Below are 115,343 nucleotides of genomic sequence, written 5' to 3'. Positions count from 1 at the left end.
TTGGCGGATGGTTTACAAGCAGATGGTCTGTTTCAAAAGGCGACGGGGTGGTAAAAATATTCCTTGTTATTATGGTGCTTATTATGGCGGTCAAGCTCTGGTTCTTTACCGACTGATTGAAAAACCTTCATAAGAACCTGCCTCTCCTTCCTCCCATTGAACTTCCTCCACTTTTGACAAAGGCGACCCCTGATAAAGCCAATCGACAAAAAATTCAAGGTTTCTTGCATCTCCCTGTGCCTCTATAAAAACACTTCCATTCGGTTCATTTCTGACGAACCCGATAATAGACCTTTTATCAGCCGCCTCTTTTGTATATTTTCTGAACCATACACCCTGCACTACTCCAATCACCCTGATCCTGTAATTTTTAGTCATTAAAAAGTATTTTTTCAATGGCATAAAATTAAGATTTAATTGTAAAAGCTAAATACTTTTCATTTATCCTTTGTTCCTTTTCAATTATCACTTATTATACTACCTTTGCTTTTCGAATTTTTTAATCGCTCCCTATGGGTAATTCTTTTGGAAAACTATTCAAACTAACCACTTTTGGTGAATCACACGGACCGGCAATAGGCGGTGTCATAGACGGCTGTCCCGCGGGAATACCTCTGGACCTTGAAGCAATTCAGCATCAACTGGACAGAAGAAAACCCGGGCAGTCAAAAATTACCACACAAAGAAAGGAGCCTGATCAGGTTGAATTTCTATCTGGTGTATTTGAGGGTAAAACAACGGGTACCTCGATAGGATTCCAGATTCAAAACACCAATCAAAAAAGCAAAGATTACTCGCATAATGTAGATGTCTACAGGCCCTCGCATGCTGATTACACATATGATCAGAAATACGGGATAAGGGATCACAGGGGTGGTGGAAGAAGTTCAGCGCGTGAAACCGCAAACTGGATCGTTGGAGGAGCGGTTGCCAAAGAAATTATCAAAGACATTAAAATAACGGCATTCACTTCTTCGGTTGGTGAAATTTTTATTGATAAACCCTATCAGGAACTTAATTTCGAGGATATCGAAAAAAACATAGTTCGATGTGCAGACCCTGTTACAGCAGATAAAATGATCGAACATATCAGCCAGGTCAAAAAGCAAGGGGATACCGTAGGTGGAACCATTACCTGTGTTATTCAGAATGTGCCTGTCGGACTGGGAGAACCTATTTTTGACAAGCTTCATGCAGCTCTCGGACAGGCCATGTTATCGATCAATGCGGTAAAGGGCTTTGAGTATGGCAGCGGATTTTGCGGAGCAAAAATGAAAGGTAGCGATCACAATGATCTGTTCAACCAGGATGGCAGTACAAAAACCAATTTATCAGGCGGAATTCAGGGTGGTATTTCCAACGGTATGGATATTTACTTTAGAGTAGCTTTTAAACCTGTTGCCACTTTGATCCAAAAACAGCATACCATAGATTCAAAAGGAAATAAGGTTGAAATGCAGGGAAGAGGAAGACATGACCCCTGTGTTGTGCCTCGAGCGGTACCCATAGTAGAGGCGTTAAGCGCCATGGTACTGGCAGACTTTTATTTAATGGGCAGGGCCAGAAGTTAACTTTTGCCAATTCTTTTTTTCCAGCGTGATTTACGAAGGGTAAAATCGTGAAACTTTTGACATGACTTTCTGATATCCTCCGTGACTTTATCAGCATCCTTACCAATTAACGAGGCGTACTCCTTCCCGATAATAGGAATCATATCCTCTGTTAAGGACAATCGGTTAAAATTATCGATTCGCATCTCATAGCTCATCTCCTCAAATCGCATCCTGTTCAGATCGATAAGATAAAAATCATACAAGCCATACTCTTTTACACACATCAGGGTATTTCCTTTAGAATGGTCAAAGTGATGGATTTTGTTTTCATGAAGTTGAAATGTGAATCGGGTAAATTGCCTGAGAATGTTGTCACGATCAGGAAAATGGGGATCTATGACCTTTTCAAAATTGAAGTCATATTCCAGGTTCTCAGATACATAAAAACTGTTTGTCAGGCCAACAGGGTTTGAAAACTCAACATAGGCAATTGGTCTTGGGGTCAAAATCCCCTTACTCAGTAAAATTTCAGCATGTTCAAACGAGCGCCTCGCTTTCGACTTTCTCACATATTTATATGCAAATCTATTAATCAGGTGAGGAACCTGAAAAGATTTTACATTCCACTTCCCAAACTCAGTATCAAATACCTTAATGGTATTTCTTTTTTCCCAATAGGTTTTTCCGGAATGAGAAAAAGAAGCTACTATCTCAAGTACTTTGTCTTGATCAATTGAGGAGGAGGTTTGGATATTCATCATTACATGTAACAGCTAACTATATCTCAAATTAGAATATAATCGAAACATTTTTCTGTTCCCAAAAGTAATAATTCTACACCACTTAAAATAAATTATTAATTCGAACGTTTAAGCATAAGTCAGATCATGAAATGAGACGGCTAACTTCCCTCAATTAACAATTTTTCCAAACAAAATACCATACGATAATCGTATGATTCTGGCTTCTTCATTAAGAAGTGGTTTAGAATGACTATTAAAAATTGTCTATGAAAGTAATGATTCAAAATTTTTTGGCCGTTTGGAAACGAACATCCCTTTTTCCCCTAAATCATTCAATTTCTTTAATAGTTTATAATACTGCTTTTGATAAAATCGAAAGCGGAAAAGCAACTTATATGGCCCGTTGTTGAACTACGGGACCCTAAAGATCCCTTTTTTTTGGACCGCTATTGGAAAATACATTTTCGTAGCGGTCTTTTATTTTCAGGAACTATCTAAATCAGAATATCCAATTTTAGGAAGCTGGCCACAATGAAAAATCGAATAAACGGCTTCACCAAAAAAAGGTTAACCGAACCTGGAGCAAAAAAAAAGCTGCCTGAAAACAAGCAGCTCTTTTACAATTAAATCTAAAATACTCTATAATTATTTTTTAAGGGCCTTATAGGATCCAACGTTGGTTTCTTCCTGTACCCTGAATATTCCTTTTACTCCCGGGAATTCACTTAAACTATACATAATGGAGTCCGTAGTAAGCTCAGTCTCTTCCAGGTGCTGAGACAAATCTTTAAGCATATTCTCCCTGTCCAGTTGTTCATTACTTTCTAAAACAAGCACATTTTCGGGTAAATTTAAAACGTTTATTACGCTTATGTCATCCTCCATAACAAGATTCTCTGCAGTTGAATCTATCAATTCATAATGATCGATTCCCAAACCCTGGGTACTTTCATGACCTTCATCATCATATACGAATCTAACCTGAAAATCTTCATTGATAAATTCACTCACCTCAACCAGAACCACTTCATTCATTCCCGTATTTTTAGGTGAAGAAGTATCCTGAAAAAATACCTCTTTCCATTTTCTGCCATCAAAGACTTCTATTGAAAATTCCCCCTTTTCATCTTCGACCTGTAAATTATAGGTAACTTCGATCTGAGCCTCACTCACACCTGACAAATCAACAGGAGGTGTCGTTAAACTGGTCTTATCATCATTTCGTTTCCCAAAATTAGTGTCGTTGAAAAGAGCTGCTCCGCTTACAAATTCAGATTCTATGGTTGGACCACTATGTGGCATGACTCCGGTATATCCGAACTGCCAACCTGAAGCATCTGAATTGATTTCATAATACCATCCTTCAGGAATTTCAGACCCATCAAAATTTTCTTCTTGCAACTGTGCAAAAGTAAATGAACTCATAAATAGAGCGACAATAATAAATCCGATCTTTTTCATTGTAATGCATTTTGTTTACTACATAATAACGAACGAAAACAAGTATTATTTTATCCAAATGAGCACTTTAAATGCTAATTTTTCCTTAAAAATTGAGAAATCATATGAAATTTGCCCCTGCGTTTCCTCATAATTAAAGTATCTTTGCAGGAATTTAAAAATAGTAAGACATGAATGACGGTTTATACGCAAAAATAAAAAGTTCAAAAGGAGATATTCTTTTAGAGCTGGAATACGAAAAAACACCGGGTACAGTAGGAAATTTTGTTGCATTGGCAGAAGGCAATCTGGAGAACTCCGCAAAACCACAGGGTCAGAAATATTATGACGGCTTAAAGTTCCATAGGGTGATCCCGGATTTTATGATTCAGGGAGGTTGTCCTCTGGGTACTGGTACGGGTAACCCCGGATATAATTTTGAAGATGAGTTTCATGCCGATCTGAAACATGACAAACCTGGGATCCTATCCATGGCGAATGCCGGCCCGGGAACCAATGGAAGCCAGTTTTTTATAACGCATGTCCCCACCCCCTGGTTAGACAACAAGCATACGGTTTTTGGCCATGTGATTGAAGGACAGTCGGTTGTTGATCGTATTGCACAGGATGATATCATGGATGCCGTGGAGATTCTTAGAATTGGAGACAAGGCTGAGGGATTCAATGCCATAGAAGCTTTTAGAACGTTTGAAGGAGAAAGGGAAAAAAGACTTGCCGAGGCTAAAGCAAAAATGGAAGCTGAATTGGATAAAATTGCAGCCGGATTTGACAAAACGGAAAGTGGATTGCGATATCAGATCATTCAAAAAGGAAACGGGGCAAAAGCTACTCAGGGAAAGCAAATTTCTGTTCACTATAAGGGACAACTTGCCGATGGAAGAGTTTTTGATTCATCGTACCAGCGTAAACAACCCATAGATTTCACGGTAGGTGTTGGCCAGGTAATTAAAGGATGGGACGAAGGTCTGCAGTTGTTGCAGGTTGGGGATAAAGCAAGACTCGTTATACCATCTCATTTGGGTTACGGTTCGCAAGGTGCGGGAGGAGTTATTCCGCCGGATGCTACTCTGATTTTTGACGTAGAATTGATGGACGTTAAATAATTTGCATAAAGTTAAATTGTTCGTAAAACTTGAAAAAAAAAGCTTCTCTAAGAGAAGCTTTTTTTTATAAAGTTAATTGTTGTAACTTTAATTATAATTAAAGAATCCCCCTCATGAAATATATTGCTTTTATATTTTTTCTTTTTGGACTTTATGCTGAAATCTATTCTCAGGAAGAAGAGAAAAACCCAATATTAACGGATAAATTCTACATCGAAGCCGGGGCTTTCTTCCCTTCGAAGAATATTAAACTCGGCGCCGATGCCTCCTCTCCCGATGATGAAATCGATTTTGATGGCACATTTGATTTAAACGACAACCAGATTACCGGATTTGCAAATTTTGAATGGCGATGGAATAAAAAGTGGAGGTTAACCGCTGAAACTTTTGCCGTAAATAATGCAGCAAGGGCCACATTAGACACAACAATTGTATTCGATGAAACGACGTTTGAAAAAGGGACCTTTGTAAGAGGAGGTATTGACTTTGCATTATACAGGATTTTTGTTGGCAGATTAATTTCTTCCGGTCAAAAACATTCATTGGGAGGAGGTTTGGGAGTTCATGCCATAAACATAGGAGCCTTTATTGAAGGAGAGGTAAAATCTGATAATCCGGATCTGGATGGAAAATTCCAGAAAAGAAGGGTAAGTGCTCTGATTCCATTGCCCAATATAGGAGCCTGGTATCATTGGGCACCTACTCAAAAATGGGCTTTTATTGCTCGTGTGGATTGGTTTGGTATAAGCATCGATCAGTATTCAGGAGGTCTCTGGAATTTTGCCCCTGGTGTTAGATATCAAATTATTAAAAATCTAGGACTGGGATTTGATTATAGAGGATTATTATTGAATGCCAAGGTGGATGCAGACAACTGGAAAGGTAAATTTGACATGGGCTTTTCTGGCCCTACGATTACGGTTCACGGAAATTTCTAACATATTACATGCAGATAGATCATTTAGAACACTTAAAATATCCTATTGGGAAAGCCAGTATTCCTGGGATAATAACAAAACAGGATATTCAAAAATGGATTTCAGCACTGGAAGCTTTTCCTAAAAAAATTCGTTTAATTACTGAGAACTTATCCGAGGAACAACTCAATACTCCTTACCGGGAAGAAGGATGGACGATACGACAAGTAGTTCATCATGTGGCCGATAGCCATTATCATAGTTATATCCGGTTCAAATGGTCTTTGACCGAGGAAAAGCCTGTAATTAAGGCATATTATGAAGACAGATGGGCAGAATTACATGACTATAAAGCTCCCATTGAACTCTCCTTGAATGCTTTGGATAGTCTGCATGCCAAATGGGTTTATTTTCTTAAAGGATTGACTGATGATGATCTTAAAAGGGTTTTTATCCATCCGGAAACCGATGAGGAGATCACTCTTGAAAAGAATATTGGTATTTATACCTGGCATAGCCAGCACCATTATGCCCATATCGAAAATTTATTAAGAAGAAAAAACTGGCTGTAACTAAGAAGAAAAGCAGGTTTTAGTACAATGGTTTTTCACGCCTCATTTCCATTTGATCCCGCAACCCATACTTGGCATTTGGGGCTCAACCAGGCCTTTCCCTTCCAATAAAAAGTCCATGGCCTTCCTGAGATCCTTTCCATTGACAGGTTTATCGTTTCCCGGCCTGGAATCATCAATCTGACCCCTGTAAACCAATTTTAAATCTTTATCAAACAAATACGTATCGGGGGTACATGCCGCATCATAGGCCCTGGCTACTTCCTGTGTAGTATCAAACAAGTAAGGAAAAGGATAGTTGAAATTTTTTGCATTTTCCTTCATCAATTCGGGTCCGTCCTGGGGATATTTTTCGATATCATTTGAGGAGATGGCAACAAATGAGATCCCATTTTTAAAATAATCATTCGCCATACGAACCAATTCTTTATTGACATGAATAACAAACGGGCAATGATTACAAATAAAAAAAATAACGGTACCCTTCTCCCCTTTCAAATCCTTTAAAGACAGTGAGTTTCCGGATACGGTATCAAATAAGTCAAAATTTTCTGCCCGAGTTCCCAGCGGGATCATATTAGAAGGAGTATTTGCCATAAATCACATTTTATTTCTATATTTACTTATACATGAACAAAAATAACACTTTATGAAAACAATGCAGCAATGGTATGATGATTATGCGGTAAGTCATCAAAATGAAACCAATCAAAAAATTCATTATATCTGCGTTCCGGCCATTTTCTTCAGTATTGTTGGTATGTTGATGAGTATACCTACTGGTTTCCTGAATCAAATTTCAGGTTTGGAGGCCCCTCTCTGGATCAACTGGGCTTCGTTTTTAATGTTACTCCTGCTGATCTTTTATCTTCGGTTATCCTTTGCTGTATTCCTGAGAATGCTGGGATTTTGCGTCCTTTGCCTTTACGGAAACTTCTATTTGGGCCAGATAGCCCCATTGTTTATTACCTCACTGATTATTTTTGTCGTAGCCTGGATCGGTCAGTTTTACGGACACAAAGTGGAAGGAAAAAAACCTTCATTTTTTAAGGATTTACAATTTCTGTTGATAGGACCGGCCTGGGTATTTGAAAAACTCTCTCGGTAATGGAGAAAAGCATCATCTCATTTGAAGATTTTCAGAAAGTCGATATACGCGTTGGTACTATTCTTGAAGCCATTGATTTTGAAAAGGCCAAAGTACCTGCTTATCAGCTTCTCGTGGATTTTGGGCCTCTTGGAACCAGAAAATCCAGTGCCCAGATCACATCACTTTATACCAAAGAAGAACTTATTGGAAAAAAAGTTCTGGCCGTAATAAATTTCGCTCCCAAACAAATAGCAAATTTCATGAGTGAATGCCTGGTTCTGGGCGTTCAAAATGGTAAGGAAGTTGTACTTTTACATCCATCTGACAGGGTCGGAAACGGTACACAAGTTTTGTAAATTTCAAAATCACTTATTTTTTTATGTCAGTTAAACAGGCATTGCAAGAATTAAATCAATCTCTTGAGGGAGAGGTTCAGTACGATGAGTTGCACAAAAGGATATATGCCACAGATGCCTCAGTATATCGTAAGCTTCCTCTGGCGGTGGCCTTTCCTAAGAATGGCTCTGACCTGAAAAAACTACTTGAATTTGCCTCAAAGAACCGGATTTCACTGACTCCCAGGACAGCAGGGACCTCTTTGGCGGGGCAGTGTGTTGGAGACGGAATTATTGTGGATACTTCTAAGTACTTTACTAAAATTCTGGCATTTGATGAGAAAAACAAAACCATCCGTGTTCAGCCTGGGGTCATTCGAGATGAGCTCAATGAATTTTTAAAACCTTTTGGGTTATTCTTTGGCCCGAATACTTCTACTTCCAACCGATGCATGATCGGAGGCATGGTAGGAAACAATTCTTCGGGAACCACCTCCATACAATATGGGGTAACACGTGATAAGGTCCTTGAAATGAATACAATACTCAGTGATGGAAGTGACTGTAATTTTGGCCCCCTCTCAAAAAAGAGTTTTCTGGAAAAACTCAAAGGAAACAGCCTTGAGAGCAAGGTTTACAATCTGTTGTATCAAGAGCTGTCCAAGGAAGATATTCAGCAAGAGATCAAAAAAGAATTTCCCAAACCCGGAATTCACAGAAGGAATAACGGCTATGCCATAGATGCTTTACTGGAGAATGAAGTATTTTCTGAAAACAGTTCCTTCTTCAATCTGTCTAAACTGATGTGTGGAAGTGAGGGCACCCTGGCCTTTACCACAGATATTACTCTTTCTCTCGACACCCTTCCTCCTCAATACAACATGATGGTAGCTGCCCATTTTGAAAGTATACAGGAAAGCCTTGAGGCCGTTGTAGTGGCCATGAAGCACAATTTGTACACATGTGAGCTCATGGACAAAACCATACTGGACTGTACAAAAAACAACAGGGAACAGATCAAAAACAGGTTTTTTGTAGAAAAAGACCCAGCTGCAATTCTGATGCTGGAAGTCTCAAGTAATGATCCGAATCATACCAGGGAGCTCGCTGAGAATTTGGTCTCAGATCTGAAATCAAATGGTTATGGTTATGCCTATCCGATTTTGGAAGGTGATCAGATTGCAAGCGCGAATAACCTGCGTAAGGCCGGTTTAGGATTGCTTGGCAATATTGTTGGTGACAGAAAAGCAGTTGCCTGCATTGAAGATACAGCAGTTGAAGTACATGTACTACCCGCTTTTATCAGGGAGTTCACCGCAATGATGAAAAAGTACGGACAAGAAGCAGTGTATTATGCCCATGCCGGGGCAGGAGAACTGCATTTACGTCCAATCTTAAATCTAAAGCAAAAGGAAGATGTGGGCTTATTCAGGGAAATTACCACCCAGGTGGCCCATCTTGTAAAAAAATACGGTGGATCCATGAGCGGGGAACACGGAGACGGGATCGTAAGATCTGAATTTCTTGAATTCATGTTGGGTAAAAAGAATTATGATTTGATGAAAAGGATCAAAAGGACCTTTGACCCTCAACAACTGCTGAATCCGGGTAAGATTATAGATCCCTGGCCAATGGATGCCTCCCTTCGATATGAAGTCGACAGGAAAGAACCTGAGATTCAAACCCTACAGGATTTCTCTGATTCAATGGGTATATTAAGAGCCACAGAGAAATGTAATGGATCGGGTGATTGCAGAAAACCGGTATTTGCCGGAGGAACCATGTGTCCCAGTTACAGGGCAACAAAAGACGAAAAAGATAGCACCAGGGCAAGAGCCAATACGCTTCGAGAATTTTTAACCCATAGCAAGAAAGCCAATCGTTTTGATCATGAAGAGCTCAAAGAGGTATTTGACCTTTGTTTAAGTTGTAAAGCCTGCGCGAGTGAATGTCCTAGCAATGTGGATGTTGCTGCATTAAAATCGGAGTTCTTGTACCAATACCAAAAAGAAAACGGAGTCTCCTTTCGGACGAAATTGTTTGCCGATAATGTAAAATACAACAAGATGGGATCCCTTGTTCCGGGTCTGGCCAATTTTGTTTTAAACACCAGGCTCGCAAAAAATGCACTGGGTATCGCCAAAGAAAGAACCGTTCCTCCCCTTGCGCAGAAAACTGCAAGAAAATGGTACCACATAAATAAGAATTCATTTTTAAGACCAGAATTTCGCAATGGACTGGTCTATTTGTTTTTGGATGAATTCTCCAATTTTTATGATGTTGAAATTGCGAGGGACTGCATTGAACTTCTTACAAAACTTCAATACAAGGTCATCATCACCGATCATAAAGAAAGTGGAAGAAGTTTTATATCAAAAGGATTACTCGATGAGGCAAAAGAAGTTGCCAATTTCAACATTTCCTATTTTGAAGGTTTGATCACTGAGCATGTACCCCTGGTAGGAATTGAACCATCTGCTATCCTAAGTTTTAGGGATGAATATTTAAGATTGGCTGAGGATAAGGAAAAAGCACTTAAATTGAGTAAATACACTTTTACGATTGAAGAATTTTTAGAGAGAGAAATAATGATGGGGCGTATTCGCAAGGATCAATTCACCCATCAAAAGAAAGAACTTAAGATTCACGGTCATTGCCAGCAAAAATCTTTATCGAATATGAAATCCACACAGGCAATGCTGAATTTACCCGTAAACTACAATAGTTCGATCATGAACACCGGATGCTGCGGAATGGCAGGATCATTTGGCTATGAAAAAGAGCATTATGATTTAAGTATGCGTGTTGGTGAAGATACTCTTTTTCCAAAGATCAGAAATACGGCCAAAAGTGTTGAGATTGTGGCCTCGGGAACAAGCTGCAGGCATCAGATTAAGGATGGAACCGGAAGAAGGGCAAAACATCCTGTAACAGTCTTGAGAGATGCTTTAAAATAATTTTTGCAGACATGGTAAATTTATTTAATTTTAGACCCCTCTTAATATGAAAAGAGAACGGTTACAATGCCTTGTCTCAATATGGTAGCTACACTTTTATTTTATATTTCTTTGTCAGGCACCTGAAGGACAGATTTTTGTAACATAATTAATCAAATAACATTGAAATGAAAAAATTCATCACTGTTTTATCACTAACCTTGTTTTTAGGATTTGGATCAATTGCCTTTGCACAGGCTCAGGATCAATCAGGACCAAAACCCTCCTTGAATAGTGGTACACTTGAAAGCCAGTTCGACTATTTGTATAGAAAATCGAGTTCTTATCAAGAGTATAAAGTGGTTAAAAAGACCTTTTATCAAAAAATCAAAGGAAATGTACTTGATTCCTTACAGGCCTTAAAGAAAGATTTGAGTGACACCAAAAAACTGGTTGATGTCCAGTCTAATGAAATAAACAGCCTGAAAGCAGATCTGCAGACCACTAATGACAATCTGACCTCAGTGACCAAAGAAAAAGACAATATCAAGTTTCTTGGTTTTCCGATGACCAAATCATCGTACAACAGTCTTTTATGGACCATCATCTTTAGTTTGATTGCCTTGCTGCTCTTCTTCATTTTCAGATTTAGATCAAGTAACGCCATTACCATTCAGGCAAGAGACCTGTTAAGCGATACGGAAAAAGAATTTGAAGCTTACAAGCAGAAAGCCCTGGAAAGAGAACAAAAGGTGAGAAGGGAGCTACAGGATGAACTCAACAAACAGAAATACGCTGAGAAAAAAGGTAAAAAATAAGGCCCTTTCCAAGTAGAGAAAAAATTCAAAAGCCGAATAGTAAAGTATTCGGCTTTTTTTATTGTTTTAGAATGGGAATTTTCGACTCGATTCTATAATGAACAGTAGATCGGGTCCTAAAGATCGAGTAGGTTTTTATGTTGTTCAAGATATCCTAATGCATTTGTACCTTCATTGAACAAAAGATCAAGGATGCTCAAATTTGGCAAAAAACCATATTTAGAAGAAAATACCTGGATATACGGGTCAAAATTATAGGTCCTTTCTTTCTTGGCCTCAACCAAAAAACGCAGATCATTAATTCCTTCAGGATTGAGATCATATTCATTGGTAAACTGAACCTTATTGTCTAACTGGAGGCATTCGCCAATAACATGATGCGCTTCTAAATTAAGATCTAAAAGATACTTATGACGCTTGTTCAATACAACCATCAGTTCATCCTCGTAGAACTCAAAATAAGGTGAAGATCGATAGGAAGCTTCCAGGGATCGTATAAAATTCCTCTGCCAGGGAAAACTATTGTCTATTTTAACGTCTTTTGTTTTTTGCCTTCCATCGCTTTTGGAATGCCTTATAGGAACCGATAATAATTGCCTTCCATTAGCTCCATAGATATAGCAGCGATTTCTGTAGGTTTGTTTCTGAAAATTATCTTCCTTTTCAAAAACAAGTTCAGAATGAGCGGCCATTGCCACATACTGAATAATGGGTCCAAAAAAACCAGGTTGCAATAAAATACTCATGGGTACTATGGTTTGATTCAGGCGGCTTTCTTTCTTTTTCTATACCAGCTGAATCCATAAATAACTGCCAGGACACCAAGAAAAGGATAAAAATAAGAAACAGGTTCTCCGCTTCCACCAACGGTGGTAAACAGTCTTTCCCACCGTATCTTGCTGATTCCCTGGCCATCGGAATTCCAGCTAAACCATATAAACACAGGTTTTCCAACCACATGGTCAAAAGGAACATAACCCCAATAGCGGGAATCTTCAGAATTATGACGGTTGTCTCCCATCATCCAGTAATAGTCCTGTTTAAAAGTATAGGAATTTACAGGCTCTGAATTTCCATTTAAATAGATCTTTCCATCATCAACACGTAAGGTGTTTTTCTCATATTCTACGATGATTCTTTTATAATAGGGTAAGCTTTGCATGTTCAATGCAACTGTCGCTCCCTTTTCAGGAATATATATGGGCCCGTAATTGTCTTTGTTCCATTTTAGAGATTCCAGGTTCGGAAAAACTTCCTCCCGTTCTCCTTTTGGACTGATCCTCTTGTTCAAACTCTTTACCGTGGGGTTTTTTCGAATCAGCTCAGCATCTTCATCGGATAAATTAAGTATGTAATTTCCATCCTGTAACCTTCCACCTTCCCTTACATGGTAACGGTTTCTAAGGCTTTTCACACTCAGGGCTTTGCCGTCGGTATCAGTCTCGTAGTAAAACTGTAAACGAGCCCTGTCAGGCAATTCATTCTTCTTTCCATTGATATAAACAAATCCATCTCTAATTTCAAGAGAATCCCCGGGAATACCCACGCAGCGTTTTACATAATTCGATTTTTTATCGATAGGTTTTCGAATACGACGGTTTGTTTTTTTAAAAAACTGTTCCACAGTATCCACCGGCCAGCTGAATACAACGATATCGTTTTGTTTGATTTTTTGAACTGCGGGTAAACGCATATAAGGCAATTGAGGAAAATCCAGATAGCTCTTGGTCTTGACCAGGGGTAAAGTATCATGGACCATAGGTGCTGCAACAGTAGTCATGGGCACCCTTGCTCCATAGTGAAATTTGCTTACAAACAGAAAATCACCAATCAAAAGCGATTTTTCCAGTGAGGAAGTAGGAATGGTGTAAGGTTGCATAAAATACGTATGAACCAGTGTGGCCGCAATTACGGCAAAGGCGATGGAACTGACCCATTCCCCGGCCGCCGTCCTGGGCTTCAGGCTTCGGTTTTCGATATACTTGACATCTTCCATATAACTGACATAGAAGATGTAGAATCCAAGTGTCAAAACCACTAAAAAAGAATCCTGGGTGGAATTCTTACCAAAACTTCTAATCGTTTCGATCCATACGATCGGGAACATCAATAAATTTATGATGGGTATGAAGAGTAAGACCACCCACCATTTGGGGCGATTGATAATTTGCATCAATACCACTGCATTATATACGGGAACCAGTGCTTCCCAAGCTTTTCTGCCCGCCTTAACATAAAGCTTCCAGGTTCCCAGAAAGTGAATTACCTGTAAACCAAGTATAAAAAGTAACCATTGAAATAAGGTCATAATTGTTTTCTATTAGTTTGTTATTCTTTGTTATTTGTCTCTGAAAATAAGGATTTGTTACTAATTTTTCTATCAGGAAAATTACAATCCCAATACATCCTTCATGGAATATATTCCTTTTTTCTCCCTGAGCCATTCTGCAGCCACAACTGCTCCCAGCGCAAATCCGGTTCTGTTAAATGCTGTATGCTTGATTTCGATACTGTCAATCTCTGAAGAATAGGTCACAGAATGAGTACCAGGTACTTCCCCCTCCCTTTTTACATTTATATATAGATCCTCTTTAGCCCTGGTTTCAATGGACCAATTCTTCTTATCCGATTCAGAAAGTATATCATCAGCCAGGCTTATTGCGGTCCCGCTTGGGGCATCAAGTTTGTGGATGTGATGAATTTCTTCCATTTCAACATCGTACTCTGTGATAGGGCGCATCATTTTTGCCAGATAAGCATTCAGGTTAAAGAACAAGTTCACCCCGATACTAAAATTTGAAGCATAAATAAATCCTCCTTCGTGCTCTTTACAGTAGTCACTGACCTCATCATACCGCTCTAACCAGCCGGTAGTTCCCGAAACGACAGGAACGCCCTTATCAATACAACTTTTAATATTCTCAAAAGCAGCAAGGGGATGGCTAAAATCTATGGCAACATCAGCAAGGCTCAAGTCAACCTCTAGAGGTTCGATATCCTTTTTAATCACAATGTCATGGCCTCTCTCTATCGCAATTTTTTCAATCGCCTGTCCCATACGGCCATAACCCAATAATGCTATCTTCATTTTACTATCTTATTTAAAAATCAAATTTAAAATTCAAACCAGCTACGGTTTGATTGTTAACAGGATTCACATATAGTGAAGGCTTCCATGACAAGTTTCGGTTGAAGGCTTTGTCATCGAGATGCGCATCCACGTTCGCCTCTATAATGTTCAATGCATAAAGGCCAATGGTGATAAACAACGCCAGATCCCGGTTCTTTTTGTATATATCCTGTGCCCTTATCAAACCGTCATCACTAATGTTTGGATTATCACCCGTACCATCAAATTCATCCGGACGGCCCGAAATCCTCAGTTTGTACGCATCGCGATACCTGTCATATTTTTGCTGATTATCAACCACAAAATAAACTCCTGTTCCCAGGGCCGCATAAACTATCGGAATTTTCCAGTATTTCTTATTGTAAGCTTGTCCCAGTCCGGGCAGTACGGCAGAATAGAATGCCGCCCTTGCAGGTGAAAGCGGATCGATCGTTTGCGATTCAAGGGTTAGAACACCTTCTTCAGTTTTATCTTTCTTTTTCTTTTTTTCTTTTTCCTCTTCCTGAGAAAATCCAGTGTTCCAACAAAAAATGCAAATAATTAAACTAAATATAATTTTTTGCAGCATTTATTCCAGTAATTTTTTGATGCGGGCAAAATCCTCTTCTGAATGAAACGGGATGATGATCTTTCCTTTATCATTTCCGGATAGTTTTACATCAACTCTATGACCAAGATAAGTACTGATTTCTTTTATACTTTTCTTAAAATAGTCAGGAATTTCCTTTTTAACAGCAGGTTTTACCTCAACCGGCTTGCCTTCTTTGACATTTTTTACCAATTGTTCCGTTTGACGAACTGATAACTTATCTTTAATAATTTTTTGATAGACTTCAAGTTGTAATTCGGGTTGCATGATATTGATCAGTGCCCGACCGTGTCCCATACTCAGAAATCCGTCTCGAATCCCTGTTTGAATAATGGGATCCAGTTTAAGCAAACGCAAAAAGTTAGTAACCGTCGAACGATTCTTACCCACACGAATACTCAATTGCTCCTGAGTAAGTTTTACCTCTTCGATCAGCTGTCTGTACGAAAGAGCCACCTCTATCGGGTCAAGATCTTTTCTTTGAATATTTTCAACTAAAGCCATCTCCAGCATTTCCTGATCATTGGCAATACGTACATAAGCAGGAATGCTTTTAGCCCCGATCAAGCGTGATGCACGAAATCTTCTCTCGCCTGAAACGAGTTGAAATTTTTTCCCTTCCAGTTTGCGAACTGTAATGGGCTGAATCACACCGAGCTCCCTTATGGAACCCGCCAGTTCCTTCAAAGCTTCCTCATTGAAATTGGTTCTTGGCTGAAACGGATTCACTTCAATGGCGTCAAGTTCGATCTCTACAATATTACCCACAAGCTTATCGGCATTCTTATCTTTGATCGAGTTGATATCTTCACTCGAATCGCTGAGCAGCGCCGATAATCCTCTTCCCAATACCTGTTTTTTAGTTGCCTTCGCCATTGTTATTCTTTTTAATTATTTCATGAGCCAGGTTGATATAGTTGACTGCTCCCCTGCTCGTTGCATCATATGAAATTATGCTCTCTCCAAAACTTGGAGCTTCACCTAAGCGGATATTCCTTTGAATGATGGTTTTAAATACCATATTGTGAAAATGTTTTTTCACCTCAGCAACAACCTGATTGGAAAGCCTGAGCCTGGAATCATACATCGTTAGCAACAATCCTTCAATTTCCAGTTCAGGATTGTGAATCTTCTGTATACTTTTAATGGTATTCAACAATTTTCCCAGACCCTCAAGTGCATAGTACTCACATTGAATAGGAATGATCACGGAATCAGAAGTTGTCAGTGCATTTACCGTTATTAATCCAAGGGAGGGAGCACAATCTATGATAATATAGTCATAATCTTCCTTTACCTCAGTAAGTGCCTCTTTGAGCATCGACTCCCGCTCTTCCCTGTCTACCAGTTCTATTTCGATGGCAACAAGGTCAATATGAGCAGGTATAATATCAACATTTGGAGAATTGGTTTTTATAATTGCCTCTTTTGCTGATACTGCATGTTCCAAAACCTGATAGGTTCCGTTTTCAACACTTTCAACTTCAATTCCTAATCCCGAGGTGGCGTTGGCCTGAGGATCCGCATCAACAAGCAAAACCTTTTGTTCCAAAACTCCCAAAGCCGCTGCCAGATTAACGGTAGTCGTAGTCTTTCCTACCCCACCTTTTTGATTAGCAATCGCTATTATTTTTCCCATTCAAAAATTGAATTTAAACCGCTGTAAAAATACAATTATTTATGAGCTTATAAAACGAAGTTTTTAACATAACAGCCCTGCTTATCCACATGATTTGACAAGTTCCTGTGCAATTTACTTCAAGAGTCTGAATTCAAATCGAATATCCCAATGCAAATAACCCTGTAATCGGGATTTAGGATTTCTTTTTACTGCGGATCATCATTTCAAGCATGTCCCACATCTGCTCCGGGATTTTTTCAAGCATATTGAATTCCCCAGCTCCCTTTAACCATTCTCCTCCATCAATGGTAATTACTTCTCCATTGACAAAAGCCGAAAATTCAGAAATCAGATATGCGGCCAGATTAGCTAGTTCCTGATGCTCTCCTACCCTTCCCAAGGGAATTTTCTTCTTCATATCAAATTCATCCTTGAGGTCACCAGGCAATAAACGGTCCCAGGCTCCCTTTGTTGGGAAGGGCCCCGGAGCAATCGCATTGGTTCTTATTCCGTATTTGGCCCACTCAACTGCTAAAGACCTTGTCATTGCAAGGACGCCTGCCTTGGCCGTTGCAGATGGCACCACATAAGCGGATCCGGTCCAGGCATATGTTGTGACAATATTTAAAACTGTGGATTTTTTTTGTTTTATATCAATCCAGTGCTTGCCCAAAGCCAGGGTACAATTCTTCGAGCCTTTTAAAACGATATCTATAATGGTGTCAAAGGCGTTTGCCGATAACCTTTCTGTTGGGCTGATAAAATTTCCGGCTGCATTATTGACCAGGGCATCAACCTTACCAAAAGCCTTCAGTGTTTCCTGTAACATAGCCTCCACCTCATCATAATTTCTTACGTCGCAGGCCACAGGCAGGACTTTACCTCCTGTCTTCTCTTCCAGCTCCTTGGCAGTTGTTAACAATTTTTCCAAATTTCTTGAACTGATGACCACCTTCGCCCCTAACTCTAAAAAATAAGTGGTCATGGCTTTTCCCAATCCACTTCCACCACCAGTAACAATAATGACTTCACCTTTTAAAGCATTGTCCCTCAGCATGGGTTTATTATATTCCATAGATCTTGATTTTTTAGTAAAAATACATTTTTAAATTGTTAAAAACTCGAATTGCGATTCAGATTTTTTTTTGCTTTACTCCTTGTCAGAACTAAAAACCTTTGTATATTTGCCGGACTTTTATAGAAAAATCAGGAGAACACCTAATTATTAAGATATTTAGAAATGAAAAGAACATTCCAGCCATCGAATAGAAAGAAAAAAAACAAGCACGGTTTTCGCGAAAGAATGTCTAGTGTCAATGGAAGAAAGATCCTAGCCAGAAGAAGGGCTAAGGGAAGAGCTAAACTATCAGTTTCATCTGAACCAGGTCATAAAAAATAAATATGCCAGATCATATAAATATAAAGGTGTTGCTTTTATTAGTAACACCTTTTTTTATACCCAATTGTGAATAACTCGCTAATTTTTATATATCGCAAATTCTTAAATTTGCTTCCCAAAAATAACTACTAATGCCGAAAAATAAAAAAATCAAATCAGTCTTAATAATAGGTTCAGGTCCAATCATTATCGGACAAGCATGTGAGTTTGATTATTCAGGTAGCCAGTCTATACGTTCTATGAAAGAAGAAGGAATAGAAGTTACCCTGATCAATTCAAATCCGGCGACGATCATGACGGATCCTTCTCTGGCTGACAACGTATATTTAAAACCTCTGACCACCAAGTCGATTATTGAAATTCTCAAAAAGCATCCCAATATCGATGCCGTTCTTCCTACCATGGGTGGCCAGACTGCATTGAACCTTTGTATAGAGGCTCAGGACAAGGGTATTTGGGAAGATTTTGACATAGACCTGATTGGAGTTGACATTGACGCCATCAAAATAACAGAAGACAGGGAACAATTTCGACAATTAATGATTGAGATCGGAATTGGACAGGCGCCGTCAACTACGGCAACCTCCTTTCTTAAGGGTAAAGAAATTGCTCAGGAATATGGATTCCCTTTAGTGATCAGGCCTTCATTTACGCTGGGTGGATACGGAGCTTCTATTGTTTATGAGAAAGAGGATTTTGATGATCTGCTAAGAAGAGGGCTTGAAGCATCTCCAATTCATGAGGTAATCATTGACAAGGCCTTGTTAGGCTGGAAGGAATATGAACTGGAATTACTAAGAGATAAGAACGACAATGTCGTTATTATTTGTACCATTGAAAACATGGATCCAATGGGTATTCACACGGGAGATTCCATTACCGTGGCACCTGCAATGACCTTAAGCGATACGACCTATCAGCGCATGCGTGACATGGCCATCAAGATGATGCGTTCCATTGGCGATTTTGCGGGTGGATGTAACGTTCAGTTCGCAGTTAGCCCGGACGAAAAAGAAGATATTATTGCTATCGAGATCAATCCGCGTGTATCCAGGTCTTCGGCCTTAGCTTCAAAAGCCACGGGATATCCCATTGCCAAAGTAGCTACAAAGCTTGCCATTGGATACCATCTTGATGAACTGGAAAATCAAATTACAAAAACCACTTCGGCTTTATTTGAACCTACCCTTGACTATGTTATCGTCAAGATCCCAAGATGGAACTTTGATAAATTCGAGGGATCTGAAAGAACTGTCGGCCTGCAGATGAAATCAGTAGGAGAAGTAATGGGTATCGGGCGTTCTTTTCAGGAGGCGCTTCACAAAGCTACTCAGTCTCTCGAAATCAAAAGAAATGGAATTGGTGCCGATGGAAAAAGTTATAATAACTATGAGGAGGTTATCAACAAATTAAAATACCCTTCCTGGGACAGGGTTTTTGCCCTTTATGATGCGATCCAGATGGGTATTCCTTTAAGCAGGATCCACGAAATCACCAAAATTGACATGTGGTTCCTAAGGCAATATGAGGAATTGTATTTCCTGGAAAAGGAAATTTCAAAATTCACTCTGGAAAGCCTGAGTCCTGAATTGCTTCTCGAGGCAAAACAAAAAGGATATGGTGACCGACAAATTGCGCATATGCTCGATTGTTATGAAAGTGAGGTGCATAAAAAACGTCAGGAACTGGATATCAAAAGAGTATATAAGCTGGTTGATACCTGTGCCGCGGAATTTAAAGCACAAACACCTTATTACTATTCGACCTTTGAAAGTAATATGATCGTTAACGGAAAGTCTTATCCTGAAAATGAATCTGTGGTCACAGACAAGAAAAAAGTAGTAGTACTTGGATCAGGGCCCAATAGAATCGGGCAGGGAATTGAGTTTGATTATTGCTGTGTTCATGGGGTTTTGGCAGCAAAAGAAGCAGGATACGAAACCATTATGATCAATTGTAATCCGGAAACCGTATCAACAGACTTTGACACTGCAGATAAGTTATATTTTGAGCCTGTTTTCTGGGAACATATCTATGACATTATTCAACATGAAAAACCGGAGGGGGTCATTGTTCAACTCGGTGGGCAGACCGCTCTAAAACTTGCAGAAAAACTCGACAAATACGGAATTAAGATCATTGGAACCTCATTTGAGGCATTGGACCTTGCAGAAGACAGGGGACGTTTCTCAACACTTTTAAAAGATCTGGAAATTCCTTACCCGAAATTTGGAACAGCAACAACGGCAGATGAAGCTGCGGCGATTGCTGATGACCTTGATTTCCCGATCCTTGTAAGGCCTTCATACGTGCTGGGCGGACAGGGGATGAAAATTGTTATCAACAAGCGGGAACTGGAAGAGCATGTTGTTGACTTACTGAGGAAAATTCCGAACAACGTCCTGTTACTGGATCACTATCTCGATGGAGCCATTGAGGCTGAAGCAGATGCAATATGCGACGGTGAAAATGTTCAGATCATAGGGATCATGGAACACATTGAACCATGCGGGGTACATTCAGGGGATTCCAATGCCACCCTGCCTCCTTTCAACCTGGGTGAGTTTGTAATGCAGCAGATCAAAGATCATACTCATAAAATTGCAAAAGCACTTAAAACGGTTGGACTGATCAATATACAGTTTGCCATTAAAGACGATGTCGTTTATATCATCGAAGCCAACCCAAGAGCTTCAAGAACGGTTCCTTTTATTGCAAAGGCTTATGGAGAACCCTATGTAAACTTTGCCACAAAGGTAATGCTGGGTGCCAACAAGGTTACTGATTTTGAGTACAATCCTCAGCTAAGCGGATACGCCATCAAACAGCCTGTATTTTCCTTCAACAAGTTCCCAAATGTTGACAAGCGTTTAGGCCCTGAAATGAAATCAACAGGAGAGAGCATTTTGTTTATCGACAGTTTAAAAGATGATGAGTTTTACGAATTATATTCGAGAAGAAAAATGTATTTGACCAAATAGATTTTGATTCAAAATTAAAAAAACCCCGAACACGTTTTCGGGGTTTTTTATTTCTATTATATATTTAAATAAAGTGATCTAAATGTCTTATATATAAATAATTATACATCTTACATAAAGCATACCGCACCACTGGCCACATCGTACACGGCACCAACAATTGCAATCTCTCCGTTTGATTCCATTTCAGCCAGAATAGGGCTTTCAGCTCTGATTCTTTCAATGGATACTTCAATATTTCTCAAAGCAACTTTTTCAATCGTTTCTGGATCGGCTTCACCTTCCATTACCTGGTCAACAGCAGGTTTGATCTTGCTAAGCAGGTGGGTGATATTACCCAGTTCAACATGCTTGCAGGCCGCTGTTACCGCTCCGCATTTTGTATGCCCCAGGACAACAATAACCTTTGACCCGGCAACTTTACAAGAATATTCCAATGATCCCAGAACATCTTCGTTGACCACGTTCCCTGCTACCCTCACATTAAACACGCTACCTATTCCTTCATCAAATACCATTTCGCCCGGTACTCTGGAGTCAATGCAGCTTAAGAGAGCCGCGAATGGAAACTGACCACCGCTTGTAATATTGACCTGCGTCAACAAATCTCTTTCCAAACCTTTATTATCAACAAATCGCTTATTTCCTTCCTTAAGTCTGTCAATGGCATCTTGAGGACTTAAACTTGACTGTAATTCTTTTGTAAATGTTTCCATAAATTGATTTTCCTAATTTTTCATAAAAATAAGGATTTTTTTAATTCTTATTCCTAATTCAGGAAAGACCTGACAACTTTTTTCCGGATTCGTCTCCGTATCTCTTTTTTTAAATAATAACTTATATTTGTCGTTTAAAAATTGACTCATGAACTATATTTTATTTGATGGAGAATACCGCGTAAACCTGCTTCCCCTTACGTATACCAAGCCGGTAGCCGACCTTCGGATCGGAATTTTGACCATCAGAGAAAAATGGGAGAAATATTTACAATCAACCACCACAACGATTACCGAAGATTATCTTTCCGAGAAATTTCCCATGGTGGAACTGGAGGAAAATGTCATGATCAAAGGCTCTGTTCTTCCCAATGAAAACCTGGTGGAAGCCGTTAAAAATCTAAAGGAAAACCAGGCACTGTATAAAGAAAATGAACTTTTGGCCTTTTTCTGCAAGGAGGGCCAGGAAGTTGATTTAGAAGCTTTCACAGCCATTGAATATTCAGATAACCTCATCCAGATTAAAAATTCCTGGGATCTTTTTTCTTTCAATGGAGAAGCACTTGAGGCTGACTTTGATCTGATCACCAAAGACAGGATATCAGCACCAATACCTGATTCGGTTCATTGTATGAACCCCGAAAGAATCTTTCTGGAAGAAGGAGTTGATATTGAAATAGGCGTTTTAAATGCGAGAAAGGGTGCCATTTATATTGGGAAAAACGCAGAGGTACAGGAAGGAGCCATGATCAGAGGACCCTTTGCCATGGGTGAGCATTCCGTGGTTAAAATGGGTGCCAAAGTTTTCGGGCCAACCACCCTGGGTCCTAAAAGTAAAATTGGAGGAGAGGTGAACAATACCATTATGTCCGGCTACTGCAGTAAGGGTCATGACGGATACCTGGGAAATTCAGTGATTGGGGAATGGTGCAACCTTGGAGCAGATACCAACAACTCAAATTTGAAAAATAATTATGCCAATGTAAAAGTCTGGGAATATGGTAAAGAAAGGTTTGTCGATACGGGGCTTCAATTTTGTGGCCTGATCATGGGTGATCATTCCAAATGCGGCATAAATACCATGTTTAATACAGGGACCGTAATAGGAATCAGCGCAAATATATACGGAAGTAATTTTCCAAGGAATTTCATTCCTTCTTTTTCCTGGGGTGGTGCAGCAGGTTTTACCACTTATTCCAAGGCAAAGGCCTTCGAAACGGCTGACCTGGTTATGAAACGAAAGAATGAAGACTTTTCAGATCTTGATAAGGATATCATGGCACATGTATTTGAAATAACATCAAAGTACAGAGCAAAATAAAAATTGGCTGGAACCCAAAGAGTATGAAGAAAGTAGTTGTCTTGACAGGAGCCGGAATGAGCGCAGAAAGTGGTATCAACACGTTTAGGGATGCCAATGGACTCTGGGAAGGCCATGACGTAATGCAGGTGGCTTCTCCGCAAGGCTGGTATGAAAATCAGGAATTGGTACTTGATTTTTACAACCAGCGAAGAAAGCAGTTATTCGAAGTTGAACCTAATAAGGGGCATCTTTTACTGGCGGATCTTGAGACGGAATTCGAGGTGGAAATCATTACCCAAAACGTTGATAATCTGCATGAAAGAGCGGGGAGTTCCAAGGTTGTTCATCTGCACGGGGAACTTCTGAAAGTCAGAAGTACCATGGACGAATCACTGGTTTACGACTGGGAAAAAGATTTGATCACGGGGGATCTTTGTGAATTAGGAAGTCAGTTAAGGCCCCATATCGTATGGTTTGGAGAATCTGTTCCTCTTCTGGATATAGCGGCAGAATCAACTTCTAAAGCCGATATTTTAGTAATTATCGGGACGTCAATGCAGGTTTATCCTGCAGCAAGCCTGATCAATTATGTACAGGAAAATACGCCCATCTACTTTATTGACCCTAAGCCTGCGGTTTCACATCATCAATTTGATAATCTAACGGTTATCCCTGAAAAGGCAGGAACAGGCGTCTTAAAAATGGTCGAAATGATTACCAAATGATCAAAATGATTACCAAATGATCAAAAAGATGACTAAATGATCAAAAAGATGACCAAATGATCAAAATAGTCTGAATGATTATTCTTTCCTAAATAAAATGTTAGGGGCTTAGTTGCTTTGAGCAGAGATCATAGAATGGATCGCTTCAAATAATTTTCCATCGGAAACGACACTCCCCTTTTGGATCAAATCAAAAATTTCCATATTACGCTCTTGTGAATATCCCTTTTTACCTTTTAAATATTCAATACGAGGATCCTTTGAGTTATCAAGCAGCCATTCAAAGTCCTTTGACTCCAATAAATTAACTCCTTCTTTATTCACCTTGACCACGATTCTGTGAATCGCTTCTTCCCCACATTTAAAAAGATTCAGTGAATCTGCTGAAAAATGTTCAAGATAACCAGCCTTGCTCAAGACTTTTTCCCATACAAAATCACTAAAAACCTCCATCTCCTTATCTGCGAGTTCCGGCTTCTCTGCCTTGATCTTTGTCCATTCCTTGACATCAATACTCTGAGCGGCAAGAAATACTGCAAATTCTTCATTCAATTCCTCAAACTGTTCTTTGCTGAGCTTGGTATATTTCATCCTTCTTATCTTCTTTAAATCAATCCTTTGCCGAAAAGAACCGATTATTCAATTTTAAAGTTGCAAAAGTAAATAAAAACAAAAATAATATTGTATATTTGCACGCTTAAAATTTAACAATTAATACTAGTATTATGAATCATTACGAAACTGTTTTCATTTTGAATCCCGTTTTATCTGATACTCAGGTAAAGGAAACAGTAAAGAAGTTTGAGGACTACTTGGTTTCTAAAGGTGCCGAAATGATTTGGAAAGAAGATTGGGGCTTAAAAAAACTGGCCTATCCAATCCAAAAGAAAAAGACCGGATTTTATCATTTGTTCGAATTCAAATGTCCTGGAGATGCAATCGCACCTTTTGAACTTGAATTTAGAAGAGATGACAGTATCATGAGATACCTGACTGTAAAGTTAGACAAGCATGCTGCTGCCTGGGCTGAGAAGAGAAAAGAAAGAGTTAAATCTGGTAATCCGAAAAAATAATGGCTACATTAGAACAACAAGCTAAAGGAGGAAGCAAAGGAGAGATAAGATATCTTACTCCTTTGGAAATCGATACTAAGGTAAAAGTAAAGTACTGTCGTTTCAAGAAGAATGGTATCAAGTATATTGATTACAAGGATGCTGATTTCTTGATGTATTTGGTAAATGAGCAAGGTAAAATTCTTCCTCGTAGACTTACCGGGACTTCGTTGAAATACCAGCGTAAAGTTTCTCAGGCAATTAAAAGAGCGCGTCATTTGGCTTTAATGCCATATGTAGGTGATATGTTAAAATAATAAACCGGATCGATTATGGAACTAATATTAAAACAAGACGTAGCTAATTTAGGATTTAAAGATGATGTGGTAACTGTAAAGAGTGGTTACGGACGTAACTATTTGATCCCTCAGGGATATGCAGTATTAGCTACCAGTTCAGCTAAAAAAGTTTTGGCTGAAACGTTGAAGCAAAGAGCCTACAAAGAGCAGAATATTGTTAAAGAGGCGAATAAGGCTGCAGAAGCTTTAAAAGCACTTGAATTAAAGATTACTGCCAAAACTGGTGAAGGTGATAAACTTTTCGGATCTGTAAGTAATGCGAATGTTGCTGAAGCATTGGCGACTGAAGGTCAGGAAATTGAGAAGAAATTCATCTCAATCGCCGGTGGATTGGTTAAAAGACTTGGAAAATACAATGCATCTGTCAGATTGCACAGAGATGTCATTGTTGATCTACCGTTTGAAGTTGTTGCTGAAAAATAACAACTAAAGATTAAAGGTTCGAAAACCTTTTTAATATAAAGGCCGGATTAGTAACTAATCCGGCTTTTTTTGTGGATGCAGAAATTTATTTGGTTCTTTTTATATTCGCATTAATTATTGTAAAATTGAATGACGAATGAGATATGACAGAAACAATAAACATCCCTGAAATTCCAAACCTGATACATTATGCGATCCCGTTTTTTATTCTGACGCTGATCATTGAGATCATTGTGACAAGTAAAAATCAAATGAAAGCCTATACTTTTAAAGATGCAGCGGCATCTATTACCATGGGCCTGGGCAATGTATTTATTGGCCTGCTGGCAAAAGCCATGGTTTTTGGGATACTTACTTTTGTCTACCTGAATTTCAGAATATTTACGATTCCTTTCGTGTGGTGGGGCTGGATCCTGGTGCTATTTGCTGATGACCTCTGTTATTACTGGTTTCACAGGATAAGCCATGAAAACCGATTTTTCTGGGCTTCCCATGTGGTGCATCATTCTTCGCGCCGATACAACTTAAGTACAGCACTTCGGCAAACCTGGTCCGGGAGTTTTATGTCCTTCGTATTTTGGCTGCCCATGGCTGTCCTTGGTTTCCATCCGATAATGATTTTGGCACAAATGTCCATCAGTTTGCTCTATCAATACTGGATTCATACTGAGCTTATCAAAAAATTACCCTCGTGGTTTGAAGCTGTTTTCAATACACCTTCGCACCATCGTGTTCACCATGCCACCAATCCACAGTATTTAGATCGAAACCATGCAGGAATTCTGATTATCTGGGACAAAATGTTTGGAACTTTTGAGCCCGAAGTAGAAAAACCGGTTTATGGGCTGGTCAAGAACATTGACACCTACAACCCCGTTAAAATAGCCTTTTTGGAATGGTATCTGATGTTTAAAGATGTGGTAAGTTCCAAAACTTCGTTTGGCAACAAACTGCTCTACCTGATTAAACCTCCCGGGTGGAAGCACGACGGAACCGGGATGGTGTCTTCCGATCTCAGAAAAGAATGGATCAAAAATAAAAAAGCATCTGCAGGTCAGTAAGTGCTGACGGATCTTTAAAAGTGATGACTGATCCCTAAGCATGCTTCCTGATCAATAACAGTCTACATCGATAATAACCTGAACCGACCTGAATTCTGATATCGCCATAAATGAGTCCTTTATTGTTGAGATAAGTTGTTTTGGCGCATTTAAAGACTTGTTGGCAGGGAGCTTGATCAAAATGGTTTTTAAATACTTATTTCTGATTCTTCCTATCGAAGGGCTGGTTGGCCCCAGAATCTGATCTCCAAAGCTATTACTGAGTGATTTTCCCATCCAGTTAGCGGCAGCATCAACCTTGATCAAGTCTTTATGTTTTAAGGTAATACGAATCAGTCGAACCAATGGCGGGTAAGAAAACTGATGGCGTTCATTCATCTGATCCTCATACATTCCCTTATAATCATGTGTTGTGACTTGTTGAAGAATCTGATGATAGGGGTTAAAACTTTGAATGGCTACTTTACCCCTTTTCTGATCTCTGCCGGCCCTTCCTGAAACCTGAACCATAAGTTGATAGGTCCTTTCATGGGCCCTGAAATCAGGAAAATTCAATAGGTTGTCAGCATTCAGCACGCCAACAAGGGTCACATTCTTAAAGTCTAGGCCCTTGGTAAGCATTTGGGTTCCCACCAGTATATCAATATCCCGTTCATGAAAGGATCTTAAAAGTTTTTGATAACTGTATTTACCTCTGGTGGTATCAAGGTCCATTCTCGCAATATTTGAATCAGGAAACAGTTCCTGCAATTCAAGCTCTATCTGCTCGGTTCCAAAACCTTTGGTATCAAGCGTAGGGTTTTCACAGGCAGGACAGGTTCGTGGAAGCCCTTGCTGATAGCCACAATAGTGACATTTTAATTCATTATTGAATTTGTGATAGGTCAAACTTACATCGCAGTTGGGGCACTGGGGGGCAACGCCACAGGTACTGCATTCCACAACCGGGGAATAACCCCGCCTGTTTTGAAAAAGTATAATCTGCTCCTTTTCAGAAAGCGCTTCCTCCATCAGGGCTAGTAATCGATCAGAAAAATGCCCCTTCATTCGCTTCTTTCTGTGCTTTTCCTTGATATCCACCAACTCAATCTCCGGAAGCAAAACATCTCCATAACGCCTGTCCAGCCTTACATAACCGTATTTACCCTGTTGAGCATTATAAAAAGTTTCGATAGAAGGTGTGGCACTTCCCAAAACTACATTTGCACCGTGAATTTTACCGAGTAAAATGGCTGTATCACGGGCATGATATCGGGGAGCAGGCTCAAACTGCTTAAACGAGGATTCATGCTCTTCATCAACAATGATCAAACCTAAATTGCTAAATGGAAGCAATACTGAGGAGCGAGCTCCAAGTACTATTTGCGCTTTTTCAGAATTGTTCAATAAATTATTCCAGACCTCTACCCTTTCGTCAACAGAATACCTGGAGTGAAACACAGAGATGCTCTCCCCAAAAAAAAGCTGCAATCTGCTTATGATATGGGTTGTTAAAGCGATTTCAGGTAGCAGGTAAAGCACCTGTTTACCCTTCTTAAGGGCATCAGCGATCAGATGGGTGTAGATTTCCGTCTTACCGCTTGAAGTCACACCGTGTAACAAACAGACTTCCTTTTCTTTAAAAACTTCCCTTATTTTTCCTAATGCGTCTGACTGCCAGTCATTCAGCTCATGGATGGGACGAGATTCGGTTTGAAACGAAACCCTGTCTTCCCTGACCTCAATGATTTCAAAAATCCCCTTGTCCACAAGACTTTTTATTACACCTGAAGAAGCCTGGCTTTTTTCCTTTAACTCTTTCAATAAAACCGGTTCCTTTGTCCCCTGTTTGAGCTGAAAAAAATTTAGCATTATCTCTCTTTGTTTAGGGGCCCTACCCAAGCCATCTAGTAATTGGTGTAATTCTTCTTCCAACTGATACCTCGAAGTAAGATCCACATATTTAACATACTTCGGTTTATATTGTTCAAAGATCTCTTCTTTGACTTCAATGGCATCTTTGGCTAAAAGGCCATTGATAACGGATAAAACACCTTTCTTATCCAGAATTTTACTGATGTCATGAATCTTTAACCTGGCCTCTTGCTCCAAAGCCTCCCATATCATGTATTCTTCATCATTAAGAGTTTCTTCCTGATCAAAATCTACTCTTTTCAGCACCAGCGTTTCGCTTTCAAGCAAAAAAGCTTTAGGAAGGCTTGCACGCAATACATCGCCAAGAGAGCACATATAATAGGAAGCGATCCATTCCCACTGTTGTAACTGTGATTGGGTCACTAATGGGAATTCGTCCAGTATCTGATAGATGTCTTTGGCCTCGTACGCTGTAGGCTCTTCCTGGTGCTTTTCAAAAACAATCGCTGTGTAGATCTTTGACTTTCCAAACGGAACAGCCACCCTGGTTCCGATTTCTATAAAATCAGCCTCTGCCTCAGTTATTTTATAGGTAAACAACTTTTGCAGGGGAATGGGCAATATGACGTTTATAAAATTTATTTATTCAGGATTAGGATGAATTACGAAGCTAATGGGTTTATGGCTTTTCTACAAACATTAATGACAAAAAAACACCTCCGAATTTTGAAGGTGTCTTGATTTTTTAAAAGCAATCTGAATCCTGTATGTACCGTCTTTTATTTGGTCTCGATCCAATCTATAACTTTAGAATCGGTTGGTAGGGTCCGTGGCTCTAAAACCATCGCCAGCTCACCTTTTTCATTTAATAAATATTTTTGAAAGTTCCAGGAAACCTCAGAATCCTGTAATCCGTTTTTACTTTTTTCGGTTAAAAAATGATAAACCTCATGCATGTCAGCTCCTTTCACTGAAATCTTCGACATCATCGGGAAGGTCACTCCATAATTCTCTTTACAAAACGATGCTATTTCCATATTGGTTCCTGGTTCCTGGCCTCCAAAATTATTTGCCGGAAACCCTACTATCACAAAGTTTTGATCCTTATAGGTATCATATAATTTTTGAAGCTCGGCATACTGAGGGGTCAAACCACATTCTGATGCTGTATTAACCACCATAATTTTCTTTCCTTTTAAATTAGAAAAGTCAAATGCCTCCCCGTAAAGGTCCTCCACCTGAAACTGATAAATGTTTTCAGTGTCCTGGTTTGCAGTTTCTTCTTTCATCACCTCTGCTTTTTGATCCTCCTTGGTTTCTTTCTTGCAAGCGCCCAATACCACAAGGATAAGTGAAAGCACTAAAATTGATTTTTTCATTTTTTCTTAGTTTTTTTCTTTGCCTTTTTTTTGTAAAACCTGTTGAATTTAAAGTATGCTAAGATACTTAAAATCAAAGATATAAGTAACCATCCCCAGATCTGGTTTGGAACCGCAGCCGACTCACCAGCAGCATAAGAATGCAAACCGGATAGTAAATGATTCACACCTAAATAGGTCATCAAAATCGAGGCAAACGCGAATACAGCAACCATATTAAAGGTGTATTTACTTTTCAATCCCGGGATCAGCCTCATATGCAGAACAAATGAGTAGACCATGATACTGATCAGGGCCCAGGTTTCCTTTGGGTCCCATCCCCAATATCGACCCCAGCTTTCATTGGCCCAGATTCCTCCAAGGAAATTTCCTATGGTCAGTAAAACCAAACCAATGGTTAACGACATTTCATTAATGGTTGTGATTTCATTAATGGCGAGGTTCATCTTTTTCTTGTTCTTCTTTGTGGTGAATATGTAGAGGATCAATGCCAGCATTCCCAGCACCATGCCAATGGTAAATGGCCCATAACTTGCAACAATAATAGCTACGTGTACCATCAACCAATACGAATCCAGCACGGGCACAAGATTTCCAATGGACGGGTCCATCCAGTTCCAGTGCGCTACCATTAGCAACATCGAGGTTACAAATGTTGTTGCTGCAAGGGTCAGTGGTGACCTTTTACCAAAGATAACTCCAAAGAACATTGTTGCCCAGGACACATAGATCATTGATTCATAACCGTTACTCCAGGGAGCATGGCCAGAAATATACCATCGGATGCCTAATCCTACGGTATGATAGACAAACAACAACAGAATGATTCCTGTACATACCTTTATCAGAATACGGATGAGTTTTTTATCATTAAAAATGTTAACAATCACCACGATGAACATAAGTAAACTGGCATACATATAATAAGCAAACAGCGACTTAAAAATATCGTACTCATTATAAAAAAGTTCAAGCTCAACTTTTCGTTCTGAAGGCATAACCTCTGAACCGTATCGCTGCTGATATTTATGAATACTTTCAAGATACTCTTCTGCAGTTGAATAATCTTTGGTCTTGGCAGCCTCTACCACTTCGCCGGCATATAACGGTATAATATTGCTCACGTAAAGAGAATCCTCTCCCTTGAAGCCGGAATGCCTGACTTCAATGAATGAAAACCATTTGTTATTCTCGTCATTTGGTAAAGGGAAAAATTTAAATATGGATCCTCCAAGGGCGCCAAACAACAGGTTGGCTCTTCCATCAATATTTAAGATACTCTCCTCATATTTATCCTTGATCTTTTTCTTATGAGCCTTCCCAACTTCTTCTGTTAACTTATACTCTCCCCTTTCTGTAAAAAGATCTGAAAACCGAGCGTACTTCTGTTCATGAGGAATACCTATCAGGTCTCTGACCTTAGTGTTCTCTCTTTTTATATAAATAAAGGGTACAAAATACCAGGCTCTGGGGTTGGTCAACATGGAAACAACCACCTGATTGGCATCCATATTTTTGTAGGTGTCCTTTTTACTAACCTTTCTCAATAATTCCGATGCAAAGGTGTTTAACGGCTTCATTCTGCCTCCTTCATCCTGAATAACCAGTTTACCAAATTCTCTGGAATGCTCCTTGGTACTGGTCTGAACTTCAATGATAGAATCAATGATCCTGTATTGTTGTTCATGCGATTGATGGTCGGCTGCTGAATGTGCAGCGTGAGCGTCCTGCGATTCATCAGAATTGACCGGTTCCTGCACGTGCTCATGATCATGGTTATGTTCTTGTTCTTGCTCCTGTAATTCTGCCTGAGAAGAACTTTGCCCGTTTTGTGAAAAGGCAACTCCCGAGACTAAAAGAAAGATCATAACCAGCTTTGCCTTCTTTTTCTTTAATTTTTTCAGATTCTTTCTTAAGGAACCAAATCGCGTGTCTTTTGTCATAAGTGAAAGAATCAGGCCAAGAAATAAGAAGAAATACCCTACATAAGAGGTCCATGTTCCTGCGGTATCGTAATTAACAGATAAGAAGGTCTGCTCCACTTCTCCCTGATCATTATAACTGGACTGAAAGAATCTGTATCCTTTATGATCCAGCACATGATTCATAAATATTCTAAAGTCAAAAACATCCTCACCATCAACAACCGTGATCTCGCTTGCATAGGATTTTGGACTCATGGAACCCGGATAGCGCTCCAACTGAAAATCTCGCAATTTTACTGAAAAAGGTATCTGAAATTGTTTTGATCCATAACGCAATCTAAAATTCAACCCGTCCTGAGAAAAAACGATAGGACGAGAGACCTGCAAAGAATTTCCAAACAATTTAATTTTTTGGCTGGTTTCTTTTGTAATCACCTCAACTTCTACCATATCATTTGGATGCTCATCCTTGTTCCCTGAAACCAGGGCCATTTTTCCCTTGATGGCTGGTTCGGGAACAACAAATTGATTCCCTCCTATTCGATATAAGGACCTAAGGTTAAATGTCTGGATGGAATCTTGAACAACGGCGCCTTGTGTCTGACTCGCCATGATCATAAACTCACCGTTCGCAGGGGCCTGAATTCTTAAGGTATCGTTAACCGTAAAAATATTTATTGCTCCTTTGGTTTGGTTCTCAAAAGAGAAAAGAGAGTTATGCAAATTCAGAGTTTGTCCTGACCTGATGTAGTGTTCGTGCCTTCCGTCACCACCGGATTCAACAATTTTAAGGTAATCCTGGCCATTTTCATCCCGTTGAAACTCCTCATAGGCGTTCGGGATATAATCCACATAATTGATCTCTACCGGCTCACCTTTGAAATCGGTCTTTATTGAAAAATCATTACCACCACGTATCCAGTTCAGAAATCTCGAGGTGTTATAAATGAAATTACTGCTGTTACCGTAAGTTGAGGCAAATAAATAATGCTCATACATGGGTGCTTTCTGCTCCTTATCATCATCAATGTGTATATCGATATAGGCTTTATCCGACAAAATTTTATTGGTAGTCTCACCTTCAAAGATGGGCATAATACCCTCATAACTGACGTACCTGGTAATGCCCGCACCAAGAATAATTAAAACAAAGGAAAGGTGAAACATTAAAACAGGAAGTTTCTTTTTTTGAAGAAGTTCATATTTTTTGATGTTTCCAATAAAATTGACCATAAAAAGCAACATGATCAGTTCGAACCACCAGGCATTGTAAACAAGCGCCTTGGCCGTTTGAGTGCCGTAGTCATTCTCAATAAAAGTTGAAATGGCCATAGCGGCCGCAAAAAGGAAAAACAAAACCGCGGTAAACCGCATTGAAGACAAATAACTTATAACTTTTTTCATTCAAAGCAAATTGTGTGATATCGAATGCAAATTTAATAAAAAATCATTCATGAAATTTTAAAAAATTTGAGAATCAACCACTTATTTTTTGGAATCATTAATGATTCAAATTTTGCACTCATTTTGGTCAAAAATTTTTCCATTTTTAGTTACTAAAGTCACATAGTTAAAATGACATTTATCATATTTTGAATTTTATCCACTGATTTTCAGTGTTTTAAATATTTTTAAAACTGACAATTATCATGATTTATAAGTTGGTTTGATTTTAAATTTACTTAACACTTTTTTAACACGTAAATTTCAAATACCATGAAAATTATCAAGCTTATAAATCTCTTATTAATTGTATCGACAAGTATGTTACTTGTCCAGTGTACAACAGACCCTATTCCCGGGGAAGACGGTAAAGACGGAATGGACGGTATGGACGGAGCAGACGGAGCCAGCGGAACAGCTGAATGCGCAGCATGTCACAATGTGTCGACTGCAGAAGAAGTCCACGCTTCTTATCTGTTCTCCGCTCATTACAATGAAAACATGGATCATCAAGAACCTGGAGGGGGGCCGGATGCTCCTTTCGTACCACTTTCACGATACGGTAACCGAGGTTTTGGTCCCAATTTCGGTACCAGCACATGTACAGCTTGCCATACCAGTGACGGCTATATAGACTGGACGGAAAAAGGAACTGCCCTAACTGGAGACGGTGTTGGTCCGATTTATCCGGGTACCCAAACAATCACTTGTAACACCTGTCATGGAAATCATACGAGTTTCGACTTTGAAAATGATGGTTACGATTATGCTCTTAGAGTAGTTGCTCCTGTAACCCTATTGGCAGATGCTTCGGTTACAATAGACTATGGTAAAGACGGAATGACCAGTCACACATGTGCGACTTGCCACCAGCCAAGATCCGTATTCCCGCTTCCTAATGAAGATGGTAAGATCGCAGTAAACAGTCGCTTTGGACCACATTACGGAGCACAGTCAAGTCTTCTTGAAGGAATTCAAGGAGCAGAAGTGGCAGGTTCCTTGCCTTATGAAGAGCCAGCATCTGCGGCCCATAGAAGAGGTTCAAGTTGTACTTCCTGCCATATGGGAGAGAGCACAGGTAATATTGATGGCCTGCACAGTACCATACCAACAGAAACTTCATGTGTCCAATGTCATACAAGTGGTATTCCAAGCGGAGATTTCCTCGTTGAGGATATAAAAACATTAGAGGATCTTCTCCTTGCCGAAGGCTTACTCAAATTAAATGATGACGGAAGTGTGAGCCCGGTTGGCGGAACATACGATTTAATTCCAGCCCAGGCCCTTTGGAACTACCGTATGATCTATTATGACCACAGTAAAGGTCTTCACAACCCTAAATACGCAAAGGCTTTAGTAAGAAACTCTATAGAAGCTTTACAAGGTAATTAAATGGAAAGAAAAAATGCAGATACCATTATCTGCATTTTTTCTAAATGTTTAAAAGTTTCATTTAAAATTTCAAACATGAAAAATTTAAAAATAATAATGGCATTGATAACTATGGGGTTATTTGTGGGATCATGTTATTATGACGAATTTCCTCCTGATGTAGTGGATATCCCCGATGTAGTTTCATATTCAAATGATATTATGCCGCTCTGGGAAGGTCAATGTGTCAGTTGCCACAACGGAGCAATACCTCCTGATCTTACACCTGAGAATTCCTATGAAAGTCTTTTAAACGGTTTTGTTGAAGAGTTTGATTCTGAAAACAGCATCTTATACTTGTCACTAATCCATGCCGACGGTGTTTCTCCAATGCCAACACCTACAGAACGATGGCCGGCATCCAAGACTGAGTTAGTAAAGGCTTGGATCGATCAAGGAGCCTTAGATAATTAACCTTTAAGAGCAAAAAAATGAAAAAATATATATACATACTACTTGTTCTTTTGGTAATGCCTTTTGTAGCATTGGCACAGGAAAGTGAAGAAGTAGAACAGGATACAATTCCAAAGAAAAAAGAAAAACTCGAAAGAGCAGCTTTTGAGAGCTCCTACATTGTAGATAATCCAACTAATATTGTACTAAGTCCAAGAGCTTTAGAGGTTCAGATGCAACACAGATTCGCTAAGATGGGTGACTGGTCGGACCTTCAAGGAATTTATGGACCCAATGCCAACATAAGATTAGCAGGGGCCTATGGTGTCCATGAAAGAGTAACTCTAGGATTTGGAGCAACAAAAAATAAGATGCTCCTCGATGTTAATGCCAAAGTAGCTATTCTCAGACAAACTCGTTCCAATAGTATGCCGGTGAACTTAAGTTATTTTGGCGACTTCGCTTATGATGCAAGGGAGCAAACCGAAACCATGGTACCTCCGGTTAATTACCATCAGGATCGTTATTCATTTTTCCATCAATTGATTCTGGCGAAAAGATTTACACCAGAATTTTCAATGCAATTTACCACCAGTGTCTCGCATTATAACGCTGTTTATGATGGAATGCAAAATGATCGATGGGCTTTTTCGTTGGGAGGCAGGTACAAAATAACCCCGAATACAGCAATTCTCGTTGATTATAGTCAACCTCTCACGCAATTTGATACGAGTTCAAAACCAAATTCAGAGGGTGAATTGATTAAAGAAACGCGATACACAAATCATCCAGGTTTAAGCTTGGGATTTGAATTTGGTACCTCAGGACATGCCTTTCAATTATTCATCTCGAACTATTCAGGTATCGTTCCTCAGGAGAATTATATGTGGAACAAAAATGATTTCTTTAGTGGAGACATACTCCTAGGATTCAACATCACAAGGATCTATAATTTCTAGAACCACAGAAACTATTGATCATGGGACAGAAAAATAAATTTACAAGAAGAAGTGTCATACCAATATTGGGCAGTAGTTTTCTACTGCCCTTTCTAGGAAAGGCAGCGGTGTTAGAATCTGAAACGGTTGAAGATGAAACTTATGAAATATTGATTAAACCAGACGGAACTCCGGTTAAAGTCAAAAAGAGCAGTCTTAAAAATGCCAGGGTCTTAAAGAAAAAAATATCAAATAAGGGTTTTATGAACTGGCTGGGTAAAAAGCTTTAATTCAAAAGTTCTAAATCATGGGGAAATCGAATAAAAATACACGCAGAAAATTTCTGGATAAAGGATTAAAGCTGGGATTTATAACGGCTTTAAGTGGTTTTGGCATATCAAAGGTTGCTTCCAAACTTAATGCAAATACAAACCATCATTCAGGTTCCACTATGGAACTGATGAATACCAACGGCGATATTATACAAGTGGACACATCAGATGTTGCTCCGATGGAGCATTCTTCGGATCATGACGAAAAATACAATGTCAGGGAAGGGATGCCTAATCGTAAATTCGTAATGGTTGTCGATCTGGCCAAATGTAAAAATGCGCTGGCCTGTCAAAGTGCATGTAACAAACATCATTATGTAACAGGAGACAACGCCTGGATCAAGATATACAATATGCAGGAGTCAAAAGATACGGCACCCTACTGGATGCCTGTTACTTGTCAGCATTGTGATCAACCTGCCTGCGTTACGGTTTGCCCTGTAGATGCCACGTTTAAAAGAAGAGACGGACTGGTACTTATTGACAATGAACGTTGCATAGGTTGCCGTTTTTGTATGGCGGCCTGTCCTTATTCTATTAGAGTATTTAACTGGAAAGAACCCGATCAGGGAGAAATCTATGTTGACATGGATATGTCTCACCATAACCCAACACCGGAACACGCCGGAATGCCAAGTAAAATGGGAACTGTAGATAAATGTGATTTTTGCCCGCATGCCATTAAAAATAATGAATTACCTCATTGTGTTACCGCATGCCCTAACGGGGTATTCTATTTTGGAGACAAGTATGAGGATACGGTGACGAATGGAGAAGAATCGCTTCGATTAAGTCAATTACTTGAAGATAAAGCAGGTTACCGATTTATGGAATCTCTTGGTACCGAGCCAAGCGTGTATTACCTGCCGCCAACTGACCGACTGGTTGACTTTGAGGACGGACTTGAAAACTATATGGAGTATGAATCTGTTGCTAAACCTGAATAATTATGAAATCACGTGAACAGTTTATTAAGGATCTTGCCCCAAAGAAGTTTACAAAGGCTGAAAAAATCTGGGTTGGATTGCTCGTATTTATGGTTATTGCCGGATTTATTGCCTATGTTGATCAGGTGAGATCAGGCTTACAGGTTACAAATTTGAATGACTATGCCCTTTGGGGAATCTACATTTCAAACTTTGTTTTCTTTATCGCTACGAGTTTTGTAGGGGCCGCAACAGTTGCTATCTTAAGGTTGACCGGGAATACCTGGAGAACCCCTTTGGTCCGAATTGCTGAAATCATATCGCTCGCTGCAATTATTATGGCTGGTATAACCATTATTATTGACTTAGGCCGGCCAGACAGAGCTTTGTATACTATTATCTACGCCAGATTTCAGTCACCGATTACCTGGGATGTGATTATCATACCAAGTTATTTGATTGCGATATTCTTCCTGTTATATTTTCCTCTGCTACCGGACCTGGCCATACTCAAAAAGTACTATAGCAAAAGTAAACCAGGGCTAAGCAAATTATATGGAAAACTTTCGCTTAACTGGAAAGGGACCAAAGCCCAAAAACTAATCCAGCAAAAATCGATCAGGATCATTGCGGTTTTAGTACTTCCTTTAGGACTGATCCTCCAAACCATAGATGCCTGGTTGTTTTCTTCAACCTACAGAATTGGATGGAACAGTACTAATTTTGGACCCTATTTTACCTCGGGTGCTTTTGTAGCAGGAGTTGGGACCCTCGTTGTTACCATTTATGTGATCAGAAAAGTAAAAGGCTTAGAAGATTATATCACAGATTTTCATTTTGACAAAATGGGTAAGTTCCTGGCCCTGGCCTGTCTGGTATATCTCTATTTCAATATCAATGAATACCTGATGCCGGCTTATGCTTCAACAGTGAATGAACAGATTCATCTCGAAACGTTGTTCACCGGCCACTATTCTACCCTGTTTTGGTTTGTAACCATTGGAGGGTTAATTGTTCCGGTTATTATTTTGATGTTTAAAAAAGGAAGGTCACCCGTTGTCATGTTTTGGGTTGCCATGCTTGTTGTTCTGGCTTCCTGGTGGAAACGTTACATCATTGTTACTCCGACACTGCTTCATCCCTATCTGCCAATTCAGGGTGTCCCGGAATCGTGGAGAGACTATTTTCCTAGTCTTCATGAATGGATCATAACCGGTAGTAACCTGGCGACTGCATTGTTGATACTAACTTTACTGGTCAGATACCTTCCTGTTGTAGGTATTCAAAGATCCATTGATGAAAGTGGGATTGAGGATAATGATAAAAAGAGTAAGTCATGAGAAATTTTAAAATTACAACAACGGGCTTGTCAATACTGATCCTTTTATCAGGATTCTGCTTCAATCTTAATGAACTCAGTGCTCAAACTAAAAAAAAGGACAGAGCCAGAATTAATGCAGATTATGTAAAAGTTGTTGGCGGAGAACACTACCTTAATATCAAGGCTTCGGCACGTATAGACAGAAAAACGGTTGAGCTTGCCGATCTTGACCTGACCATTTACCAATTAGTTGATGAAGAAGAGGTTGAACTTGGCGTTACAAGAACCAATTCTGCAGGGTTGAGCAAATATATCTTTAAAAACTTCAACGATCTTAAACCCGACAGCTTAGGTATGTACCACATATTGGTTGGTTTTGATGGAAATGAAAGTTTTAGAAAAGCATCGAGAGAAGTCGACTTCAAGGATGTTGATTTAACCGCAGAATGGATACAAAAAGACAGTTTGAATTACATAAGGGCCACGTTGGTAGAAAAAATATCAGACAGTGCCTTAATGGAAATGCCATTAAAAGTAAGAGTTGAAAGAATATTCAGGCCTTTGACTATTGGAGAGGATTACTATGAAACAGATGAAATGGGGCAAATTGAGGTTGAAATCGAAGATGGCATTCCGGGTGTGGATGGCAACTTGAATATTGAAGTGGTGCTATCGGAAAGCGATGATTACGGAACAGTGATTTCGAAAATTACCGCCCCAGTAGGCACTGTTATTGTTGACGAATCGACCTATGACAGCAGAACCATGTGGTCACCGCGGGGTAAAACACCTTATTTCCTTTTGGGGGTAACCTACTCATTTATTATTGTTGTTTGGGGCCTTTTTATTTATTTATTTATTAACTTAGTCAGAATCTTTAAATCTTAATTTAATCAGACATGAAAAAATTTAAACAGTTGATAGTTTTAAGCATTTTATCCTTCGCATTTATTTCATTCACTGGAATAATTCAGGATGAATGGGTTGTGCCTGAAAAATATGTCAACATGAAAAACCCGACTGATCCGGAAGTAGATCTTAAAATTGGTAAATCACTTTATGCAAAACATTGCCAGTCCTGCCATGGCAAGGAAGGATATGGTGATGGAAAAAAAGCCAATGAAGTTGAAGGAGATCTGGGAGACTTCTCTTCGGAAGAGTTTCAGGCCCAGACGGACGGTGAGTTATTTTACAAAACTTCTTTTGGTCGTGATGACATGCCGGAATACACAAAGAAAATGCCTGACGATGAAGACAGGTGGCTGATTGTCAATTACATGAGAACACTGGCGGAATAAATATTGAATCTGTTACTATGAAAAGACCATTGAATAAATTTCAATGGTTTTTTTTGTCTTTTATAGGCTTTAAGATTTAACTTACTGATATTCATATTGTTCAACTTTTTTATGAAAACATTAACATAGTTGCATGTGCAACTAATTTTCTTCTTTTTGTATTTTTGGCAAAATTTTAGGATTTGTCAAAACTTTTTCAAGATACCGATACAGTTACCCTCATCCCGTGGATTGGCAAGACAGCCAAGTTCATGGACTATTACATTTCTGATGTGATGAAAAGCCATGGGGTGAACATCAGCAAAGAACAGTTTATTGTTTTAAAACATCTGCATGAGCAGGATGGAAGGAAACAGAACGATTTAGCTTTTATCACGAACAGGTCCAAAACAGCTTTGACAAGACTAATTCAGACGATGGAAAAGAAAGGACTTGTATCGCGAAGTGTTTCCTCTGAAGATATGCGAATAAACAATGTGTTTCTTACCGATAAAGGGAGAATCGTATGGGACACGTCCCTACCTTATTTCATGAACATCATTCAAGAACTTCAAAAAAATATTTCTGAAGAAGATCTTCAGGTCGCACAAAATGTGCTAAAAAAAATTCAAGAAAACATTAATAAAAAAACCTCAATAAAGTAATCACACAATGAGAAAATATATAAATATAGTACTTGGAATTTTATTGATTGCCTTGGCATTTTGGCTGGTAAATGTTATGGGCATTTTAAATAAGAAACCCGATAAGGCACCGGTTAAAATCGTTAAAACAGTTTTTGTCGAAGAGGTGAAAAACAGTACAATTCCCATTACAATTACAGCAAATGGAAATTTGGTAGCCAAAAATAAGATCGAGATCTATTCCGAAGTTCAGGGGGTTCTTCAGCCGACGGCAAAAGAATTCAGACCCGGGAATTCATACAGAAAAGGAGAAGTGATTTTAAAAATTAACAGTGAGGAGCACTACGCAAATCTACAGGCACAAAAAAGTAACCTTTACAATTCAATAACGTCAATCATGCCCGATATACGACTTGATTTTCCGGAAGAATATGAAAAATGGGAACAGTATTTAAGAGATTTTGATTTTGACAAGCCTACTCCGACGCTTCCCGAAATAAGTTCAGAAAAGGAGAAGTTCTTTATTTCCGGGAGAAACATTTACACCACGTATTATAATGTTAAAAATATGGAAGTGAGGTTGACAAAATATACCATCAGGGCACCATATGACGGAATTTTAACAGATGCAATGGTCAATCCGGGTTCCTTGATCCGTTCAGGCCAAAAATTAGGTGAATTCATCAATCCCAAGATATATGAAATGGAAGTTGCGGTAAATGCCAAGTATATCGACTTATTACAGAAAGGAAATTCAGTTGATGTTACAAGCAGGGACACCGATCAAACCTGGAAAGGAAAGATTTCACGTGTGAACGGACGTGTGGATCAAACATCACAAACTGTAAAGGCTTATATTCAGCTCGAAGGAAAGGATCTTAAAGAAGGCATTTATCTGGAAGCCCACTTAGTGGCCAAAGCAGAAGAAAATGCTTTTGAAATGGAGCGAAAGCTTCTGGTAAACAACGAAAGTGTTTATGTGTTCAAAGACAGTATTATTGACCTCGTAAACGTAAACCCAGTCTATTTTACGGATAAAACAGTAGTCATTAAAGGATTGGCAGATGGGACCAATGTATTGAGCAGATCAGTTCCTGGTGCTTATCCCGGTATGAAAGTTTCAATTTATGGTTCTGATCCTAAACAATAATAAGCTCCATAGCAGATCATGAAAAAAGTTATTTCCTATTTTATTAAGTACCACGTTGCAGTAAATGTGATAATCCTTGCTGTAATTTTCTATGGTATCCTTGGGATATTCTCGATGAAATCATCATTTTTCCCTTTGACCGATTCAAGATTTATCAATATCTCTGTTGTATATCCCGGTGCCTCTCCACAGGAAATGGAAGAAGGGGTTGTGCTCAAAATTGAAGACAATTTAAAAGGCATTGTAGGTATTGATCGAGTGACCTCAGTATCTCGGGAGAATTCGGCCAGCATCAGTGTGGAAACCGTGGTAGATTCAGATATAGACGTGGTTTTGGCCGAAGTAAAAAACGCGGTTGACAGAGTGCCTTCCTTTCCTACTGGAATGGAACCTCCCGTGATTGCGAAAGTCGAAGCCATTGCCCCGACGATCAATTTTACAGTTAGTGGGACCGACCTTCCCTTGACAACCTTGAAAAAATATGCCAGAGACGTAGAAAATGATTTACGGGCCATCCCGGGCATTTCTCAGATTGCTTTAACGGGATTTCCGGATGAGGAAATTGAAATAGCCGTAAGAGAAATTGATCTTCGTGCTTTCGATCTGACTTTTGCTGATGTGGCTCAGGCCGTTCAAGGATCCAACCTTTTGATATCTGGAGGAAACATTAAAACAGATTATGAAGACTATCTGATTCGTGCCCGCAACAGACAATATTACGGTGAAGATTTGCATAACCTGATCGTCAAAGCGGACCAATCTGGAAACGTGATCTATCTGAAGGACGTGGCAACGGTGAGAGATCGATGGAACGAAAACCCGGACCGACTATTTTTCAATGATGAGGTTGCCATTAGTATACAGGTAAACAACACCAACAGCGAAGACATGATCGCCTCGGCAGATGCGATTAATATTTACATAGAGAAATTTAACAAAACCCACGATAATGTTCAGCTCAATGTAGCGAGTGACCGATCAATTGTTTTAAAACAAAGAACAGATTTATTGACAGAAAATGCCTTTGTAGGTATTCTGCTGGTCCTTTTGTTTTTATCCTTGTTTTTAAATGTACGTTTGGCATTTTGGGTAGCTGCCGGATTACCCATAGCCTTTTTGGGAATGTTCATATTTGCGGCAAACCTGGGTGTTACCATAAATGTATTGTCATTATTTGGGATGATTATTGTTATTGGAATTCTCGTTGATGACGGAATTGTAATTGGCGAAAATATTTATCATCATTATGAAAAAGGGAAATCTCCAGTTAGAGCAGCAATAGACGGGACTTTAGAAGTGATCCCTCCCATTATGTCAGCTATTTTGACAACGATGCTCGCTTTTTCCATATTCTTCTTTTTGGATGGAGGTATAGGGGATTTCTTTAAGGAAGTATCGACTGTTGTAATTCTGACCCTAGCTGTTTCGCTGGTAGAAGCCTTGATCATTCTTCCGGCGCATATAGCTCATTCCAAGGCTTTGGTAAGAAACCGTAAAAAACCAACTTCAGGACTTTTTTATATATTCAATCAAATCAACGTAAAAGCGGATCAGTTTTTGGTATTCTGTAGAGACAGGATTTATGGTCCTTACTTAAAGTTCTTTCTAAAGAACAGGTTCCTGGGTCTTGCCATCCCTTTTGCCATGCTGATTTTCTCTATTGGAGGGATTTCAAGTCGTGTTGTCAGGACTTCCTTTTTTCCAAATATGGCCAGTGATCGGGTAGATATCAACCTGGCGATGCCCCAGGGGACAAATGAAAGAATTACGGATTCGATTATTTCAAGTATCGAGGAAGCGGCCTGGATTGTAGGAAATGAATATACTGAGAAACAAACAGGAAACACCCCCGTAATTGAAAACATTATAAAAAGGATCGGCCCCGGATCGAGCAATGCCAGCCTCACTATAAATCTGCTTCCCGGTGAATACAGAGATTTTCCTTCCGGAGAGATCACTAATGCTATTCGAGAAAAAGCCGGTGTGATTTATGGTGCTGAGAGCCTGACATTTGGATCGGGAATGAATTTTGGCGGTAGCCCTGTGGCTGTCTCCCTGTTGGGGAATAATATCGATGAACTCAAAGCAGCAAAGATTGAACTCAAAAGTGCCTTGATGGCCAACCCGATTCTTAAAGATGTTGCGGATACCGATCCGGCTGGGATAAAAGAAGTTCGTATCAAATTGAAAAACGACGCATATATACTTGGACTTACCCTGCAGTCGGTGATGAATCAGGTGCGTTCCGGTTTCTTTGGCTTTCAGGCCCAGAGATTTCAGCGCGGTCAGGATGAGATTAAGGTTTGGGTTCGATATGAAAAAGAAGACAGGTCATCCATTCGGAACCTGGACGACATGTGGATCTCTACGCCTACCGGAAATAAGGTCCCTTTTTCAGAAATTGCTACCTATGACATTGCTCGTGGAGATGTAGCTATTAATCACCTTGAAGGAAGAAGAGAAATTCAGATTACAGCGGATATGGCGAATCCCAAGGAGAGTGCCACGGATGTGATGACGGATATAAAAGACAATGTGCTTCCTGCGATACTGGCTAAGTATCCAAGCGTTCAGCCTAGTTTTGAAGGACAAAACAGGGAAGCAGCTAAAACCATTAATTCAGCAACTCGTGTAGGAGGAATCGTATTGGTTTTAATCTATTGTGTCATTGCATTTACCTTTAGATCCTACAGCCAACCCTTATTACTGTTGATCATGGTACCATTTAGTTTGATCGGTATCGTTTGGGGCCACTATATCCATGGATTTTCCATCAACATATTATCTTGGTTAGGAATAATTGCCTTGGTGGGAATTATGGTAAATGATGGTTTGGTACTCGTAGGTAAATTCAATTCATATCTCAAGGAGGGAATGAAATTTAATGACGCCATGTATGAGGCCGGAAAATCCAGGTTCCGGGCCATATTTTTAACATCCCTCACTACGGTTGCCGGTTTGATGCCGCTTTTATTGGAAAAGAGCAGGCAGGCCCAGTTTTTAAAGCCAATGGCTATCTCAATTTCCTATGGGATCATGATTGCCACATTTCTGACCTTATTAATGTTACCCCTGCTATTGTCGATCAATAATAGTTTAACGGTTAGAATTAAATGGTTAATCACCGGAAGAATGGCTTCCAAAGAAGAAGTTACAAGAGCGGTTAAAGAATTAAAATTAGAAGAAAATGAAAATAAGTAAGGTTTTAAGTTTACTGGTATTGCTTCTCGGATTCTCAATGAATGCGCAAGAATTGCTTGAAAAACAGGGGGCCGTAGACATTGCGCTTGAAAACAACTATGATATAAAAGTCTCCAATAATGATTTGGAGGCTGCAAAAAATAGCTCCAGCATCTATAATAGCGGATATTTGCCATCGGTTTTTGCCAATGGAGGAGCTGATTATCAGAGTAATGAAAGTGAAATTGAATTTCAGAACGGAACGGTTCAGGATGATATTGAAAATACCACAAATTCGGTTAATGCAAGTGTGGGTATTGATTACCTTCTCTTTGATGGTTTTGGAAGAAAGTATAATTATAAAAAATTACAGGAACTCTATAACATCTCGGAAATCAGAGTAAGACAAGTCATTGAAAATACCCTGCTCGACCTTCTTATTGCCTATTACGATGTGGCGAGGCTCACTGAAAATAAATCGAATCTTGAACAATCACTGGCCATTTCAAAAAGCCAGTTATTGAGAGAACAATATGGTTATCAGTATGGCCAAAAGACGCAGCTTGATGTATTGAATACAGAAGTAAACGTAAACCAGGATAGTATTAATTTATTAAATATCCAGAGAGAACTCGCCAATGCTAAAAGAGATTTAAATGTCATTCTTGGAAGAAACGTAAATATTGATTTTCAGGTAGATACAACGGTAACTTATGCTCTTGACCTCACCTATGAAAATATGCTCCAGTCAGCAAAACTGAATAACACCCTTCTATTGCAGGCGGAGAAGAATGTTACTTTAAGTGATTATGACCTTAAGATCAATAAGTCTTCCTGGGTTCCTAATGTAGGAATCAACGGTGCTTATAACTGGAGAGATTCCAATACCGATTCGAATATCAGCAACCCGTTTTTACTTGCATCTCAGACCTCGAGGGGAATCGTAGGAGGATTGACCGTTTCCTGGAACATCTTTGATGGTGGACAAACTAAAACCAGGGTTCAAAATGCCAAAATTGCTATCGACAACAGTAACATTGAAAAAGAACTTATTGAAAAAGATCTGGAGCGAAATGTGGCGAATGCATGGGAAACCTATCAAAATTCATTATTCGTTTTGAGCGCAGAAGAAAAGAACGTTGAAACGAACAGGCAGAATTTTCTGCGTAGTGAAGAACAATTTAAACTCGGGCAGATCATAACGGTTGAATTCAGACTGGCGCAGGTCAACTTTTTAAGTGCCATAAATAGTTATAATCAGGCCAAATACACAGCAAAAGTAGCAGAACTAAGATTGTTGCAGTTAGGAGGTAAATTGATCGGAGCGGACTATTGATTCTAAAAATAATACCATATTAAAAAAGAGGTTGTTTTGTGGCAACCTCTTTTTTTACATTCCTTTCACATACAATGTGAATCCATGATTACTCTTTGAATCCACCATCTTGCCAATCCTTAAGGATTTGGATCTGGGCATTTGTAAGATCCGCGCCTGAAGGGGGCATGGCACCACTTTCCACAGAACCGATCAAATCCCTTCCTGTTACGGCACTTCTCACATTATTATAGGTAACCAAAGACATGGGAGCGTTATTGGTAGGAGGATTTGAATGACAGCTTATACAGCGCGCATCGATGATGGGTTTTACATTTTTTGTATAGGTAATATCATTTACAGGAGGATCAGATCCCGGGTCATCATCACTGTCTGAAGAACAGGAATAGAGAAAAATCATAAGTAGCGGAAGTGAAAAAAATCTCAAAATTTTCATGATATCATTTATTTAGTTAATATTTTCTTTTTGTCGTCTGAATAATCAGGAACTTTCGATTTTTTATTAAGATGAAAACCTGATTATTGCAGGCTTATACCCATTGCCAGAATGCCGAGAATAATCAAGAATACTTTAATTTGTTTTTTGACAAACATTTTAAAGAACAGGGCTTTCAATTGATCACTACAAGATACAACCTTATTTTTTTAAATATCCTTTTAAATATTATGTAACATTTCTTACAGAGCTTACACTGTATGACTTATGTCATGCTTCGCACCGTATTTCATTGCTAATTTTGTAACTCAATTAATAAGTAATCAAAAACAAAAATATAATGGAGACAGCACAAGATCTGAAAATGAACGTGTATAAGTTCGGAAACAAAACTGCTGACGGTAACAGTAAACTAAGAAATCTTTTAGGAGGAAAAGGAGCGAACCTTGCCGAAATGAGTTGGCTGGGAATTCCTGTTCCGGCAGGTTTTACGATAACTACTGAAGTATGTACCAAGTACAACGAATATGGCGAGGAAGAAACAATAGCCATGATCAAGCCAGAGGTTGAAGAAGCCATTAAAAACATTGAAGAGATCATGGGATCTACCTTCGGAGACAAGGAAAACCCGTTGTTGATCTCAGTGCGTTCAGGTGCCCGTGTATCTATGCCCGGGATGATGGACACGGTGCTTAACCTGGGGTTGAATGATGAAGTTGTCCTGGGACTTGCTGCCAAAACAAACAATGAGCGATTCGCATGGGATTCATACAGAAGATTTATACAGATGTACGGTGGTGTGGTTTTAGGTATGAAACCAGAATCTAAAGATGATATTGATCCTTTCGAGGAGATCATGGAACATCTAAAAGAAAAAAGACATATTGAACTTGACACAGAATTCACGGTTCAGGATCTTCAGGACCTGGTATACGATTTTAAGGATGCTGTCAAAAAAAGAACAGGACATGACTTCCCTACGGACCCATGGGATCAGCTTTGGGGCGCCGTGATTGCTGTATTCAATAGCTGGAACGGAGACAGAGCCGTTTATTACAGAAAAATGCATAATTATCCTGCAGACTGGGGTACTGCTGTAAATGTACAGGCCATGGTTTATGGTAATATGGGTGAGAATTCAGGTACGGGAGTATGTTTTACAAGAGACGCCGGTACGGGTGAAAACGTGTTCAATGGTGAGTATCTTATTGACGCCCAGGGTGAAGACGTGGTTGCAGGTGTAAGAACTCCTTTGCAAATTACAAAACTTGGATCTGAAAGATGGGCGGAACTGGCTAAGGTGGATGAAGAAGAAAGAATTGCCAGTTATCCTTCTCTTGAGGAGAAAATGCCTGAGATCTTTAAAGAACTTGACGCTTATCAGGACAAACTTGAAAAGCATTACCGTGACATGCAGGATATGGAGTTTACCATTCAGGAAGGAAAATTATGGATTCTGCAGACTCGAAACGGTAAGCGTACAGGTGCCGCGATGGTAAAGATCGCCATTGACCTGCTTAAAAGTAAAATGATCGATGAAAAAGAAGCTTTATTACTATTAGAACCTAACAAACTCGATGAATTACTTCATCCTGTGTTTGATCCTAAGGCCTTGAAAAGAGCTCATGTTATTGCTCAGGGCTTACCAGCCTCACCAGGTGCGGCAACGGGACAACTTGTATTCTTCGCTGACGAAGCCGGAAAATACAAAAACAGTATCCTTTGTAGAATTGAGACTTCTCCTGAAGATCTCGAAGGAATGAACATTGCCAAAGGTATCTTAACGGCAAGAGGCGGTATGACATCACACGCTGCTGTTGTTGCAAGAGGTATGGGTAAATGTTGTGTTTCAGGTGCCGGTGCCCTTAAAATAAACTACAAAGGAAGGTCTTTGCGTGTTGGGGATAAAGTATATCATGAAGGTGACTGGATCTCATTGAACGGATCTACCGGTAACATTATAGAGGGGAAAGTTGCTACGGTTGAACCTGAACTAAGCGGAGAATTCGCTGAAATCATGGACTTGACAAATAAATACTCCAAATTGAAAGTCAGAACCAATGCGGATACACCAAAAGATGCTATCGTGGCCAAAAACTTTGGAGCTCAGGGAATTGGTCTTACCAGAACAGAGCACATGTTCTTTGAAGTAGACAGAATTAGAGCCATGAGAGAAATGATCCTGGCTGAAACTGTAAAAGGTAGAAAGCACGCCCTTGAAGAACTTCTTCCAATGCAAAGAAAAGATTTTGAGGGTATTTTTGAAGCTATGGAGGGATTACCGGTAACAATCAGACTACTGGATCCACCACTTCATGAATTCGTTCCTCATCAACTGGCAACTCAAAAAGAATTAGCTGAAGATATGCATATCTCATTGCAGGCGGTTAAAAATAAAGTTGCTGATTTAAGTGAGTTCAATCCAATGCTTGGTCACAGAGGTTGTAGATTGGGTAATACCTATCCTGAAATAACTGAAATGCAGACCAGAGCCATTATCGAGGCCGCTTTAAACCTAAAAGAAAAAGGTATCGAAGCAAAACCTGAGATCATGATTCCTTTAGTTGGAACCTATGCCGAATTTTTAGAGCAGGAGAGGATCATCAGAGGTACGGCTCAACAAGTATTCGATGAGCGTAACGATTCAATTGAATTCATGGTAGGAACCATGATGGAGATCCCAAGAGCAACACTCATTGCTGATAAGATTGCCGAACGGGCAGATTTCTTCTCATTCGGAACCAATGACCTGACACAAATGACCTATGGTTATTCAAGAGATGATGCCGGAAAATTCTTGCCGATATATCTCGATAAAGGAATCCTCACATCAGATCCTTTTGAAATATTGGATCAGGAAGGTGTTGGACAACTGGTAGAAATAGGAACAGAAAGAGGAAGAAAAACAAAACCAAATTTAAAAGTTGGTATTTGTGGTGAGCACGGTGGTGAACCAAACTCTGTTGAATTCTGCTACAACACTGATCTGGATTATGTAAGTTGTTCTCCATTTAGAGTACCAATTGCGCGTTTATCTGCGGCTCAGGCCCAGATCAAGGCTTCTTGATATTATTTTTGTTAGAGTTAATTGTGAAAAGGGGCAAATTTTGTCCCTTTTTACTTTTATACAGAAGTAAAAATCTAAACAGATGCTACTTTAAAAGGATCTCGCTAAAAACGAGGATAAAAATTCTTTTTATTTAAACCATTGCTCTGTATATTCGCTATATGATCAAGGTAGTTTTAATCGGTTCAGGAAATTTGGCTTCTCACCTATCTCGGGCTTTGATTGAGTCTCCTAAAGCGGACTGCGTTCAACGTATTAGCAGAAACCATACCAACAAAAGTTATTTTGACCCTTCCATACCGGTAATAAGTGAATTATCAGACCTTGTCGATGCTGATATCTATGTATTGGCCGTGAACGATGATTCCATAGCAAAGCTTTCAAAAAACCTTAAACATCTGAGGGGCTTAGTGGTTCATACTTCAGGAACTGTGGCAATGAGCGCTCTTGATCCGAGTTTACGCAGAGGAGTTCTGTATCCGGCACAATCTTTTAGTCTTGAAAAGAAAATTGATTTTAAAAAAGTCCCTCTTGTCTTGGAAACAGAAAATGAGAATGATTATAAATTATTATCTGACCTGGCATCTGAATTGAGTGACATAATATATAAACTGGACTCTGAAGGAAGGCAAAAACTACACGTTGCGGCTGTTTTTGCGAATAACTTTAGTAATTACATGTTTTCCTGTGCAGAGGAATTATGCAAAGAAGCTGGAATCTCATTTGATATCCTAAAACCAATGATACTTGAGACCGCTATTAAGGTTCAGGGTTTATCTCCGATTGAGTCACAAACGGGACCGGCAAAAAGAAACGATCAGCAAACCATAAAAAGACATATTGAACAATTAGAAGGTGATAAGAAATTGATCTATAAAAACATTACTGATTCAATTATCAAATCCTTTAAAATAAAAGAAGAAAATGGGAAAAAATTATAAAGAGCTAATGCCTTCAATAACAACATTTATATTTGATGTTGACGGAGTTCTGACAGATGGTACGGTAACCGTTTTTCCAAACGGAGAATTAATAAGGTCGATGAATATCAAAGACGGTTACGCCCTTAAAACAGCGGTTCAGGAGGGCTTTAATGTTTGTATCATCTCTGGTGGAACAAATGAGGCAGTTAAATCGAGATTAAGGGGTCTCGGTATTACAGACATCTATCTTGGAGCCCATAATAAAACGGAACAGCTGGATGAATACCTTGATATATATGATATTAATCCGGAAAATGTACTTTACATGGGAGATGATATACCCGATATTCCGGTCATGAAACTTTGCGGATTACCTGCCTGTCCTAAAGATGCTGTTCCTGAGGTACAAAGAATCTCCGGTTATATTTCACAAAAAAGAGGTGGAAAAGGTTGTGTTCGTGATGTCATTGAACAAGTATTAAAAGTCCAGGATAAATGGCACAATCATTTTGATGCAAAACTTGACTAAAAAATGATGAGCGGATTTAGAAAACGGCGTGATCTTCCCATACTCGACTGGATCGTCAAGACCTTGAAAAAGATTAAGATTCCGGGAATGGAAGGAATGGATCTTTACGACCTTCTTGAGATGTATGTTGCGGGAATCGTTAAAGGGGCCCTGACTTCAAGAGCAGGAAGTATTGCCTTCAGCTTTTTTATCGCTTTATTTCCATTTGCACTTTTTGTATTGACCCTGATCCCCTTTGTTCCCATTGAAGGGTTCCAAGATGATTTCATGTCCCTGGTCTTTGCGGTGATGCCATCAAAAGATGCAAGTGATGCCGTGGCTCATGTTCTAAATGACATCGCAACCAATAAATATGGGGAACTACTCTCCTTTGGTTTTATTTTATCTATTTTTTTAATGACCAACGGCGTTAACGCAGTATTGAGTGGCTTTGAATATACCTATCATCAAATTCAGACGCGTACCGTTATTCGTCAATACATGGTTTCCCTGGGAATTTCATTGGTACTTTCATTTCTGCTTTTAGTTACTGTTGGAGTGATCATTTTAATAGAATTCTTTATCAAGTCTCTCAATGAACAAGGTGTGGTCAGTGATACCAATTTCTGGTTGAGCTCATTGCAGTTCATCATCCTTGTGGGTATGCTCTTTGTGGGTATTTCCCTCCTCTACTATTTTGGAACCAGGGAAGGAAGACACAGTCCTTTTTTTTCTCCTGGAACCATTCTCACCATCGTATTATTTCTGATTAATTTTAAGATCTTTCAGGTTTATATTGAAAAGTTTGGTCAGTACAATCAGATTTATGGCTCTATAGGTACCGTTCTGGTCATCATGCTTTTTATTTGGCTAAATTCTATTATATTGCTGCTCGGATTCGAACTGAATGCAAGTTTGTTAAAACTGCATCATAAAAATTTAGAAGTAAAGCAATGAGAAAAGTAATTTATGTATGTATGATTTTTGCCCTGATTTCATTTTCTTCAAGGGCACAGGGCGTATTGGGGAAATGGCATAGTATCGATCCCGATACGGGGGCCAAAGAGTCTGTAATTCAAGTTTATAAGGAAGGAAATAAACTCTATGGCAAGATCATTGAAATTTTAAATGAAGAGGACAAAGATAAAACCTGTACAGAATGCACGGGTAAGGATAAAAATGTTCCGATTCAAGGTCTGGTGATTGTCAGAGGACTTAGTGAAGAAGGTGACGAGTGGACCGGTGGAAAAGTGTTGGACCCAAAAAATGGGAAGCTCTACAAATGTTATATTTCCCTCGAATCTGAGGATAAGTTAAAACTAAGAGGTTATATTGGATTTTCATTAATTGGCAGAACAGAATATTGGTATCGGGTTAAATCTGATGAATAAATATTTAGGTCTCTTAGTGATTCTATTTTGTTGCCAGTTTACCTTTGCCCAGGATGTGACCGGCAAATGGAAGACCTATGATATATTTGATAAGAATAGAGCTGAGTCAATCGTTTTTATAAGTGTCGTCAACAATTCTCTCTACGTTATCATCGATGAAATCATACCCGAGGACCACAGAAACGATCTCTGCACAAAATGTACAGATGATAGAAAAAATAAACCTATCAAGGGAATGGTCATACTGGAGGGGGCAAAGTTGAAAGATGGCGTATGGCAGGGGGCGAAAATTCTAAATGCTAAAAATGGTAAAGAATACGGGTGTGAAATAAGCCTTTATGGGCCAGATCTTCTAAAAGTAAGAGGGTTTGTAGGGTATCGAATATTTGGTAAAAATCTTTACTGGACACGTGTTAAAGAGAATGATAACGAATAATCACCAAATAAACGACAATCAGGGTCTACCTGAAGATGTATCTAACATTCATCCCAAAATTCCCATAAACAAAATCCATTTTCTCCAATACAATAATGGCGGGCCTGTAATCGAGACTCAGTGATACAGGTGTTCTCGGAAAACTATACTCTATACCAACTTCTCCCATAACTCCAAGTTTGAATTCTGAGGCAAACAAAGTTGAAAGCCCGACACCTGCGTAATAATGCAGGTCCGGACTTCTAAATATGGATTCAACAGCAAAATCATAAAGGGCATCAACTCCTATGTTATCTCCGAAGGATACTGTCGTGTGAATTCTTTTATCTTTTATCGGAATTGTCGCATCCAGGGCGATATTATTTCCGTACATATCTCCAAATCTGACTCCAATTTCCTGTGCAGACAAAAAAGGGCTGGTAAAAACCAGGAAGATTATCAGATATAATGATCTTTGCATATTCAGGTACTTAGTATAAATAAGCTAAATTAAGGAATTACAACCTGACCCGGTACGATACCTGTCACAATTGTTTCCAAACTGGTCCCTGATTTTATATCAAAAACTTTTAAATCGCCTTCGCTTGCGTAATTCTTAGCATCCGTGGCATATAAAAGGCCTCCCTCAACCAGCATTGAATAGAAAAAGCCATCGAGACCATCAACGGCCTCAGCAGGCAATTCAGCAGCATCTTCATCCATAAGATAAACTTGCCCATCCAGGGAATAAAACAGTTCACCCAGTTCTGAATTCAAAAGTGACGGATGCTGTACAGTTTCAAACTCCATTGAAGTTAGGGTGTAATCCGATGGATCAATTTTATTCAAAGATCCGGCCGTTTCATTTCCTGTATACTCCGGGTTACCGGAGCATAACACCCATAGATATCCTTTGCTATCCGTAACAATAGACTCCGGAACGTCACCTACTTCGATATTTTCTAAAACACTGTTGTCTGATGTGTCGATTGCCACCACCTTGTTGTTGGTTCCGTAGCCTCCCTGAAGGCAAACAAACAATTTGTTTCCTGAGACAATCATATGCTCAGGTCCCTCTCCAACTGAAATTTTATCCAGAACTGAATTAGATTCAAGACTTACCACTGTGATAAAATCATCAGTCGAATCAAAAGGGTCGCCCCAGTTGGAAATAAATCCTTTCCCGTTCCCTGCTGCAAAATGCCTTGGATTATTTATATCCTCACCGTCAATTACAGCTTCTTTCTCCATCGTATAACGGTTAACAACAACTACCCTACTGGAATTATTGACCACAATATACGCCTTATCCCCTTCTATGTACATCGAATTTACAATGTTTCCAAGATCTTCGCCGTTAACATTTTTATATACATTCTGGCTTACGGCTCCATCATTCCCTACAAATGTCAGGGTTCCGCTACCATTTTGAAACGGCCCTTCATTGCTTACAAAGTAACCGTTTTCATAATCTCCCTTAGGTTCATCCGGAGTATCATTATCGTCAGAACATGAGCTGAACACAATTGTCAGTGACAATAAGGCGAATAAATAGTTAATTTTTTTCATTTTGATTTATAGTTTAAAATTAATTTGAATTACATAATTTCTACCAGGCATGGGCCTGTAAGCGACAGATTGATAATTTGTATCAAACAGGTTGTTTATTTTGAATTGTACAGCAAGCATATCCTTTAAGAATAACCTGTTAAACGAGACATTGGATAAAAAATAATCATCCAGGCTCTGACTGTTGTTTGTTGTAATAAAGACTTCCCCAACATATTGCAAATGATAATTGAATCGCCACTTTTTCCAGCTGTAATCGATCAGGCCGGCAGCTTTATGTTCAGGAACATAAATAAGGTTCTTATCCAGTTCCTTATCCTTAGCAAGGGTATAATCATAAGTAAGCTTAAAATTCAGGCTGTGATCCTTAAATGATTTACTATACCCCATAGTCGTTTCAAAACCCCTGTTTGAAGCCTTACTGACATTCTCTGGACGCCAAAAATCCTGAGTAACTGGCCTCCATTGTATAAGGTCTTCACTGTTAATAACATAGAAAGTACCGCTTAGAGTAAACCCTTTACTTGAGAAATCTAAACCAGCTTCGGCAGATGAGCTGAATTCTGGTTTTAGATCCGGATTTCCTCCTGGTTCCCAATAAAGATCATTAAAAGTTGGAAGTCGATAATTTGTTGAAAGAGCAGCTCTTACAGAAAATTTTTCAGATAATCCATAACGGGCATCTAATGAATAGATAACCGGAATAGAATAAGCAGAAGAGGCCCCGGCGCGCAAACTTACATTGTACTGGAATCGTTCCCAGGGCTCATGATGCATAAGAACATAGGCCGTAAAATCATCTCGGCTCGCATCATCAATATTACTTCCGTCGCCTTTTGCATTTTCAAATTCAACCCCTCCTTTTAAAAAAAGGCTGTTTGTAAAGAAGTAACTGAGGTCATACTTTGCAATAAACCTGTTACTTGAACCAACAGATTCGTTGGAGGGTCTATTTTTATCGAATAAATATGTAAATTCTTCATGAAGTAAAGCCGTCTTAAATGAAGAAGTAAATCGATTTCCGACATATATCCAGTCAAGCAAAAATCTCTGATCCGTGTTTTTCAGTTTGCTATTACTCTCAGTGGTAAGAGTTCTGGATAACTCCCTGTCATTTTCAAAAAAAGCTGAATGCAATTTAATGGAATGCATTTCATTTAACTTAAACCCAAATGTGGCATTCAGGTTGTAATTCTCAAAGGCCCCGTTTTCATTTCTGAGATCTGATTCAGGATAAGGATAGTCATTTTGGGAATATTGCAGTCCTCCTGATACTTTTGCATAAAAACGGTCGGTTGAAAACGTACCAGTGGCTTGTCCGAAATAAGTATCAAAACTCCCCGCACCCAGCAGAACCTTTAAATCTTTTTTATCGTAAAAGCTAACCTGATCCTTGAGGTTTACGGCTCCTCCAATGGCCCCATTTCCCAAAAGAACACTTCCTCCGCCTTTTCTCACCTCTAATTCGTCAAAACCGTTGGCTTGAATCGTGTTAAAATCAGTTTGACCGTTTAAAGCAGAATTTATTCCGATACCGTTCCAAAAAACACCGGTTTGAGATGCACTGGTTCCTCGAAGCGAAATTGAGGAAACCATTCCGTAACCATTTTGCTTAAAATAGAAATTAGCCTGCTCCTGTAAAAGTTCTCCGAGGCTTGAATATGAATTTTTTAAAATTGAATCGGAAATAACCTTTACCTCATAGCCACTGTTGACCACTGGCGAAAAATTTCCTCGCAGTACAATTTCATCAAGTTGATTGATACTGTCAGTCTGGGCCTGAATCGTCCCAAAACAGATAAATAAAAGAAGAATAAATTTTTTCATGCCAATAGTCTTTCTTCCGAAAACTTTGCTTCTACACAATTGGCAGGTTTCCTGGCTTGCGTCTTGTTGTTGGCCTTCCCTTCATAACTGAAAGTGGCTTTTTTCTAACAACAAGCACCGAACAAATCGGCTAAGCTTACAGTTGCGGAGACAGCTCTCGATTTTAACGAGATTCCCGTTTTTCTTCCCATTCTCTGGGACCAAATTGCGAGACAAATGTAGTTGCTTTCGAACTGTTAAAAAAATATTTTGAATGGTTTTATTGGAATTTGTTGTAAACTTGCTTTTCCAATTCAAAAACACTTCCTGAAGTCTGAAGTTCATGAAAAATACATCTAATAATCTCAATTTACTGCTCATCTTTTTTCTCTGCTTTTTCATACATTCATGTGATCAAACGGGGCCAAAAGAAAAAACTTCAGCCTCTCCCCCAGTAAATAAAAAGATTGTTAAATACGCCAGAGGCTTTGATATTCAAGATCTTAATGGCTATAAAAAACTGATTATAAAATCTCCCTATCCCGACGCAGAGCAGTACCAGGAATTTATTTTGATTGCTGATAAAAAAATGGATTTTGACGGAGGTTTCAAAATCAATGTTCCAGTAGAGAAAATTATAGCAACTTCCACGACTCATATCCCTATGATTGAAATTCTTGGTGAGGCTGAGAGCCTGATGGGATTTCCCGGCACATCATATATTTCTTCTGAAAAAACAGTATCAAGATTAGAAAAGGGACTTGTCAAAGAACTGGGAAATGAGCAGGATTTTAATACCGAGGTGCTTCTCAGTTTACAGCCTGATGTATTAATAGCGTTTTCCATGGGTAAATCGAATAAATTATATCGCAATATTGAAAAAAATGGTATCCCGGTAATTTTTAATGGAGACTGGCTTGAGGACTCGCCACTTGGCCGGGCCGAATGGATCAAGTTTTTTGGCGCCCTCTATGATAAGGAAAAGGAAGCGGACAGCATTTTTAATACCATTGAAAAGGATTATCTGCAGGCAATAGAGATTGCCAAAGGAGCTCAGAAGTCTCCAACTGTCATTTCCGGGGTCCTGTTCAAGGACAAATGGAATTTACCTGCAGGTGAAAGCTTTACGGCTAAATTGTTCCAAGACGCAAATACTGATTATCTCTGGAAAGAGTCAGAAGGCCAGGGAAGCCTGGTACTCAGTTTTGAAAGTGTTTTTAACAAGGGACGTGATGCAGATTACTGGATCGGGTCAGGTTATTATACGAACATGGAAGAATTGGTATCTGCCAATTCGCATTACCGGAAGTTTAACGCCTTTGAAACGGGGAACATTTATTCCTTTTCAAAACGCAGGGGACCCGGCGGAGGGGTGGAATATTTTGAATTTGGGCCGTTAAGACCTCACATTGTTTTAAAGGATTTAATTAAAGTGGTTCATCCCGAATTGCTACCGGATCACACCCCTTACTTTCTTCAAAAACTGGATTAAGGAATTGAATCGTATTAAAAAAATTATATTTATAGCAAATCGACAGTAAACTTGAAGAACAATTCAACATATAAAATTAGATTTCTGATATTCTTCTTATTGATGCTGTCGCTTTTTTTGCTCAATATAAGTCTGGGTTCCGTGGATATTCCACTTTCACAGGTTCTTAAAAGTTTGACCGGATCTTCGGATACAAGTGAAACCTGGAATTATATTATCCTGGATTACCGGTTGCCTAAAGCGATAACTGCGGTATTGGTAGGCTCAGGTTTGTCCATTTGCGGATTATTGATGCAGACCTTGTTCAGAAATCCTCTGGCAGGACCTTATGTCTTGGGAATCAGCTCTGGGGCAAGCCTGGGTGTGGCACTGCTGATTATGGGGTCTTCCATAGTTGGCGGGAGCATGAGAATTTTGGGTCAGTCACAGCTTTTTATATCGCTTGCGGCAAGCATTGGAGCTTTTTTAGTTTTATTTGCTGTTATGATTGTGTCAAGGCAAGTCAAAAACACCATGAGTATTCTTATTATCGGATTAATGTTTAGTAGTCTTACCTCTGCCATAATAAGCGTATTATCCTATTTTAGCAGTGCTGAAAACCTTCAGCAATATATGTTCTGGGGTTTTGGAAGTCTGGGTAACCTGACCTGGAACGAGGTTTTGATCTTTACCGGTATTTATCTGCTTGCCGGATTCATGCTGCTACCTGTTATTAAATCCTTGAACAGCCTGCTACTGGGTGAGAATTATGCCAAAAGTATCGGAATCAATATAAAAATGACAAAAAATTTGATTCTTATGGCTACAAGCCTTCTCGCGGGGGTCATAACAGCCTTTGCCGGACCAATCGCTTTTATAGGCCTTGCGGCTCCGCATATGACCAAACTTATCTTAAATACCTCTGAGCATAGAATAATTCTTCCTGCGGCTGCTCTTCTGGGAGCAAATATTATGCTGATCAGTGACACGGTGGCTCAGTTGCCAACAAGTGAATATACCCTTCCTATCAATGCGATAACGACCTTGTTTGGAGCCCCGATTGTGATTTGGCTATTACTCAGGAAAAAGAAAATGGTTTTGTAAGATGGCAGTAAAAGAATCATATAGTGTTTTAAAAACGATCGAATTAAGCATTGGCTACAACAGTAGAAAGAACGAAAAGCTAATTTCGACAAACCTGGACCTGACACTTAATAAAGGAGAACTCATTTGTCTTATTGGGAAAAATGGTATTGGAAAATCCACGCTGATAAGGACTTTGAGCAAAATGCAGCCTCGTTTGTCAGGTGAAATTCTGCTTAATAATATAAATATTGACACGTATTCAAGAATTGAACTCGCAAAAAATATCGGATTGGTATTAACTGAAAAAATCCCTGCCAGTAATCTTACTGTTTACGAACTTATCGCTTTAGGCAGACAGCCTTATACCAATTGGATCGGAAAACTGACCGATGAGGATATCAGCCAGATCAACAAGGCTTTGGAAAATTCTGATCTTGCAGGTCTTGCTCACGAAAGGTGTGACAAATTAAGTGATGGCCAATTACAGAGAGCCATGATTTGCAGGGCTCTCGCACAGAATACCGAAATCATTATTCTGGATGAACCTACCGCCCATCTTGACGTACAACATAAAATAGAGACCTTCAGGCTTCTGAAGAATATTGCCCACAAACTGGATCGGGCCATACTTATATCCACCCACGAAATTCAACTGGCCACTCAGATTTCGGATAAACTCTGGCTCATGACTGAAGATGGAATCATTCAAGGAAAACCTTCTAAATTAATTGAAAATGAGGATATTAATCTTCTTTTTGATAGTAAAAAAATCCATTTTGACAAAGAAACTAATCAGTTTATCATGAATTAGGGAAAATATATTTCTATTTTTGCGAAATAAACATGAATTATGCAAAAGATCGTAATCTGCTTACTTTTATTTGTTCTGGTTTCCTGTGGAGCCGGTAAAACAGAGGCTGAAAAAAGGGAATCTATAAAAGAAAAGTATGCAAGTGAAATCAAGACTGAAGATTTAAAAGAGCATTTGTATCTCTTATCCTCAGATATTCTTGAAGGTAGAAAAACAGGAGAGAAAAGGCAGAAAATGGCCGTAAATTACTTAACGGCTTTTTATGATCACAATGGCCTTCTCGCTCCAAATAGCTACCCGGAATACACCCAGGAAATAGAAAAGGATTTTTTTGACGGTAAATCTGAAGGGCCTTCTTCAAATGTACTCGCTTATATAGAAGGAAGCGAATTTCCGAATGAAGTCATTGTGATTACGGCTCATTATGATCATCTTGGAATGCGCAATGACGAAGTGTATAACGGAGCCGATGATAATGCCTCGGGGACCTCTGCGGTCATGGAACTCGCCCAGTCCTTTCAACTGGCAAAAAAACAAGGTAAAGGACCGAGACGCTCTATCTTGTTTTTACATCTTACCGGTGAGGAAATTGGCCTTTTCGGATCTCAATATTATATTGAAAACCCTGTTTTTTCTTTGGACAGTACCGTGGTAAACCTCAATATTGATATGATTGGCCGTGTTGACGATAAGCACATAAATCAAAGGGAATATATTTATCTAATTGGTTCTGACAGGCTTAGTAAAGACCTTCACAAACTGGCACAGGATACCAATAAGAAATACACCAAACTCAAACTGGACTATACCTATAATGAGTTTGATGACCCCAACAACTATTACGAAAGATCAGATCATTTCAATTTTGCCCAGATGAATATCCCTGTTATTTTCTTCTTCAACGGTAGCCATTCGGATTATCACAGGATAACGGATACTGCGGATAAGATCGACTTTGAGCTGTTGGCCCTCAGAACCAAATATATCTTTTATACGGCATGGGAAATTGCCAACAGGGATAAAAGGATTGAAGCCGACAAGAAATAGAACAGTTTTTGAAGATGGATTTTGCAATTATAGATGTAGAGACGACGGGAGGAAAATTCAATGAAGAAGGAATTACAGAGATCGCAATTCATCGATTTGATGGCATTGATATTACAGATACTTTTATCAGTTTGATCAACCCTGAAAGAGAAATTCAGCCTTTTGTGGCAAATCTTACAGGTATAAACAATAAAATGCTCCGAAATGCCCCAAAATTTTACGAAATAGCCAAGAGGTTGATTGAAATTCTGGAAGGCTGTATACTTGTGGCCCACAATAGCAGTTTTGATTACAGGGTGATTCGAAATGAATTTTCCAGACTCGGATATGATTTTGAGATGCCAACGCTTTGTACCGTTGAACTCAGTAAAAAACTAATTCCGGACCTGGAATCTTATAGCCTTGGCAAATTATGCAGAACGATAGGAATACCCGTAAGTGACAGGCATCGGGCCAATGGAGACGCCCTGGCGACCTTGAAACTTTTTGAAATTCTGCTTCAGAAAGACAGAGAAAAGCTCATTGTTAAAAAAACAATAAAAGAGGGAAATCAAAGAGATCTCTCTGAAAAGCAATTGAAATTGCTGGAGGGGATACCTTCTTCCTCTGGATTATTCTTTTTTCACAAATACAATGGAGAAGTTTTTTACGTGGGAAAAGGAAAAAATATCCAAAGTTCGGTTAATCATTTATTTTTAAAAACTTCGAATCGATCCAGGTCCATGGTCAGGGAATTGAGCTCGGTAACTTTTGAACTTACAGGAAGCGATCTTTTGACCCGGCTCAAATTCGAAGAGGCCTTATCACAGCATAGGCCAAGATTTAACCGAACTAAAAAAATTGATTATAAATGGGTTTCTTTCAATCATGAAAACATGATATTGATTGATAAGGGCCGAAATGAAGGAGAAAAATCAATTGTTTTAATTGAAAACAATCAATATCAAGGATATGCCTATGCCGAACTCAGGCACCAGTTTAATAATTTGACCGTCTTGAAACAACTGATAATCAGCAGTAAAAAATCTGCGGTTCACAATGCAATTGTAAAAAAATACCTCGCTTCGAATCGGGTGGAACAAATCATTCGTTTCTGAACAATTCTCTTGGCTTTTAAGATACTTTTAACGACTTTTAATCGTTCCATTTTTTAATCAAACTTTAAAATCCAAAATTGTTGAAAAAGCTATCAATCCTTGTCTTGTTGGTAATTTTACAAAATGCCCAAGCACAAAAACAAACTAACCTACCCTATGAATTCGGAAAAGCCAAACCAGAAGAAATATCTATGAAGGAATACCTACGGGATCCTTCTGCAAATGCCTTGGTTCTCTATGAACACAGCAATGTAAGTTTTCATGGAGATGGTTCTTACAACCATTATTTTGTCAATACCATTTACAAAAGAATTAAAATTTTTAATGAGAAAGGTTATGATCATGGCACTGTAAAGATCTATTTGTATAAAAGTAGTTCAGGTGACAAAGAACGATTAAAAAATCTAAAGGCGATTACTTACAATGCTCCTTACGAAAAAACAGTTTTAGAGCCTGAGCAAATCTTTGAAAAAAGTTATAATGACCTATATGATGAGGTAACTTTCACCTTCCCAAATCTTAAGCCAGGAAGTGTGATTGAATACCAATATGACATAAAATCTGAATTCTATTACAATTTGGTAGGCTGGAATTTTCAATCTGATATCCCCAAGGTTTATAGTCAATTTCATGCGATAATTCCGGGATTCTGGAATTATAACCGACATCTGAACGGATCCTTAAGGCTTACTGAAAATAAATCGGAAGTAATAAACCATTGTTATGAAATAAGAGGAGCAAAAGCAAGTTGCGAGAATTTAACCTATACAATGACCAATATACCGGCATTTAAACTGGAAGAAAAGTACAGTACGGCAAAAAAGAACCACATTGCCAAGATCGAATTTGAGCTATCTCGTGTGAATCGCCCAGACGGAAGTATAAAGGAATACACCACCACCTGGTCGGAAGCAGACAAAGTTCTTAAGGAGGAACAAAGTGTTGGAAAACAATTAAAACTGCAGAGTAGCTTTAAAAAGCTAATCCCTAAAGAAATTCTGAAAATTAAAGACGATAATGACCGGGCCATGGTGGTATTTTACCACATCCAGGACCATTTTAGCTTAAATAGTGATTCCAGGAACCCTTATTCTGATGTGAGGGTAAAAAAAGCCTATGAGGAAAAGGCAGGTTCGGTAGCCGAAATCAACCTGGCTTTGGTCAATGCCTTAAAGGCAGCCGGGCTGAAGTCCCACCCTATGCTTATTTCAACAAGAGATAATGGAGTTCCAACCAAGCAACATCCTGTTTTGAATGACTTTAATTATGCCTTGGCAGTGGTTGAAATCAATGAAAATAAGATTTTACTTGATGCCTCTGATAAATATGTCACCTTTGGGCAGACACCGTTTAAAACATTAAACGGCGTTGGGCGTGTTCTCGATTTTGAAAATGGAAGTTACTGGCTGACGACCAACCCTAAGGTGGAATCAATGGAACTTCGTGAAATTAAACTGAAAATGGATGAAGAAGGGTTACTCTCCGGCGAGGTAACCATTAAAAGTAAAGGATACGATGCTTCCTACAGAAGACAAAGGGCCGCAGAAGTTCCACAAGATGATCTGCTCGAATTCCTTGGGTATGAGGATTCGGATATATTTATTGACAAATACCGAAATCAAAACCTTTCAAATCTTGATTCCATCTTTGTTGAGAAATTTGAAATTGAGGCAGAGATGAATCAAAATATTGGCGAGGAAACCTTCCTGAACCCCTTTTTATACAGATATGAAAATAATCCCTTCCAACTGGAAAATAGGAACTATCCTGTAAATTTTGGCTATAAATTAAATGATGTTACCAAAACATCCATTCGATTACCAGAAGGATACGTTGTAAAATCCATGCCTAAGGAAGTTATAAAGAGGCTGCCGAACAATGGTGGATTCTATAAAGCGGTTTTTTCCCAGAAGGAAAATGAAATTCTAATTTATTCAAATCTTCAGCTTAATTATCCCGTATATAATGCTGAAAAATACAAGTATCTAAAGGAAATGTTTAAGGAAATAATTAAAACTAATAATAGTTTAATATCTTTAACCAAAACTTCCGGTTCTTGAAAAAAAACCAGACAACAAATAATTGGAGAGACAAGTGGCATGAAATAATCTATGAGGCGGATTCCCGTGCTGGTAAATATTTTGACCTTATCCTCATTGTTGCCATTATTTTCAGTATCATTCTTGTGATGCTTGAAAGTGTCAAGGAATTGGATGCTAAGTATCATCAATTCTTTGACATTTCAGAATGGGTGATTACCATTTTGTTCACCATTGAATACATTTTGAGAATCATTACGGTAAAAAAACCAAGGTCTTACATTTTAAGCTTTTACGGGATCATTGATTTATTGTCGACCATTCCAAAATATATATCCCTGTTTTTAGGAGGAGCCCATGCCCTTGTTGCATTAAGAGCGTTGAGGCTGTTGCGTATTTTCAGGATCCTGAAACTCGTCCGATTTGTGGGAGCTACTCAAAATCTTGGAAAGGCCCTTATAGCCTCTCGTTACAAAATATTCGTATTTATTTCAGCGGTACTGATCATCTGTGTTATCATCGGTACTTTAATGTATCTGATTGAAGGTGATACGAGTGGATTTACCAGTATTCCCAGAAGTATTTATTGGGCAATTGTTACGCTAACCACAGTTGGATATGGTGATATTGCACCTCAGACAGCTTTCGGACAATTAATGGCCAGCCTTGTCATGATTTTAGGTTACGGAATCATAGCAATTCCGACAGGTATCGTTAGTGTTGAAATGGTTAGAGGAAAAGGTGAAACTATTGATATGAACACGAATTCCTGCACTTCCTGCTCTGCCGATAATCATAAAGATGACGCCAAATATTGTTACAAATGCGGAGAGGAATTATAAACCTAGTGTTTATATATTTTTTTTCTTCTAACAGTTTGATCCTGGCCAATGATCTGAAGATATAAAACTTCCCCTTTTTTTGATTTGGAATTTGCTACTTCAAATGATCTTTTATTCGGATGATGTTTTAATAGTTCTCTGCCCTGAATATCATACATCAAGAAAGTTTGAACTTGAATGGGTGATTCTATGCTAAATATATCCCCTTCATTGTAAATATAGATTTCGTTTTCTTCCATTGTTTCTATAGGGACAACGATTGGTTGCGATTTCAGACTTATACTAAATCTCCCGGGAAAAGAACCTGATTCCTTCTGACTAAAAACGTAATCTCCTTCCTTCAAATTATGACTTAAACCTAAGTAATGATCCGTAAGGATTATTTCTGCTCTTTTGAGCTTTCCCTCTGTATTACCAATACTTATGGTGTAATTTCTGTTTTCAACCCTGGTGTCAAAGCCTAATTGTACCACTTTGCCCGAACTAAAAGTTTCAAACCCCTGTATAGCAAGTTTATGATCATCAAGAGTGGAATAAAATCCAATTTTATTGGCCTTTTGATTCTTTATAGCATCAAAACCCCTGTCAAATTCAGAAGTTGCCCCTTCTACAAAACCGATGAGCAATTGGTTAAAGCCCCCTTGGTCAGTGGTTAGGTTGAGCCATATCCGGTCTTTTTCTATTATTTTATTTCTATGTTTAACATTTCGCATTTTGAAAAACTGATCATTTTTGTTTTTCAATCTCATCGCATTGTTAAATTTTACTTCCCCGGACTTCATTGCCCTCACCAAAAAACCTTGACCGGAACCAATGTTGTTTGAAGGAACTGGCCCATTACCTACACCCGTTCCTCCCGTCCTATTGTAGGTAGCGTAATCATCAAATGAGTAATCACCGGTCTGTTCAGAAACTGGTGTAGAATGTGTCCATAAATAAATAACCGGGTCAATGATCGTACTATTTTGATCAAAAAACAGATCAATGTCTATAGCTGAGGGGTAGGGATTTCCAATCATATTAAAATCATTGTCCAAATCATCATCATCATTAAAGTGTATTTGTTCTATGATTACCCCGTTATTGGGTTGTCCCCTAAAACTTACCAAATGCCTGTTATCGGATGTATCGCTTGCTTCAGAAGCATATCCTCTTCCAGGTTTCATTTCACCAGCAGCAGGAACCCAAACATTCCAAAATGTTCCGTCGGGATCATTATCCGGATCTGAAGAAGTTGACCTGGATTGATCAAAATAATAAATTCTTCCTGGTCGAACTCCTGAAAAAACATCTTCAACTCTGGCAGCTGCTACTGAGGAGCTCCAATACGTAAAATCAAATTGACTGTTCAAACTTGTAGATCTCTCATATTTTATTATTTCTCCTGTAATTTCAGCCTCATCATCATACATCACAAGAGACATCTTGTCTCCTAGTTTGAAAGTACCTAAGGCCTCATCGATCCTTAGATCACCATACAAAATCACCGAACGTGTCTCAGAACTTCCTTGCACTGCACTCCTCAAATTCAATTCAGCATTCACAACTAAATTACAGGCCTCAATGTCACCATTATCTGTAATATATCTTCCATTAATGATGGCAGTTCTGGTTCTGTCCGGAATATCATTTTCAAGCCATTTTGATCCATCCCAGATAACTGGACCTTCCTGATAGACCCCAATATGAATATTCTGATTTGAAGAAGAATCATCTACCTCTTGAATACTTAGCTCAACCCAGTTGACCGGGTCAAAATCCTTGTGAGGAGATTCACTGGCACATGCTCCTTTGCTAAGGGATAATGACTGTCCCCAGAATTCATTTTGCTTTCCTATTAGGTCTATTCTGTTTTCAAAACAGTCTTTATCCTTACGGGTTGATATCAGGACGATATCATTTCCCTTTAAATCGAAGCTTTTGTAAACCTTTACCTCATTAGGAAGCAATTTGATTTCAACGTGCCTCCCTCTCTTCGGAGCATCAGTTAGTTTATCCTTTGATCCGTAATGGACCAGATAATAAGTTTTACCCTTAATATTCTTTTCTGACAAATTTTTTATTTCGATGAAATCCTGATTGTTATTTTCATAATATTGAGTAATCATGAGATCAGCAGGGTCAGGCTGATCAGTATCACTTCCACTAATATTGAAGGTATATGTCTTTTCTTTATTTTTCTTTTTAACAGTAATTGTTATTTGAGAGCTCACCAAACCCGTGTTAAAGGGTTGAAATTTTACAAGGAAACTTCCTTCTTCTTTTTTTTCCAGTTCGAAGAGATTATTAACAACAACAAATTCAGATGCACTCGAAGTAATACTAACAATTTCTATTTTTTCTTTCTTCTCCTCATTTTTTATTGTAAATACGTGATCCTCGAAGTTCCCCGGAGGTACGTTTATATATTTGGTTAGATCAGTGGTGGAAGGAAAATTGGATCCGTCAGTGGCAATTTCAATACCATTTCCTGTTAATTCAATCTTTTGAGACCAAACAAATGGAGTAACAAAGATTAAAAAAAACAATAAATAGAATTTTTTTAACATAATCTAAAACAATAATACACTTGATCTTAGTGATTATGAAACGTTTGATTAATTCAATTATTGCAATTTCCAAATAGTTCCGAATTCCTTAAATTCATGCCTAAATGGGATTATTTTCTCTATTTTTGATCCCAACATGAAAGGTAAATATCTCATCTCAATTGTAGGCCCTACAGGAATTGGAAAAACCAGGTTGAGCATTCTTTTGGCCCAAACTTTTCAAACAGAAATAATTTCTTGTGATTCGAGACAATTTTACAAAGAGATGACAATCGGAACCGCCGTCCCCACATTGGAAGAGCTACAAACGGTGAAACATCACTTCATTCAAAACAGATCCATTTTTGAAGACTACAGTGTTGGTGCCTTTGAGAGAGATGCATTACAAAAGCTGTCTCAACTATTTGACAAGTATGATGTGGTTATCATGGTGGGAGGTAGCGGACTTTATGTTGACGCCGTTACCAAGGGACTGGATGACTTTCCAGATACTGATCCCCGAATAAGATCAGACTTAAAAAAAAGATTAGAAAAAGAAGGCATCGAATCGCTTCAGAAAGACCTTAAAAAACTGGACCAAAAATCTTACGAACGAATCGATCTTGAGAACAAGCAAAGATTGATCCGCGCCCTGGAAGTGAGCATTGGTTCGGGAAAGCCCTATTCACATTATCTCGGTATCACCAAAAAACAAAGGCCTTTCACAAACATTAAAATTGGTCTTTCTGCAGACCGGGAATTAGTGTATGACAGAATAAATCAAAGAGTTGATATGATGATCCAGTCGGGATTGGTGGATGAAGCGCGAGATCTTTTCAAACACAAACATCTAAATGCCCTGCAGACCGTGGGCTACAGGGAATTGTTTGATCACTTTGATGGTAAAATCAGTTTGGATTTGGCTATAGAAGAAATTAAAAAAAACACAAGAAGGTTTGCTAAAAGACAAGGCACCTGGTTTAGAAGAGATAAAGAAATCACCTGGTTTGACTATAATTCAGATGTGAGTCAGATCATAGATTTTATATCAAATACAATTAATTCCTGATTAGTCCTGTTCCCAAGAAATCTTATGGATTTTTTCTATCTTGTAATCACAAAACCCGTATCGATCAACAATGAAACAATTTAAAACACCTCTTGAAGCTTTTCTTTATTGGGAAGAAGCGTGCCCGGATCAAATATTCTTAAAACAATTTCACAAAGGGAAAAAAGATACCTGGAGTTTTAAACAAAGTGGACAGGAAATCAGGAAGATGGCCGCCGCCATAGCTAAAAAGAATTTCCCCCCACAAAGTAATATTGCATTGTTATCACGTAACTGCGATTATTGGGTTTTAGCTGATCTCGCCATCATGATGAGTGGACATGTTTCGGTACCACTTTACCCTACACTGAACGAAGAGTCACTTCAACCAGTTGTTGAGCATAGTGAATCTAAAATGGTTATTATATGTAAGTTAGATGATTGGGATTCTCAAAAAGGCGCCTTTAAGAATATTCCTAAAATCAGTGTCGAGAAATATGGTATCATTGAAGAGGAAACCTGGGAATCCCTTACAGGCCTCAACGAACCCCTCAAAGATGTTCAACTGCCAAACCCAAAAGACTTGATTACGATCATTTATACTTCGGGGACCACAGGAAATCCAAAAGGAGTGATGCACAGTCATGAAAATTTTGCAAATGCGGCCTATAATTTATTCAGAACCCTATCGGTAGTTGAGCATCCAAGTTATTTCTCGTACTTACCTCTTTCACACATAGCAGAAAGAGTAGGGTTAGAAACTTCCGCCATTTATATGGGAGGTAATCTGTCCTTTCCGGATTCTTTAGAAACTTTTCCCCAGGACCTTGAAGCGACACAACCTGATTTGTTTTTTGCTGTCCCCAGGATCTATGCGAAATTCAGGGAAAAAATACTGGAAGGGCTTCCTCAGAAAAGGTTGAATGTCGTATTAAATATTCCAATTCTGAACAATGTACTTAAGAAGAAGATTAAATCAAAACTCGGGCTTTCCAAAGCAAAATATATAGCCTCAGGAGCCGCCCCATTGTCGGTAAATATCATGAAATGGTATAAAAAACTGGGGATTGAAATTATTCAGGCCTATGGCATGACTGAGGATTGTATAATTTCCCATTGCAACCTTCCCGGAAGAAACAAAATTGGAACCGTAGGAAAATTTACCCATGGTGCCCAGGCCAAATTATCTGAAATAGGAGAAATTTGTGTAAAAAACAACTCTCTGATGCTCGGATATTTCAAAAACCCTGAAGAAACTGCCAAGTCATTTGATAAGGATGGTTATTTAAGAACAGGTGACATTGGTGAATATGACCATGACGGATTCCTGACAATTACCGGCAGAGCGAAAGATCAATTTAAAACGGATAAAGGAAAATACATTTCCCCGGCTCCAATTGAACTGGAACTATCAAAGAATACAGATATTGGCCAGGTTTGTATTGTAGGCATGGGAATCCCACAGCCTATTATGCTGGTAATACCTTCTGAGCTAGGAAAAATAAAAAGTAAATCAGAGCTTAATGAAAGCTTACTTCAATCAATACTTGAAATCAACCCACAGCTTGAAAAGCATGAGAAAATTGAAAAGGCAGTCATCATGAAAGAAGACTGGTCTGTTGAAAATGGGCTTTTAACACCAACGCTGAAGATTAAAAGGACTCAGGTTGAAAAAATTCATTTACCCATGTACAGATCCTGGTTCGATGCAGAGGAAAGAATCATTTATGAATGATACCAAAATGGTCTTGCATTTTGCGCGAACTCATGATCTATTAACTTTTATCAATATTTCTCATAGAGGTGCTTAAAAAATGCAGACATCTCTTTTTTCCGGTTTGCAGAACTTCCCTTATAATGATTATTCATAAAACTGAATACCAAAACCTTACCTTTTCTGGTAGTTAAATAACCGGATAAAGAGTAATTGTTTGACAGAGTACCGGATTTAGCCCTGATATAACTTTGACCCGGAAAATCATTTTTTATGGTTCCCGATCTTCCACCCTCCGGGAAGTACAATGAAAGTTTATCTTCAGAGGTTTCACGATACAGTTTGTGCAAAACATATACAATGCTCTCCGGGCTAAACAAATTATACCTGGATAATCCCGAGCCATCCACCCATCGTGGCTGTTGAGGAATTTCATTCAGGTAGTTTTTCAAGACGTATTCAATGGCTGCCCTGGAATTGTATTTTAAAGAAGTTTCATATCCAATACGCAACAGCAATTGTTCGGCAATAAAATTATCTGATTCATACATCATTCGGCTGTATAAGGTGTCATTCGGAATTTCCTTCAACGAATTGTATTCGCGTCCCTTATCCTCTGGAATAAGTATAACTTTCTTATTCAATATCTCTCCCAGCATGTCAGCTGAAAGCTGCAGTGAAGTCTTAAACGGAATCAAACTCTTGAAATCTCCATGATCCGGAAAATAAAAATCATTGCTTTCAGAATCACGTGAAATTCTCTGCTGACCGGAGAAATTTAATTTTTCATTCAATAATTCAGGTACAACTTTTATCTCGGCACCTTTCCTTTCTACCGATAACAAGTTTGAATACATTGGAAAAATACTCCTTTCGGGCATGTAGGAATAAGAATAATCTTCCCATGACCATCCGGGCCCAAAAATGCGATCCTCGATTGAAATATCCGATAGGTAAAGCCTTTCCTCACTGCTATTCAAAAAGGATAAAGCCTTTTCATTTAATGAATCTACCAGAAACAAAGGATGACCGGTGCCTCTTAGAACAAGGGAATCATTGGTAATAGAATAATCAAAAGTAGGAATCGTATCCTTGATCGAGCTTAAGGCCGCGTATAAAGTAAAAATTTTAACATTAGATGCTGGTGTAAAATACTTTTTACCGTTATGGTTAATAATTATTTTACCACTTTCTGCTTCGGCAACGACAACACCCTGAAAAAAAGAATTGCCCTCATCAACCGAATCAAGTTGTTTATCAAGTTCTCTGGTAACCGAACAGCTGACAAAAACCAAAAGCGTAAGCGCCGTAAGATATTTAACAATTTTCAAAGTATGAATCCTTAAAACCAATTAAAAATAATTTTTTCTGTGCACGGGTCACGGCAGTATACAGCCATCTAAGGTACGAATTATCTTCTCCTTCAGGTAAATAGGGCTGCTCAACAAATACATTCTCCCACTGTCCTCCCTGTGTTTTGTGACAAGTGAGGGCATAGGAAAATTTAACCTGAAGAGCGTTAAAATATTTGTTTGACTTAATCATTTGTAACCTTTTATATTTTGATCTTTCCTGGGCATAGTCCTCAGCAACGGCCTGGAACAGTTTATTTCCTTCTTTCATGGTAAGAGAGGGGCTGTTACTATGCAAAGTATCCAGCAATAAAACGGCCTCAAAGGGAGGTTCATCTTCATAATCTACAAGACGGACCTTTACTTCTGCAAAACGGAAACCATAAAGATCTTTGAATCGAAAGATCTCGAGAACTTCACAAATATCTCCATTTGCTATAAAGCCTACCTTTGGTGCATCTTTCAACCAGAAATAATTATTCCTGACCACCATAACAAAATCTCCGGAAGCAAGTTCTCCGTCATAACCCAGTACGTTCTTTCTGATCTCCTGATTGTACAGATTAGCTCTCTTGTTGGATCTCACGATAAATACCGTTTTATCTAACCCCTCACTGTAGGCTGAAAAAATCGCATCCTGTATATCGTATCGATCCGTCAACCGCTCGACGTCATTAAAATTAAGATTGAATTTAAATTCATTAAGCTTATACTGAGAGGAAAAATCCCGAATTCTTGAAGCATTAAATAATATACCTGAGTCTTTGTGTTGTCTCATTACCTCATCAAGCTCAACGGTATGTACCTCCATACTGAATGCAGATTCCAGATGATCTTTATCAAGTGCCGGGCTTAAATCCATATTTACAGGAGGAAGCTGAGCCGTATCGCCCACTAAAATGAGTTTACAGTTTCTGCCCGAATAAACATAAGTCATTAAATCATGTAACAATGATCGGGTGCCAAACATAGTTCCATCCAAGCTTCCATCCGGTATCATTGATGACTCATCTACAACAAAAATTGTATTTCTGTGTTTGTTTTGCTGAAGTGTAAAATTCAGGCCGGCCCCGAGTTCATTTTTAGGATAATAGATCTTTTTATGAATGGTTAAGGAAGTTTTATTTGAATAAGAACTCATGACTTTTGCTGCCCTTCCTGTTGGAGCAAGCAGCACTGACTTAAAACCAGAAGAGTTAAGGTGATTAACCAGGGCGCTTATAACCGTTGTTTTTCCTGTGCCGGCGTATCCCTTGATCAGAAATAAACTGAAACGCTTTCCACTCAGGACAAAGTCTGAAAGATCCTTTAGTAAAAGGTTCTGCTTCATAGTTGGATCAAATCCAAATCCTTGAAGAAGATCTTTGTAAAGATTAATATTTGTTTTCTTCATTTCTCCTAGACGACTTTACTTCAGCCACTACAAACATAAATAGAATATACTAGAGATCATCAGTTAAGTGGTTTCATTTTATACATAAAAACATAAGTTCATATTAAGTTCTTAAAGCTAAATCTGACAACACTTTAAGAGCCCCGAAAACCTTCAAAAAATTAGCAGAATATCTAAAAATATTACTTTCCTGATTGAAAAATTTTTGTAGATTTGCCATAATCGTAATTTAAAATAAACAACAAAATGATGTCAATTTTAATAATTATAGTATCTATTCTTGTCGTTGGAGGATTAGCATACTTAATTGTAAATAAGTTACCAGCCAAGTTGAAGCCCTTAGTTTCAGTTGCTTTGTGGGTGGTTATCGTCTATTTTGGTTATCAGATTTACCAAAGTATTATGACGCCTATCAATTTCAACAAAGAAAAAAAGAAACGTTACGCCCTTGTCATTGAAAATCTTAAAACGATTAGAGATGCTGAACTGGCTTATGCTTCAGTGAATAGAAAATTCACAGATAAGTATCAGGACCTGGTCAATTTTATTGAAAATGACTCATTTGCGATTACTGAAGTGAAAAATATTGTTGTTACCGAACAGCGAGGTAGAATTACTATCGATGTGGAAAAGAGAGTTGTGGATACTGTAGGGTTTGAGATGGTGAGAAATTCCTTCGAGGGTAGAAATTATAAAGAAATGATGAATGTTCCTGGTACAGACGCTAAATTCGAACTGAAAACAGGATCAGTTGAGAAGGTTCAGGGCGTGAAAGCCTCTGTGTTTGAAGCTAAAGTGGATAAAGCAGTCGTATTGGATGGAATGGACAAAGACCTTATCCGTCAGGAAAAAGAAGCTTTAGGTGGTATCAATGTTCCTGGTGAATACATTGCTGTAGGCTCACTGGAAGATGTAAATTCAAATGGTAACTGGCCGCCTTTCTACGATGGAGTTAAAGAAGAAACAGAAGACTAATACCTCATTAGATTTTAACAATCTTCATGAAAAACATTTATCCATCCAAATTAGTTTGGATGGATTTTCATTTTGTATAATACATAGAATTGAAAAACAGATTGAAAAACTGAAGTATATTCCCTTTCAGGATGCAGTATCGACCCCTGAAAAATTACTTCAAAAAGTAGAATCGATCTTTAAGACAGAAAGACATCTTCAAAAAAGGTATGGTTCTGTTAATGTTACCCACGTCAATCAATTGTCAGAACTGGTACCCAGATCCCTGTTTGACAAAGAACGGATCAGGGATTATCTCAAATTTTCTTCCAAGACGTTTACCAACGATTACATAGTATATGACGAACTGGATAACCATGACATGATCAATGTTTATATCCCTTTTGTTAACGTTAATAATTTTCTTTTGGAGCGCTTTGGAAGTTTTGAATATAAACATTTTACCACTATTCTTGTCAACAATATACTAAATACTTACAGGTATAGCGAACACCCGCATATGTTTGCTCATATTCGAGAGGATCAATTTGAATTGGTAGTTGTTGCCGGTAATAAACTTTTGTTCCAGAATAGTTTTAAATTCAAGAATAAGGAAGATTTTATTTACTACGTTTTGTTTACGGCTGAGCAGTTGAAGTTAAATCCTGAAGAGTTTGAGTTTATTTTGGTAGGAAATATTAATACCAATAGTGATTTGTACAAAATTGCTTATAACTACATCAGAAAAGTCAGCCTTATCGAAAACAGGTCTGAATTTCGATTTCCTTCACAAATAGATGACGCGTCTAAAAGAAGGCATTTTACTTTGCTAAATCAGTATTAATGAGAATTGTTTCAGGAAGGCTTAAAGGAAGAAGAATTATCGCCCCGAAGCATTTGCCGGTCCGACCAACGACTGACATGGCCAAAGAAGCATTATTCAATATTCTGAATAATAAATATTTTATAGAAGATTTAAAGGTTCTTGACCTTTTTGCCGGTATCGGGAGTATTAGTTTCGAATTCGCCTCAAGAGGTTGTGATGACATTACTGCTGTTGACGGACATCATGCCTGTGTCAGGTTTTTAGAAAGTACCAACCATGAACTTGACACTAATCTAACAACCATAAAAAGTGATGCCTTCAAATTTCTTGAACGAAACAACCAGAAATTTGATCTGATTTTTGCTGATCCGCCATATGACCTGGAACAAAACAAGTTTCAAAAACTTGTAGATCTTGTTTTTGACAGGGATCTTTTGAATGAGAATGGGTCCTTAATTATTGAACACAGCAAAAACACAGATCTGTCAAAAGATAAAAGACTTACACAACAAAGAAAGTATGGCAGCAATATATTCAGCTTTTTTGAAAAACAGGAATAGTTAAAATTCAAATCACTCGAGCCAGTTTTTAAAATCTTTCACCCTTTCCCTGCTCACGACGATTTCCTGTTCATTAAAATGGTTTAGTTTTATCTGAAGCCGGCTGTTTGTGTATGAGATGATATCTGAGATAGCTTCCATATGAATCAGGAACTTTCTGTTTACGCGATAAAACTTCGAGGGGTCCAATTTATCATCAATTTGTTCAAGACTAAAATCCATCAAATAATTTTTGCCTTGATTCGTATGGCAGTAAGTAGCTTTTTGATCACTGTAGAAACATTCAATATCACTTGTATCCACAACCCTTAAATGCTGCCCTACCTTGATGGTAAACCTGCTTTTATACTCTCTTTCCAAAGGGTTCACAAGGAGTTTTTTAATTTGATTTATATCAACCATTAAATCGTGTTTTTCAGGTTGATTGCTTTTAAATTTTTCGATGGCAACTTCCAGCTCCTCATCATCAATAGGCTTTAATAAATAATCGATACTATTCAGCTTAAAGGCTTTTAGGGCATACTCGTCATAGGCGGTTGTAAAGATTATGGCACTGTTCACCTCGACCTCTTCAAATATTTCAAATGATAACCCATCCGATAGCTGAATATCGAGTAAGATAAGGTCAGGGTGCTCATTTGTTTTAAACCATTCCACCGATTCCCTGACCGAATGCAACATGGCCTGTGCTTGGATATTAAGTCCCGACAGCATTCTTCCCAGCCTTCTTGCGGATGGTTTTTCATCTTCAATTATAATTACCTTTATCATAGAATTAATTGTTTTTAGTCAAATTTGTCCTTGTCCATATATTCCTTAATCTTTCGTTCTTCCCAGTTTTTGGAAAAAAATATGTTCATTCCAAATACGTGTAACCAATGCCCTACGATACCGATGCCCCAAAAGAACCAAACCGAAAGGTTTCCAAAATTGAAATTAGTAAATTCAAATGTTCCTTCAGTAAATAAAGCCCTTATCGTACCGCCAAATGTCAAAAATATATTCACGGCAAGGTACCAGAACAAATGCCAGTAAAAACCCTTTATCTCTTTGACCCTTTTTTCAGCCCTTCTGTATCTTTCCTCCTCTGTAAAATTATTTTCCATGATTATTTAAATTTATCATTCTCCATTAATTCCTTAATCTTCCTTCTTTCCCAATCATTACCCAGCACAAAAGTTACCAGGGCATGAATGGCTACTCCAATCCCCCATCCAATCATAGGGAACCAAAACCATTTATAATCCCAATAGGTCATATAGTTCACCAGAATCAAAAAAGGTATTATTAACACGTATGCCGCCAAATTAGAGTAAAAACCTTTTAATTCATCTAATCTTGCCGAGGCTCTTAAGTACTCCTCGTTCAGTTTGTTTTTATCTTCTTCCATTTTATACGATTTAATATTTTCTGTTTTTTTCCATGATTTCTCTTATTTTTCTTTCTTCCCAGTCTCCTCTCAAACCAAACACATTTAGCGCCTGTAAAATCAATCCCAGTCCCCAGCCAAGCATCGGAAACCAAAACCATTTGAATTGCCAATAAGTTTGATAATTAATGAAGATTAAAAAGGGAATCACAATAAAGTATGCCGTAAGGCTCCCATAGAAACCCTTTAAGTCCTCCACTTTCTTTTTCGCACGCAGGTACTTTGCACTTTCGTCTAAATATTCGGTTCTCATTACTTTTATTTTCTGATTTAGCAGGGGTAATTTTACCCTGAATTTTTTGTTATTATTCTCTATACTTACTTTATTTGAAGAAACAAGTTCATAGCGTTGCTTGATATTGTTCAATCCTACCTTGGTACTTTTCTCAAGTGATGCCTTTGGATTTAAAGTATTCTCAACGATTAGAAAACCCCTGTCCTCATAAATTTTTATTTTTAATGGCTGCTCGGTTGTGATTACATTGTGCTTCACGGCATTTTCGAGCAATAACTGTAACGACAGAGGAATAATTTTAAGCTCCGAATCACTGGGGGCCTGAAGAATTTCAAAATCAACGGCATCTTCAAATCGCATTCTCAAAAGTTCCATATAGGATTTTGCAAACTTAAGTTCGTCTGAAAGCGAAGTGAGGTCCTTATCCTTTTGCTCCAGAACATATCGGTAAACCTTGGAAAGTTTAGTCGTAAACTTTTCTGCCTGTTCCGGATTCTCGCCTATCAGGGATGTAAGTACATTTAAACTGTTGAATAAAAAATGAGGATCCAGCTGATTCTTCAAGGATTCAAATCTGGCAGTTTGGTTTTTTGCCACAATTTGAGATTCCTTGACTTTCTTTTTCTGATACTTATTATAAAAATAAATGACATGAAAAAAGATGACAACCGTTAAAGTGGACCAAATACCAAACTTAAAATTTCCAAATTGTTCGTCTGCAATATACTCTGCAAAACTCAGATCCTGGAAGATCAGCGCAATTGACATACGCACAATAAAAAGCCCTACTATGGTAATAAGTAAAGAACCTAGTAATCCCGCCAGAATCCTTAGCAATGTTGTTCCTTCTGCCCATTTACGAGACTCCAGATAATTAAAGAAAAAAATATTAGCCCCTCCCAATACAAACGCATAAAGCTGGAAAATCAGAAATTGCTGTACTGCATCATTGAGCCCTTCATATTGGAACTGGTTGAAATACCAGCTGCCGATTATAAAAATGATGGTACCAATTGAGAAAAGGATGATTATATTTTTGCTTGTTTTATTCATGGTCTCTGATCAGATTAAAATACTATCTCAAATGTAAGGTCTTTATTTTTTACTTCAAATTTTGCATCGCTAAACCTCGGAGGCCCAAAACTCATGACATTATTCGTCATGCCATAATCTTCTTCAGGCATGCCTCCACTTGAAAAATCCATACGACCATTATCATTGGCATCATGGTAGCAGGTAACTGCATAGGTTCCGGATGGCACATCGTTGAAGCTGATCTTTACTCCATCTTTACTTGCCTTTACTCTGGTTTTCTTATAGATGTTTCGGTTTAAAAAATCTTCCTCAGAAGCATACATGGCAAAATAAATATACCCTTTATCAGAAGGAACCCTGTTAATTGTTAACTCCACACAGTATAATTTTGAACCTTCAATCACCTCCATTGGGCCACTTTTCTCCTGGGCCTGGCTGAATAAACTGATTAGATAAATGACTGCTGTAATAAAAATTCGTATCATTATTTAAAATTTAGTATTATTGATTAATTATGGTACAAATGTGCGATCCAGGGGGAGAAAAATAAATTTTAACTGACCCAACTGTCATTTTTTTGGGATGAACTGTAGTTTTTATCATCTAAATTATTTTTGAATCTCAAAAAGTTCGTAACATTTTTAAAGAAAAACCTACTAATACGTAAATCAGCTTTTGGTGACCAAGGAACTTGAACAGAAATTTGCTAAAGAATTAGAATTGCATCAGAGCATCATTCATAAAGTATGCAGGTCGTATACAAATAATGAAGCGGCGCACAAAGATCTCTTTCAGGAAATTACAATTCAGTTATGGAAAGCCTATCCCAAATTCAGAGGTGAATCTAAGTTCAGCACTTGGATGTACAGGGTTGCTTTTAATACGGCAATATCACTTTATCGAAAATCCAAAAGAAGTGTTGAGACAACCCAGATATATGACAATTTGAAAGAATTGGAATATCAGGGGTATGATAATGAAAAAGATAAACAGCTTGACCTGCTCTACAAGGCTATTTACAGTCTTAACGACATCGAAAAAGCGTTGGCCCTCATGTATTTGGAAGATAAAAGCTACAGAGAAATTGCTACGACTCTGGGGATTAGCGAGGTAAATGCAAGAGTGAAAATGAATAGAACCAAGACCAAACTTAAGAACATTTTAAATCCGTAAGTATGGAGAATTTAGATAGCCTAAAAGACATATGGAAAAATCAGGAGGAATCAAAAATCAGATTTTCAGAATCTGACATCAATAAAATGGTTCAAAAAAAATCATCTTCTATAGTAAAATGGATTTTGATCATTAGTTTACTTGAGTTCATCTTGCCCAATTTAGTCTATCTATTCACTGATTTTGAAAGTACCAGAGCCTTTTATCAGCAATACGGCCTGAGTAATGTTATGATGTTTTATTCCATTATTCACGTTGTCATCATTTTAGGGTTTATCTATGTTTTTTATAAGAATTACAGGAACATCTCGGCAGAAAGTACGGTTAAAGTACTGTTAGGAAATATTTTAAAAACACGAAGAACCGTAAAAAACTATATTTACTATAATCTTACCATAATGGCAATCATAGGGCTGAACATGTTCTATGCAGTCTATAGTTCAGAAGATTTTATTAACGGACTCAATGAAGGTGCCAATATGACCACCATGTGGATCGTATCGATCATCCTACTTCTGCTTGCACTATCAATTTTTTGGTTATTTTACAGAATTATATATGGAATCTTCCTCAAAAAATTGAAAAGTAATTATAAGGCTTTATCCAGTAAAAATAATTTATAGAATATCTAACGACCCTTTTCCTTCTCTAACAACATTGATCTCATCTCCAGTGAGATCGATAATGGTCGAGGCAATATTACCGCCATAGCCCCCGTCGATAACTAAATCTACCCTGTCCTTCCATTTTTCATGGATTAGTTCGGGATCTGTTGTGTATTCAATTACGTCATCCTCATCGTAAATCGAAGTAGAAACAATCGGATTGCCCAGTTCTTTAACTATGGTTCTAATGATATTGTTATCAGGAACTCGAATTCCGACAGTCTTTTTCTTTTTGAAGGCCTTTGGAAGGTTGTTATTTCCCTTTAAAATAAAAGTGTAAGGTCCCGGTAGGGCCCGTTTAAGAATTTTATAGGAGGGTGTATCAATCTGACGTACATATTCCGATAAATTGCTTAGATCATAGCAAATAAAAGAAAAATTGGCTTTTTCCAGTTTGGTCTGTTTCATATTCGCCACACGTTCCAGAGCCCTTGTTTTGGTAATATCGCAACCTAAGCCATATACCGTATCTGTTGGATAAATGATAAGCCCACCCTTTCTTAATACTTCAACGGCCTGATCAACAATTCTCTGATCAGGATTTTTTTCATATAATTTCAAAAGTTTAGACATAGGACCGGTTTACCCGTGTAAAAATACAACAATAAAAAAGGCCGTATCAAAAAGATTCGGCCTAATTCATTTTTCAAATGAAATCTTTCTAATTCACCACCAATCGAAATCCTTCACCATGGATGTTAATGATTTCGACATTCTCATCCAGTTTCAGATATTTTCTCAACTTGGCAATGTAAACATCCATACTTCTTGAGGTAAAGTAGTTATCATCTCTCCAAATTTTTGTCAACGCCAGATCTCTTGGCAACAAGTCATTTTTGTACATGGCCAACAATTTGAGCAATTTGTTCTCCTTTGGTGAAAGTTTACGCGGCTCTTCTCCATCAAAACTTAATTGTCGAAGTTTTGAATTCAAATGAAATTTTCCAATTTCAAATTCAAACTGGTTATCATCGTTAGCAGCATCGGATTCCTTTCGTTGAAGGATCGCTTTTATCTTATGTAAGAGGATCTCTGAATCAAAAGGTTTGTTCAGATAATCATCTGCCCCAACCTGATATCCTTTTAATACATCTTCTTTCATGGATTTGGCAGTTAAAAAAATGATAGGGATATCAGCATTCACTGACCGGATGTCCTTAGCAAGAGAAAATCCATCTTTTTTCGGCATCATAACATCCAGAATACAAATATCAAAATCATCATTTTTAAAGGCAATCAAGCCATCTAAACCATCTTTGGCATGATGAACATCATAATCATTTAGTGCCAAATAATCTTTTAAAACGGTTCCAAAATTCGGATCATCCTCAACGAGCAATATTTTTTTATTTGCCATTTTTAAAATATTTTAAATTATTGGTAGTTTCATTGTAAACGTACTTCCCTTTCCTTTTTCACTTTCAACATAAACCTGCCCATGGTGTTTTTCAACAATACTCTTTACATAGGACAATCCAAGCCCATGTCCTTTGACATTATGGACATTACCGGTCTGCTCTCTGTAAAATTTATTAAACACTTTTCTTTGAACATTTTTTGACATGCCAATTCCTTTATCAGTAATTTTCAAAACAATCGAATTTCCGGCATTAACAGTTTCCATTTTAATGATTGGTGAACCTTCCGAATATTTGATCGCATTGTCTAGCATATTGGTCACCACATTTGTCATATGGAATCTACTTGCCGAAATCTCACTTTGCTTCGCCTCCATCGAAAGAGTAATTTCACCCTCGCGGTCCTTAATAATCAAACTTACATGAGACACTGCATCCTCAATTATGTCGTGTAAATCCACCACGTCCTTACTAAGATCCAACTGATTCTTCTCCAGTTTTGAAATTCTTAGTACATTTTCTACCTGAGCATGCATCCTTTTATTTTCCTCTCTAATCATCTGAGAATACCTGATCACCTTTTCCTTGTCTCCAATAATTTTAGGATTCCTTATCGAGTCTATGGCCAGGTTAATCGTTGCTATTGGCGTTTTGAACTCATGAGTCATGTTATTGATAAAATCAGTCTTTATTTCTGAAATCTGTTTCTGCTTTATCAATTGATACAAAGCGCTTGCAAAAGACAGAATGATAATAAAAATAAACAGGGCCGAGAGAATCAAAATCCATGAAATCGTCGATAAAATGTATTCCTTCTTTTCAGGAAAACTTACAAACAGAGTATAATCCTCTATATCATCAGTAACAAATAAAGGTACATTATATGTATAACCTCTTTTTTCAACAAACCTATCCGATTTTACTTTCGTGATCAGGTCCTCATTAAACACCCCAAATTCAAACTTGGTCTGAATATTTCTGGCTCTCAATTCATTGTCAAGGTTCATTCGAATCTCATTTGCACTCACCCGATCATGAATGGGTGTTCTCGCCACAATATTCTTAAAAATACCTTCTAATTCGAGCTTATCGTATTTATCAAGCCTTTCCACCTTGATCATCCTGTCTTTTGGTGATAACTCAGAAAAATCCTTTGAATTGAATTCTATTTTTTCAACCTGAGTTTCTTCTCTGCTCAGAAACGTTTTAAAATTGACAGTATCCGTTTCAAAAGGAGATATTTGAGACTTGTAATTATTTTCAAGAATACTCTGCCTGTATGTAAAAATTTCATTTCTGCTTGTATCAATCTGTTGAAACACAAAATCCCTGACATTACTTTGTTTGGATTTCTGCATACTGTCGATCATAGGTGCATACCGGGAAATATTGTCTTTGAATTCTCTTTTCTGAATATTTTCCGAAACCCTCGCCAAAGCAAACTTCACACTTGTTGAAAACTGCTCTTCCCTCATTTCAATAGAAGACCGGATCCAGAATATCTGAACCGTAATGATTCCAAGCAATGAAATCACCATCAATACCACTAAAAGTACAAAAATTCGTTTACTCATTGAAACAAATGTATGTTTTCTTTAGCTTATAAATAATCTTTTAACAATTGTTAACGAAAATTACAATTAATTTAACAAAAAATTAAAACGATATAGATTTTTTTAAGGATTAAGGATAAGGAGCCTTTGGTGAATTCGAAAAACCTGCGATCGGGTGTCCGAAATATCTGTGTTATTTATGACGAAATCAGATTTGGATCTTCTTACCTCATCTGAAGTCTGGTTCTTCATTCGATTGATCACATCGCTTCTTGTATGGCCGTCCCTGGACATCACTCGTTTTATCCTTATTTCCTTATCAGCAACAACCGAGATAACGGCATCAAATTGATTTTCATTCTGACTTTCAAAAATTAAGGGGTTCTCCTGTATAACGTAAGGTCCGTTTTGCTTCTCAATCCATTCTTTAAAATCTCTTCTTACGGCAGGATGAACGATGGCATTTAACTTATCAAGTTCTTTTCTATTCTTAAAAACCTTTGTCGCAAGGTAGGCTCTGTTCAATTTCTGATCAGTATAGGATTCATTTCCAAACGTATTTTTGATGGCCTGCCTCAACTCAGTAGAATTGACCATGAGCCATTTTGCCCTGTCATCAGCATAATATACCGGAATGTCAAGATCCTCAAACATTTTGGCCACGGTACTCTTTCCGCTTCCTATTCCTCCTGTTAAGCCAACTTTTTTCAAGTTTTTTTCTTTTGGGCCTCCGGCCATTAGTTATTTCTTTATAAGAAATTCAATTTTGTTGGGAACGATTTTTACACTGGTCACGATCTCTGGTTTTTCAATCAGTTCCGGTATGAGATAATCCAAATTGTTATCCATGGTCTGCTTGTAATCAACCTGCACACTGAAGGCATTTTCCGGAATCTTGTTGTAGTCTTTCAACGCCACCTGATAAATTACCTTAACCTCCTTTGGATAGGTGCTTATGATAACATTTCTGGGCAGATTGATGATTTTAAATGGTAAATTATAGGAACCATCAGTAATCTTATCTACTTCTCCCCTTACAACTACAAAATCCTTTTCAAGAACGGTAACCTGATTTGGAGCCTCTAGTTGAACCTGATACTCAAATGACTCAGAAATATCCTTAAATTCCGTAGGGGATGTCAGTACTTCATTGATGGTATCAATAACCTTTCCAGGTCCCGAGATAGTAATTTCCTCAGGATCAACCTTATAACTTCCTACAAAATTAAATCCGGTCTTAAAGCCAAAGTCCACTCTTGAAACGATTGGAACCTTTTTCGATTTCTTTACTCCCAGGTCGAAAAACAACGTGTCAGGTTCAATATTCAAAACAATCGTTTCTGCGGAAAGCTGTGCCTGAAGAAAGTTGGTGTTTTTGCTGGTTTCACTAAAATACATGGAACCTGATTTCCGTTCTACCTCAGTCAAACTATAATCAAGAACCCTTTTTTTAAAACTATAATTCAGCAATTTGAATCCAACCGTTTTTAAAGTAAGTTTTACTTTCTTTTCAGGCTCATTCTGAATAAGTTTATTTTTGGGAATATCAGAATAAGAGAGCTGAAATTCAACTTCAGAAATATATTCCTTGGAAAGTTTTATAAGGGACCAGAAGAGTGTTGCCAGCAAAAGAAAAATCAAAAAAACTTTTAATTTTTTTTGATTTTGACGTACTTCCGTATTATTCGGACCATTTGATTCCAGCATCAGGGCTCTGTTTTACTTGTCTAAATGTAAAAAAAAAGAGGTTATCAGAAAAACATATTTCACAATAACCTCTTAACAATTCTATGTGAGAAATTTATTTTTTCTTCACCTCTTTTGGAGCATATTTTTTGCTTAACTCCATTGAAATGGCAGATCGTTCAAATTTAATCTTTCCGGCTCCCGTTTCGATTACGCAAGTGTTGTCACTGTCGATCAAATCCACGATCTTACCGTGAATTCCACTCGTAGTAACTACCTTAGCCCCTTTCTTAATGGAAGACTGAAATTTTTTCTCGTTTTTTTGTCTTTTCATCTGTGGCCTGATCATAAAAAGATACAGCACCAAAAACATAAGTGGAATTAAAATATAATTCCCTATCCCGCCGCCTCCGGCTTGTAAAAAAATAGTTTGATATATCATTTCAATTAGCTATTCTGTTGAACTTTGGACTTAGGAGTAACCTGAGCCTTTATTTTTAAAATTTCTTTTCCCTGATCCGTATTTGTAACCAGAGTTATATTCTTCTGTTGCAAGTTTGGCTTTCTGTCTGAGTTAAACTTAACCTTAATCGACCCTTTCTCTCCAGGCATGATAGGTTCCTTTGGCCATTCAGGAACAGTACAGCCGCAACTTCCTTTTGCTGAAGTGATAATTAACTCTGATTTCCCTGAATTTGTAAAAGAAAACACGGTTTCCACAACATCTCCTTCATTGATCACTCCAAAATCGTGTTCTGTTTTGTCAAATTTCAATTTAGGTCCGCCAATTTTGATTTCTTTGTCTCTCTCTTTAGCCAACTCAAGATTCTCACTCTTAATCTTCTTTGCAGCATTCTCATTACATGACACAAACACTAAAGTCAAACTCAAAACGGATAAAGCAATAATTTTTTTCATTCTGTTAAAATTTGTTTTTGTAAAAGTATAATTTTTTATAATAATCCCCTTCCAATTTTCTTCAATCTACCTGATTTATTGTATTCTTTCAAAAGTTTATCCAGGACCCCATTAATAAAATAACTGCTTTTTCTTGTGGAATAATCCTTGGCAATCTCGATGTACTCATTGATGGTCACTTTTGTAGGTATAGAAGGGAAATAAAGAAACTCTGTCAAGGCCATCTTAATAAGTATCATATCCATATCCGCAATCCTTTCCGTGTCCCAGTTTGGTGTTTTAGCATCGATCTCTCCTGTAAATTCCTGTTGATGCAGAATAGTCTTTCTGAAAAGATCCACCAGAAACTCCTCATCATCTTCCTTAACTTTAAGCTGGCTTAAAGTAAAGTAGTCATCCTTATCCATCTGCTTGATCACTTTCATCACATTTGTGTTGACAAGCGGATAATCGTCCACCCAGCTCAGGTTGAGGCTTTCATAAAAATCGAAAAGCTTTTCATTGGGAGCAACTATGGATTTAAAGAAATCCAGTATAAAAGCCCTGTCATTGTAGTATGTATCCTCCGTATCATTGAGATAGTCTTTGTATAGTTCACTTTCAATGAGTTCATCCAAAAGTATCCTCACATATTCTCGATTATCTTTCCAATCAGTCAATTTAGATCCCTCCACATAAGCCTTGATTTCAGGACTATCCACTATGGACCGAATCAAACGATTATTAATAAACTTTAAATTTGGATTAATATCTTCATGTGTGGCAAGATACTTTTTCTTTTTGATCTCTATATGTTCCAGAGCCAGGTTCCTGACCTCTACCATAAGAAGCAATTGAAGCACATAAAGTTCGGTAGTTTTTTTAATATTGAAAAGGAGAAATTTCTCTTCCTTGGTTAGATCGTCGCTTTTCGATTGAAGTATGGCATAAACTGACTGCATTACCTTAATACGAATATGTCTTCTATTCACCATGATAAAAAAGATCGTAATTCAAATAAATTATTTGAGCAATTAATTGCTGGCAAAAATACCATTTTTTTTTCTAACCATATTTGATAAATCTAAAGAAAAGGTTAAAATTTGCTTTGTATGAAAACTGCAAAATAAAGGCGTTTATTATTTATGTATCTTCGCCTACGCGTAATGCCGGATTATATTCATGAAAGCACTCAGATATTTAAATAAATTCTTCTATAAATACAGAGCAAGGCTTATTCTTGGGATCCTGATCACAATAGTAGCTAAAGTATTTGCTCTTCAGATTCCACAGTTGATCAAAGAATCCTTAAATGTTGTGGAGGACTACACAAGTAACAGAATTACTGATCTTGAGATTGTCAAATCACAACTGATACTTAATATACTTTATATCATAGGAGCAGCATTGCTCTCGGGATTCTTTACGTTCTTAATGAGACAGACGCTTATCGTGATGTCAAGACTGATCGAATTTGATCTTAAAAATGAGATATTCCATCAATACGAAATGCTTTCCCTTAATTTTTACAAACGAAACAGGACGGGCGACCTGATGAACCGAATCAGTGAAGATGTTGGTAAAGTGAGAATGTATTTTGGTCCTGCTATCATGTATACCATGAATATGCTGGTACTGTTTATCATTGCTATCACAAAAATGTGGAACATTGATCAGACTTTGACCATGTACACCCTGATGCCATTACCTGTCCTATCCGTGTCGATCTATATTCTGAGCAGGATTATAAATAAAAGAAGTAATATCGTACAGCAGTACCTTTCCAAACTGACCACCAACGCACAGGAAACATTTTCGGGTATCAACGTAGTAAAAGCCTATAGTATTGAGGGATTCACTTCGAATACCTTCTCTGTGCTTGCCAACACAAGCAAGGATAAAAATATCTCACTTTATAAAGCTCAGGCATTGTTTTTCCCTTTAATGATACTCCTGATAGGGATCAGCAATATTCTTGTCATATATATAGGTGGGATGCAATACATCAATGGTGAAATACAAAACATTGGTATCATCGCTGAATTTATCATTTACGTTAATATGCTTACCTGGCCGGTGGCCGTTGTTGGCTGGGTAACTTCAATTATTCAGCAGGCCGAGGTTTCTCAAAAAAGGATCAACGAATTTTTAAAACAGAAGCCAAGTATTAAAAACCTTGTTGAAGAACCTTCTGTAATCAAGGGAAATATTGAGTTCAAGAATGTGTCCTTTGAATATGAAGACACCAATATTACAGCCTTGAAAAATATAAGTTTCAAAGTTGATCAGGGTAAAACCATTGCCATAATGGGACGAACCGGGTCGGGAAAATCAACAATTGCGGCATTGGTTGCCAGACTCTATGACTCAAGTTCCGGAGAAATCCTTGTTGACGGAACCCCAGTCAGGGATCTGAACCTGGAATCCCTTAGGGGTAGTATTGGTTTTGTTCCTCAGGATGCCTTTTTGTTTTCAGACACCATTGCAGACAACATTAGAATTGGTAATGAAAATGCCTCAACTGATCAAATCGAGAAAGCTGCTAAATCAGCTTATATCTACGATAACATAATGAATTTTAGCCAGAAATTTGAAACTCTGGTTGGAGAGCGTGGCGTAACGCTTTCCGGCGGACAAAAACAGAGGGTTTCTATAGCAAGGGCTTTGATTTCTGATCCGGAGATTTTGATCTTTGATGATTGCCTCTCTGCAGTTGATACGGAAACTGAAGAGATAATTCTTCAGAATCTGGATGAAGCAACAAAAGGCAAAACTACTTTTATTATCAGTCACAGAGCCTCTTCCGTTAAAAATGCGGATCAGATTATTGTACTGGAAGAAGGCAGGATCGTTCAATCCGGAACTCATGATGAATTACTGGTACAAGAAGGTTATTATCAAGACATTTATAATCAACAACTTGAAGAAAAGTTAACAGATTAGTGAGTTTTCTGCTGATAAATGGACTAAAATAATTGTTGCATACGTTATATATTTTTATAGATTTGTCTCAACAATTGTATGAATTTTAATTTAATAGAAAGTTAATATGGACGATAAAGGGTTTATGGAACAGGAAGAGATTTTCTCTCAGGTGTTAAGAGCAGGTAGAAGAACCTATTTTTTTGATGTGAGAGAAACAAAAGCAGGGGATTACTATCTGACGATCACTGAGAGTAAGAAATTTACACATGAAGACGGATCATTCCATTACAAAAAGCATAAAATTTATTTGTATAAAGAAGACTTTAGTGAATTCTCCGAAATTCTAAATAAAGCAACTTCATTTATCGTTGAAGAAAAAGGTAAAGAAGTGATTAGTGAACGTCACCAGAAGGATTACCATAAACTAAACGGTGAAGATATTAACGGGACAGAAGTTAAGAATTCTTCAACAGATAGTTTTACCGACTTAAACTTTGAAGATATTTAATAAAAAAAAAGCCATCAGTTGACTGATGGCTTTTTTTTTATTCTCTAGACAGGTGCAGTTGACAGTTCAGGGAACAGGCTTTCATTAAGGAGATTCAAAACTGCTATTTTATCTGAGGTTTTTACCAAAAATGACAGGTTGTAATTACTTCCTCCATACGAAATCATTCTGATCGGAACATCTTTAAGGCCCTCAAAGATGGCTGATGTGATTCCTTTTTTATTCTGAGCAATGTCTCCTGCTATACAAATGATACTTAAATCAGTATCGACTTCTATATTTCCAAATCCCTGTAAATCATTGGTTATAGCCTCCAGTTTTTCAGTATTATCAATGGTAAGTGAAACAGCAACTTCAGAAGTAGTAATCATATCTATTGAAGTTTTATGAGCTTCAAAAACTTCGAAAACTTTTTTCAGAAATCCATAGGCCATTAACATTCGGTATGATTTGATCTTGATGGCGGTAATATTGTCTTTGGCCGCTATGGCCCTAATTTTCCTTACCGAAGCCTTATTGTGTATTAAAGTACCCTTAGACTCAGGTTTAAATGTATTTAGAAGCAACACGGGAATATTGTTTTCCTGAGCGGGAATGATGCTTTGGGGATGTAAAATCTTTGCTCCAAAATAGGCAAGCTCCGCAGCTTCCGCAAAAGACATTTCACTAACCGAAAAAGTAGAATCAACAAACCTTGGGTCATTATTATGCATTCCGTCAATATCCGTCCAAATCTGAATTTGTTCTGCTCTAACAGCAGCTCCAATGAGTGAGGCACTGTAATCGCTTCCTCCCCTTTTTAAGTTATCGATATGTAAATTGGCATTTCTGCAAATAAATCCTTGAGTAATATATATTGAAGACTGGTAATTCGATAGTATTTTCCCCAGCCTTTCCCTGATCACCTCGGTTTTTGGTTCACCGTGTTTGTCTATTGACATAAAATCAAGAGCTGACAATAAAACAGAATCTTCTTTAATGTCCTCAAGATATAACTGAAAAAGGTTGGTGGAAACCAATTCACCCTGTGCCAGGACAATTTTCTCCTGATCTGAATTGAATTCTTCTGAACTGACCGATATCAAGGTTTGGTGATGTTTCTTCAAAACAATTTGAGCCTTGTAATAAGCCTCATCCGATTCCAATAACTCCCTGGCAACATCAAGGTACTTCTGATTCAATTCGTCGATCAGTGTCAAGGCATTTTCCGGTCTATTGGCTTCCAATAAACTTGCGATTTGTACCAGGGTATTTGTTACCCCCGACATGGCCGATAATACTACAATTTTCTCCCCTTCGGTATCCCGGACTATATCGGCAACCTTTCTGAAATTTTCTACCGATCCTACTGATGTTCCTCCAAATTTTAATACAAGCATGACTCTTTAATTTTTCCGCAAATATTTATAAAAAGAACTTCGCGATAAAATTTTTATAATATATTTACATATTATAACATATTGTTCAAAATTTAACAATGAAAACGATTCAAGAGACCGTAGAGACTATCATTCACAGAACTCCTTTTATCGAAGAGGCTATGCAGGACAAATTGATCAATGTCTCTTCTTTGGCAAGACTTATACAACCTGAGGTTGAACGTTCTCTTGGCAAGGAGGTTAAATCAGGGGCCATTATGATGTCTATCAACAGAATGTCACCCCTTGAAATTCTTAAGATCAGGAAAAATATCAAATCTCTTTCTCTCAAACTAGGTGATTTCATAGTTCGTTCAGATCTGTTTGATTATACCTATAAAAATTCACCGTCCCTTTACCGTCACATCTCTAAAATCTTTGCAAAAATTGGAGAGAACAGAGAATCTTTTTTTACTGTGTCCCAGGGAATTTTCGAAACTAATATTGTGATCAGTGCTAATCTAAAGGATGATATCGATGAAATCTTCAAGGAAGAAGAATTGATCAATTCAATGTCAAAATTGGCCTCGATGACCATTAAACTTCCAAAAAAAAATCTTGAACAATCGGGCATTTACTATTTCATTCTCAAACAGTTGGCCTGGGCAAATATTCCGGTTCAGGAGGTAATATCAACAACACATGAAATAACTCTGGTGGTAAAAGAAGAGGACATCAATAAAACTTTTTCTATTCTTATTGATTTGAAAAAAACATAGTCAGTAACTCGTTTTAACGATTTGAAGCGCAAGACATAGTCAACCTATAGTTTTTGTCTGTATTTTTTCTGGAAATATTCAAGATACTTATATAAAAGGTAATTGACTTCCATCCCGTAATCAATTTTTGGGTCGTACTCAATGGTCTGCATGTAAATGTTCGGATTATAGACATCGGGACGAAGCACTCTTTGATTATAGGTAGTTACCCAAAACAGGTTTTTGCTTTCCAGGGTTGGCTGAGTATAATATTCCATGGGTCTCTGCGTGGCCAGCCACGCATCAAAACCGATCTCGATGATGATGATCTGATATTCCAGTTCCTCATTCTCGATAACGATTGTATCCCGTTCCGATTCATTAACAGCAAGCACACTTCCACTCTGCACGTCCTTGGACTTGCATGATATCGCAAATATAATACCTATAAACAACGTTACTATGATGCTTTTATCTATCTTCATTTGAATTCTATTTATAAAACAGCTACAAATTTAATGCCATCTATTTGGAGCCCACCTGCTTAAAGGCAGCTCCCAGATGGCTAATACAGTCCAAAGCGGTCATTGACTCCGGGGATTCCTTTCCATTGACAGCAATATCAGCAGACAGCCCATGAAGATAGACACCAAGTAGTGAGGATTCAAGTGGATCGTAGCCTTGTGCCCTGAATGCAGTGATCATTCCTGTAAGTACGTCCCCGCTTCCTGCAGTTGCCAGACCCGGATTACCGGTACTGTTAAAAAACAGCCTTCCTCGATAAGCAATCGAGGTATACGCTCCCTTTAATACTACAACCGAATCCAGGGTTTTTGATAAACTCAGTTGTTTGTCAAGTTTCTCATAATCATTGGTCCATGTTCCCACGAGCCGTTCAAATTCTTTAGGATGTGGGGTTAGAACACTACCTTTAGGAATAATACTCAACAAATCGTCGTATTCCGAGATCATATTTAGCCCGTCGGCATCAATAACTAACGGAACATCACATTTTAAAAGAAAGTCTACGAACCCTTTTCTTGTTTTTGGATTTCTTCCCAGTCCCGGTCCTATTCCAATTGCCGAAGCCTCAGTTTTCACATTGAAAAACTGTATGAGCTTCTCATCATCAACCTCTACCATGGTTTCTGGAACAGCCGTTTGGAGTGAAGAATATCCACACTTGGGAATATAGGCAGTAACAAGGCCAGAACCCGATCTAAGAGCCGCCTTTGAAGCCAGAACCATGGCTCCAATTTTTCCAAAACTACCTCCTATGATCAAACTGTGGCCAAAAGTTCCTTTATGGGAAAAAGTACTTCTCTTTCTTATTATTGTTTGAACCCGATCAAGGTCAACAAAATACTTTTGACATTCCAAACCGTCAATAAACCCCTTATCCAGTCCAATATCGAGGATGATCCATTCCCCGGCAAACTGATGATTATCTGGTAGCAGGAATGCCAGCTTTGGTGTCTGAAAACTAAGGGTATATGATGCCCTAATGATATGATCCAATGAACCGTTGGGCATGTCGACAAAAAGGCCCGAAGGAAGATCAATTGAAATGACTGAAGCACGGGAATCGTTGATATGACTTATAAAATCCGCGACAAAGCCTTCAGCCGGTCTTTTCAATCCAATCCCAAATATGGCGTCAATAATCACCCCGTTTTCGTTAAATTCAGGGTATGAATCTCCCGGTCTGATTTCGTTAACAGACAGATTCAGATTCTCAATCCGTTTTAAGTTTGTCCTAAAATCCTGGCTTCTATTTTCTGAAAAATTTATGATGTAGGTAGACGGCTTGTATCCCTCCTGATTAAGCAGCCTTGAAAGGACCAGTCCGTCGCCTCCGTTGTTACCAACCCCACAACAAATATAAAAAGTAATGTCCTTGTCTGGATACTTTTCAACAATCCATTTAAAACACTTGGATGCAGCCTTTTCCATCAAATCCAAAGATGATATGGGCAGGTTTTTAATTGTGGCCTGATCAGTCAGGTAAAGCTGTTCTGCCGAAAGAATTTTCATGCCTTGATTCTTTATATAAATTTAACCAAAATCATTAGATTTTTGAGCAGAAACTTAAATTGAATGAACCATGAGGTTTTCGGAAACAAAAAATCCCGGAAAACATCCGGGATTCTGATTGTGTAAACTAAATTATTTCCAAGGACCCTACCCTTTGAAAACACCCATGTTAGCGTATTTTTCCATACGCTGTTTAACAAGCTTTTCAGGGCTTAAGTTTTCCAATTCCTTATAAGCCTTTTTAATAGCCATTTCGACTGATTTGTAGGTCTTTTCACGGTCCGTATGCGCTCCTCCCAGAGGCTCTCTTATGATCCCGTCAATTAGTTTTTGACGACTCATATCTTTGGCCGTAAGCTTCAGGGATTCTGCTGCTACCTCCTTATATTCCCAGCTACGCCATAAAATTGAAGAACATGACTCCGGAGATATTACGGTATACCATGTGTTCTCCAGCATTAAAACTTTATCCCCTACACCAATTCCAACAGCACCACCTGAAGCTCCCTCACCGATAATAATTGATATTATTGGCGTTTTAAGGCGTGTCATTTCAAATATGTTTCTTGCAATAGCCTCACCCTGGCCCCGTTCCTCTGCTTCCAGTCCGGGATATGCACCTGGTGTATCAATAAGCGTGACAACAGGAATCTCAAATTTTTCAGCCATTTTCATCAGCCTCAAGGCTTTTCTGTACCCCTCTGGGTTAGACATTCCAAAATTCCGGTACTGCCTAGTTTTCGTATTATAACCCTTTTGCTGGCCTATGAACATATAGGACTGATCCCCAATTTTTCCTAATCCGCCTACCATGGCTTTATCATCCTTAACCGTTCTGTCTCCGTGAAGCTCCATAAAAGTACCCTTTGTCAGGGCCTTAATGAAATCCAGCGTATATGGGCGGTTGGGATGCCTTGACAACTGGACTCTTTGCCAGGCAGTTAAATTCTTAAATATTTCTTTTCGTGTAGCTTCTAATTTTGACTCTATTTGCTGACAGGTTTCCGTTACGTCTACATCACTTTCTTCTCCTATTAACCTGCATTTATCAAGCTGATCTTCTAATTCCTTAATTGGTAATTCAAAATCCAGATATTCCATTTTTGATGTGTTGATTCAAGTTAAACTCAGGCTACAAATATATAAACTTTGCGTTACTATCTGTCGTCAGATTTCAGTCTTCCCTTAAATTTTGTACTTTTTACAATTCCGTTGATCAGAACCGAGCTAAATATGATAAGGCCTCCAAGATAAAATGCTGTACTAAGCCGTTCCTTATCGCCAAAGAGCACCAGAGCCAGTAAAATTCCATATACGGGCTCAAGATTGTTTGTCAAAACTATGGTAAAAGGACTCATCTTTTTCAACAAATTGGTAGCCACAACAAAGGGATAAGCGGTGCATAAAACAGCTAAAATCATCAGATACATCCAGTCGTTACCTGACAGCATAAAAAATTCCGGAGAAAAGTCATTCTTAAAAAGAAGCACAAAGGTCAGAAAAACACCGGCAAAAAACAGTTCATAAAATGCAATTTTACTTCCTGAATAGGATGTGATAAGTCTGCTGTTATAAACCGAAAACAAGGCAACTAATACGGCAGAAGCCAGTGCCACCAAAATTCCTTCCGTATAAAGTTGTTCGCTTCTGAATATAATGACAAATCCCATTATGGTAATTACCGCAAGTATCAACTCATAAACTTCAATTTTATTTCGTTCAAAAAAAGGTTTAATGATAACTACAAAAAATGCACTTGACGACAAGGTGATAAGTGTTGTGGAAATGGTAGAAATTTTAATGGCGTGGAAGAAGGTAACCCAATGAAGTGCCACCAGGATCCCACCAATAAGAAATTTAAATAAATCTGCCCATTTTTCCTGAAATGGAATTCCCCTTATTTTGTGAAAAATAAATAAAGCAGCCGAAGCCAAAAAAACCCTGAACCAAACCAATGGGATCGCATCAATTGAGATCAGTGCTCCCAATATGGCTGTAAAACCCCAGATAAAGACTATAAAGTGCAGATGGAGTTGATTCTTAAGTTTATTTGTTGGCATTGAAATAAAGAATTGCAGCAATTATACCGAATATTATATTGGGTATCCATACCATTAATAACGGAATAGATTCAGCCGTAGACCCCAAAACCTCCGAAACCTTCATAAAAAACACATAAAGGAACATCAAACTAATTCCGGCTGCTAAGTTAAAACCGATTCCTCCTCTTCTCTTTTTCGAAGCAAGCGTTACTGCAATTAAGGTAAGTACAAAAGACGATATTGGCAAACTTGTCCTTTTGTAAAGCTCTACCTTGTAGTTATTCAAATTTTTCACACCTCTGTTCTCGGATTGCTTGATATGCCTGCTCAGGCTTTGAGATGGCATTTCACGGGCAAGATAATCTACATACAAAAGATCCTTTGGTGTAAAATTAAACACCGTGTCCATAAAACTTCCGTTATCAAGACTATCTTTATGTTCCCCTACAAAACGCTTCCGGTAGGTACTTAATCGGTAAGTGCTGTCCTGATCGTTCCACCTGATATTCTGGGAAATGATTTTATAAACAAGTTTGTTTCCGTCAAAATGCTCATATGAAAAATTATATCCGTTTTTTGATTTAAAATTAAAATATCCAAAATAGACATAATCATCCTGGCTCAACTGAAGACTGACCTTACTCACCGAACTTTTGGTTTTTTTCTTATATATGGAGCGCAGGTAATCCTCCTCAAACTTTTCCAGGGTTTTATTTGAGTCAGGAACGATAAAATGATTCGTATATAAGGAAATAACCGTGATGATTGTTGCCCCTATTAAATAGGGCTGCAAAAACCGTTTAAAAGATACTCCGGAACTGTGGATAGCGATAATCTCCGAGTTATTGGATAATTTAGAAGTAAACATGATCACGGAAATAAACAAGGCCAAAGGCATAAATGTATTTCCGTAGTTTATGATAAAATTGACATAATAGTCATTGATAATCTCCTGGACGGTCAGGTCCTCAGCTTTTAAAAATTTCCCAACCTTCTCGGCCACATCAATTGCCATGGCAATTGGTATTAAGATCAATAAGGTGAAAATAAAAGAAGTAAAATATTTTCTGAGTATGTATCTGTCAAGAATCTTCAAATTCAGGATTTTTTTTTCCGGATCTTCAACTTAGTTTGCTTATAAACGCTTGTCCATTTGCTTTACCATCATTTGCTTCCAAGTCATAAAATCTCCTGCTAAGATATGCTTTCTTGCCTCACGAACCAACCATAGATAAAAGCCAAGGTTATGAATGGAAGCAATCTGTTTTCCCAGATATTCATTAGCTGCAAAGAGGTGCCTTACATAGGCTTTGGAGTAGATGGTATCAACCGTGGTAATACCCATTTCATCCAAAGGTGAATAATCATCCTCCCATTTCTTATTCTTGATATTGATCGTACCATGGGCCGTAAACAGCATTCCGTTTCGAGCATTTCTCGTTGGCATTACACAGTCAAACATGTCTACCCCCAATGCTATGTTTTCAAGAATATTGATTGGGGTTCCTACTCCCATCAAATAACGAGGTTTGTCTTTTGGTAAAATCGAAGTGACAACCTCGGTCATCTCATACATCTCTTCAGCAGGTTCTCCCACAGATAATCCCCCAATGGCATTACCTTCTGCTCCCACTCCAGCTATATATTCTGCCGATTGTTTTCGTAAGTCTTTGTATGTACTTCCCTGAACAATCGGAAAAAAACTTTGTTTATATCCATAATTCTCGGGATGCTTATCAAGGTATTTCATGCATCTCTCAAGCCACCTGTGCGTCATATGCATGGAATTCCGCGCATAATTGTATTCACAGGGATAAGGGGTGCATTCATCAAAGGCCATAATGATATCTGCACCGATCTTTCTCTGTATCTCCATAGAAAACTCCGGAGAAAAGAAATGGGATGAGCCGTCAATATGTGATTTGAATTTTACACCTTCTTCATTGATCTTCCTGTTGTCCGACAAAGAATAAACCTGATAACCACCCGAGTCTGTAAGAATGGGCCGATTCCAGTTCATGAATTTATGCAAACCACCTGCTCCCTCAAGAATTGGGGTTTTGGGTCTGAGGTACAAATGATATGTATTACCCAGAATTATATCAGCATTGATATCCTCTTGCAGTTCTTTCTGATGAACCCCTTTAACGGAGGCCACAGTTCCAACGGGCATAAAAATAGGTGTTTCTATCCTGCCATGATCTGTTTCAATGGTTCCTGCCCTGGCGGCACTTTGTGGATCTTCATGATGAATGTTAAACTTCATGGGATAATAGAGGTTTATGAATGCCTAAACGTTGAATCGGAAATTCATCATATCCCCGTCTTCAACAATATATTCTTTTCCTTCAACCGATAGTTTACCGGCTTCTTTTACTTTTAATTCACTTCCAAAATGAACAAAATCATCATACTTTATCACTTCAGCCCTGATAAATCCTTTTTCAAAATCAGTATGAATAACTCCTGCAGCCTTTGGCGCTGAATCCCCAATATGAATTGTCCACGCCCTTACCTCCTTTTCTCCGGCAGTAAAATACGTCTGAAGATTAAGTAATTTATAAGCGGATCTTATAAGCTTTGAAACTCCCGGCTCCTCCAACCCAATATCCTCCAGGAACATCTGACGTTCTTCATAAGAATCAAGTTCCATGATGTCTGCCTCTGTTGCAACGGCCAAAACAAGTACCTCGGCATTCTCACCCTTAACGGCTTCCATAACCTGGTCAACGTAAGAGTTTCCCTTAACCGCAGAGGCTTCATCCACGTTACATACGTAAAGAACGGGTTTGTCTGTAAGTAACTGGATAGGCGCAATAAATTCTTCTCTTTCTTTTTCTGTAAGCTCAATGGCACGCACTGAAACAGAGGCCAGCAACTGTTCCTGAACCTTAGAAAGCACTTCTAACTCCTTTAAGGCGGCTTTATCTCCGGTTCTTGAAGCCTTTTTAACTCGGTCCAGTCTTTTCTCAACCGTTTCCAGATCCTTTAGCTGCAGTTCCATGTCTATGGTCTCCTTATCCCTAACCGGATCAATACTCGCATCCACATGGACAATGTTATCATTATCAAAACAACGTAAAACGTGAATGACAGCATCCGTTTCTCTGATGTTGGCAAGGAATTTATTTCCCAAACCCTCTCCTTTACTGGCTCCTTTGACCAGCCCGGCGATATCCACGATTTCAACTGTGGCAGGCACAACTCTTTGTGGATTGACCAGTTTTTCCAAGGTTTCAAGCCTGCTGTCCGGCACATTGACCACTCCTATATTAGGTTCAATGGTACAAAACGGAAAATTTGCAGATTGTGCCTTGGCATTTGACAGACAATTAAATAAGGTTGACTTACCTACATTTGGAAGTCCAACGATTCCTGCTTTCATTGTATTATTTTTTTGGACTGCAAATATAGGTGAATATTATTGTTTTTTAAGATGCGATTTTCGCTATTAAATGATTTTTATGGATCCACCCGATAACACATAAAAAAAGACCTCCAAAAACAGAGGTCTTATTTCTATATGTCAGATATTATTTAATTCACTATTGAAGCATTCCTGCCGCAACAGTTTCATTGGTAGCCGAATCGATCAATATAAAACTTCCGGTCTTTCTGTTTCGGGAATATTCATCCATCATGATCGGGCCAGTCGTACGAATCTTTACCTTACAGATATCGTTCATCCTGATTTCATTGTCATCCTTAATACGTTCCAGGGTATTTACATTGACCTTATAAACCACCTCATTGATCATTGCCATAGGCTCATTAGAGGTATGTTTCAATATATATTTTGCGCGTGGCCTGGCAGGTTGCTCGTTGAACCAGCAGATCATAGCTGTCAACCTCTGGTCCTTTACAGGCAAATTATTTGGTTTTACGATCATATCGCCTCGACTCAGATCAATATCGTCTTCAAGGGTGATGGCAACACTCATGCCTTCAAAAGCCTCATCAACCTCCTTATCATAGCGGTTGATGGATTTTATATGAGAATGGAACCCGGAAGGCAGTAACCTCACCTCATCTCCCACACGAAAGATCCCACCCGCAACGGAACCGGCGTATCCTCTGTAATCATGATTCTCTTCATCCTGAGGACGGATCACGGTCTGTATAGGAAACCTGGCGTCGACCATATTATTGTCACTGGTAATATGAATCGTCTCCAAGGTATGTAATAAAGGAGCATTCTGATACCAGGGCATATTTTCTGAGCGGTTTACCACGTTATCTCCATTCAGGGCAGATATCGGTATGTAGCGAACATCCTTGATCATCATTTTTGCAGAAATTTCTTCATACTGGTTCACGATATCGTTAAAAACCTCTTCTTTATAATCAACCAGATCCATCTTGTTGATACATACTATTACATGAGAAATCTGCAACAAAGAAGCAATAAATGAATGTCTTTTGGTCTGTTCTATAACCCCTTTACGGGCATCGATCAAAACGATGGCCACATTTGCCGTAGAGGCTCCGGTCACCATATTTCTGGTGTATTGTACGTGGCCAGGCGTATCGGCAATGATAAACTTTCTTCTAGGGGTTGTAAAATACCTGTAAGCAACGTCTATGGTTATTCCCTGTTCTCTTTCATCTCTTAATCCATCTGTAAAAAGGGCAAGGTCAACGGTTTCCATTCCTTTCCGCTTACTTGTTTTTTCAACCGAGGCGATCTGATCCTCGAAAATCGATTTTGAATCATATAATAATCTACCTATCAGCGTGCTTTTACCATCATCTACGCTTCCTGCAGTCGTAAATCTTAAGAGTTGATTGTTATCTATACTCATGATCTGTTTCTTTTTCAATTAGATTAAAAATAACCTTGTTTTTTCCGGTCTTCCATCGAAGTTTCCGAACGTTTGTCATCTGCCCGGTTACCCCGTTCAGTTTCACGCATGGCTGAAACCTCTTCTACGATCTTTTCAAGGGTATCCGCATCGCTTTCTATTCCACCAGTAATGGTGATGTCTCCTAGTGTCCTAAATCTTACCTTTTTGGTGTGAACCTCCTCATCATCCTGCATGATCAGGTAATCAGAAACAGGTATCCAGCTTCCGTTTCTCCAAACTACCTTTCTCTCATGGGCAAAATACAAGGAAGGAATTTCAATATTTTCCCGGGCAATGTAGTTCCATACATCCATTTCTGTCCAGTTACTAATCGGAAAGGCTCTGAAATGCTCTCCCTGCCTCATTTTACCATTAAAAAGGTTCCAAAGTTCGGGGCGCTGATTTTTTGGGGTCCATTGTCCAAAATCATCTCTGTGAGAAAAGAAACGTTCCTTTGCCCTTGCTTTTTCCTCATCTCTCCTACCGCCTCCTATGGCACAATCAATCTGATTATCTTCAATCGCGTCCAGTAAGGTAGTGATCTGCAATTCATTACGTGTTGCGTTCTTACCACTTTCTTCAACTACCCTATTGTTGTCAATAGACTCCTGTACTGATCCTACTAAAAGCGTGGCTCCTAATTTGCTGATCAAATCATCTCTGAATTGTATGGTTTCAGGAAAATTATGGCCGGTATCAATATGCAAAAGCGGAAAGGGTACCTTGGCCGGGTAAAAGGCCTTCTTGGCCAAATGAGCCAATACAATAGAGTCCTTTCCTCCTGAAAACAGAATTACAGGATTTTGAAACTGGGCAAATACCTCTCTTAAAACAAAAACGGCTTCCGATTCCAACTCATCTAAATAGTTCAAAAAATATTTCGTCATAACGCTAATTTTGTTCTTATACTGTTATAAATTTTCATAACGCTTTCTTCAATGGATAAATTGTCTGTAACAATCTCTACTTCCGGATTCTCCGGAGCCTCATAAGGTGCGTTAACTCCGGTAAAATCTTTGATCTCCCCGGCCCTTGCCTTTTTGTAAAGGCCCTTTACATCCCTTTTTTCGCATTCTTCTAAGGAAGTGTTTACAAAAATCTCGACAAAGTTATCATTTCCAACTACATTGGCAATGAATTCCCTATCTTTTTTATAGGGTGATACGAATGCTGCCAGCACTATGATGCCTGAATCCACCATTAAACCAGCTACTTCGGCAATTCGGCGTATATTTTCCTTACGTCCTTCAGGGCTGAAATCAAGGTCACTGTTTATTCCTTTTCTAACATTATCCCCGTCCAGGGTATAAGTCTTAAAACCCTCTTCATACAATTTTCTTTCCAGGCCATTGGCGATCGTAGATTTTCCCGAACCCGAAAGTCCGGTGAACCAAAGTAAGAAGGAATTTTGATTCAGGAGTTTTTTACGCTCTTCTTTGGAAATCGTGTATTTATGTCTGATTATATTTTCTTTCATGCTGTTTCCACATTTTCTGATACCAGTCCCAACTTGCTTTTATGCCATACTCGTTCGTGAAGGTAATATAAAATCATTTTTGTAATCACCTCTGTAATTCCAATCTTAAATCCGGTCAAAGGATTTCCGGAAATGATCCAAGCCAGAACTATGGTATCCAGTGTTCCAACAATTCTCCAGGTAATTGTTTTTCCAAAATGACGTTTACGGCTCTCAAGTAATTTTCCGTCACGGGTCAAATTTAACTTAAACCAGACTCTCTCATGGGCATAATAAAGAATCATTTTAGTGACCAGCTCAGAGAATCCAATTTTTAATCCCGTAAACGGATTTCCCGAGATAAACCAGGAAATCAGTATGGTATCCATGGTTCCAACCACTCTCCAGGTTAATGTTTTCGCAATATGTCTTTTACGAGACTGATCCTTCATGCTTGTTTCACGATAAACCAGGGGTTCAAAAGATTCTCTTTGTTGTATAACAAAGGTTCATCCGTTTCCTTGGATATAACTTCGAGTCCAACAGCTTCACAAATGGCCTGCCCAGCAGCCGTATCCCATTCCATGGTAGGTGCAAATCTAGGATAAACATCGGCCTTTCCTTCCGCAACCAGGCAAAATTTTAGGGAACTTCCCTTAGACACGATATTTACCTCCTCGAACTGATTGGATAAGGACTGAACAAATTCTGAGGTCGCATCATTCATATGAGAACGGCTTCCCACCACATTAACGGCTACTGATAACTCCCTGTTAGGTTCTATCCGGTTTTTATCAAAGTCAAGATCTTCAGCTCTGACAGAATGCTCATTAAGTTTAAATTTTGAAGCCATGGAATTTCTTACATCTGCAACATAAAGCTCCTTGGTATCCGGAACATAGATAACCCCTAAAAGTGGTTTACCCTTTTGAATCAGGGCAATATTGACCGTAAACTCGCCATTCCTTTTGACGAATTCCTTCGTACCGTCTAGGGGGTCAACGATCCAGCAGGTATCCCATCCCTTTCTTTCTTCAAAGGAAAGTAATTTATTCTCCTCACTGATAACAGGAAATTCCGTCTTTTCCAGATAAGAATTTATAATATCATTGCATTTTTTATCCGCCAGGGTCAACGGGGACTGGTCATCCTTGAATTCGACACCAAGATCATCCTGAGCGTAAACCGTCATAATAGCTTCACCTCCTTTGACCGCTGCTTCAACAGCTATTTTAAGGGATTTATTCATCCTTATTCATTTTATTTAGTATGAGATATCTATCAACAAAAGCCTTAATACCCTCCTTTATGGTAGTAGATGGCTTAAAATCTATATAATCGTATAAACCTTGAACATCAGCGTAGGTAGACGGAACATCTCCTGGTTGTAATTCTTTGTAAATAATTTTTCCTTTTTTACCAAGGGCTTCCTCAACCGCATGAACATAGTCCATTAAGGCCACGGGGCTGTTGTTTCCAATATTGAAAATCTGATAGGGTGCCGAACTTATCGAAGGATCCGGATCTTTGGGGTCAAAATCGGGGTTATTGGGCTTGGGTGGCAGCGGAATCAATCTTTTTACACTTTCCACGATGTCAGCAACATAAGTAAAGTCCCGACTCATTTTCCCATAGTTAAACACCTCAAACTCCTTGTCTTCCGCAATGGCTTTTGTAAAAATATGCAGCGCCATGTCCGGTCGCCCCCATGGTCCGTAAACCGTAAAAAACCGTAATCCAGTTGTCGGGATACCATACAACTGAGAATAGGAATGCGCCATCATTTCATTGGCCTTTTTACTCGCCGCATACATGGCCAAAGGATGATCCGTGTGATGGCTTGTCTTAAAAGGGACATCTTCATTCAATCCATAGACCGAACTCGAGGAGGCATATACCAGATGTTTAACCGGGAAGGCTCTGCAGGCCTCCAAAATATTCAGAAAACCTGTGATGTTGCTGTCCACATAAGAATGTGGATTGATCAGAGAATATCTCACACCAGCTTGCGCCGCGAGGTTTACCACATAATCAAACCGATGAACTTCAAAAAGATTCCGAATCTCATCCTTATCCGTTAAATCAAGTTTTATAAATTCGATATCTCCAGTAATGGGGACATTATATTGAATATTATCCGTATCCAAATTCATATCCTCCAGCCTGGCCAGCTTAAGCTTAGGATCATAATAATCATTGATGTTGTCGATACCTATAACCTCGTAACCTTCCTTTACAAGTAGTTTACTCAAGTGGTGGCCAATAAAACCGGCTGCTCCGGTAACTAAAACTTTCATATTCGACATTAAAATGTTCTACAATCTGCTATCAGCTATTCCTTTTTCCAAAATGGATTTTACGTCAAACATGACAAAATCCTCGTTACAGTACTTTTTAAAATCAAAAGACAAAAATTCCTTATGTGATACCGCCAGCACAACACCATCATATTTCTTGTCTATGGCTTCTTCCTTATCCAGGAGATCTATTCCGTACTCGTCATGAACCTCATCTTTTGAGGCCCAGGGGTCGTAAACATCAACATTCACCGAATAAGACTTCAGTTCATCAATGATATCAATGGCCCTGGAATTTCTTATGTCAGGACAATCTTCCTTAAAGGTTATTCCAAGAACCAAAACATGGGACCCGTAAATTTTTATTCCTTTTTTGATCATCAATTTGATGGTTTCCTGAGCCACATAAGGCCCCATGCTGTCATTTAATCTTCGCCCCGACAAGATGATTTCGGGGTTGTAACCCAGCTCCATGGCCTTGTGCGCAAGATAATAAGGATCCACGCCTATACAATGCCCTCCAACAAGGCCTGGCCTGAATGGCAGGAAATTCCATTTGGTTCCCGCAGCCTCTAATACATCATTGGTATCGATGTTCATTAACCTGAATATCTTGGATAACTCATTTACAAAAGCAATATTCACATCACGCTGCGAATTTTCAATAACCTTTGCCGCTTCAGCAACTTTGATACAAGGGGCAAGATGGGTTCCTGCAACAATTACAGATTTATATACATCATCAACGAACTTTCCTATTTCCGGGGTTGATCCCGAAGTCACTTTTAAGATCTTGGTTACCGTATGTTCCTTATCACCCGGATTTATTCTTTCCGGAGAATAACCCAGATAAAAATCTTTATTAAAAGTCAATCCTGAGAACTTTTCCAGAATTGGCCTGCATTCATCTTCAGTAGCTCCCGGAAAAACCGTAGATTCATAAACCACAATATCGTCTTTTGAAAGTACCCTGCCAACAGTCTCGCTGGCTTTATATAGTGGTGTAAGATCAGGTCGATTGTTCTTATCTACAGGTGTAGGGACAGTGACCACATAAAAGTTGGAATCCTGAATATCCTTTAATTCATTGGAAATCCATAAACCCTTCGAATCCTTTCTCAATACCTCAACTGAATTTACATTAACTCCGGCCAGTTCCTCTGAAGTCGTTTCAAGTGTAAGGTCAATATTTTTTCTTAATTCCCTGACGCGTTGCTGATTAATATCAAAGCCAACAACCTGATATTTCTTGGCAAATTCCACTGCTAATGGAAGGCCCACATAGCCCAGGCCAATGATAGCAATTTTTAAATCCTTCATTATTTCAATTTTTCGATTTACAAATCTAATTAAAAATTGTTCTTTTAAGGTATATGAGATCACCTTTCAAAGACCAATTCCTGATATATTCCTTATTTATTCTAACCTTGTCTTTCCAGATAACCTCATCATTGTATTTTTCAGGTTCTGAAGTTCGAGACAAAAGCTCATCTTCATTTTTATATTTTAAGGTTGCCGGCCCGGTAATTCCGGGTTTCACGGAGAGAATCAACCTATCTTCTCCTTTGAGCTTGTCCGCATATCCCGGGACATCCGGTCTGGGGCCAACAAGGCTCATGCTTCCCAAAAAAACGTTCCACAACTGAGGAATTTCATCCAGCTTGTATTTTCTTAAAAATCTTCCTGTACCGGTTATTCTCGGATCATTCATCATAGTAATTCGGCTCTCATTGCTGTCAGCTTTCATGGTTCTGATCTTAAAAATGGTAAAAACTTTTCCGTCATAACCGACACGTTCCTGCCAATATAAACCGATTTTATGCGTAGATATTGTGGCCATTAAAATTAAACCAAGAACAGGAATGAAAAATAATATCATTCCAATAAAAGAAAAAAAGAGATCAAATAATCTCTTTATAAACTTTTGCCATGATGTTAAACCCTGGTTCATATTCGTAAATCACCCAATAATCAGGTAAACCTCTTTCTTAATTTCTTAAACCAACCTAAGCGTTCATCTTTATGATATCCGTTACCGTATTTCCCATAACCATATCCGTATCCATATCCATATCCATAAGTGCCCCCGTACCGGTTCTGTACTTGAAAATCATTCAAGACATAGCTTATATGTTTTACCTCACCATTCTCATATTTCCCGTCAATCATTTTCGGCATGCCCCGTTGTGTATAATTTTGTCGGATCATATAGATAATGGCATCAGAATACTTGAACAATTCCAGGGCGTCGGCAACCAGCCCCACAGGAGGCGTATCTATAATGATATATTCATACTTTTCCTTGAGATTCTCAAAAAGTGTCGAGGTCTGATCACTTATAAGAAGTTCCGAGGGATTTGGTGGTACGGGCCCTGAAGTGATCAGCTCAAGATTTTCAATGCCTGAAGGAATCGTAATCTCTTCAAGTGTATTCTCACCAATAAGGTAATTTACCACTCCTATTTTGTTGTCGGCTCCAAAATCGGTATGCATCTTAGGTTTACGAAGGTCCAGTCCGACCAGTATGGTTTTCTTACCACTCAAAGCAAAAACCGTAGCCATATTTTCAGCACACAGGGTTTTACCTTCCCCGCTCACAGAGGAAGTGATCACAATGGTTCGGGATTGATTCCTGGTTTGAAACAGGAATTGAATATTGGAACGCAGCGCCCTGAAGGATTCCGCAACCGTTGAATTTGGTTTTCTGTGAACAATCAATCGATCTTTATCATATTTATTCTTACCTATGACCCCTAAAACAGGAATTTTATATTCCTTCTCGATCTCCTCAACAGATTGAAATTTATTATTCAGGGTTTCCTTAGTCAAAACATAAAGCATCGGTAACATCAGGCCAAGCATCAAAGCGATTAAATAATTAAATGAATTCTTGGGCTTAATGGGTAACTGGCCCGTGTCTTTAGCCTTATCCAGAATCTTTATATCCGATACGTTGGCAGCAATTGCGGTACCGGCCTCATAACTTTTTTGCTTTAAATAGTTGTAGTTTGATTCCGTAATATTGTATTTCCTTTGAAAATTAAGCAGCTGCTGCTCCTTGGGATTCAGGCTCCCCAGTTTGGCATTTGTATTCGCCATTCTACGATTTACACTGTTCAGTTTGTCCTGGGTGATTTTTTTTAAAGAACTAATTTGCTCCAGAAGAATCTGGCTCTCAAGTTCAATTTGGTCATTAACCCTGATCAATGGCGGGTAAGAAGGTTTCACCTTTTTTTCCAAACCTTCCCGGGTCTTTGCCAGCATAATTAAATTATTCACACTAGTCACAATTCCCGGATCTTCCATCTCTACCAAAGCGGGTGCCGGAATGTATTCGCTGTTGATTACGCTGTTGGTTGTGAGGTAACGCTCCAGATTATTCAAATAATCGATTCGGTTTAAAATCTGTTGGGATTCGTGATCAAGTAATGTAACCTCATTGAGAAGCGTAGTTCCCTCAACCGACAGATTATAGATCTTGTTCTTTTGTTTATAATCGCCAAGATCGGTTTCGATCGTCTTAAGGCTATTGGCCTCTATCTGAAACAAGGTATCAATATATTCCTGGGTTCGCAGTGCGTATTTAATTTTCTGTTCACGCTGATCCTTGTCAAGAACATTTACCGTTGTATTTAAGAAATCTTCAATTTTCTTTTTGTTCTCTCCTTCAAAACTCAGTTCAATGATGGAGGTTCCTTTCTTTAGGGTGGCTACGTCCACTTTCTGGTATCTCTTTACAATACCGTCAAAATTATTGAACCTGATGTAATAGACTCTGCCCGTAAGATCAACATCCTCATAAGTTCGTTCCACTTCAAAGGAGAAAAACGGGGAATCAAGCATACTGTTTAAGGGGAATACCTCTGAGAATTCTATCTCTTCAGGAATTATTTTCCTTGTATCATTGAGCTCGTAATTGATCAAGGTGTTGTTCTCATCATCCATCTCAAAGGATATTCTAACTTCTGAATTGCTCAGAAACTCCAGTTTCATATCCGTATTCTGTAACTGATACTTCATGGTATCTATTGTCACCTTAAATGGAGATCTACCATAAATATCCACTTTACGGAAAGTTCCTTCCGAATAATAATCCAGCGTGAGATCCAGCTGATCAACCACTTTCTCATTATGAGTTCTGGACTGCAAAATGGTAATAATGGTTTCTACCTTATCACTTGGGCCTCCCCAGTTAAAAGCAATATTGGTACTCGAGGAGAATAAAGGGTTCTGTTCATCCTTGACCGTAATCAAACTCTTCAAGCTATAGACTTTTTGTGAGGTAGTATTTACAATTTTGGCAATGATCAGGGCCAGAACAATAACCACAGCGAACAACTTCCAGTAACCCAATATTTTATAGAGATATTCCTTGATATCGAAAGACTGAATTTCCAGATCGAACTTGTTGACTTCCTTCATTTATTTCTATAATGCGTTAACTAATAATATGGTTGTTGTGATCAAAGACAAAACGGCAATTAACGAGGTAATGGTCTGCATACCTGAAGTTCCCGTACCCCAGGATTTTTGTTTGAGAGGCTCTACATAGATAATATCATTGGGTTGGATAAAGAAATTATTGGAATCAAAACTATTGATATCCAGCATATTTACCGTATACTTCTTGGTACCATCGATTCCCTTTCTGTACACATGCACATTTTCCCTGTTACCCGTAACTTTGATATCTCCTGAAGCCGCAATGGCCTGGACCAGGTTTACCTGGTTCAAATATAACACATTGATACCCGTTTTTCCAACTTCTCCAATGGTCGTGTAGCGTATCCCCGCCAACCTCACTTCAACAAAGACATCATTGGGGTCCTTAAAATATTTTTCGAACTCTTTGTCGATCTTTTCACGGACTTCATTCGTGGTGTAACCCAAAACATTGATATCCCCTAAATAAGGTAATCTGATATTCCCATGTTTATCCACGGAATAGGATGTAAAATATACACCAATCTCATTTCTATTGACAGCATTAGGAGCATTTTCCGATATAGAAGGATTAAAAACCTTACTTACATCCTCATCCGAAGATTTGATCTGTATATCAATCAAATCATCCACCTGCATTCTGTAGGGCTGGTCCTGAATCCTGGCTATGGAATCGGCTTGTTCCAATTCCCCTTGAAAGTAAACCTGTTTCTTCAATGGAATACAGGAGGTAAACATGGCAAATAGCAATAAAACTGCTATAATCTTCCTCATATTATCATTTTTGAGTCAATGGCAAATATAATTTTTAAATTAATATTAGAATAATTTTTCTTTCTAATTTAGCAAATAAAAATTGTACTGTGATGCATGCAGTCAAAGCTTATTTTAACTACCTGCTAACCTCTAAAAATCAATACGGAGTTCACTCCCCTTTTCTTTTTGATTATCTGACAAAAGGATTATCCGGAAAATCCATTCTGGATTTCAGTAAGGCAAGGCAATTTCGAAAAGAACTCGATCAATCCAGGGAATCCGTTATTGTACAGGATTTTGGGGCAGGATCAAAGGTTTTTAAAGGAAACAAAAGATCTGTTTCCAAAATTGCAAAAAATGCCGGGATTTCAAAAAAGAGGGCCAAACTTCTGGCCAAAACCCTTCATTATTTTAGGCCGGAGAATGTTCTGGAAATAGGGACCTCACTGGGTATTTCAACTGCTTATATGAGTATTGGAGCCCCAGAGGCCAAGATCACAACGCTCGAAGGGTGCTCGTCTACTGCCGGAGTTGCTAAAAAACAATTCGAGAAATTCAAAATGAACAATATCAAGGTTGTTGAAGGTAAGTTTGATAAAACCCTGGATTTAGTGCTGAAAAACCAGCAATACGATCTGATCTTTTTCGACGGTAATCACCAAAAAAGGCCCACCATTGAATATTTTGAAAAGTGCCTGAAAGCTGCTCACGAGGATAGCATCTTTATCTTTGATGACATTCACTGGTCGGTTGAAATGGAAGAGGCCTGGGAGTATATTAAGAATCACGGCTCCGTAAAACTGAGTGTTGACACCTTTAAATGGGGGCTTGTTTTCTTTCATACGGGCAGAGAAAAACAGCATTTCACACTCCGCCTTTAGGATTCTGTAGGAAGCCGCGGTAAAATATTAAATGAATATGCCTATTTTTATGCCATCAAAAAAATGATATGAAAATATATACGAAGACTGGAGATGATGGAAAAACTTCCCTCTATGGCGGAACACGGGTAAAAAAAAACGATCTGAGAATTGATGCCTATGGTACCGTAGATGAATTGAATTCATACCTGGGTTTGATAAGGGATCAGATAGATGAGGAAGGGCTGATCAATGACCTGATCAGAATTCAAAGTAGATTATTCACCATGGGCGCCATGCTCGCCACCCCGAAAGAAAAGGAAAAGAAAAAAGATGGCACCGATCGATTAAAAATAAAAAAGATCGAAGAGGCTCAAATTGACTTTTTAGAAAAACGAATTGATGAGATGAATGAAGTTTTGGATCCCATGACACATTTCATACTCCCTGGAGGCCATACCGTAGTGTCATTCTGTCATATAGCTCGGTGTGTTTGCCGAAGAGCCGAAAGAAAAACTGTTGAATTAGCTGACAATGAAATCATTAATGACTACATTCTTGTCTATCTGAATCGATTATCCGACTATTTATTTGTGTTGGCACGGAAATTGACCAAGGACTACCAGGTGAAGGAAATTCCTTGGAAAGGCCAGTAAGAAAGGGTGTTTTAAGGTTCTTTAACACCGGTAATAAAACGTTCTTTTAACAGCTGAAAAATAGTATCTAAAAAACTTGCATTTTTCAGTAAAAAAATTACTTTTGCATTTCAATTTAATTAATTTTCAATTATGTATTGGACATTAGAATTAGCATCGTATTTGAGTGATGCACCTTGGCCGGCAACAAAAGATGAGCTGATCGATTATGCAATACGAACCGGAGCCCCACTGGAGGTTGTGGAGAATCTGCAAGCCTTGGAAGATGAAGGGGAAAGTTACGAGGTCATTCAGGAGATTTGGCCTGACTATCCAACGGATGAAGATTTCCTTTGGAACGAAGATGAATACTAGAAAACAAAAGTCTCCAAGGAGGCTTTTTTTTTTACAAAATATCCTTTAGCTATTGAGAAAAGGCAATTGCTTCTGAGCAATTGGGCCTGAAGTGAACAAAACAGTTAGGTCACTTCCAATAGAAGGAAGAAATAATTACCGATCCGGGATCGGTTTTAATAAACGTTAGATTATGAGTTTTTTAAATTCAGTATTAAAGGCATTTGTAGGAGATAAGAGAAAGAAAGATCTAAAGCAGCTGCAGCCTTTAGTGGAAAAAGTAAGATCATTCGACCAGGAAATGTCTTCCCTGACCATTGAGGATCTTAGAAATAAAACAACCCGTTTTAAACAATTGATTGCCGAATCAAGAAAACCTTTTGAGGAGGAGATCCAAAACCTTGAGAAGGAAATCGAGACTGCTGGTATAGACAGAAAAGAAGCAATTTACAAGGAAATTGATCAGTTGAATGATCAGGCCTATGACGCTTCTGAAAAGGTGCTGAATGAGATTCAGCCCGAAGCTTTTGCCGTTATGCGTGAAACTGCAAAAAGATTTGCCAATAATGAAACTATCAAAGTAAAAGCGACAGCCTTTGACAGAGAATTATCGGTTCATGATTACGTGTCCCTTGAGGGTGACGACGCCATCTGGTCCAATTCATGGAACGCGGCGGGCAAACCCATTACCTGGGATATGGTTCATTATGACGTTCAGTTGATTGGCGGGTCGGTACTGCACCAGGGAAACATTGCTGAGATGATGACCGGGGAAGGAAAAACACTTGTGGCCACCTTGCCCATCTATTTGAACGCCCTTACCGGTAATGGAGTGCACGTAGTAACCGTTAACGATTATCTGGCGAAGCGTGACGCGGCCTGGATGGGGCCTATTTTTGAGTTTCACGGTTTGAGCATCGATTGTATCGACAATCACAAACCCAATTCAGATGAAAGAAGAAAGGCTTATCTCGCTGATATTACTTACGGAACCAATAATGAATTCGGCTTTGACTACCTGAGAGATAATATGGCCCACTCTCCTAAGGACCTGGTTCAAAGACCACATAACTACACGATTGTGGATGAGGTGGACTCTGTATTGGTAGATGATGCACGAACACCGCTGATCATTTCAGGTGCGATCCCACAGGGAGATCGTCATGAATTCAATGAATTAAAACCGAAGGTAGATGAGTTGGTCAGATTACAAAGCAAATACCTTATAGGGGTGTTGGCAGAAGCCAAAAAACTGATCGCGGAAGGGAATACGAAGGACGGTGGCTTCCTTTTGTACCGGGTGTTCAGAGGGCTTCCTAAAAACAAGGCCCTGATCAAGTTTTTGAGTCAGGAGGGAATCAAACAATTGCTTCAAAAGACGGAAAACTTCTACATGCAGGACAACAACCGTGAAATGCCAAAAATTGATGAGGAGCTTCTGTTTGTCATTGAGGAAAAGAACAATTCCATAGACCTTACCGATAAAGGGATTGCACATCTTTCTGGAGACAATGAAGATCATTTCTTTGTCTTACCTGATATGGGAATCGAAGTTGGAAAGATCGAAGCCAAGGACATATCAGCAGAAGATAAAGCCAGGGAGAAAGAAGAATTATATCGGGATTTCAGTATAAAGAGTGAAAGGATTCACACCATGAATCAGTTGCTTAAGGCGTATACTCTTTTTGAAAAGGATGTAGAATATGTGATCATTGAGGATCAGATCAAGATCGTGGATGAACAGACTGGCCGTGTTATGGACGGAAGACGTTATTCAGACGGGCTGCATCAGGCACTTGAAGCGAAGGAAAATGTAAAGATCGAAGCGGCAACTCAGACTTTTGCCACCATCACCCTGCAAAATTACTTTAGGATGTATCGCAAGCTTTCAGGTATGACCGGTACGGCCATCACGGAAGCGGGAGAATTCTGGGAAATTTACAAACTTGATGTGGTTGAGATCCCCACCAATATGCCTCTTATCAGGGATGATCGTGAGGATTTGATCTATAAGACAAAAAGAGAGAAATACAACGCTGTGATTGATGAGATCAACAATCTGGTCAACCAGCAAAGGCCGGTTCTTGTAGGTACTACTTCTGTTGAAATATCAGAGTTACTCTCTAAAATGCTATCTATAAGAAAGATAAAACACAATGTACTGAATGCTAAATTGCACAAAAAAGAGGCTGACATTGTTGAATCGGCAGGTAACCCGGGGGTGGTAACTATTGCTACCAACATGGCCGGTAGGGGAACGGATATCAAATTATCTGATGAGGTGAAAAAAGCCGGAGGTTTGGCAATTATTGGTACTGAAAGACATGACTCAAGACGTGTTGACCGCCAGTTAAGAGGTCGTGCAGGACGTCAGGGTGACCCGGGATCTTCCCAATTCTACGTTTCGCTGGAAGATAATCTGATGCGTTTATTCGGCTCGGACAGAATTGCCAAGATGATGGATAAAATGGGTCTTAAAGAAGGTGAGGTCATTCAGCATTCCATGATTTCCAAATCAATTGAAAGAGCCCAAAAGAAAGTCGAGGAGAATAACTTTGGAATTCGTAAGCGATTATTGGAGTATGATGATATCATGAACGCGCAAAGAGAGGTGATCTACAAAAGAAGAAGGCATGCGTTGTACGGAGAACGTTTGCAGGTAGACATAGTGAATATGATCTATGACACTTGTGATTCCATAGTACTGAACAATAAGGCAACTAACGACTACTCTAATTTTGAATTTGAACTGATTCGTTTCTCCTCCACTACTTCACCTTTTAGCAAGGAAGAATTTGAGGCTAAAGATGAACAGGTATTGGTTGAAGAGTTGTTTAAAGTAGTCTATGAGCACTATCAGAGTAAAATTGAACGAAGTGCTGTAGCAGCATATCCGGTGATCAAGGATGTTTATGAAAAACAGGGAGATCGATATGAGCGCATTGTTGTTCCGTTTACCGATGGCATAAAAACCTTGCAGGTAATTACGAATTTAAAAGATGCTTATGAAACTGAGGGGCAGCAGCTGGTTGAAGATTTTGAAAAAAATATCACCTTAGCCATTATTGATGACACCTGGAAAGATCATTTGAGAAAAATGGATGATCTTAAACAATCGGTTCAAAATGCTACTTACGAACAAAAGGATCCTTTATTGATCTATAAATTTGAAGCCTTTGAATTATTTAAACAAATGCTGGACAAGGTAAATAAAGAAGTACTTTCCTTCCTGTTCAAAGGAGAGCTTCCTAGTCAAAGCCCGCAACAGGTTTCTCAGGCAAGAGAACAAAAAAAGGAAAAAGTCCAGTTGAGCAAAGCTGAATTCAATAGTCCGACCCAGGATGTTCAGACCAATCAGACTCAACCACAGCAGGTAACTGAGACCATAGTCAGAACGGAAAGAAAAATTGGACGTAACGAAAGGGTTAACATCAAGAATATTGCAACGGGTGAATCCAAAACCGTTAAGTACAAACAAGCGATTCCGTTGATCGAAAAAGGGCAATGGGTGCTTATCTCAGAGGATTAAACAATTCTTGAATATTAAAAATAAAGATGGGGTGAATTTATCAGTTTAAATTCATCCCATTTCTAATTTAAAACCTTTTTCATTGTTTGCTCCCGCTGAATTTTTCCTGTTTCTGTGTAGATAAACGAGTTCACAAAATATACTTTTCTCGGAATTTCGAATTTTAACAAAATTCTCGGGCGCTCTTCATGATACGATTTTAATACTGACAAAAGATCATATTCCTGATCACTTTCTACAAATAGGACCATTTGTTCTCCCAATCTTTCATCCTTTTCCGGGCCAAGAAAAAAAGGAACATGAATAAGTTTGCTCAATTTTTTTTCGATCAGCTCCGGCATTAATTTAATTCCGCCTGAGTTGATAACATGATCATGCCTTGCGATCCATTGAAAAGAGCTGGGTGAAATTAGTTTCACAATATCATTGCTAACCACCTGATCCGCACATATATCTGGTGCATCAATGACCAGGCAGCTTCTTGAATCTCTTGAAAAATTAATGTTGGGTAATGCCTTATAAACAGTTTTCCCCCCTTCAAGGCCTGAGGCTTTATTGAGTGGTGCAAGGGCAACATGGGTTACGGTTTCCGTCATGCCATAGGTGGCATATATTTTTGTTTTCAGATCAGTAATTCTTTCTTTTAGTTCATCAGAAACTGCTCCTCCTCCAACGATCAGAGCACCTATGTTCCCAAGCTTCTCAAGACTATTCTGGACCTGTAACGGGACCATAGCTGAAAAATCATACCTTATATCCCTAATTTCAGGAGTACCTGAAGCTTCAACCATATCCATTTCCCAGCCCTTGATCATGGCTCGTACCAACATCATCCTGCCGGCGATATAACCTAAAGGAAGGCAATGTAACACTTTGGCCCCCTCATTTAAAGCAAAAAAAGATGCCGTTGCCTTTGCTGAATTTATCATGTGTTCCCTTTTCAAGGAAATTTCCTTTGGTACACCCGTAGAGCCTGATGTCTTTATACGAATTAATCCAGATTCAGAAAACCACTCTGTCACAAAATCAGAAAGTTCAGGATAACAGGCATCAACAAATTGAATCAGGTCATCCTCATGTAAGAATGACCTGTCATTCCATTTAAATTTTGGATGTAAAAGACTAGTTTTCATCATTCAAAGGAGCCTCACCAACAGGTCCCAAAAGTTTATTTTTCCAGTTGGACCAGTTATATTTTTTAGCCAAGAAATAAA

112 protein-coding genes and 1 riboswitch (2 of these 113 running past the window's edge) are annotated in these 115,343 nt (G+C 38.5%); of the genes, 56 read left to right on the top strand and 56 right to left on the bottom strand.

Annotated features, from left to right (window positions below):
• Nucleotides 1–116, top strand: partial view of a sulfite exporter TauE/SafE family protein gene (locus tag LCM02_RS03800; RefSeq protein WP_224926997.1) — the 3' end only. It extends 649 nt beyond the left edge of the window; only the last 116 of its 765 coding nucleotides appear in the window; its start codon lies beyond the left edge, outside the window; its stop codon occupies nucleotides 114–116.
• Here the strand turns inward: LCM02_RS03800 and LCM02_RS03795 are convergent.
• Nucleotides 106–402 carry an acylphosphatase gene (locus tag LCM02_RS03795; protein ID WP_224926996.1) on the bottom strand — a complete coding sequence of 99 codons (297 nt, stop codon included), beginning with the start codon at nucleotides 400–402 and terminating at the stop codon, nucleotides 106–108. The two genes, LCM02_RS03800 and LCM02_RS03795, sit on opposite strands and share 11 nt — an antisense overlap.
• 110 nt (nucleotides 403–512) lie before the next feature.
• Between LCM02_RS03795 and aroC the strand changes: the two genes are divergently transcribed.
• Entirely contained in the window at nucleotides 513–1,571 is a 1,059-nt protein-coding gene (gene aroC, locus LCM02_RS03790; RefSeq protein ID WP_224926995.1) for a chorismate synthase, read from the top strand.
• Here the strand turns inward: aroC and LCM02_RS03785 are convergent.
• Complete coding sequence (locus tag LCM02_RS03785; RefSeq protein ID WP_224926994.1) at nucleotides 1,568–2,314, bottom strand: lipopolysaccharide kinase InaA family protein; 747 nt, start codon at nucleotides 2,312–2,314, stop codon at nucleotides 1,568–1,570. The genes aroC and LCM02_RS03785 overlap by 4 nt on opposite strands.
• Nucleotides 2,315–2,941: 627 nt before the next feature.
• Nucleotides 2,942–3,757, bottom strand: a complete 816-nt coding sequence (locus tag LCM02_RS03780) for a hypothetical protein (RefSeq protein WP_224926993.1) — start codon at nucleotides 3,755–3,757, stop codon at nucleotides 2,942–2,944.
• Between the two features lie 170 nt (nucleotides 3,758–3,927).
• On the opposite strand from LCM02_RS03780, the gene LCM02_RS03775 reads away from it, so the two are divergent.
• From LCM02_RS03775 to LCM02_RS03765, 3 genes are all read left to right on the top strand, one after another.
• Nucleotides 3,928–4,860 carry a peptidylprolyl isomerase gene (locus tag LCM02_RS03775; RefSeq protein ID WP_224926992.1) on the top strand — a complete coding sequence of 311 codons (933 nt, stop codon included), beginning with the start codon at nucleotides 3,928–3,930 and terminating at the stop codon, nucleotides 4,858–4,860.
• A 113-nt stretch (nucleotides 4,861–4,973) separates the two neighbouring features.
• Nucleotides 4,974–5,798, top strand: coding sequence for a hypothetical protein (locus LCM02_RS03770; RefSeq protein WP_224926991.1), 825 nt, complete (start codon nucleotides 4,974–4,976; stop codon nucleotides 5,796–5,798).
• Nucleotides 5,799–5,806: 8 nt separating this feature from the next.
• Complete coding sequence (locus LCM02_RS03765) at nucleotides 5,807–6,349, top strand: YfiT family bacillithiol transferase (RefSeq protein WP_224926990.1); 543 nt, start codon at nucleotides 5,807–5,809, stop codon at nucleotides 6,347–6,349.
• 42 nt (nucleotides 6,350–6,391) lie between these two features.
• On the opposite strand, the gene LCM02_RS03760 is transcribed toward LCM02_RS03765, so the two are convergent.
• Nucleotides 6,392–6,946 carry a thioredoxin family protein gene (locus LCM02_RS03760; protein WP_224926989.1) on the bottom strand — a complete coding sequence of 185 codons (555 nt, stop codon included), beginning with the start codon at nucleotides 6,944–6,946 and terminating at the stop codon, nucleotides 6,392–6,394.
• A 52-nt stretch (nucleotides 6,947–6,998) separates the two neighbouring features.
• On the opposite strand from LCM02_RS03760, the gene LCM02_RS03755 reads away from it, so the two are divergent.
• The 4 genes from LCM02_RS03755 (at nucleotide 6,999) to LCM02_RS03740 (ending at nucleotide 11,528) form a co-directional block, all read left to right on the top strand.
• A complete protein-coding gene (locus tag LCM02_RS03755; protein ID WP_224926988.1) occupies nucleotides 6,999–7,457 on the top strand; it encodes an Mpo1 family 2-hydroxy fatty acid dioxygenase in 459 nt (152 codons plus the stop codon).
• On the top strand, nucleotides 7,457–7,795 hold the full coding sequence (locus LCM02_RS03750; protein WP_224926987.1) for a tRNA-binding protein: 339 nt from the start codon (nucleotides 7,457–7,459) through the stop codon (nucleotides 7,793–7,795). Before LCM02_RS03755 ends, LCM02_RS03750 begins: the two co-directional genes overlap by 1 nt.
• Nucleotides 7,796–7,818: 23 nt before the next feature.
• Nucleotides 7,819–10,731, top strand: coding sequence for an FAD-binding and (Fe-S)-binding domain-containing protein (locus LCM02_RS03745; protein ID WP_224926986.1), 2,913 nt, complete (start codon nucleotides 7,819–7,821; stop codon nucleotides 10,729–10,731).
• 167 nt (nucleotides 10,732–10,898) lie between these two features.
• Nucleotides 10,899–11,528, top strand: coding sequence for a tRNA (guanine-N1)-methyltransferase (locus tag LCM02_RS03740; RefSeq protein WP_224926985.1), 630 nt, complete (start codon nucleotides 10,899–10,901; stop codon nucleotides 11,526–11,528).
• A gap of 116 nt (nucleotides 11,529–11,644) precedes the next feature.
• On the opposite strand, the gene LCM02_RS03735 is transcribed toward LCM02_RS03740, so the two are convergent.
• The 7 genes from LCM02_RS03735 to LCM02_RS03705 all read right to left on the bottom strand — a co-directional run bounded on the left by LCM02_RS03735 (nucleotide 11,645) and on the right by LCM02_RS03705 (nucleotide 17,943).
• A complete protein-coding gene (locus LCM02_RS03735) occupies nucleotides 11,645–12,274 on the bottom strand; it encodes a WbqC family protein (RefSeq protein ID WP_224926984.1) in 630 nt (209 codons plus the stop codon).
• A 17-nt stretch (nucleotides 12,275–12,291) separates the two neighbouring features.
• Nucleotides 12,292–13,836 (bottom strand): signal peptidase I, encoded by a 1,545-nt coding sequence (lepB, locus tag LCM02_RS03730; protein WP_224926983.1) that lies wholly within the window; start codon nucleotides 13,834–13,836, stop codon nucleotides 12,292–12,294.
• An 81-nt stretch (nucleotides 13,837–13,917) separates the two neighbouring features.
• Nucleotides 13,918–14,616 carry a 4-hydroxy-tetrahydrodipicolinate reductase gene (gene dapB / locus LCM02_RS03725; protein WP_224926982.1) on the bottom strand — a complete coding sequence of 233 codons (699 nt, stop codon included), beginning with the start codon at nucleotides 14,614–14,616 and terminating at the stop codon, nucleotides 13,918–13,920.
• A 13-nt stretch (nucleotides 14,617–14,629) separates the two neighbouring features.
• Nucleotides 14,630–15,226: a DUF5683 domain-containing protein gene (locus LCM02_RS03720; protein ID WP_224926981.1), complete on the bottom strand. Its 597-nt coding sequence runs from the start codon at nucleotides 15,224–15,226 to the stop codon at nucleotides 14,630–14,632.
• Nucleotides 15,227–16,123, bottom strand: a complete 897-nt coding sequence (locus LCM02_RS03715) for a ParB/RepB/Spo0J family partition protein (protein WP_224926980.1) — start codon at nucleotides 16,121–16,123, stop codon at nucleotides 15,227–15,229.
• Nucleotides 16,107–16,886 (bottom strand): ParA family protein, encoded by a 780-nt coding sequence (locus LCM02_RS03710; RefSeq protein WP_224926979.1) that lies wholly within the window; start codon nucleotides 16,884–16,886, stop codon nucleotides 16,107–16,109. Before LCM02_RS03710 ends, LCM02_RS03715 begins: the two co-directional genes overlap by 17 nt.
• Before the next feature lie 175 nt (nucleotides 16,887–17,061).
• Complete coding sequence (locus tag LCM02_RS03705) at nucleotides 17,062–17,943, bottom strand: SDR family oxidoreductase (protein ID WP_224926978.1); 882 nt, start codon at nucleotides 17,941–17,943, stop codon at nucleotides 17,062–17,064.
• A gap of 165 nt (nucleotides 17,944–18,108) precedes the next feature.
• Between LCM02_RS03705 and rpmH the strand changes: the two genes are divergently transcribed.
• Together rpmH and carB are read left to right on the top strand one after the other, a co-directional pair.
• The gene (gene rpmH, locus LCM02_RS03700; protein WP_224926977.1) at nucleotides 18,109–18,267 is read left to right on the top strand and encodes a 50S ribosomal protein L34; all 159 of its coding nucleotides are present in this window, start codon (nucleotides 18,109–18,111) and stop codon (nucleotides 18,265–18,267) included.
• A gap of 131 nt (nucleotides 18,268–18,398) precedes the next feature.
• Nucleotides 18,399–21,248, top strand: a complete 2,850-nt coding sequence (gene carB / locus LCM02_RS03695; protein ID WP_224926976.1) for a carbamoyl-phosphate synthase large subunit — start codon at nucleotides 18,399–18,401, stop codon at nucleotides 21,246–21,248.
• Nucleotides 21,249–21,358: 110 nt separating this feature from the next.
• Here carB and LCM02_RS03690 read toward each other — a convergent pair whose 3' ends face one another.
• Nucleotides 21,359–21,964 (bottom strand): carbonic anhydrase family protein, encoded by a 606-nt coding sequence (locus LCM02_RS03690; RefSeq protein ID WP_224926975.1) that lies wholly within the window; start codon nucleotides 21,962–21,964, stop codon nucleotides 21,359–21,361.
• Between the two features lie 148 nt (nucleotides 21,965–22,112).
• Between LCM02_RS03690 and LCM02_RS03685 the strand changes: the two genes are divergently transcribed.
• Both LCM02_RS03685 and LCM02_RS03680 read left to right on the top strand, forming a co-directional pair.
• Entirely contained in the window at nucleotides 22,113–23,285 is a 1,173-nt protein-coding gene (locus LCM02_RS03685; RefSeq protein ID WP_224926974.1) for a GlmU family protein, read from the top strand.
• A 23-nt stretch (nucleotides 23,286–23,308) separates the two neighbouring features.
• Complete coding sequence (locus tag LCM02_RS03680; RefSeq protein ID WP_224926973.1) at nucleotides 23,309–23,992, top strand: SIR2 family NAD-dependent protein deacylase; 684 nt, start codon at nucleotides 23,309–23,311, stop codon at nucleotides 23,990–23,992.
• 108 nt (nucleotides 23,993–24,100) lie between these two features.
• Here LCM02_RS03680 and LCM02_RS03675 read toward each other — a convergent pair whose 3' ends face one another.
• Nucleotides 24,101–24,583 (bottom strand): DUF6495 family protein, encoded by a 483-nt coding sequence (locus tag LCM02_RS03675; RefSeq protein WP_224926972.1) that lies wholly within the window; start codon nucleotides 24,581–24,583, stop codon nucleotides 24,101–24,103.
• A 134-nt stretch (nucleotides 24,584–24,717) separates the two neighbouring features.
• Between LCM02_RS03675 and rpsF the strand changes: the two genes are divergently transcribed.
• The 4 genes from rpsF (at nucleotide 24,718) to LCM02_RS03655 (ending at nucleotide 26,887) form a co-directional block, all read left to right on the top strand.
• Nucleotides 24,718–25,065: a 30S ribosomal protein S6 gene (rpsF, locus tag LCM02_RS03670; protein ID WP_224926971.1), complete on the top strand. Its 348-nt coding sequence runs from the start codon at nucleotides 24,718–24,720 to the stop codon at nucleotides 25,063–25,065.
• Entirely contained in the window at nucleotides 25,065–25,361 is a 297-nt protein-coding gene (rpsR, locus tag LCM02_RS03665; protein ID WP_224926970.1) for a 30S ribosomal protein S18, read from the top strand. The genes rpsF and rpsR overlap by 1 nt, the downstream gene beginning before the upstream one ends.
• 15 nt (nucleotides 25,362–25,376) lie before the next feature.
• The gene (rplI, locus tag LCM02_RS03660) at nucleotides 25,377–25,826 is read left to right on the top strand and encodes a 50S ribosomal protein L9 (protein WP_224926969.1); all 450 of its coding nucleotides are present in this window, start codon (nucleotides 25,377–25,379) and stop codon (nucleotides 25,824–25,826) included.
• Between the two features lie 143 nt (nucleotides 25,827–25,969).
• The gene (locus LCM02_RS03655; protein ID WP_224926968.1) at nucleotides 25,970–26,887 is read left to right on the top strand and encodes a sterol desaturase family protein; all 918 of its coding nucleotides are present in this window, start codon (nucleotides 25,970–25,972) and stop codon (nucleotides 26,885–26,887) included.
• A gap of 51 nt (nucleotides 26,888–26,938) precedes the next feature.
• On the opposite strand, the gene priA is transcribed toward LCM02_RS03655, so the two are convergent.
• From priA to ccsA, 3 genes are all read right to left on the bottom strand, one after another.
• Nucleotides 26,939–29,362: a replication restart helicase PriA gene (gene priA / locus LCM02_RS03650; protein ID WP_262902484.1), complete on the bottom strand. Its 2,424-nt coding sequence runs from the start codon at nucleotides 29,360–29,362 to the stop codon at nucleotides 26,939–26,941.
• A gap of 158 nt (nucleotides 29,363–29,520) precedes the next feature.
• The gene (locus tag LCM02_RS03645; RefSeq protein WP_224926967.1) at nucleotides 29,521–30,120 is read right to left on the bottom strand and encodes a glutathione peroxidase; all 600 of its coding nucleotides are present in this window, start codon (nucleotides 30,118–30,120) and stop codon (nucleotides 29,521–29,523) included.
• Nucleotides 30,117–33,449 (bottom strand): cytochrome c biogenesis protein CcsA, encoded by a 3,333-nt coding sequence (gene ccsA / locus LCM02_RS03640; protein WP_224926966.1) that lies wholly within the window; start codon nucleotides 33,447–33,449, stop codon nucleotides 30,117–30,119. The genes LCM02_RS03645 and ccsA overlap by 4 nt, the downstream gene beginning before the upstream one ends.
• A gap of 312 nt (nucleotides 33,450–33,761) precedes the next feature.
• Here ccsA and LCM02_RS03635 point away from each other — a divergent pair, with 312 nt between their 5' ends.
• The 12 genes from LCM02_RS03635 to LCM02_RS03580 all read left to right on the top strand — a co-directional run bounded on the left by LCM02_RS03635 (nucleotide 33,762) and on the right by LCM02_RS03580 (nucleotide 46,416).
• Nucleotides 33,762–34,880 carry a cytochrome c3 family protein gene (locus LCM02_RS03635; protein WP_224926965.1) on the top strand — a complete coding sequence of 373 codons (1,119 nt, stop codon included), beginning with the start codon at nucleotides 33,762–33,764 and terminating at the stop codon, nucleotides 34,878–34,880.
• Between the two features lie 75 nt (nucleotides 34,881–34,955).
• Complete coding sequence (locus LCM02_RS03630) at nucleotides 34,956–35,333, top strand: hypothetical protein (protein ID WP_224926964.1); 378 nt, start codon at nucleotides 34,956–34,958, stop codon at nucleotides 35,331–35,333.
• Nucleotides 35,334–35,350: 17 nt separating this feature from the next.
• Nucleotides 35,351–36,271, top strand: a complete 921-nt coding sequence (locus LCM02_RS03625; RefSeq protein ID WP_224926963.1) for a DUF5777 family beta-barrel protein — start codon at nucleotides 35,351–35,353, stop codon at nucleotides 36,269–36,271.
• Between the two features lie 20 nt (nucleotides 36,272–36,291).
• On the top strand, nucleotides 36,292–36,540 hold the full coding sequence (locus LCM02_RS03620; protein WP_224926962.1) for a hypothetical protein: 249 nt from the start codon (nucleotides 36,292–36,294) through the stop codon (nucleotides 36,538–36,540).
• Nucleotides 36,541–36,557: 17 nt separating this feature from the next.
• Nucleotides 36,558–37,529, top strand: a complete 972-nt coding sequence (locus tag LCM02_RS03615) for a 4Fe-4S dicluster domain-containing protein (RefSeq protein ID WP_224926961.1) — start codon at nucleotides 36,558–36,560, stop codon at nucleotides 37,527–37,529.
• Nucleotides 37,530–37,531: 2 nt separating this feature from the next.
• The gene (gene nrfD, locus LCM02_RS03610; protein WP_224926960.1) at nucleotides 37,532–38,848 is read left to right on the top strand and encodes an NrfD/PsrC family molybdoenzyme membrane anchor subunit; all 1,317 of its coding nucleotides are present in this window, start codon (nucleotides 37,532–37,534) and stop codon (nucleotides 38,846–38,848) included.
• Nucleotides 38,845–39,717, top strand: a complete 873-nt coding sequence (locus tag LCM02_RS03605) for a hypothetical protein (RefSeq protein ID WP_224926959.1) — start codon at nucleotides 38,845–38,847, stop codon at nucleotides 39,715–39,717. Before nrfD ends, LCM02_RS03605 begins: the two co-directional genes overlap by 4 nt.
• Nucleotides 39,718–39,728: 11 nt before the next feature.
• Nucleotides 39,729–40,127, top strand: a complete 399-nt coding sequence (locus LCM02_RS03600; protein ID WP_224926958.1) for a c-type cytochrome — start codon at nucleotides 39,729–39,731, stop codon at nucleotides 40,125–40,127.
• A 182-nt stretch (nucleotides 40,128–40,309) separates the two neighbouring features.
• On the top strand, nucleotides 40,310–40,771 hold the full coding sequence (locus LCM02_RS03595; protein WP_224926957.1) for a MarR family winged helix-turn-helix transcriptional regulator: 462 nt from the start codon (nucleotides 40,310–40,312) through the stop codon (nucleotides 40,769–40,771).
• A 7-nt stretch (nucleotides 40,772–40,778) separates the two neighbouring features.
• Nucleotides 40,779–41,900: an efflux RND transporter periplasmic adaptor subunit gene (locus LCM02_RS03590; protein ID WP_224926956.1), complete on the top strand. Its 1,122-nt coding sequence runs from the start codon at nucleotides 40,779–40,781 to the stop codon at nucleotides 41,898–41,900.
• Nucleotides 41,901–41,918: 18 nt separating this feature from the next.
• Entirely contained in the window at nucleotides 41,919–45,101 is a 3,183-nt protein-coding gene (locus LCM02_RS03585) for an efflux RND transporter permease subunit (RefSeq protein WP_224926955.1), read from the top strand.
• On the top strand, nucleotides 45,088–46,416 hold the full coding sequence (locus tag LCM02_RS03580) for a TolC family protein (RefSeq protein ID WP_224926954.1): 1,329 nt from the start codon (nucleotides 45,088–45,090) through the stop codon (nucleotides 46,414–46,416). The genes LCM02_RS03585 and LCM02_RS03580 overlap by 14 nt, the downstream gene beginning before the upstream one ends.
• Nucleotides 46,417–46,504: 88 nt before the next feature.
• On the opposite strand, the gene LCM02_RS03575 is transcribed toward LCM02_RS03580, so the two are convergent.
• Nucleotides 46,505–46,852 (bottom strand): hypothetical protein, encoded by a 348-nt coding sequence (locus LCM02_RS03575; protein ID WP_224926953.1) that lies wholly within the window; start codon nucleotides 46,850–46,852, stop codon nucleotides 46,505–46,507.
• A gap of 340 nt (nucleotides 46,853–47,192) precedes the next feature.
• Here LCM02_RS03575 and ppdK point away from each other — a divergent pair, with 340 nt between their 5' ends.
• The 6 genes from ppdK to LCM02_RS03545 all read left to right on the top strand — a co-directional run bounded on the left by ppdK (nucleotide 47,193) and on the right by LCM02_RS03545 (nucleotide 53,177).
• Entirely contained in the window at nucleotides 47,193–49,919 is a 2,727-nt protein-coding gene (gene ppdK, locus LCM02_RS03570; RefSeq protein WP_224926952.1) for a pyruvate, phosphate dikinase, read from the top strand.
• Between the two features lie 161 nt (nucleotides 49,920–50,080).
• Nucleotides 50,081–50,860, top strand: coding sequence for a Rossmann-like and DUF2520 domain-containing protein (locus LCM02_RS03565; RefSeq protein ID WP_224926951.1), 780 nt, complete (start codon nucleotides 50,081–50,083; stop codon nucleotides 50,858–50,860).
• On the top strand, nucleotides 50,844–51,371 hold the full coding sequence (locus tag LCM02_RS03560; RefSeq protein ID WP_224926950.1) for a KdsC family phosphatase: 528 nt from the start codon (nucleotides 50,844–50,846) through the stop codon (nucleotides 51,369–51,371). Before LCM02_RS03565 ends, LCM02_RS03560 begins: the two co-directional genes overlap by 17 nt.
• Nucleotides 51,372–51,374: 3 nt before the next feature.
• Nucleotides 51,375–52,307: a YihY/virulence factor BrkB family protein gene (locus LCM02_RS03555; protein WP_224926949.1), complete on the top strand. Its 933-nt coding sequence runs from the start codon at nucleotides 51,375–51,377 to the stop codon at nucleotides 52,305–52,307.
• Complete coding sequence (locus LCM02_RS03550; protein WP_224926948.1) at nucleotides 52,304–52,741, top strand: DUF2147 domain-containing protein; 438 nt, start codon at nucleotides 52,304–52,306, stop codon at nucleotides 52,739–52,741. The genes LCM02_RS03555 and LCM02_RS03550 overlap by 4 nt, the downstream gene beginning before the upstream one ends.
• Nucleotides 52,734–53,177, top strand: coding sequence for a DUF2147 domain-containing protein (locus tag LCM02_RS03545; protein ID WP_224926947.1), 444 nt, complete (start codon nucleotides 52,734–52,736; stop codon nucleotides 53,175–53,177). Before LCM02_RS03550 ends, LCM02_RS03545 begins: the two co-directional genes overlap by 8 nt.
• A gap of 25 nt (nucleotides 53,178–53,202) precedes the next feature.
• Here LCM02_RS03545 and LCM02_RS03540 read toward each other — a convergent pair whose 3' ends face one another.
• From LCM02_RS03540 to LCM02_RS03530, 3 genes are read right to left on the bottom strand one after another with little or no spacing between them, the layout of a single operon-like run.
• On the bottom strand, nucleotides 53,203–53,637 hold the full coding sequence (locus tag LCM02_RS03540) for a hypothetical protein (RefSeq protein ID WP_224926946.1): 435 nt from the start codon (nucleotides 53,635–53,637) through the stop codon (nucleotides 53,203–53,205).
• Between the two features lie 29 nt (nucleotides 53,638–53,666).
• Nucleotides 53,667–54,725: a YncE family protein gene (locus tag LCM02_RS03535; protein ID WP_224926945.1), complete on the bottom strand. Its 1,059-nt coding sequence runs from the start codon at nucleotides 54,723–54,725 to the stop codon at nucleotides 53,667–53,669.
• A gap of 6 nt (nucleotides 54,726–54,731) precedes the next feature.
• Nucleotides 54,732–56,552, bottom strand: coding sequence for a TonB-dependent receptor plug domain-containing protein (locus LCM02_RS03530; protein ID WP_224926944.1), 1,821 nt, complete (start codon nucleotides 56,550–56,552; stop codon nucleotides 54,732–54,734).
• Nucleotides 56,553–56,576: 24 nt separating this feature from the next.
• A riboswitch (cobalamin riboswitch) is annotated at nucleotides 56,577–56,773 on the bottom strand.
• A 101-nt stretch (nucleotides 56,774–56,874) separates the two neighbouring features.
• Between LCM02_RS03530 and LCM02_RS03525 the strand changes: the two genes are divergently transcribed.
• From LCM02_RS03525 to LCM02_RS03495, 7 genes are all read left to right on the top strand, one after another.
• Nucleotides 56,875–58,023: an ABC transporter substrate-binding protein gene (locus tag LCM02_RS03525; RefSeq protein ID WP_224926943.1), complete on the top strand. Its 1,149-nt coding sequence runs from the start codon at nucleotides 56,875–56,877 to the stop codon at nucleotides 58,021–58,023.
• Nucleotides 58,024–58,125: 102 nt separating this feature from the next.
• Nucleotides 58,126–59,106, top strand: coding sequence for a FecCD family ABC transporter permease (locus tag LCM02_RS03520; RefSeq protein WP_224926942.1), 981 nt, complete (start codon nucleotides 58,126–58,128; stop codon nucleotides 59,104–59,106).
• A gap of 1 nt (nucleotide 59,107) precedes the next feature.
• Nucleotides 59,108–59,899 carry an ABC transporter ATP-binding protein gene (locus LCM02_RS03515; RefSeq protein WP_224926941.1) on the top strand — a complete coding sequence of 264 codons (792 nt, stop codon included), beginning with the start codon at nucleotides 59,108–59,110 and terminating at the stop codon, nucleotides 59,897–59,899.
• A gap of 39 nt (nucleotides 59,900–59,938) precedes the next feature.
• The gene (locus tag LCM02_RS03510) at nucleotides 59,939–60,946 is read left to right on the top strand and encodes a M28 family peptidase (RefSeq protein ID WP_224926940.1); all 1,008 of its coding nucleotides are present in this window, start codon (nucleotides 59,939–59,941) and stop codon (nucleotides 60,944–60,946) included.
• A gap of 14 nt (nucleotides 60,947–60,960) precedes the next feature.
• Nucleotides 60,961–62,043: an exonuclease domain-containing protein gene (locus LCM02_RS03505; protein ID WP_224926939.1), complete on the top strand. Its 1,083-nt coding sequence runs from the start codon at nucleotides 60,961–60,963 to the stop codon at nucleotides 62,041–62,043.
• A gap of 80 nt (nucleotides 62,044–62,123) precedes the next feature.
• The gene (locus LCM02_RS03500) at nucleotides 62,124–64,103 is read left to right on the top strand and encodes a DUF3857 domain-containing protein (protein ID WP_224926938.1); all 1,980 of its coding nucleotides are present in this window, start codon (nucleotides 62,124–62,126) and stop codon (nucleotides 64,101–64,103) included.
• The gene (locus tag LCM02_RS03495) at nucleotides 64,100–64,924 is read left to right on the top strand and encodes an ion transporter (protein ID WP_224926937.1); all 825 of its coding nucleotides are present in this window, start codon (nucleotides 64,100–64,102) and stop codon (nucleotides 64,922–64,924) included. Before LCM02_RS03500 ends, LCM02_RS03495 begins: the two co-directional genes overlap by 4 nt.
• Before the next feature lie 2 nt (nucleotides 64,925–64,926).
• Here the strand turns inward: LCM02_RS03495 and LCM02_RS03490 are convergent, their stop codons facing one another.
• Nucleotides 64,927–67,452, bottom strand: a complete 2,526-nt coding sequence (locus tag LCM02_RS03490) for a hypothetical protein (protein ID WP_224926936.1) — start codon at nucleotides 67,450–67,452, stop codon at nucleotides 64,927–64,929.
• Between the two features lie 157 nt (nucleotides 67,453–67,609).
• Between LCM02_RS03490 and miaA the strand changes: the two genes are divergently transcribed.
• Together miaA and LCM02_RS03480 are read left to right on the top strand one after the other, a co-directional pair.
• Nucleotides 67,610–68,521 carry a tRNA (adenosine(37)-N6)-dimethylallyltransferase MiaA gene (miaA, locus tag LCM02_RS03485; protein ID WP_224926935.1) on the top strand — a complete coding sequence of 304 codons (912 nt, stop codon included), beginning with the start codon at nucleotides 67,610–67,612 and terminating at the stop codon, nucleotides 68,519–68,521.
• A 70-nt stretch (nucleotides 68,522–68,591) separates the two neighbouring features.
• On the top strand, nucleotides 68,592–70,235 hold the full coding sequence (locus LCM02_RS03480) for an AMP-binding protein (protein WP_224926934.1): 1,644 nt from the start codon (nucleotides 68,592–68,594) through the stop codon (nucleotides 70,233–70,235).
• A gap of 50 nt (nucleotides 70,236–70,285) precedes the next feature.
• Here the strand turns inward: LCM02_RS03480 and LCM02_RS03475 are convergent, their stop codons facing one another.
• Both LCM02_RS03475 and LCM02_RS03470 read right to left on the bottom strand, forming a co-directional pair.
• Nucleotides 70,286–71,545 carry a D-alanyl-D-alanine carboxypeptidase/D-alanyl-D-alanine-endopeptidase gene (locus LCM02_RS03475; protein ID WP_224926933.1) on the bottom strand — a complete coding sequence of 420 codons (1,260 nt, stop codon included), beginning with the start codon at nucleotides 71,543–71,545 and terminating at the stop codon, nucleotides 70,286–70,288.
• Nucleotides 71,532–72,959, bottom strand: coding sequence for an ATP-dependent DNA helicase (locus LCM02_RS03470; protein ID WP_224926932.1), 1,428 nt, complete (start codon nucleotides 72,957–72,959; stop codon nucleotides 71,532–71,534). Before LCM02_RS03470 ends, LCM02_RS03475 begins: the two co-directional genes overlap by 14 nt.
• A gap of 246 nt (nucleotides 72,960–73,205) precedes the next feature.
• On the opposite strand from LCM02_RS03470, the gene LCM02_RS03465 reads away from it, so the two are divergent.
• Genes LCM02_RS03465 through LCM02_RS03455 form a run of 3 tightly spaced genes read left to right on the top strand, consistent with a single transcriptional unit; the run spans nucleotide 73,206 to nucleotide 75,299 of the window.
• Complete coding sequence (locus tag LCM02_RS03465; protein ID WP_224926931.1) at nucleotides 73,206–73,934, top strand: hypothetical protein; 729 nt, start codon at nucleotides 73,206–73,208, stop codon at nucleotides 73,932–73,934.
• Nucleotides 73,882–74,757, top strand: coding sequence for a DUF3822 family protein (locus LCM02_RS03460; protein ID WP_224926930.1), 876 nt, complete (start codon nucleotides 73,882–73,884; stop codon nucleotides 74,755–74,757). The genes LCM02_RS03465 and LCM02_RS03460 overlap by 53 nt, the downstream gene beginning before the upstream one ends.
• Nucleotides 74,757–75,299 carry an RsmD family RNA methyltransferase gene (locus LCM02_RS03455; RefSeq protein WP_224926929.1) on the top strand — a complete coding sequence of 181 codons (543 nt, stop codon included), beginning with the start codon at nucleotides 74,757–74,759 and terminating at the stop codon, nucleotides 75,297–75,299. The genes LCM02_RS03460 and LCM02_RS03455 overlap by 1 nt, the downstream gene beginning before the upstream one ends.
• Nucleotides 75,300–75,311: 12 nt before the next feature.
• Here LCM02_RS03455 and LCM02_RS03450 read toward each other — a convergent pair whose 3' ends face one another.
• Genes LCM02_RS03450 through LCM02_RS03430 form a run of 5 tightly spaced genes read right to left on the bottom strand, consistent with a single transcriptional unit; the run spans nucleotide 75,312 to nucleotide 78,483 of the window.
• Nucleotides 75,312–76,067 carry a LytR/AlgR family response regulator transcription factor gene (locus LCM02_RS03450; RefSeq protein ID WP_224927774.1) on the bottom strand — a complete coding sequence of 252 codons (756 nt, stop codon included), beginning with the start codon at nucleotides 76,065–76,067 and terminating at the stop codon, nucleotides 75,312–75,314.
• Nucleotides 76,068–76,084: 17 nt separating this feature from the next.
• Nucleotides 76,085–76,405 carry a 2TM domain-containing protein gene (locus LCM02_RS03445; protein WP_224926928.1) on the bottom strand — a complete coding sequence of 107 codons (321 nt, stop codon included), beginning with the start codon at nucleotides 76,403–76,405 and terminating at the stop codon, nucleotides 76,085–76,087.
• A gap of 2 nt (nucleotides 76,406–76,407) precedes the next feature.
• Complete coding sequence (locus tag LCM02_RS03440; protein ID WP_224926927.1) at nucleotides 76,408–76,689, bottom strand: 2TM domain-containing protein; 282 nt, start codon at nucleotides 76,687–76,689, stop codon at nucleotides 76,408–76,410.
• Nucleotides 76,690–76,699: 10 nt separating this feature from the next.
• The gene (locus LCM02_RS03435; RefSeq protein ID WP_224926926.1) at nucleotides 76,700–78,016 is read right to left on the bottom strand and encodes a 2TM domain-containing protein; all 1,317 of its coding nucleotides are present in this window, start codon (nucleotides 78,014–78,016) and stop codon (nucleotides 76,700–76,702) included.
• A 14-nt stretch (nucleotides 78,017–78,030) separates the two neighbouring features.
• Nucleotides 78,031–78,483, bottom strand: a complete 453-nt coding sequence (locus LCM02_RS03430; protein ID WP_224926925.1) for a DUF2141 domain-containing protein — start codon at nucleotides 78,481–78,483, stop codon at nucleotides 78,031–78,033.
• Between the two features lie 193 nt (nucleotides 78,484–78,676).
• Between LCM02_RS03430 and LCM02_RS03425 the strand changes: the two genes are divergently transcribed.
• Complete coding sequence (locus LCM02_RS03425; RefSeq protein WP_224926924.1) at nucleotides 78,677–79,171, top strand: RNA polymerase sigma factor; 495 nt, start codon at nucleotides 78,677–78,679, stop codon at nucleotides 79,169–79,171.
• Between the two features lie 2 nt (nucleotides 79,172–79,173).
• Nucleotides 79,174–79,794, top strand: a complete 621-nt coding sequence (locus tag LCM02_RS03420) for a hypothetical protein (protein WP_224926923.1) — start codon at nucleotides 79,174–79,176, stop codon at nucleotides 79,792–79,794.
• On the opposite strand, the gene LCM02_RS03415 is transcribed toward LCM02_RS03420, so the two are convergent.
• From LCM02_RS03415 to nusB, 8 genes are all read right to left on the bottom strand, one after another.
• Complete coding sequence (locus LCM02_RS03415; protein ID WP_224926922.1) at nucleotides 79,789–80,409, bottom strand: L-threonylcarbamoyladenylate synthase; 621 nt, start codon at nucleotides 80,407–80,409, stop codon at nucleotides 79,789–79,791. The two genes, LCM02_RS03420 and LCM02_RS03415, sit on opposite strands and share 6 nt — an antisense overlap.
• A gap of 88 nt (nucleotides 80,410–80,497) precedes the next feature.
• Nucleotides 80,498–81,193: a response regulator transcription factor gene (locus tag LCM02_RS03410; RefSeq protein ID WP_224926921.1), complete on the bottom strand. Its 696-nt coding sequence runs from the start codon at nucleotides 81,191–81,193 to the stop codon at nucleotides 80,498–80,500.
• A gap of 12 nt (nucleotides 81,194–81,205) precedes the next feature.
• Nucleotides 81,206–82,768 carry a sensor histidine kinase gene (locus LCM02_RS03405; protein WP_224926920.1) on the bottom strand — a complete coding sequence of 521 codons (1,563 nt, stop codon included), beginning with the start codon at nucleotides 82,766–82,768 and terminating at the stop codon, nucleotides 81,206–81,208.
• Between the two features lie 102 nt (nucleotides 82,769–82,870).
• Nucleotides 82,871–83,485, bottom strand: coding sequence for a dephospho-CoA kinase (gene coaE, locus LCM02_RS03400; RefSeq protein ID WP_224926919.1), 615 nt, complete (start codon nucleotides 83,483–83,485; stop codon nucleotides 82,871–82,873).
• Nucleotides 83,486–83,488: 3 nt separating this feature from the next.
• Nucleotides 83,489–84,454 (bottom strand): CdaR family protein, encoded by a 966-nt coding sequence (locus LCM02_RS03395; protein WP_224926918.1) that lies wholly within the window; start codon nucleotides 84,452–84,454, stop codon nucleotides 83,489–83,491.
• A gap of 94 nt (nucleotides 84,455–84,548) precedes the next feature.
• Nucleotides 84,549–84,875 (bottom strand): preprotein translocase subunit YajC, encoded by a 327-nt coding sequence (yajC, locus tag LCM02_RS03390; protein ID WP_224926917.1) that lies wholly within the window; start codon nucleotides 84,873–84,875, stop codon nucleotides 84,549–84,551.
• A 5-nt stretch (nucleotides 84,876–84,880) separates the two neighbouring features.
• Entirely contained in the window at nucleotides 84,881–85,351 is a 471-nt protein-coding gene (locus LCM02_RS03385; protein ID WP_224926916.1) for a DUF1573 domain-containing protein, read from the bottom strand.
• Between the two features lie 35 nt (nucleotides 85,352–85,386).
• Nucleotides 85,387–86,325, bottom strand: coding sequence for a transcription antitermination factor NusB (gene nusB / locus LCM02_RS03380; protein WP_224926915.1), 939 nt, complete (start codon nucleotides 86,323–86,325; stop codon nucleotides 85,387–85,389).
• Nucleotides 86,326–86,512: 187 nt separating this feature from the next.
• Here nusB and LCM02_RS03375 point away from each other — a divergent pair, with 187 nt between their 5' ends.
• Together LCM02_RS03375 and LCM02_RS03370 are read left to right on the top strand one after the other, a co-directional pair.
• Nucleotides 86,513–88,273, top strand: coding sequence for an ABC transporter ATP-binding protein (locus LCM02_RS03375; RefSeq protein WP_224926914.1), 1,761 nt, complete (start codon nucleotides 86,513–86,515; stop codon nucleotides 88,271–88,273).
• 106 nt (nucleotides 88,274–88,379) lie between these two features.
• On the top strand, nucleotides 88,380–88,763 hold the full coding sequence (locus tag LCM02_RS03370; RefSeq protein ID WP_224926913.1) for a PUR family DNA/RNA-binding protein: 384 nt from the start codon (nucleotides 88,380–88,382) through the stop codon (nucleotides 88,761–88,763).
• Between the two features lie 44 nt (nucleotides 88,764–88,807).
• Here the strand turns inward: LCM02_RS03370 and LCM02_RS03365 are convergent, their stop codons facing one another.
• The gene (locus LCM02_RS03365) at nucleotides 88,808–90,142 is read right to left on the bottom strand and encodes an aspartate kinase (RefSeq protein WP_224926912.1); all 1,335 of its coding nucleotides are present in this window, start codon (nucleotides 90,140–90,142) and stop codon (nucleotides 88,808–88,810) included.
• Nucleotides 90,143–90,240: 98 nt separating this feature from the next.
• Between LCM02_RS03365 and LCM02_RS03360 the strand changes: the two genes are divergently transcribed.
• A complete protein-coding gene (locus LCM02_RS03360; RefSeq protein ID WP_224926911.1) occupies nucleotides 90,241–90,900 on the top strand; it encodes a hypothetical protein in 660 nt (219 codons plus the stop codon).
• A gap of 44 nt (nucleotides 90,901–90,944) precedes the next feature.
• On the opposite strand, the gene LCM02_RS03355 is transcribed toward LCM02_RS03360, so the two are convergent.
• The 17 genes from LCM02_RS03355 to LCM02_RS03275 all read right to left on the bottom strand — a co-directional run bounded on the left by LCM02_RS03355 (nucleotide 90,945) and on the right by LCM02_RS03275 (nucleotide 108,769).
• Complete coding sequence (locus LCM02_RS03355; protein ID WP_224926910.1) at nucleotides 90,945–91,364, bottom strand: DUF6146 family protein; 420 nt, start codon at nucleotides 91,362–91,364, stop codon at nucleotides 90,945–90,947.
• A 40-nt stretch (nucleotides 91,365–91,404) separates the two neighbouring features.
• A complete protein-coding gene (locus LCM02_RS03350; RefSeq protein WP_224926909.1) occupies nucleotides 91,405–92,913 on the bottom strand; it encodes an NAD(P)H-hydrate dehydratase in 1,509 nt (502 codons plus the stop codon).
• A 147-nt stretch (nucleotides 92,914–93,060) separates the two neighbouring features.
• Nucleotides 93,061–94,014 carry an acetyl-CoA carboxylase carboxyltransferase subunit alpha gene (locus tag LCM02_RS03345; RefSeq protein WP_224926908.1) on the bottom strand — a complete coding sequence of 318 codons (954 nt, stop codon included), beginning with the start codon at nucleotides 94,012–94,014 and terminating at the stop codon, nucleotides 93,061–93,063.
• 56 nt (nucleotides 94,015–94,070) lie between these two features.
• Nucleotides 94,071–94,973 (bottom strand): DMT family transporter, encoded by a 903-nt coding sequence (locus tag LCM02_RS03340; protein ID WP_224926907.1) that lies wholly within the window; start codon nucleotides 94,971–94,973, stop codon nucleotides 94,071–94,073.
• Nucleotides 94,960–96,051: an LptF/LptG family permease gene (locus LCM02_RS03335; RefSeq protein ID WP_224926906.1), complete on the bottom strand. Its 1,092-nt coding sequence runs from the start codon at nucleotides 96,049–96,051 to the stop codon at nucleotides 94,960–94,962. The genes LCM02_RS03340 and LCM02_RS03335 overlap by 14 nt, the downstream gene beginning before the upstream one ends.
• A gap of 39 nt (nucleotides 96,052–96,090) precedes the next feature.
• Nucleotides 96,091–97,221 (bottom strand): tRNA guanosine(34) transglycosylase Tgt, encoded by a 1,131-nt coding sequence (gene tgt, locus LCM02_RS03330; RefSeq protein ID WP_224926905.1) that lies wholly within the window; start codon nucleotides 97,219–97,221, stop codon nucleotides 96,091–96,093.
• A 24-nt stretch (nucleotides 97,222–97,245) separates the two neighbouring features.
• The gene (gene ychF / locus LCM02_RS03325) at nucleotides 97,246–98,340 is read right to left on the bottom strand and encodes a redox-regulated ATPase YchF (protein WP_224926904.1); all 1,095 of its coding nucleotides are present in this window, start codon (nucleotides 98,338–98,340) and stop codon (nucleotides 97,246–97,248) included.
• A 160-nt stretch (nucleotides 98,341–98,500) separates the two neighbouring features.
• Nucleotides 98,501–99,757, bottom strand: a complete 1,257-nt coding sequence (locus tag LCM02_RS03320) for a sulfate adenylyltransferase subunit 1 (protein WP_224926903.1) — start codon at nucleotides 99,755–99,757, stop codon at nucleotides 98,501–98,503.
• Between the two features lie 23 nt (nucleotides 99,758–99,780).
• Nucleotides 99,781–100,686 carry a sulfate adenylyltransferase subunit CysD gene (gene cysD, locus LCM02_RS03315; RefSeq protein WP_224926902.1) on the bottom strand — a complete coding sequence of 302 codons (906 nt, stop codon included), beginning with the start codon at nucleotides 100,684–100,686 and terminating at the stop codon, nucleotides 99,781–99,783.
• Nucleotides 100,683–101,276: an adenylyl-sulfate kinase gene (gene cysC, locus LCM02_RS03310; protein WP_224926901.1), complete on the bottom strand. Its 594-nt coding sequence runs from the start codon at nucleotides 101,274–101,276 to the stop codon at nucleotides 100,683–100,685. The genes cysD and cysC overlap by 4 nt, the downstream gene beginning before the upstream one ends.
• Complete coding sequence (locus LCM02_RS03305; RefSeq protein ID WP_224926900.1) at nucleotides 101,273–101,707, bottom strand: DUF2061 domain-containing protein; 435 nt, start codon at nucleotides 101,705–101,707, stop codon at nucleotides 101,273–101,275. Before LCM02_RS03305 ends, cysC begins: the two co-directional genes overlap by 4 nt.
• Nucleotides 101,704–102,504, bottom strand: coding sequence for a 3'(2'),5'-bisphosphate nucleotidase CysQ (cysQ, locus tag LCM02_RS03300; RefSeq protein WP_224926899.1), 801 nt, complete (start codon nucleotides 102,502–102,504; stop codon nucleotides 101,704–101,706). Before cysQ ends, LCM02_RS03305 begins: the two co-directional genes overlap by 4 nt.
• Complete coding sequence (locus LCM02_RS03295) at nucleotides 102,497–103,552, bottom strand: NAD-dependent epimerase (RefSeq protein WP_224926898.1); 1,056 nt, start codon at nucleotides 103,550–103,552, stop codon at nucleotides 102,497–102,499. Before LCM02_RS03295 ends, cysQ begins: the two co-directional genes overlap by 8 nt.
• Nucleotides 103,553–103,570: 18 nt before the next feature.
• Nucleotides 103,571–104,872 carry a nucleotide sugar dehydrogenase gene (locus LCM02_RS03290; RefSeq protein ID WP_262902482.1) on the bottom strand — a complete coding sequence of 434 codons (1,302 nt, stop codon included), beginning with the start codon at nucleotides 104,870–104,872 and terminating at the stop codon, nucleotides 103,571–103,573.
• A 25-nt stretch (nucleotides 104,873–104,897) separates the two neighbouring features.
• Complete coding sequence (locus LCM02_RS03285) at nucleotides 104,898–105,431, bottom strand: sugar transferase (protein ID WP_394369925.1); 534 nt, start codon at nucleotides 105,429–105,431, stop codon at nucleotides 104,898–104,900.
• Nucleotides 105,432–105,523: 92 nt separating this feature from the next.
• Nucleotides 105,524–107,974, bottom strand: a complete 2,451-nt coding sequence (locus LCM02_RS03280) for an exopolysaccharide transport family protein (RefSeq protein WP_224926896.1) — start codon at nucleotides 107,972–107,974, stop codon at nucleotides 105,524–105,526.
• 6 nt (nucleotides 107,975–107,980) lie between these two features.
• Nucleotides 107,981–108,769 carry a polysaccharide biosynthesis/export family protein gene (locus tag LCM02_RS03275; protein ID WP_224926895.1) on the bottom strand — a complete coding sequence of 263 codons (789 nt, stop codon included), beginning with the start codon at nucleotides 108,767–108,769 and terminating at the stop codon, nucleotides 107,981–107,983.
• A gap of 92 nt (nucleotides 108,770–108,861) precedes the next feature.
• On the opposite strand from LCM02_RS03275, the gene LCM02_RS03270 reads away from it, so the two are divergent.
• The 4 genes from LCM02_RS03270 to secA all read left to right on the top strand — a co-directional run bounded on the left by LCM02_RS03270 (nucleotide 108,862) and on the right by secA (nucleotide 114,129).
• Nucleotides 108,862–109,632, top strand: coding sequence for an O-methyltransferase (locus tag LCM02_RS03270; RefSeq protein WP_224926894.1), 771 nt, complete (start codon nucleotides 108,862–108,864; stop codon nucleotides 109,630–109,632).
• Between the two features lie 68 nt (nucleotides 109,633–109,700).
• Nucleotides 109,701–110,267: a cob(I)yrinic acid a,c-diamide adenosyltransferase gene (locus LCM02_RS03265; RefSeq protein ID WP_224926893.1), complete on the top strand. Its 567-nt coding sequence runs from the start codon at nucleotides 109,701–109,703 to the stop codon at nucleotides 110,265–110,267.
• Nucleotides 110,268–110,399: 132 nt separating this feature from the next.
• The gene (locus LCM02_RS03260; RefSeq protein WP_224926892.1) at nucleotides 110,400–110,621 is read left to right on the top strand and encodes a DUF2795 domain-containing protein; all 222 of its coding nucleotides are present in this window, start codon (nucleotides 110,400–110,402) and stop codon (nucleotides 110,619–110,621) included.
• A gap of 172 nt (nucleotides 110,622–110,793) precedes the next feature.
• Nucleotides 110,794–114,129: a preprotein translocase subunit SecA gene (secA, locus tag LCM02_RS03255; protein ID WP_224926891.1), complete on the top strand. Its 3,336-nt coding sequence runs from the start codon at nucleotides 110,794–110,796 to the stop codon at nucleotides 114,127–114,129.
• A gap of 62 nt (nucleotides 114,130–114,191) precedes the next feature.
• On the opposite strand, the gene LCM02_RS03250 is transcribed toward secA, so the two are convergent.
• Both LCM02_RS03250 and LCM02_RS03245 read right to left on the bottom strand, forming a co-directional pair.
• Nucleotides 114,192–115,262, bottom strand: a complete 1,071-nt coding sequence (locus tag LCM02_RS03250) for an AMP-binding protein (protein ID WP_224926890.1) — start codon at nucleotides 115,260–115,262, stop codon at nucleotides 114,192–114,194.
• Nucleotides 115,252–115,343, bottom strand: partial view of a CPBP family intramembrane glutamic endopeptidase gene (locus LCM02_RS03245; RefSeq protein ID WP_224926889.1) — the 3' portion only. 856 nt of this gene lie beyond the right edge of the window; 92 of the gene's 948 nt are visible here — the last part of the coding sequence; the start codon falls outside the window, past its right edge; its stop codon occupies nucleotides 115,252–115,254. Before LCM02_RS03245 ends, LCM02_RS03250 begins: the two co-directional genes overlap by 11 nt.

The sequence above is a fragment of the Lutimonas saemankumensis genome (assembly GCF_020171465.1).
GTDB classification, from domain to species: Bacteria; Bacteroidota; Bacteroidia; order Flavobacteriales; family Flavobacteriaceae; genus Lutimonas; species Lutimonas saemankumensis.
Note: the sequence above shows the minus strand (reverse complement) of the source record. Positions and strands in the feature narration are given on the sequence as shown.

Excerpts from the sequence above, each read along its gene's own strand:
- LCM02_RS03505 (WP_224926939.1), top strand. The coding sequence starts at position 60,961 with ATGGATTTTGCAATTATAGATGTAGAGACGACGGGAGGAAAATTCAAT.
- LCM02_RS03355 (WP_224926910.1), bottom strand. The coding sequence starts at position 91,364 with ATGAAGATAGATAAAAGCATCATAGTAACGTTGTTTATAGGTATTATA.
- LCM02_RS03535 (WP_224926945.1), bottom strand. The coding sequence starts at position 54,725 with ATGAAAAAAATTAACTATTTATTCGCCTTATTGTCACTGACAATTGTG.
- rpsR (WP_224926970.1), top strand. The coding sequence starts at position 25,065 with ATGGCTACATTAGAACAACAAGCTAAAGGAGGAAGCAAAGGAGAGATA.
- LCM02_RS03395 (WP_224926918.1), bottom strand. The coding sequence starts at position 84,454 with ATGCTGGAATCAAATGGTCCGAATAATACGGAAGTACGTCAAAATCAA.
- LCM02_RS03555 (WP_224926949.1), top strand. The coding sequence starts at position 51,375 with ATGATGAGCGGATTTAGAAAACGGCGTGATCTTCCCATACTCGACTGG.
- LCM02_RS03365 (WP_224926912.1), bottom strand. The coding sequence starts at position 90,142 with ATGCTTGTATTAAAATTTGGAGGAACATCAGTAGGATCGGTAGAAAAT.
- LCM02_RS03780 (WP_224926993.1), bottom strand. The coding sequence starts at position 3,757 with ATGAAAAAGATCGGATTTATTATTGTCGCTCTATTTATGAGTTCATTT.
- LCM02_RS03550 (WP_224926948.1), top strand. The coding sequence starts at position 52,304 with ATGAGAAAAGTAATTTATGTATGTATGATTTTTGCCCTGATTTCATTT.
- yajC (WP_224926917.1), bottom strand. The coding sequence starts at position 84,875 with ATGATATATCAAACTATTTTTTTACAAGCCGGAGGCGGCGGGATAGGG.
- LCM02_RS03740 (WP_224926985.1), top strand. The coding sequence starts at position 10,899 with ATGAAAAAATTCATCACTGTTTTATCACTAACCTTGTTTTTAGGATTT.
- LCM02_RS03745 (WP_224926986.1), top strand. The coding sequence starts at position 7,819 with ATGTCAGTTAAACAGGCATTGCAAGAATTAAATCAATCTCTTGAGGGA.
- LCM02_RS03755 (WP_224926988.1), top strand. The coding sequence starts at position 6,999 with ATGAAAACAATGCAGCAATGGTATGATGATTATGCGGTAAGTCATCAA.
- LCM02_RS03630 (WP_224926964.1), top strand. The coding sequence starts at position 34,956 with ATGAAAAATTTAAAAATAATAATGGCATTGATAACTATGGGGTTATTT.
- LCM02_RS03585 (WP_224926955.1), top strand. The coding sequence starts at position 41,919 with ATGAAAAAAGTTATTTCCTATTTTATTAAGTACCACGTTGCAGTAAAT.
- LCM02_RS03560 (WP_224926950.1), top strand. The coding sequence starts at position 50,844 with ATGGGAAAAAATTATAAAGAGCTAATGCCTTCAATAACAACATTTATA.
- LCM02_RS03540 (WP_224926946.1), bottom strand. The coding sequence starts at position 53,637 with ATGCAAAGATCATTATATCTGATAATCTTCCTGGTTTTTACCAGCCCT.
- LCM02_RS03605 (WP_224926959.1), top strand. The coding sequence starts at position 38,845 with ATGAGAAATTTTAAAATTACAACAACGGGCTTGTCAATACTGATCCTT.
- LCM02_RS03735 (WP_224926984.1), bottom strand. The coding sequence starts at position 12,274 with ATGAGTATTTTATTGCAACCTGGTTTTTTTGGACCCATTATTCAGTAT.
- LCM02_RS03320 (WP_224926903.1), bottom strand. The coding sequence starts at position 99,757 with ATGAGTATAGATAACAATCAACTCTTAAGATTTACGACTGCAGGAAGC.
- LCM02_RS03785 (WP_224926994.1), bottom strand. The coding sequence starts at position 2,314 with ATGATGAATATCCAAACCTCCTCCTCAATTGATCAAGACAAAGTACTT.
- LCM02_RS03530 (WP_224926944.1), bottom strand. The coding sequence starts at position 56,552 with ATGAAAAAATTTATTCTTCTTTTATTTATCTGTTTTGGGACGATTCAG.
- LCM02_RS03350 (WP_224926909.1), bottom strand. The coding sequence starts at position 92,913 with ATGAAAATTCTTTCGGCAGAACAGCTTTACCTGACTGATCAGGCCACA.
- LCM02_RS03275 (WP_224926895.1), bottom strand. The coding sequence starts at position 108,769 with ATGAGGAAGATTATAGCAGTTTTATTGCTATTTGCCATGTTTACCTCC.
- LCM02_RS03675 (WP_224926972.1), bottom strand. The coding sequence starts at position 24,583 with ATGAAATATACCAAGCTCAGCAAAGAACAGTTTGAGGAATTGAATGAA.
- dapB (WP_224926982.1), bottom strand. The coding sequence starts at position 14,616 with ATGAAGATAGCATTATTGGGTTATGGCCGTATGGGACAGGCGATTGAA.
- LCM02_RS03705 (WP_224926978.1), bottom strand. The coding sequence starts at position 17,943 with ATGGAATATAATAAACCCATGCTGAGGGACAATGCTTTAAAAGGTGAA.
- LCM02_RS03580 (WP_224926954.1), top strand. The coding sequence starts at position 45,088 with ATGAAAATAAGTAAGGTTTTAAGTTTACTGGTATTGCTTCTCGGATTC.
- LCM02_RS03520 (WP_224926942.1), top strand. The coding sequence starts at position 58,126 with ATGCTGTCGCTTTTTTTGCTCAATATAAGTCTGGGTTCCGTGGATATT.
- LCM02_RS03250 (WP_224926890.1), bottom strand. The coding sequence starts at position 115,262 with ATGAAAACTAGTCTTTTACATCCAAAATTTAAATGGAATGACAGGTCA.
- LCM02_RS03775 (WP_224926992.1), top strand. The coding sequence starts at position 3,928 with ATGAATGACGGTTTATACGCAAAAATAAAAAGTTCAAAAGGAGATATT.
- nrfD (WP_224926960.1), top strand. The coding sequence starts at position 37,532 with ATGAAATCACGTGAACAGTTTATTAAGGATCTTGCCCCAAAGAAGTTT.
- LCM02_RS03295 (WP_224926898.1), bottom strand. The coding sequence starts at position 103,552 with ATGAAAGTTTTAGTTACCGGAGCAGCCGGTTTTATTGGCCACCACTTG.
- cysQ (WP_224926899.1), bottom strand. The coding sequence starts at position 102,504 with ATGAATAAATCCCTTAAAATAGCTGTTGAAGCAGCGGTCAAAGGAGGT.
- ccsA (WP_224926966.1), bottom strand. The coding sequence starts at position 33,449 with ATGAAAAAAGTTATAAGTTATTTGTCTTCAATGCGGTTTACCGCGGTT.
- LCM02_RS03305 (WP_224926900.1), bottom strand. The coding sequence starts at position 101,707 with ATGAAGGATCAGTCTCGTAAAAGACATATTGCGAAAACATTAACCTGG.
- LCM02_RS03625 (WP_224926963.1), top strand. The coding sequence starts at position 35,351 with ATGAAAAAATATATATACATACTACTTGTTCTTTTGGTAATGCCTTTT.
- rpmH (WP_224926977.1), top strand. The coding sequence starts at position 18,109 with ATGAAAAGAACATTCCAGCCATCGAATAGAAAGAAAAAAAACAAGCAC.
- LCM02_RS03410 (WP_224926921.1), bottom strand. The coding sequence starts at position 81,193 with ATGGCAAATAAAAAAATATTGCTCGTTGAGGATGATCCGAATTTTGGA.
- LCM02_RS03455 (WP_224926929.1), top strand. The coding sequence starts at position 74,757 with ATGAGAATTGTTTCAGGAAGGCTTAAAGGAAGAAGAATTATCGCCCCG.
- LCM02_RS03655 (WP_224926968.1), top strand. The coding sequence starts at position 25,970 with ATGACAGAAACAATAAACATCCCTGAAATTCCAAACCTGATACATTAT.
- cysC (WP_224926901.1), bottom strand. The coding sequence starts at position 101,276 with ATGAAAGAAAATATAATCAGACATAAATACACGATTTCCAAAGAAGAG.
- LCM02_RS03445 (WP_224926928.1), bottom strand. The coding sequence starts at position 76,405 with ATGGAAAATAATTTTACAGAGGAGGAAAGATACAGAAGGGCTGAAAAA.
- LCM02_RS03370 (WP_224926913.1), top strand. The coding sequence starts at position 88,380 with ATGGACGATAAAGGGTTTATGGAACAGGAAGAGATTTTCTCTCAGGTG.
- LCM02_RS03680 (WP_224926973.1), top strand. The coding sequence starts at position 23,309 with ATGAAGAAAGTAGTTGTCTTGACAGGAGCCGGAATGAGCGCAGAAAGT.
- LCM02_RS03750 (WP_224926987.1), top strand. The coding sequence starts at position 7,457 with ATGGAGAAAAGCATCATCTCATTTGAAGATTTTCAGAAAGTCGATATA.
- LCM02_RS03600 (WP_224926958.1), top strand. The coding sequence starts at position 39,729 with ATGAAAAAATTTAAACAGTTGATAGTTTTAAGCATTTTATCCTTCGCA.
- LCM02_RS03615 (WP_224926961.1), top strand. The coding sequence starts at position 36,558 with ATGGGGAAATCGAATAAAAATACACGCAGAAAATTTCTGGATAAAGGA.
- LCM02_RS03765 (WP_224926990.1), top strand. The coding sequence starts at position 5,807 with ATGCAGATAGATCATTTAGAACACTTAAAATATCCTATTGGGAAAGCC.
- rpsF (WP_224926971.1), top strand. The coding sequence starts at position 24,718 with ATGAATCATTACGAAACTGTTTTCATTTTGAATCCCGTTTTATCTGAT.
- LCM02_RS03385 (WP_224926916.1), bottom strand. The coding sequence starts at position 85,351 with ATGAAAAAAATTATTGCTTTATCCGTTTTGAGTTTGACTTTAGTGTTT.
- LCM02_RS03710 (WP_224926979.1), bottom strand. The coding sequence starts at position 16,886 with ATGGGAAAAATAATAGCGATTGCTAATCAAAAAGGTGGGGTAGGAAAG.
- LCM02_RS03770 (WP_224926991.1), top strand. The coding sequence starts at position 4,974 with ATGAAATATATTGCTTTTATATTTTTTCTTTTTGGACTTTATGCTGAA.
- LCM02_RS03545 (WP_224926947.1), top strand. The coding sequence starts at position 52,734 with ATGAATAAATATTTAGGTCTCTTAGTGATTCTATTTTGTTGCCAGTTT.
- LCM02_RS03405 (WP_224926920.1), bottom strand. The coding sequence starts at position 82,768 with ATGAGTAAACGAATTTTTGTACTTTTAGTGGTATTGATGGTGATTTCA.
- LCM02_RS03290 (WP_262902482.1), bottom strand. The coding sequence starts at position 104,872 with ATGAAGGATTTAAAAATTGCTATCATTGGCCTGGGCTATGTGGGCCTT.
- LCM02_RS03480 (WP_224926934.1), top strand. The coding sequence starts at position 68,592 with ATGAAACAATTTAAAACACCTCTTGAAGCTTTTCTTTATTGGGAAGAA.
- LCM02_RS03635 (WP_224926965.1), top strand. The coding sequence starts at position 33,762 with ATGAAAATTATCAAGCTTATAAATCTCTTATTAATTGTATCGACAAGT.
- LCM02_RS03760 (WP_224926989.1), bottom strand. The coding sequence starts at position 6,946 with ATGGCAAATACTCCTTCTAATATGATCCCGCTGGGAACTCGGGCAGAA.
- rplI (WP_224926969.1), top strand. The coding sequence starts at position 25,377 with ATGGAACTAATATTAAAACAAGACGTAGCTAATTTAGGATTTAAAGAT.
- LCM02_RS03465 (WP_224926931.1), top strand. The coding sequence starts at position 73,206 with ATGATGTCAATTTTAATAATTATAGTATCTATTCTTGTCGTTGGAGGA.
- ppdK (WP_224926952.1), top strand. The coding sequence starts at position 47,193 with ATGGAGACAGCACAAGATCTGAAAATGAACGTGTATAAGTTCGGAAAC.
- LCM02_RS03435 (WP_224926926.1), bottom strand. The coding sequence starts at position 78,016 with ATGAATAAAACAAGCAAAAATATAATCATCCTTTTCTCAATTGGTACC.
- carB (WP_224926976.1), top strand. The coding sequence starts at position 18,399 with ATGCCGAAAAATAAAAAAATCAAATCAGTCTTAATAATAGGTTCAGGT.
- LCM02_RS03470 (WP_224926932.1), bottom strand. The coding sequence starts at position 72,959 with ATGAAGAAAACAAATATTAATCTTTACAAAGATCTTCTTCAAGGATTT.
- LCM02_RS03575 (WP_224926953.1), bottom strand. The coding sequence starts at position 46,852 with ATGAAAATTTTGAGATTTTTTTCACTTCCGCTACTTATGATTTTTCTC.
- LCM02_RS03460 (WP_224926930.1), top strand. The coding sequence starts at position 73,882 with ATGGTAACTGGCCGCCTTTCTACGATGGAGTTAAAGAAGAAACAGAAG.
- aroC (WP_224926995.1), top strand. The coding sequence starts at position 513 with ATGGGTAATTCTTTTGGAAAACTATTCAAACTAACCACTTTTGGTGAA.
- LCM02_RS03285 (WP_394369925.1), bottom strand. The coding sequence starts at position 105,431 with ATGATATTATTTTTCATTCCTGTTCTTGGTTTAATTTTAATGGCCACA.
- coaE (WP_224926919.1), bottom strand. The coding sequence starts at position 83,485 with ATGGCCGGAGGCCCAAAAGAAAAAAACTTGAAAAAAGTTGGCTTAACA.
- miaA (WP_224926935.1), top strand. The coding sequence starts at position 67,610 with ATGAAAGGTAAATATCTCATCTCAATTGTAGGCCCTACAGGAATTGGA.
- tgt (WP_224926905.1), bottom strand. The coding sequence starts at position 97,221 with ATGAAGTTTAACATTCATCATGAAGATCCACAAAGTGCCGCCAGGGCA.
- LCM02_RS03360 (WP_224926911.1), top strand. The coding sequence starts at position 90,241 with ATGAAAACGATTCAAGAGACCGTAGAGACTATCATTCACAGAACTCCT.
- lepB (WP_224926983.1), bottom strand. The coding sequence starts at position 13,836 with ATGACCTTATTTCAATGGTTACTTTTTATACTTGGTTTACAGGTAATT.
- LCM02_RS03590 (WP_224926956.1), top strand. The coding sequence starts at position 40,779 with ATGAGAAAATATATAAATATAGTACTTGGAATTTTATTGATTGCCTTG.
- LCM02_RS03510 (WP_224926940.1), top strand. The coding sequence starts at position 59,939 with ATGCAAAAGATCGTAATCTGCTTACTTTTATTTGTTCTGGTTTCCTGT.
- LCM02_RS03795 (WP_224926996.1), bottom strand. The coding sequence starts at position 402 with ATGCCATTGAAAAAATACTTTTTAATGACTAAAAATTACAGGATCAGG.
- LCM02_RS03280 (WP_224926896.1), bottom strand. The coding sequence starts at position 107,974 with ATGAAGGAAGTCAACAAGTTCGATCTGGAAATTCAGTCTTTCGATATC.
- LCM02_RS03440 (WP_224926927.1), bottom strand. The coding sequence starts at position 76,689 with ATGGAAGAAGATAAAAACAAACTGAACGAGGAGTACTTAAGAGCCTCG.
- LCM02_RS03265 (WP_224926893.1), top strand. The coding sequence starts at position 109,701 with ATGAAAATATATACGAAGACTGGAGATGATGGAAAAACTTCCCTCTAT.
- LCM02_RS03525 (WP_224926943.1), top strand. The coding sequence starts at position 56,875 with ATGAAAAATACATCTAATAATCTCAATTTACTGCTCATCTTTTTTCTC.
- LCM02_RS03685 (WP_224926974.1), top strand. The coding sequence starts at position 22,113 with ATGAACTATATTTTATTTGATGGAGAATACCGCGTAAACCTGCTTCCC.
- nusB (WP_224926915.1), bottom strand. The coding sequence starts at position 86,325 with ATGGTGAATAGAAGACATATTCGTATTAAGGTAATGCAGTCAGTTTAT.
- LCM02_RS03345 (WP_224926908.1), bottom strand. The coding sequence starts at position 94,014 with ATGGAATATCTGGATTTTGAATTACCAATTAAGGAATTAGAAGATCAG.
- LCM02_RS03430 (WP_224926925.1), bottom strand. The coding sequence starts at position 78,483 with ATGATACGAATTTTTATTACAGCAGTCATTTATCTAATCAGTTTATTC.
- LCM02_RS03565 (WP_224926951.1), top strand. The coding sequence starts at position 50,081 with ATGATCAAGGTAGTTTTAATCGGTTCAGGAAATTTGGCTTCTCACCTA.
- LCM02_RS03340 (WP_224926907.1), bottom strand. The coding sequence starts at position 94,973 with ATGCCAACAAATAAACTTAAGAATCAACTCCATCTGCACTTTATAGTC.
- LCM02_RS03720 (WP_224926981.1), bottom strand. The coding sequence starts at position 15,226 with ATGCTGCAAAAAATTATATTTAGTTTAATTATTTGCATTTTTTGTTGG.
- ychF (WP_224926904.1), bottom strand. The coding sequence starts at position 98,340 with ATGAAAGCAGGAATCGTTGGACTTCCAAATGTAGGTAAGTCAACCTTA.
- LCM02_RS03690 (WP_224926975.1), bottom strand. The coding sequence starts at position 21,964 with ATGGAAACATTTACAAAAGAATTACAGTCAAGTTTAAGTCCTCAAGAT.
- LCM02_RS03620 (WP_224926962.1), top strand. The coding sequence starts at position 36,292 with ATGGGACAGAAAAATAAATTTACAAGAAGAAGTGTCATACCAATATTG.
- LCM02_RS03270 (WP_224926894.1), top strand. The coding sequence starts at position 108,862 with ATGCATGCAGTCAAAGCTTATTTTAACTACCTGCTAACCTCTAAAAAT.
- LCM02_RS03375 (WP_224926914.1), top strand. The coding sequence starts at position 86,513 with ATGAAAGCACTCAGATATTTAAATAAATTCTTCTATAAATACAGAGCA.
- cysD (WP_224926902.1), bottom strand. The coding sequence starts at position 100,686 with ATGACGAAATATTTTTTGAACTATTTAGATGAGTTGGAATCGGAAGCC.
- secA (WP_224926891.1), top strand. The coding sequence starts at position 110,794 with ATGAGTTTTTTAAATTCAGTATTAAAGGCATTTGTAGGAGATAAGAGA.
- LCM02_RS03645 (WP_224926967.1), bottom strand. The coding sequence starts at position 30,120 with ATGAAAAAATCAATTTTAGTGCTTTCACTTATCCTTGTGGTATTGGGC.
- LCM02_RS03260 (WP_224926892.1), top strand. The coding sequence starts at position 110,400 with ATGTATTGGACATTAGAATTAGCATCGTATTTGAGTGATGCACCTTGG.
- LCM02_RS03420 (WP_224926923.1), top strand. The coding sequence starts at position 79,174 with ATGGAGAATTTAGATAGCCTAAAAGACATATGGAAAAATCAGGAGGAA.
- LCM02_RS03715 (WP_224926980.1), bottom strand. The coding sequence starts at position 16,123 with ATGGCGAAGGCAACTAAAAAACAGGTATTGGGAAGAGGATTATCGGCG.
- LCM02_RS03515 (WP_224926941.1), top strand. The coding sequence starts at position 59,108 with ATGGCAGTAAAAGAATCATATAGTGTTTTAAAAACGATCGAATTAAGC.
- LCM02_RS03415 (WP_224926922.1), bottom strand. The coding sequence starts at position 80,409 with ATGTCTAAACTTTTGAAATTATATGAAAAAAATCCTGATCAGAGAATT.